A 111,553-nucleotide genomic window follows, 5' to 3' on the forward strand; every position below is an offset into this window, starting at 1 on the left:
CTGCCCGTACAGCGGCAGCAGGCGGTCGAGCAATTCCAGCTTGTCGAATGCGGCGCCTTTGGCCTTGCCCAGCCACAGATAAGTCAGCGGACCGATGATCACCGGTTTGACGTTATGGCCGAGGGCACGTGCCTCTTCGACTTCTTCGAACAACTGTTCCCAACCGAGCTGGAACTGTTGATCGGCGCTGAATTCCGGGACCAGATAGTGGTAGTTGGTGTCGAACCACTTGGTCATTTCCTGAGCGTGTGCACCGCCGCAGCAGCTGTCGCTGACACCACGGGCCATGCCGAACAGGGTCTGCAGCGTGGCTTTGCCGTCGTGCGGACGGAAACGCTCGGGGATCACCCCGAACATCAGCGAGTGAGTCAGCACCTGGTCGTACCAGGCGAAATCGCCCACCGGCAGCAGCTCGATGCCGGCGTTTTTCTGCAGGTCCCAGTGGGCCTTGCGCAGTTCACGACCCACTTCACGCAGGCCGGCCTCGTTCAGCTCTCCTTTCCAGAACGCCTCTTGCGCTTTTTTCAGTTCGCGGTCGCGACCGATGCGCGGAAATCCGAGGGAATGGGCCAGTGCCATGACAAACAACTCCAATGTCTTGTTGATGGCGGCCATTGTCGGGATCAGGCACTGGTGAGACAAACTCATTTTAATCTTGATGATCACAAGTTTCCCTCATGATCGAATGTCACCTGTATGCCCGCTGAAAACATGTTTTGCCCTGCAAGATATTCATCCGCGAATCAAGCTGGCGAGCGCGGTCACGACGCCCTTTGAATACTCAATGGCGCCTTGATGTAAACCCTCTGAAACCGCGCCGTTGCAGGCTTCGATTCTGTTCTATGGTTAGATCGAAATGGCAGTATCTGCGGCTGACTAATGGTTGCGACAGATCCTGTCTGCGCCTATGTTGCACGCGAGCTTTTCCCCGCGAATGGAACGCGATCAACACCACTACAAGAGGTGAAGAAATGTCAAAGGATTCACGCCCTGCCGTACTTGGGCTGATCGGCAACACGCCGCTGGTACAAGTTACCCGCTTCGATACCGGCCTCTGCACACTGTTTCTCAAACTGGAATCACAAAACCCCGGCGGCTCGATCAAGGACCGCATCGGTCTGGCGATGATCGACGCCGCTGAACGCGATGGGCGCCTGCAACCAGGTGGCACCATTGTCGAGGCCACCGCCGGCAATACCGGTCTGGGTCTGGCACTGGTCGGCCGGGCCAAGGGCTACCGCGTGGTGCTGGTGGTGCCGGACAAGATGTCCACCGAGAAAGTCCTGCACTTGAAAGCCATGGGCGCCGAAGTGCACATCACCCGCTCGGACGTCGGCAAGGGCCACCCCGAGTATTACCAGGACGTCGCCGCCCGCCTGGCGAAAGACATTCCCGGCGCGTTCTTCGCCGACCAGTTCAACAACCCTGCCAACCCGCTGGCACACGAGTGCAGCACCGCACCGGAGATCTGGGCGCAGACCGAACATGATCTGGACGCGATCGTGGTCGGCGTCGGTTCCGCCGGCACCCTGACCGGGCTGAGTCGCTTCTTCAAACGCGTACAGCCGGATCTGGAAATGGTCCTCGCCGATCCGGTGGGTTCGGTGATGGCGCAATACAGCCGCGACGGCACGATGCCGACGCCCGGTTCGTGGGCGGTGGAAGGCATCGGCGAAGACTTCATTCCGTCGATCACCGACCTCAGCAGCGTGCGCCACGCTTACTCGATCAGCGACGAAGAAAGCTTCGATCATGCCCGTCAGTTGCTCAAGGCCGAAGGCATTCTCGGGGGTTCGTCCACCGGCACCTTGCTGGCTGCCGCGCTGCGTTATTGCCGCGAACAGACCGAGCCCAAACGCGTGGTCAGCTTCGTCTGCGACACCGGCACGCGCTATCTGTCGAAGGTCTACAACGACCAGTGGATGACCGATCAGGGCCTGTTGCAGCGCAAACGCTATGGCGACCTGCGCGATCTGATCGCCCGACGTTTCGAAGACGGCCGCGTGATCAGCGTCGGCCCCGACGACACCCTGCTGACCGCGTTCCAGCGCATGCGTCTGGCGGATGTCTCACAACTGCCGGTGCTGGTTGAAGGCAAACAACTGGTCGGCGTGATCGACGAATCCGACATCTTGCTCGCGGTGCACGAAGACGCCGCGCGCTTCAGTCAATCGGTGTCCAGCGTGATGACCGACAAACTGCAAACCCTCGCACCTGGCGCCCATCTCACCGAGCTGGAAGCGGTGCTCAGTCGCGGCCTCGTGGCGATCATTGCCGACGCTTCGGGCTTCCACGGTCTGATTACCCGCACCGACATGCTCAACCAATTACGGAGATCCCTCGCATGAGTCAGCACGACGATAAATCCCAAGGCTTCGCGACCCGGGTGATCCACGCCGGGCAAACGCCTGACCCGACCACCGGTGCGCTGATGCCGCCGATCTACGCCAACTCGACGTACCTGCAGGACAGCCCCGGCGTGCACAAGGGCTTTGACTACGGGCGCTCGCACAACCCGACGCGTTTTGCGCTGGAACGCTGCGTGGCGGATCTGGAAGGTGGTACCCGCGCGTTCGCTTTCGCGTCCGGGCTGGCGACGATTTCCACCGTGCTTGAACTGATCGATGCCGGTTCGCACGTGATCTCCGGCAATGACCTGTACGGTGGCACATTCCGCCTGTTCGACAAGGTACGCCAGCGCAGTGCCGGACACCGTTTCAGCTACGTCGATCTGACTGACCTGGCGGCGTTCGAAGCGGCGCTGCAGGACGACACGCGCCTGGTGATTGTCGAGTCGCCGACCAACCCGCTACTGAGCCTGTCGGATCTGGCCGCGATTGCACGGATCTGCCGCGCACGCGGGATCATCAGCGTTGCCGACAACACCTTCGCCAGCCCGTATATCCAGCGCCCGCTGGAGCTGGGTTTCGACATCGTGCTGCACTCGACCACCAAGTACCTGAACGGTCACTCCGACGTGATCGGTGGTATCGCAGTAGTCGGCCAGAATGCCGAACTGGCGGACAAACTCGGCTTCCTGCAGAACGCAGTTGGCGCGATTTCCGGGCCGTTCGATGCATTCCTGACCCTGCGCGGGGTGAAAACCCTGGCGCTGCGCATGGAACGTCATTGCAGCAACGCGCTGGAACTGGCCAAGTGGCTGGAGCAGCAACCACAGGTCAAGCGTGTCTACTACCCGGGCCTGCCGTCGCACCCGCAGCATGAATTGGCCAAGCGGCAGATGCATGGTTTCGGCGGAATGATCTCGGTTGATCTGAACAGTGATCTGGAGGGCGCCCGACGCTTTCTGGAAAACGTGAAGATCTTTGCGCTGGCCGAAAGCCTGGGCGGCGTGGAAAGCCTGATCGAGCACCCGGCGATCATGACCCACGCCACCATTCCAGCTGAAACCCGCGCCAAACTGGGCATCGGCGATGGCTTGGTGCGTCTGTCGGTGGGGGTCGAAGACCTCGAAGACCTGCGCGCCGATCTGGCGTACGCGCTGACGAAAATCTGATCCTGCAACAACGACAAAGCCCGCAGTGATGCGGGCTTTGGTTATTCGAGTAGGCGGCCAGTGCTGGTCTCTGGCTTACAAGGTTTATCGGGCCTCTCACAGTACAAAAGCAACCATGGAAAAAGAACGGTGCTTTGCTGCCTCACACGGCATAAGGGCTGGATCTCAGCGCGGAGATCTTTCTAACCGTGTACCCTTCGGAACGCGCCCCACGTCCCCTTGCTATCCGCTTGCGCATCAGTCTGCGTCTTCGCCTACACCTTTGAGGCTAGCAAACGCCATCGGCTGATGGGTGAGTGTTTTTAGACTGATTTCCTTTCTGCGCCCCTTTGCAAGGAAGCGAAAAGACTATCGGCTTCACGGCTCACTAGCACATTTGTGCTAATCGACCGCCCCGCCCCCCGGCGCTATATTCCCTCGCAACCCCCGATGTTCCCCAACATTGCCACTGTGCAGTGCGCGGGATCGTTGTGCCTGGAAATCAGAACAACACCAAGGAAGAAGCACCATGAAACTGCATTCCAATCTGTGCAAAGTGGCCATTGTCGGCGCCCTGATGCTGGGCGCCAGCGGTTGCCAGACTGCCAAACCCACCGAAGCCAGCATGAAAGAACGGGCCCAGACCGTCATCGGCAAACCGGTGTCGAAAATCGACAACATCCGCAGCGACAGCACCCTCACCTACTACACCGCGTATACCTCGGCCGGCGAGTACAACTGTGAGTTGCCCAGCGGCGCGATTATCGCGGTGGCGAGCATGGGCATCATGACTCCGCCGCTGTCTTGCCTGCCCAAAGGCGCCTCACCGATCCCCGTTCAGTAATTGATTTCTCCGGTAAAGGACGACGTCCATCATGAAAACCCTGATCGCTACTCTCACCCTCACCGCCCTCGCCCTGACCGGCTGCGCCACGCCCAAACAGTGGGAAGCCACCGGCGGCAGCAAGAACGACGGCGTGGTTCAGGTCTCCTACGAACTGGGCCAGTTCGAAAGCGGCCAGACCAGCGCCGCGCAAGGTTTGACTGTGGCGATGGAGCGCTGCAAGACCTGGGGTTACAAGAACGCCGAGGTGACCGGTTCCGAGAAGAACATCTGCCGCACCATGGGCCAGTTCAACTGCCTGCAAACCACCATCACTCAGGACTACCTCTGCAAGCGTTGAGTCAAACCTGCTCGGCCGGCTCGGTTTGCCGGTCGCGCAGGCTGCGCAAGGTCGCGCGCAGCTCGGCCGGGCGTACCGGTTTGGACAGGATGGCAATTTGGCGGTCGTGCAAGGCCGCCTGTATTTTCTCGATGTCATGCCCGGTGATGATCATCGCCGGCACCGCAAAACCACGCTGGCGCCGCACCTCGTCAATGCACTCGATGCCCGTGGAATGTGGACCCAGATCGTAATCGGCGACGATGATGTCGCAATCGGTGACCAGCCCCTGCCCGCTCAATTCGCCTTGCACCACGCAGCCCCAGCGCTCGAGCAGCGCCGAGGTCGCCAGCAAGACGTTGCGATCATCCTCCACCAGACACACCTTCAGCCCGGTCAACAGGCCGGCCTGCCGCACATCGTCACGCATGACCGGCAACTGCGGCGCCACGGCCACCGGCAAGCCATACAGGGAGACCGCCGTGCCGCGCCCAAGCTGCGAGCGCAAGGCCACATCGACGCCGATCAACTGCCCCAGACGCTTGACGATCGACAGCCCGAGGCCGACGCCTTCCACGTCCTTGTCGCGCACCTGACGCACTCGATAAAACTCCTCGAAGACCTTCGGCAGATGCTCCTCGGCAATGCCGTTGCCACGGTCATAAATCACGATGGCCAGCCCGGTGCCACGCTTGCGCACGCCGATCAGTACCGGGCGTTGCGCGCCGTATTTGAAGCAATTGGAAAGCACGTTCTGCACCATGGTCGCGAGCAACGCCGGATCGCTCTGTGCCCAGTGCTGGCACGGGCGCAGGCGCAATTCCACACCGGCCCAGCGTGCCGCCTCGGCGTTCTGGCGGATCAGGTCGGCCAGCCACTCGCCCAGATTGAACACCTGCAACCTGGGCAGGACGCGCCCGTTGTCGAGGGTGTAGAGGTCAAGAATCGAACGGAACAACTGCGAGACGTTGAGCAGCGACCGGTCAATGTTGTCGACCAGTTGCCGCTCCTGCTCGCCCAGCCGCGATTCACGCAGGCACGCCGTGAACAGACCGATGGAGTGAATCGGCTGGCGCAGATCGTGGCTGGCCTGGGCGAGAAACCGCGACTTTTCCAGATTGGCTGCGACGGCTTCTTCAGAGGCCTTGCGCGTGCGCTCCAGCAGCAAGTGCGCGTAGAACGGAATCACCGTGCTGGTGAGCATCAACATCAGCACCATGTACGGTTGCGCCTGCCACACCGGCGTCAACCGATAGACTGCCAGCAGCGCAAGCAACGCCAACCCCGTGGCAATCGCCAGATAGCGCGAGCCATAGCGCATACCGTTGCCCAGGTTGACCCAGATGATCACCGCGTACAGCGGCAACGCCGCTTCACCGCCGAGCACCAGGCCGAAACAGGTGCCGGTGTAATCGTGGACCATGCCGAAAATCCGCCGCGCCGGGTAATGCCCGGGCCAGCGCGCAATGGCCTGGCGCAAGCCAATCGACGCCAGCAGAAACAGCGCGATGTAGACCACCACCGGCAGATAGGTAGCGAAGCGTTGACCCGGCAACACGCCGAGCACGCCAATGTAAACCATGGCAATGCTGGCGATGATGATGCGCAGATTGGCCTGATCCAGCTCGGTGTTTTTTTCGAACTTCATGGGCAACGTCCTTGTGCGACAGTCGTCAGAATCAGCACCGGCCAGCAGGCAATCCGCGTCTGCGGTGCTAAGGTGCATGCCGTAAACCACGCCTGATCCAGGGAGGGTCACGCCATGACCGGCCGAATCATCATAGCCGACGATCACCCGATGTTTCGCGAAGCCATGCGGCGCACCGTGCAGCGCCTGCTGCCCGAGGCGACTATCGAGGAGGCCGGCGATCTCGACGCCGTGCTGGCCTTGCTGCCCGCCGGCAACGAGCCGGACACGCTGATTCTCGACCTGCGTTTCCCCGGCCTGACCTGCATCAGCCAACTCGCCGAGCTGCGCCAAAAACTGCCACGCACCACATTGATCGTAGTGTCGATGGTCGACGACGAGACATTGATCGGTGAGGTGATGGCGGCCGGCATCGACGGCTTCATCGGCAAGAACATCGCCCCGGATGAGATCGGCCAGGCGATTCTGGCGATCCGCGAAGGCGAAGTGTTGGTCAGGTTCGCCCCTTCCGGGTTGCTGCCACTGGAGACCGGCACCGCCCTCACCCCGCGTCAACAGGATGTGTTGCGGTTGATCGCCCAAGGCAAGACCAACAAGGAAATCGCCCGGGAGCTGGATATTTCGCCATTCACCGTGCGCATCCACGTGTCGTCGTTGTTGCGCACGCTCAATGTGCCGTCGCGGGCAGCCGCTGCGGTGAAGTATTCGGGAGGCAGTGGCGCAATTTAAATGAACCCTGCGGGCTTGGGCTCACCTAACTGAAAGACCATCAGGAGGTAGCCCATGCAAATTGAACCCGTCTGGATCGTACTCGCCGTCGTTCTTGTGATCATTGAACTGTGGGCGATCAACAGGGTGCGCAAGAGCGCAGGCAAAGGCAGCAATAAAGGCGTGTGGATTATCGCCATCGTGTTCCTGCCCTTGTTTGGCCTGATTGCCTGGGCACTGGCCGGCCCGAAACACGTTACGCAGGATTGATACAACAAAAACCCCTGTAGGAGCTGCCGCAGGCTGCGATCTTTTAACTTTCAAANAAAATCAAAAGATCGCAGCCTGCGGCAGCTCCAGGGAATGCAGCGTTTACGGATCAACCTGCGCCATCAACTCCGGCACCGATTCCGGCCGTTTCGCGTAACGCTGCGCCAACACTGCACAGACCATTAATTGAATCTGATGGAACAGCATCAGCGGCAGGATCAACACGCCAATCGTGCTGCCGGCAAACAACACCTGCGCCATCGGCACGCCTGTGGCCAGACTCTTCTTCGAACCGCAGAACAGAATGGTGATACGGTCTTCCTGGCTGAAACCGAACGCCTTGCCCAGCAAGGTCGACGCCAGCAACACCAGCGCCAGCAGGATGCAGCAGACCACCACCAGCCCCAACAGATCGACCAGCGGAATCTGGTGCCAGATACCTTCGTTGACCGCCTCGCTGAACGCGCCGTACACCACCAGCAGAATCGAACCCTGATCGACAAACTTCAGCCAGTTTTTGTTGCGGCCGACCCACGCACCGATCCAGCGGCGAGCGATCTGCCCGGCAATGAACGGCAGCAGCAGTTGCACGCTGATCTTCAGAATCGCATCGACGGTCGAACCGCCGTCACCTTGCACGTTCAGCAGCAGCGTCACCAGCAACGGCGTGAGGAAGATCCCGAACAGGCTCGATGCCGCCGCACTGCAGATCGCCGCCGGAATATTGCCCCGGGCCAGCGAAGTGAAAGCAATCGCCGACTGCACGGTGGCCGGCAACGCACAAAGGTAGAGCATGCCCATGTACAGCTTGTCGCCGATCAGCGGTGACAGCAGCGGTTTCAATGCCAGACCGAGGAGCGGGAACAGCACAAAGGTCAGGCCGAACACCAACAGGTGCAGGCGCCAGTGGCCGGCACCGGCGATGATCGACTCACGCGAGAGCTTGGCGCCATGCAGGAAAAACAGCAGCGCGATGGCGATGTTGGTCAGCCAGCCGAACCCGACCGCGACCTGACCGCTGGCCGGCAGGAAACTGGCCAGCAGCACGACGCCGATCAGGGTCAGGGTGAAGTTGTCGGGCAGGAATCTTGGTCGGGTCATGGGTCTGTTCATCCGGGGGTTGCCAGTACGTGACTGCGACTCTAACGTGAGCAGAAATTACCGACTAACGCCGAAGAGCCAACAGATGCCGCCTAAAGGACACGAGAAAAGCTTCCGGCGCAGCATTCCCGGGCTGCCGAGCCTGCCGCGTGCGCTGTACGGGCGCACCGAATCGCTGCCCAATCGCGCGCTGACCCGACGTCACAGTCACCCGTGGGTGCAATTGTCGTACGCGATTCAGGGCGTGCTTGAGGTGCAGACCAGCGTCGGGCGTTTCGTCGCGCCGCCAGAGCGTGCGGTGTGGATTCCGGCGGGCGTGCCGCACCGAGTGTTCAGCTCGCCGCACACCGAAATGCGTAGCCTGTATATCGATTGCAGCGTGGCCGGCTGGGCGCTTGAGCGCTGTCATGTGCTGGGCGTCAGCGACCTGCTGCGCGAGCTGATTCGCGCCTTCAGTTTGGTCCCGGTGGAATACGACGAGAGTGGCGCGCATGGCCGGTTGGCCCAGGTGATCCTCGATCAACTGGCCGAGGCGCCGCAGATCGACCTGATGCTGCCACTGCCGCAGGACAGCCGTCTGCGGCAGATCTATCAAAGTCTGGAGCAACATCCGGAACAGCAGACCACACTGAACCATTGGAGCGAAAAATTCGGTGTCACCGAGAAAACCCTCAGCCGACTGTTTTTACGCGACACCGGCCTGACCTTCCGCGCCTGGCGTCAGCGCTTGCGTCTGTTGGGCGCGCTGACCCCGCTGGAACGCGGCGAACGGGTCACCGACGTGGCGCTGGCCTGCGGTTATGACTCGACCTCTGCGTTCATCGCAGCCTTCCGCCAACAGTTTGGCGAGACACCGGGGGAATTTTTTCGCTGAGTTTTGTCGATATTTATCGAATTAGCACATGCCATTCGGCAAAGTTCAGGGTAGAGTTTCGCCCATACGAAATTCTTCACGCATTTCGACGATAACCCTAATGACCCAACCCTTTAGCGAACCTGTCGGCGGTAACAGCATGATCGAAGTCACTGAAGTCTCCATTGCTCAATTACGCGCGGCGCTAGAAGCCGGCCAAACCACCGCGGTTGAACTGGTGCAGGCCTATCTGGCCCGGATCGACGCCTACGACGGCCCGCACACCGCCACCGCACTGAATGCCGTGGTGGTGCGCAACCCTGAAGCGCTGACCGAAGCCCAGGCATCCGATGCGCGCCGGGCCAAGGGCGAAACCCTCGGCCCGCTCGACGGCATCCCTTACACCGCCAAGGACAGCTATCTGGTCAAGGGTCTGACCGCCGCCTCCGGCAGCCCGGCCTTCGCCGATCTGGTGGCGCATCGCGACGCCTTCACCATCGAACGCCTGCGCGCCGCCGGGGCGATCTGCCTGGGCAAGACCAACATGCCGCCGATGGCCAATGGCGGCATGCAGCGTGGCGTCTATGGCCGGGCCGAGAGCCCGTACAACGCCGCCTACCTGACCGCGCCGTTTGCCTCTGGCTCGTCCAACGGCGCCGGCACCGCCACCGCCGCGAGTTTCTCGGCCTTCGGCCTGGCGGAAGAAACCTGGTCGAGCGGTCGCGGCCCGGCGTCGAACAACGGTTTGTGCGCCTACACGCCGTCGCGCGGGGTGATCTCGGTACGCGGTAACTGGCCGCTGACGCCGACCATGGACGTGGTGGTGCCGTACGCACGGACCATGGCCGATCTGCTTGAAGTGCTCGACGTGGTCGTCGCGGAAGACCCCGACACCCGTGGCGACCTGTGGCGCCTGCAGCCGTGGGTGCCGATCCCGAGCGTCGCCTCGGTGCGCCCGGCGTCCTACGCCGAACTGGCGGTGAAGTCCGATGCGCTGGCTGGCAAACGCCTCGGTGTGCCGAAGATGTACATCAATGCCGACCCTGAAGCCGGCACCAGCGAAACGCCGGGCATCGGCGGCCCGACCGGGCAACGCATCAACACCCGCCCTTCGGTGATCGACCTGTGGAAACAGGCCCGCGCGGCTCTGGAAGCGGCCGGCGCCGAAGTCATCGAAGTGGATTTCCCGTTGGTCTCCAACTGCGAAGGCGACCGTCCGGGCGCGCCGACCGTGTTCAATCGCGGCATCGTCTCAAAGGAGTTCCTGCACCACGAACTGTGGGACCTGTCGGCCTGGGCCTTCGACGATTTCCTGCGCGCCAACGGCGATCCGAAGCTCAACCGTCTGGCCGATGTCGACGGGCCGAAGATCTTCCCGCACGACCCGGGCACCCTGCCCAACCGTGAGGGCGACCTGGCCGCCGGCATGGACGAATACGTGCGCATGGCCGAGCGCGGCATCACCCCGTGGGATCAGATTCCGACTCTGCCGGACGGCCTGCGCGGCCTGGAAAAGACCCGCAAGCTCGATCTGGAAGACTGGATGGACACACTGAAACTCGACGCGGTGCTGTTCCCGACCAACGCCGACGTCGGCCCGGCAGATGCCGATATCAATCCGGAATCGGCGGACATCGCCTGGAGCAACGGCATCTGGGTCGCCAACGGCAACCTGGCGATCCGTCACCTCGGCGTGCCGACCGTCACTGTGCCAATGGGGATCATGGCCGACATCGGTATGCCGGTCGGCCTGACCTTCGCCGGTCGCGCCTACGATGACTCGAACCTGCTGCGCCTGGCCTCGGCGTTCGAGGCGACCGGCTCCAAGCGTCAGGTGCCGCCGCGCACTCCGGCGCTGACTGCCGGCAAGTAACAAGGAGGGTTGGATTGAGGCTCGAAAGGGTCTCAATCCGCTCTCGGCTGCAATGGCCTGTCGCTCATCTCTGCGTCAATACCCCTTCAACATACCCTCCCGTGCCTGACAACTGACAGTTCTGACAGTAGCGGTCGAACAGGACCGCGAGTAACGTTCTCGCTCGATGGACTTTCCATTTAGAAAATCCGCGAAATCGCTAATCACTAAAGGAACGCAGACCATGAGCAATGCCAATCTATTTAAACAACTTGGCGTCGATGAAAACTTGAAGCCATTACCTATCAAAGTAAAACAACAGCCGCTTGACAAATACTACAAGGCGACATTCACCCCTGATTTTCCGCCCATTCCGAGGTTCGAGCCGAACGTGTTTATTTATGCTTCCCTGACCGACGAATCAGTCAGTGCCATTGGGCGATATCATACACAAGACGATTTCTACCAAATAGCCATTATCTTTGGTCGCAAACTCCAAAGCGGCACATATCCGATTAAGAAAGGTGAAGGAAGCCATGTACTTGCCAGCGTCATTTCCACTGGAGGGTGGCTTCATGGTGGCAACGGCGAAATCAAACTTCTGCGAGACAACATAAAAGAATCAATATTCGCAGATTTTAATTTTGAAATAGAGTCCGGCGAAAAATCCTACAAAGTAAAGGGCACATTAGAACTACTGGCGACGGGCCCTCTTTAAAACTTTCAGCAATAGGAAAGCTGGTTGCAAACACACATCAATGCCAAACGGGTAAGTGCCTGCCCGCAGTGTTTGGCAGCTCCAACTTTTAAATTAATTCACTTGAAAATATCTCTCGCAGTCACGCATCAATGCCGCTTGCCATTGCAAAGACGCCTGCTGCAAAAAAACGCCAGACACTTCGTTTTTATCGAACTTTATCTCAGGAATATACGATTTTTCCTTGGCACTCACTCCTCGCTAGCATGTCCCGGTCTATCTCCAACGACATAAAGCCAGGGAGCCCGCCATGCCAACTGACAATATCAACATTGGCGAACCATGGATGTGGGGCGCGTTTATCGTCTTCGTTCTCGCCATGCTTGCACTGGACCTGTTCGTCTTCGGCGGACGCAAGGCGCACCGTGTTTCAGTGCGGGAAGCGTCCTGTTGGGTGATCGCCTGGTGCGCGCTGGCGATGGCTTTTGCCGGGTGGCTCTGGTGGTATCTGCACGGCGAGTTCGGCGCCGACATCGCCCAGCGCAAGACGCTGGAATTCCTCACTGGTTATCTGATCGAGCAGTCACTGTCGATCGACAACATGTTCGTCTTCGTGATGATCTTCAGCTACTTCGCGGTGCCGCCGGAATTGCAACGCCGGGTGCTGCTGTATGGCGTGCTCGGGGCGATCGTGATGCGCGCGGCGATGATCTTTGCCGGGGTGTGGCTGGTGTCGCAGTTCGAGTGGCTGCTGTATGCCTTCGGGGTGTTCCTGATCATCACCGGGATCAAGATGCTGATGTTCGCCGAGCAGCAACCGGATCTCGACAAAAACCCGCTACTGCGCTGGGTGCGCGGGCACATGCGAATCACGCAGGGCTTTCACGGCGAACGCTTTTTCGTGCTGCAGAACGGCGTACGCTGGGCAACGCCGATGTTTCTGGTACTGGTGCTGATCGAGGCCAGCGACCTGATGTTTGCGGTCGATAGCATCCCGGCGATTTTCGCAGTCACCACCGATCCGTTCATTGTGTTCACCTCGAACATCTTCGCGATCATGGGTCTGCGGGCATTGTATTTCCTGCTGGCAGACATGGCCGACCGCTTTCATCTGCTCAAGTACGGACTGGCGATCGTGCTGGTGTTCATCGGCGGCAAGATGACGCTGATGCCGTGGTTTCACATGCCGGTGGAATGGTCGCTGGCGGTGGTCGGTGGGGTGATTCTGGGATCAGTGGTGTTGAGCCTGATCGTCACCCGCAAGGAAGACCAAACTCAATCCCTGTAGGCGCTGCCGCAGGCTGCGATCTTTTGATTTTGCTTCCTGAAAAACAAGATCAAAAGATCGCAGCCTTCGGCAGCTCCTACAGGAGAGGAGGCGGTTACTTGTCGGACTTGATGCTGGTCCACACCCGGGTGCGTACGCGTTCGAGTTTTTGCGGCAGGGGCTGGACGACGTAGAGGGTTTTCAGGGCTTCAGGCGTTGGCGTCAGGTTCGGGTTGGCGGTGATGTCTTTGTTCACCAGCGGCATCGAGTCCTTGTTCACGTTCGGGTAGCCGAGGAAGTCGCTGATCGGCGCAATGACTTTTGGATCGAGCAAAGTGTTGAGGAATTCGTGGGCCTCTTCGACATTCTTCGCGCTCTTCGGAATGGCGAACGTGTCGAACCAGATCGGCGCACCCTCCTTCGGCAAACGCCAGTCAACCACCACACCGTTGCCCGCCTCTTTCGCACGGTTGCCGAACTGATAGAAGCTGCCGGAGTAACCGATGGCCACGCAGATGTCGCCGTTGGCAATGTCGGTCATGTACTTGGCCGAGTTGAAGTAGGTCACGTACGGGCGAATCTTCAGCATCAGATCCTTGGCCTTTTCATAGTCGGCCGGGTTCTGGCTGTTCGGATCGAGACCGAGGTAATGCAGGGCCAGCGGCAGAATTTCCGACGGCGAATCGAGCATCGCCACGCCGCAGGATTTGAGCTTCTCCATGTTCTCCGGTTTGAACACCAGATCCCAGCTGTCGACCGGCGCGTTGTCGCCGAGCGCGGCCTTGACCTTGGCCGGGTTGAAACCGATCAGTACCGTGCCGTACATGTAGGGCACGCCGTACTGGTTGCCAGGGTCGTTGGCATCCAGCAACTTGAGCAGCGCCGGATCCTGGTGACTCCAGTTCGGCAGTTTCGACTTGTCGAGTTTCTGGAACACCCCGGCCTTGATCTGGGTGTCGATGAACTGGTTCGACGGCACCACCAGATCGTAGCCGGAGTTGCCGGTGAGCAACTTGGCTTCCAGCGATTCATTGGTGTCGAAGGTGTCCCAGGTCACTTTGATGCCGGTCTTTGCGGCGAAATCCTTGGGCACCGACGGCAGGATGTAATCCGCCCAGTTGTAGACCCGCAGCTCGCGCTGCTCGGCGTGTACCGCGCTGGCCAGCAGCGTCAGCCCACACACGGTGGCACCCAAAATGCGTTTCATCGTGACCATGGTTGTTTCCCCGGAATGCGACGTGAGATCGATGGTTTTTATGTTCTGCACACGGCAGCGGCTGTAAAAGTAGCCAAGGGCAAGCAAAGTCCAGCGTTTTGTTGTGGCTTTGATTCTTGCCGACCGCGGGGTCGCGGCACAGTGGGTGATGGGCCAAAAGGGGATCGAAATGGCCAATTTGAATGACCACTGGAATGCGGAAGCTGGACGGGGGATCACTTGTGGTGAGGGGATTTATCCCCGATGGGACGCGAAGCGGCCCCCTTTAAATCTCAAAGGGGGCCGCACTCGCTGATTTCACGACTGCTTCGCAGCCGATCGGGGATAAATCCCCTCGCCACGTTGCTTCTGCGTCTGCCCGCGTGTGGCGAGGCAGTAATACAACGGCACCGTCACCACCAGGCCGAACAGCCACGACAGATCTGCACCGTCGACCAGATTGGCGTACGGCCCGACGTACAGCGACGTATTGGCGAACGGCAGTTGCACAATGATCCCGATGAAATAGGCAATGATCGCGTGCAGATTGAAGCGCCCGTAAATGCCGCCGTCCGCGCGGAAAATCGAGCTGATGTCATAGCTGCCGCGCTTGATCAGGTAGAAGTCGATCAGATTGATCGACGCCCACGGCACCAGCACCAGCAGCAACGCCAGAATCAGCCCGATGAACTGCGAAATGAAATTCGCCGAGGCACCCAGCGCTACCACGCAGCAAGCCGCCAGCACCATGCTCGACAACGTTACACGCACCTTGATGCTCGGCGTCCACTGGCTGGCGAAGGTCTGGATCGAGGTGATGATCGACAGCACCGCGCCGTACAGATTCAGCGCGTTGTGGCTGATGATGTTGAGCAGGAACAACACCATCAGTATCGGCCCCAGCCAACCGGTCGACTGCTTGACCGCCGCCATCGCCTCGGTGCCTTCCGGCGTCGCCAGCACCGCCACGGCGCCGAAGCTGAACGACAGAATCGTCCCCAGCGTCGCCCCCAGATAAGTGGCCCAGAACGGTTTGGCGATACCGATATCCGCCGGTAGGTAACGCGAATAGTCGGACACGTACGGCGAGAAGCTGATCTGCCAGATGATCCCCAGCGACACCGTCGCCAGCCAGCCCGACAGGTTGAAGCTGCCGCGCGTCAGGAAGTCTGCAGGCAAGTCGTGGGCGAAGATGTAGAGGAAACCGGCGAGCAGTGCGCTGCCCATCACCCAGGTGCCGATGCGGTTGAGTGTGTGAATGAAGTTGTAGCCGATCACGCCAATTGCGGTGGCCGCCAGTGCACCGATCAGAATGCTCAACGGCGCCGGTACCGACGGCGCAATGCCGACAATCGATTTACCGGCAAGCACGATGTTGGAAATGAAGAAGCCGATGTAGATCAGCGCTGCAAAAAACACGATCAACAATGCGCCGTAACGCCCGAACTGACCGCGACTCTGGACCATTTGCGGAATGCCCATGCGCGGGCCTTGCGCCGACGCCAGAGCGATCACTACCCCGCCGATCAAGTGCCCCAGCGCAATCGCCAGCAGCCCCCAGAGCAAATCGAGATGAAACACCTGAACCACCATGGCGCCGGTGACGATGGGCAGTGGCGCAATGTTGGTGCTGAACCATAAGGTGAAAAGGTCGCGGGCCTTCCCGTGGCGTTCCGCGAGTGGGACGTAGTCGACCGTGTGATTCTCGATCAACGGATCTTGCCGGGACATCTGGGACATATGCATGAACTCGAGTTTGTCTGTTCTTATCGTTGTATGAAGCCAAACCGGGGGGACTCTACGGCCGCCCCTCAGATGCAGACCATATTATGGTATTCCAAACATTTCACAAGACTGATCCGTAGTTTACGACGCTATCTGATGCGCCATCCTCATTGATCCTGCGGCCTGCAGGCCAGCCAAAAGCCCAATAAACGCTGAGTTTCCGACGAAAGCACCACGTTTATCGGTTCAGCAGAAAAGGGCTTGCAAAGCACAAATACTGGTATACCATCAGACCAACAAATACATAAAAATCGCGTCACAACACCCGAGGACCGTCCAATGATCGATGCTGCCATCTACAAACAAGTCATGGGCTCGTTTCCGTCCGGCGTCACTGTCATCACCACGCTGGACGATGACGGCCAGATCGTCGGCCTCACTGCCAGCGCCTTCAGCTCACTGTCGATGGACCCGGCCCTGGTGCTGTTCTGCCCCAACTACAGTTCCGACTCCTATCCTGTGCTGATCAAGAACAAGCGCTTCGCGATCCACGTTCTGTCAGGCGGCCAACAGAGCGAAGCCTACGCCTTCGCCCGTAAAGGCAAGGACAAAGCGCAAGGCATCGAGTGGACATTGAGCGAGTTGGGCAACCCGATCCTGGCCAACGCGACGGCTATCATCGAGTGTGAGTTGTGGCGCGAATACGAAGGCGGTGATCACGCGATCATGGTCGGCGCGGTGAAGAACCTGATCGTCCCGGAGCAGCACACCGGGCCGCTGGTGTATTGCCACGGCAAGATGGGCGCCCTGCCCGTTCTGGCCTGATCAAGATTTCAGCCCTCCCACACAGCTTTGTAGCCTCAACAATAAAAGATCCGAGGAAGCGTCATGAAATTTTCCCTGTTCATCCACATGGAACGCTGGGACGAAAGCGTCAGCCACCGCCAACTGTTCGAAGACCTGACCGAACTGACCCTGATGGCCGAGGCCGGCGGTTTCAGCACCGTGTGGATCGGCGAACACCACGCGATGGAATACACCATCTCGCCGAGCCCGATGCCGCTGCTGGCCTACCTCGCCGCCAAAACCACCACCATTCACCTCGGCGCCGGCACCATCATCGCGCCGTTCTGGCACCCGCTGCGGGTGGCCGGTGAATGCGCCCTGCTCGACGTCATCAGCAACGGGCGCATGGAAGTCGGCCTGGCGCGCGGCGCCTATCAGGTCGAATTCGATCGCATGGCGGGCGGCATGCCCGCCTCCAGCGGCGGCCAGGCCCTGCGCGAAATGGTCCCGGTGGTCCGCGCCCTGTGGCAAGGCGACTACGCCCACGACGGCGACATCTGGAAATTCCCGACCTCGACCAGCGTGCCGAAGCCGATTCAGAAGCCCAACCCACCGATGTGGATCGCCGCCCGCGACCCGGATTCGCACAACTTCGCCGTGGCCAACGGCTGCAACGTGATGGTCACGCCACTGATGAAGGGCGACGAAGAAGTCGTCGACCTGAAGAACAAGTTCAAGACCGCCCTGGACAACAACCCCGACGTCCCGCGTCCGCAACTGATGGTGCTGCGCCACACCCACGTGCACTCGGCGGACGATCCGGACGGCTGGAAAGTCGGCGCCAAAGCCATCTCACGGTTCTATCGCACCTTCGATGCGTGGTTCGGCAACAAGGAAGTACCGGTCAACGGTTTCCTCGCCCCTAGCCCGGAAGAGAAGTTTGCCGGGCGTCCAGAGTTTGAGCTGGAGAGTTTGCACAAGACAGCGATGATCGGTACGCCGGAAGAGATCATTCCGCGGATCAAGTATTACCAGGAACTGGGGGTGGATGAGTTCAGTTTCTGGTGTGACAACAGCTTGCCGCATGCGGAGAAGAAGAAGTCGTTGGCGTTGTTCATCAAGCATGTGGTGCCGGCGTTTCGCTAAGGACCCTACAGGTTGAAACCGAACAAACAAACGCTCCAACGCTGTGTCGGGGCGTTTGCATTTAAACCTTCAATCAGTGCACTACGCCAAGTTTCGTCGATACCTCGCCAGCCCCCAGCACACGGCCGTCAGCCGCCTGCAACTCCAGCTTCCTGATCGGCAGCCGCTGCTGCGCGTCAACCATCACCGAACCCGGTTCCCCCGGCGCATACAGGTGCTCGCCGCCCCACTGCGACAGCGCGACGATCACCGTCTGCAAAGCCTTGCCGCGTTCGGTCAGCACGTATTCCTTATAAGCACCGCCATCGGCGGCCGGCACGGTTTGCAGGATCCCCTGCTCCACCAGGCTCTTGAGCCGAGCGCTGAGCATGTTCTTGGCGATGTCCAGATTCTTCTGGAAATCGCTGAAGCGGCGAATGCCCTCCAGCGCATCGCGGATGATCAGCAGCGACCACCAGTCGCCGATCAAATCCAGCGAACGGGCGACCGGGCAGGCGTTGCCGTGCAGGCTTTTGCGCTTCACAGGGTGTTTCTCCATCAAAACCGGCGTGTGGTTGCATCTTACAACTGTGTTCGCGGAAAAGAACCACGCCGACAGCGCAGCACCTGCATACAAGTGGCCACGGTCGATTGCGCGGATAGTGAATCCTGCTTTTACAGCCCCTCCCCAACGCGTACTCAAGCAAGGAGTTTCCATGAGCACATTCACTACCGATGACGGCACACAGATCTATTTCAAGGACTGGGGCAGCGGCAAGCCCGTGCTGTTCAGCCATGGCTGGCCGCTGGATGCCGACATGTGGGAATACCAGATGGAATACCTGAGCAGTCGCGGCTACCGCACAATTGCCTTCGACCGCCGTGGTTTCGGCCGCTCCGATCAACCATGGACCGGCTACGACTACGACACCTTTGCCGATGACATCGCGCAACTGATCAACCACCTCGACCTGCGCGATGTCACGCTGGTCGGCTTCTCCATGGGCGGCGGTGACGTCAGCCGCTACATCGCTCGTCACGGCAGCGAGCGCGTTGCCGGGCTGGTGCTGCTCGGTGCAGTGACGCCATTGTTCGGCAAAAAAGCCGACTACCCGCAAGGTGTCGACACCTCGGTGTTCGATGGGATCAAGGCAGGTCTGCTCAAGGATCGCGCGCAATTCATCGCTGATTTCGCCGCGCCGTTCTACGGCACCAATCAGGGCCAAAAAGTCTCCGACGGCGTGCTCACGCAAACCCTGAACGTCGCCCTGCTCGCCTCGCTCAAAGGCACCGTGGATTGCGTCACCGCGTTCTCGCAAACCGACTTCCGCCCGGACATGGCGAAGATCGACGTGCCGACTCTGGTAATCCACGGTGACGGCGATCAGATCGTGCCGTTCGAAACCACCGGCAAGCAGGCCGCCGCGCAGATCAAGGGCGCCGAGCTGAAAGTCTACGCCGGCGCGCCCCATGGTTTTGCCGTGACCCACGCTCAGGCGCTGAATGAGGATCTGCTGGCCTTCCTCAACCGCTGAAAACACTGCACTGACCGGGTGCAGCCCGGTCAGCGCACGTTGCGATACAGCATCAGCCGCGCACTCTCGTGCAGGCCCCGCGTCAGCTCCACCAGGCGCTGGAATTCCTCGGGATTTTGCCCGGCGACGTTGTCTAGCGGCGTGTTCGACGCCAGGTCATGCAGAGTCGGCGAGCTGCCGTCATGCTGCATTTGCAGGAGGAAATTCTTGGTCACCCCGCCAATCACCGGAAACGTGCCCTCGCGCAGCACCAGCGGCACTACGCGCTCACCTTCCGGCGCCGGTTGCTGGACATCGCGGCCCATCGCACCATTGCTGAACGGCACGCCAGCCATCCCCGCCACCGTCGGCAGCAGATCCGTCAGCCCCACGGCTTCCTCGATGACCTTTGGCGCCAGCAGCCCCGGCGCATGAATCAGCATCGGCACATGATTGCTTTCCAGCCCCAGTTGCTCGAACGCCGGCGGCATGTGCGGGATCTGGCTGATGCGGGTGTTGTGGTCGCCGAAGAACACAAAAATCGTGTTGTCGTAATAGCCGCCGGCCTTGGCCAGCTCCATCAACTTGCCGATATTGAAATCCAGCAGGCGCACCGCGTTGTATTGCTCGACGCTACGTGACCCAGCGGCCTGCACCTGTTCCAGCGACAGGTTGCTGACCTGGAAGCCGTCGTTGTCCTTGGGAATGGTGAACGGCCGATGGTTGCCCGAGGTTTGCACGTAAGCGAAGAACGGTCGGTCCTTCGGCAAGTCGCGCAGGATGCGGTCGCTCTCCTTGAACAGATCCAGATCGGAAATGCCCCACACGTCCACCAGCGGCGAACGCCAGTCACTTTCCTGATACAGGCGCACGCCGTCGATGCTCTGTTGGATCAGCGCATTGATATTGGCCCAGCCGGCGTTACCGCCGATCATGTAGAGCTTCTGGTAATCGGTGAACGCGTTGATCAGCGTGTGCTGGCGGGTGATCAGCGGATGGCGCGTTGCGGTCTCGCGGCGAGTCACGTCGGGAACACCGGTGATGCTCGCCCACACGGTTTTCGCAGTGCCGGTGACTGGCACATAAAAGTGTTTGAAGAACCAGCTTTGGGCCGCCAATTGATCGAGGTTTGGCGTCGGGTTCAACGGATTGCCGTAGGCGCCGACAGCGCTGGTGCCCAGCGATTCGAGCATGACGAACATCACGTTTGGCGTGCCCGGCAGCCGATACGGCTGCACGGCTTGCTGCCGCTCGAAGTTGAGCGATTGCGGGTCCGGTTGATCCACGCCCAGATAGCGGGCAATCACTGGATAGTGCTCGCGCACCTGCGCCTCATCGAATTGCGCCTGCCCGGTTTTCAGCGTGTCGTAGAGGAACAGCACCGGGTTCAGACCGACCGCGGCGATCTGCGCGTTACCGGAAAAGAAGGCATCACTCCAGCGCAGCGGCACCGGGTTTTCCAGGTTGAGATTGTCGACCCGACCGAGCAGCGCCAGCAGCACCACGACCACGCTTAGCCCGGTGCCGAATGCCAGCGATGGACGCTGGATAACCTTGGGTTCGCGGGCCAGTGTCAGCCGTTCCAGCTTCAAAAGTCCATAGAAGCAGACGCCCAGCACCGCCAGCCAGCCGAGCGCGATCCACAGCACCGGATAAGTTTCCCAGACCATCTGTTGCGAGATCTGCGCGTCTTCCAGATAACGCAGCACCGTGGCGTTGATCCGCACGCCAAGATAGGCGTAATGGCCGAAATCGATGATGTACAACAGGCCGATCACGCCGAGCGCCAGCAGCCAGTAAACCCGTGCGACCCAGCGTAACCACGGCAGACGCGTGAGGTTCCAGTGCGGCACCCAGGCCAGCAGCGCCAATGGCAGGATCAGCAGCACGGCGAGGCGCAAGTCGAAACGCAAGCCGATACCGAGGGTTTCGCGCAGTGCCGGGTTATCGATGAACTCGCTGGGCGCGATCCCGGAAAACCCCAGCACAAATACCAGCCTGAGTACGGCAAACAACAAGAACGCCAAACCTGCCGCACCCACGCCGTAGCGCAGGCGTCGCGATTGCAACCAGCCCATCATTGACCTCAGTGTCGTTGGTTCAAATAGAAGATGTCGTGCTTGCCGTTGCGGCTCGCAGCAGACGCCAGACCTCGCGGATGCACAGCGCCGCAGCGGTGACCAGGCAGTAACCCAGCAGCAGCGGATCGATCAGGTAGTCCCAATAGTTTTCCGAAGCCTTGAGACGCAAGGCGAACGCCAGCGTGCCCATCGCGAGCATCGACACGGCCAGCGTGTTGCGCAGCCACAACAGCGCCAGTGCCAGCACACCGATACAGACGATCATCGGCCGTGGATTGAAGCCCCAGCGGTACGGATCGAAATACGTCAGGCCCATCGTCGCCGGGTACAACAGCGCGGCCAGCACGGTAAACAGCACCAGCACCTGCACCCGTGCCGACAATGTCTGCCGCTCGACCACACCCAGCCGAACCAGACTGGCCCAGCCGAGCAACACCAGCGTGGTAATCGCCAGATCATCGGTGACACTGCGCACGTACGCCGCTAACGGCAGATCGTTGACTGGCACAAAGCTGACCAGCGCCAGCAGTGGCAACAGCCACGGACGCCAGCGTTGCGTAAAGTGCAGCGAGCCGAGCAAGACAAAAGCGAGCAGGACGAACGTCAAATGGGCTTGCCAGAGCAACAGCATCACAGGCGCTCCTCGAGCCACGCTTCATTGAAGCTGACATGTTTGATGAAGGTGTTATTCCACGAATACACCAGGTGATAGAGCCCATCGCTGCCGCGACTGAAGTACGGATACTCGTACTCGAAATCACAGCCCTGCGGCTTGCACACCCGGTAGTCCAGATTGCTCAGAAAGCGCGCTTCCAGCGGCAGACGATGCGCCCCGCTGGAAGCACGAAAGCCTTCGCCGATGATTGCTTTGTAGGCTTCGGGGGCGAACGGCTGGCCAAGCGGATCGGGCGACTGATCGAGTTCGATCACATTGCGCCAGTTGCTCAGGTTGGCATCGGTGCCGTAGAGGCTGAGTTTGAAGCGTCCGTCCTGCAGATCATTGAGCGCCACCAGCAAACCGTTGTCGTCGGTACCCACGGCCGCCAGCGACGAATTGGGGTTGGCCGGCTCCAGCGGATACGGCTCGCTCCAGGTCTGCCCGGCGTCCTCGGTGCGGCTGGCCAGCACTCGATGATGCGTGTCGCCGGCATAACGCAGCATGGCCACAGCACGTTGTCCGTCCAGCGGCACAATGGTTGGCTGCAACGAATGCTTGCCACGGCTGATACGGAATTTGTCGATCACCGCGCCGTCTGCGCTCAGGTACAGGTACTCGGCGAATTTACCCATGAACTCGTGATATACCGGCAGGCCGATCGAACCGTCGGCATGGAATACCGGCGCAGCGCGCACCAGCGTACTGATGTTGAAGAACGGTGAAGTGATCAGCTGTCGCGGCGCCGACCAGTTGCGCCCGAAATCATCCGAGACCATCACGTTGATCGCACTGGTGGCCCAGCCGCCCACGGATACCGAGACATAAAACATCCACAACCGTTGATCCGGCGCGAGGGCGATCACCGGATTGCCCAGTTTGCGGATGTAGCGGCGGGTGCCGTCGCGGGTCGATTCGCGGGTGGCCAACACCTGCTCGGCGCCCCACTCCGCGGTGTTGGCGTCGTAACGGGCGGTACGGATCTGTACATCGGCAGCGCCCTCGCGGGAACCGGCGAACCACACCGCCATCAGGTCGCCGCCCGGCAGTGCGGTCACCGACGACGAGTGCACGAAATCATTCAATTGCGAGGAGACGAAGCGACTGCTGTACAGCGGCTCAGGTGCCTGCAGCGAGGCATCGACCGGCGGCGCCGTTACGGCAAACGGCGCCAGCACATGGGCCGGATGGCTGCGCCAGGCACCCCAGAAAATCAGGCTCACGGCCAGTCCGCCGAGGATAAGTTTCAAGCGATCGGGAAGCGCACGCATAGTGGACTCACGGCAAAAACAGGATGGAGGGCAATCGACAAAACATCCCTGTCAGCGCGGCGGATCGTCCGGCAAGCGCCGTCGGCGTCCGGTGAGCATCGACAACGGCAAGTTGTCGCGCAGCAGAAAACTTTCGAACAGCGCGGCGGCGATGTGCAGGCAGACCAGCACCAGCAAGGTGTCGGTAGCGAATTCGTGTACCTGCAACGGCCAGTCGGCACCCCACAGGGCGTCGATCTCTTCCATGGCCCAGCCGCTCACACCGGCGGTGAACATCGCCAGCAACATCGACAGCATCACCAGCGCGCCCATCGGCGAATGCCCGAGGCGATGCTCGGGACGTCCGCGAATCAGGGATCGCGCATGGGCGATCAGCCGCGTCGGCGTCGGCCAGAAATCCGCCCAGCGCGCACTGCGCGGTCCGACGAAGCCCCAAACCAGCCGCACCAGCAGCCAGCCCATGGCGTAATAGCCGAGCCAGACATGCCAGACGTCACCGGCTTCATTGAAGAAGTAGTTGGCGACGAAGACGCCCGCGATGGACAGATGAAACAGCCGCACCACGGGGTCCCACAGGCGCACGGACGCGCTCGGCATCAACCCTTGATCTCGGTTTTCACCGCTTTGCCGCTGACCGGGTCGTGGTAGATCTCGACCTTGCGCTTGTCCTTGTCGAAGCCGTAGATCTCGTAGCAGTTGCCGTCGGTAACCTTGAATTTGCTGATCTCGTAGCCCTGAGCCTTGAGCTGCTCCTGAAAGGCTTTCTGGTCTTGCCATTGCGAGCGTTCGGCGGTGGTGCATTGCGGGCCGGCGACGGCCAATGGGCTGGCAACGATGAGGGACAACAGCAGAAGTTTGCGCATGGAAACACTCTCGCTCGATGAGGAAGGCCTCACTGTGCAAAAGCAACCTTAGTCGAAGCTTAGTTGGCAACGAGTCGTTACATCTTTCCCGTCGGGTCAGCTGCCACAGCCGGCTGCACAGCGGCATGATGCCGCCGGTCAACCGCCATGTTTCCTCAAGAGAATCCGTTATGCGCCTATTGCTGGTCGAAGATGATCGCGCCCTCGGTCAAGGTATTCGCGTTGCCCTCGGCAGCGAAGGCTACACCCTCGACTGGTTGCAGGACGGGGCCAGCGCCCTGCACGCCCTGCGCAGTGAAAGCTTCGACTTGCTGCTGCTCGACCTCGGCCTGCCACGGCTCGACGGTCTGGCGCTGTTGCAACGCTTGCGTGGCGAACAACAGGACTTGCCGGTGCTGATCCTCACCGCCCGCGACGGCACCGCCGAGCGCATTGCCGGGCTGGATGCCGGCGCCGACGACTACCTGATCAAACCCTTCGACGTCGATGAATTGAAGGCGCGCATTCGCGCCCTGCTGCGCCGCAGTCAGGGCCGTGCGCAACCGGTGCTTGAGCATGCGGGCGTGTGTCTCGATCCGGTCACGCAGCAGGTCAGCTGGCGCGGCACTGACGTGGTGGTGACGCCGATGGAATATCAACTGCTGCATCAACTGATGGCTCGCCCGGGCAAGGTCGTCACCCGCGAACGCCTGTCGCGAGCGCTGTACGGCTGGCAGGACCGGGTCGAAAGCAACACCCTCGAAGTGCTGATCCACAACCTGCGCAAAAAACTCTCGAGCGAATTGATCCGCACTGTGCGCGGCGTCGGCTATGTGCTGGAGCTAAAGCCATGATTTCCATCCGTGCGCGGATTCTGGTGCCGGTACTGATTCTGGTATTGATCGGCGACCTGCTGATCAGTTGGCTGGTGCTGCGCGACAGTCACCATGAAATCGAAGAAGTCTACGATGCCCAGCTGGCACAAAGCGCGCGCCTGCTGCAAGGCGTGCTGGCCCAGCGCGCACCCGGCGACAACGACTGGAGCCGGCTCTATCAGGCCTTCGATGACGCCATGAGCCGGGTCGGCGACGGCGAGGCTGCGCACCCTTACGAAACCCGTTTGACTTTTCAGGTCTGGCGCAGCGACGGGCAATTGCTGGTGCGCTCGGCCGAAGCGCCGGAGCTTGCAGCGCCGCCCACCACCCTCGGCTCGCATGACCTGATGGAGAATGGCCGCGACTGGTGCGCGTTTCTGCTCAAGGATTCGCAGCAAGGATTGCTGATCTGGGTCGGCGAGCGCGACGACATCCGTCAGGACCTGATCGAGCGCATCGTCGGCCACACGTTATGGCCGAGCCTGATCGGCGTACCGCTGCTGGCCGCGCTGATCTGGCTGACCATCGGCTGGGGCCTGCAACCGCTGCGGGCGATGGCGCAGAGCATTCGCGGACGAGATACCGAAACCCTGAAACCGCTGCACCTCAGCCCCCTGCCGCATGATCTGGAGCCGATGCAGACCGCGCTCAATCGCCTGTTGCAGCAGATCGACAATCTGCTGGCGCGGGAGCGACGCTTCATCGCCGACGCTGCCCACGAGCTGCGCACGCCGCTGGCGATTCTGCGGATCCACGCGCAAAACGCGCAACTGGCCGCCACGCCGCAACAACGCGAAGAGGCACTGGAATATCTGGTCAGCGCAGTGGATCGGGCGACGCGCATCGCCAGTCAATTGCTGACCATGGCGCGCATCGAACCGCACCTGGCCAATCCCGACACCCGCACTGTGGAACTGACCGAACTGGTGCGCGAAGAGCTTGCCGAACTGGCACCGCTGGCCATGGAGAAGGACGTCGAACTGATCCTCGACAGCGACCACCACTGCCCGGTCGACACCGACCCGGTAGCCCTCGCCATCGCCTTGCAGAACCTGGTGACCAACGCCCTGAATTTCGCCCCGCCGGGCAGCGAGGTGCGAGTCCAGGTGCAACCGCAGGCGGGCGGCGCGGTGTACATCAGCGTCGAGGACGCCGGCCCCGGTATCAACGAGCAGGAATACGCGCGGCTGTTCGAGCGTTTCTACAGCCACGGCCACGGCAACGGCGCCGGGCTGGGGCTGGCGATCGTGCAGATGATCGTCAGCAAGATCGGCAGCACGTTGCAGCTGTACAACCGGCCGCAGGGCGGGTTGTGCGCGCAGTTGCGGATCAATGAGGAGCGCTGAGCTGACAGGTTCGAGCGTAACTCTGTGTGAAGATATCTGTGGCGAGGGAGCTTGTCGAATCGTCGCACCGTCCCGCTGGACTGCGCAGCAGGCCTTCTGCTGTTCGACAAAAGAAGGGCCGCTTCGCGACCCGGCGGGAGCAAGCTCCCTCGCCACAGAGCCTTGCGTTTATCGATCGCCTCGATGCTTTTGACAAAATTTTCATGTTTGCCCAAATAAGATCCGCAGCCTCGTTGGGGAGTAGCCTGTTTCCGAGTCCCTCGGAAGCGTTCGTATCAACATTCTCGGCAACCTGCCGTGGTACGAACACCTTTTGGTTGGTGAGACCGACGACACATCCATGCCTGAAGTCGGGCGTGTGGTTGTGTCGTTGACTCATAGCCCGACTGGAAGTGTGCCCCCGTGAATCCTGTTTCCCTCATATTCCTTGCTTTGGCCATGTCCACGGATGCGTTCGCCGCAGCCATCGGCAAAGGCTCCAGCCTGCACAAACCACGTCTGAGCGAAGCGCTGCGCACCGGCCTGATCTTCGGCGTGATCGAAGCCATCACCCCGATCATCGGCTGGCTGATCGGCCAGGCTGCCACCCGCTGGGTCGCCGAATGGGACCACTGGATCGCCTTCACCCTGCTGTTGATCCTCGGTCTGCACATGATCTATAACGGCCTGAAGCACGAAGACGAGGAACAAGAAAAACCCGGTCAGCACTCGTTCCTGATTCTGGCGGTCACCGCGTTTGCCACCAGCATTGACGCGCTCGCGGTCGGCGTCGGCCTGGCGTTTGTCGACGTGAATATCTGGGTGGCTGCAGCGGCCATCGGCGTGGCAACCATGACCATGGTGACCATTGGCGTGATGCTCGGCCGGGTGCTCGGTGCGGTCGTCGGCAAGCGTGCGGAAATGGTTGGTGGCGTGGTGCTGATGATCGTCGGCGCGACCATTCTGTATGAGCACTTGGCAGCCTGATTCAGGCCCGGCTCAGCGCCGCCAGTGTCATCGCGTTGCCCAACGCGGCGCCACTGGCGGTGTTGTCGAAGATGCACCAGACGCTGGCCCCATCAGCAGCGCAAAGCTTCATGTCCTGCGCAAGTTGCTGCAGATAAGGCATCTCATAAGCACTGTGATAAATCCGTGGCGACCCGTGCAGTCGCCAATAACGCACCCCTGTCCAGCCCTGCGCCGAACCATCGGTACTGATCCGCGACGGATCGACCATGGCCTGGGCAATCCGATACGCCTGCAGCATCGGCGCCGCCGCCACCCATGACTCATGCCGTGGCTCAAGCACCACGGCACCGGCGAAGCGTTGACGCAATGCCACGAAAAACGCCTCTGCACTTGCCGGCTCAAAGGCCAGCGACGGTGGCAGTTGCACCAGCAAACACCCCAGCCGATCGGCCAAGCCCTCGCACTGCCCGAGAAACTCGTCCAGCGCTTGATCACAGTTTTGCAGACGCAACTCATGAGTGATCTGCTTTGGCACCTTCACCGAAAAACGAAAGCCCGGCGGTACCGAATCCGCCCAGCGCGCATAGGTCTGACGCCGATGCGGCCGATAAAACGAGCTGTTGATTTCCACGCAGTCGAACAGCGCCGCATAGCGCTGCAGATGCGTGCCCTCGGCCGGAAACTGCGGCCAATACTCACGCCCCAGACTCCAGCCCGCGCAACCGATGAACATCAGAAAAGTACCTTCGCCGCTTCACGCATGAAAATCTCCACGGTCTCGTTCACAGATTTCAGGCACAACGAAATACCTGTGGGAGCTGGCTTGCCAGCGAAGGCGTCGGCACCTCCACAATCGCTGTGCCTGACACAACGCTTTCGCGGGCAAGCCCGCTCCCACAGGTTTCGGCGGTGCTCACCGACGCGGGGGGCGGGAAGCGCCTGTCGTGGTTATTTTTTTCCGGGCAGGACGCTGGCCAGCACCTGCTTGGCGGCCTGCACGATCACCCCCGCCTCGTCCGGGTCGCCCTTGAGCAAGGTCGTGGCAAATTTCTTCGCCTGTTCGAGCTTGATGTGTGGCGGCAACGGCGGCACGTTGGGGTCGGTCTTGAACTCGATCAGCACCGGCACGTCCGAGGCCAGCGCCTGCTCCCAGGCAGCGGCGACGTCCTCGTCGCGGTCGACGAAAATCCCTTTCAGGCCGATGGAAATGGCGAACAGGTGATACGGCACATCGGGAATGCTCTGCGAGGCTTCGAACTTAGGATCGCCCTCCATCACCCGCTGCTCCCAGGTGACCTGATTCAGATCCTCGTTGTTGAACACCGCGCAGATCCATTTCGGGCTGCTCCATTGGCGCCAGTATTTGGCGACGGTGATCAGCTCGGCCATGTTGTTCATCTGCATCGCACCGTCACCCACCAGCGCAATCACCGCGCGCTCGGGGTGGGCGAACTTGGCGGCGATCGCATACGGCACGGCAGCGCCCATCGAGGCCAGGCCACCGGACAGCGAACATTGCATGCCGCGGCGAATCTTCAGATCACGCGCGTACCAGTTGGCGCAGGAACCCGAGTCGCTGGTGATGATCGCCTGCTCCGGCAGGCGCGGTGACAGCTCATACACCACCCGCTGCGGATTGATCGGATCGGCTTTGGCCATCGCACGCTTTTCCAGGGTTTTCTCCCAACTGCCGCGCCAGCCCTCGATCTTTTTGCGCCACTTGTGCGAGGTCTTCTGTTCGAGCAACGGCAGCAGCGCAGCGAGGGTTTCGGCGGAGTCACCGACCAGATTGACCTCCATTGGATAACGCAGGCTGAGCATGTCTGGTTGCAAGTCAATCTGCACGCCACGCGCCTGACCTTCCTTGGGCAGAAATTCGGCATAGGGAAAACCCGAACCAATCATCAACAAGGTGTCGCACTCGCTCATCATCTTGTAGCTCGGCTCGGTGCCCAGCAGGCCGATACTGCCGGTGACCCACGGCAAATCGTCCGGCAGCGCGGCCTTGCCAAGTAACGCCTTGGCCACGCCAGCACCGAGTTTTTCCGCGATGGCGATCACTTCATCCGTCGCTTGCAACGCGCCAGCGCCGACCAGAATCGCGACTTTTTCACCGCTGTTCAAAACGTCGGCAGCGCGCTGCAGATCCGCCTCGTAGGGCAGCACTTTCGGCTTGGTGTATCCGACGCCGGAATGCGCAGTGCCGTGTGCCCGCGCCGGTGGCTCGTACGCAAGATCCTGCAAATCATTGGGCAGAATGATCGCCGTCACCCGCCGCTCGCCAACCGCCGTGCGCACGGCACGATCGAGCAGATGACGCACCTGCGACGGCGCCGACGCCTGCTGCACAAACGCCCCGGCAACATCCTTGAACATCGACACCAGGTCCAGCTCCTGCTGGTAATGACTGCCGAGCGCCGTCCGCGCCTGCTGGCCGACAATCGCCAGCACCGGTTGGTGATCCATGCGCGCGTCGTACAACCCAGTGATCAAGTGCGAAGCGCCGGGCCCCGACGTGGCGATGCACACACCCAACTCGCCCGTGAATTTGGCGTGGGCCGACGCCATGAACGCGGCCATTTCTTCGTGTCGGGCCTGAACGAATTCGATCTTGCCATTGGCTCGGGCGAGCGCGCCGAACACGCCATTGATGCCGTCTCCCGGATAACCAAAAATCCGCGTGACGCCCCATTGGCTGAGCCGCTCAACCAGAAAATCGCCCACTGTCGTCGTCATTTCGTTCCTCGCCTGTCACCGATGCATGAAGCCTGCCCGGCGAGACATCCGCCGGGCGGTACATGGGTCTGGACAGTTTGGGAGCGCGCGAAGTTTCGATTGTTTTTGCCCGACGGCATTGCCGAACCGCTCCCTGTAGGAGCTGCCGAAGGCTGCGATCTTCTGATCTGCAAAAACAACATCAAAAGATCGCAGCCTTCGGCAGCTCCTGCACGGGGATCATCAACGATGCGGATGCACCGTCATCGCCACCAGTTTGATCACGATCGGCCGCACCACGAGGATGCACAAAAACGCCACCGGCATCGCCAGCTTGTAGGCGTGCAGCGCATTACTCAGGTAGTCGTTATCAATCCCGGAGTTGGCGGCGGTGATCACCAGCGACATCAGGAACGCCATGATCGTCGCCATGTACAACGCAAACACGTAGGGCGTCGCTCGTGACGACAACTTGCGACGCGGCGAATACAGGGCATCGGTAGTGGTTCTTTGATTCATATGGCTTTTCCATCCATTGACAGGGAGCCGGTACCTTAGCAAAGCCCCCAGCCCTCAACTAGACGGCCTGCCACAGGTACTTTATAAAGCACAACTTACGAATCAAACCCACACGGCGGGACATGGATGAATCTGTTGGCGGCGATTGCCAGTTTTATCAAAGTGGTTGAGGCCGGCTCGATCGTCGGCGCCGCCAAGGCTCTGGGCGTCAGTGCGGCAGCGGTCAGCCAGACCCTCAATCGCCTGGAAACACACCTCGGCATGCGCCTGCTGCAGCGCACCACCCGCCGCATGGCCCTCACTGAAAATGGCGCGCTGTATTACGAGAAAGTCAAACGCATCGCGGCGGATCTGGAGTCGGCGCAAAGCGCGATCATCGGCGACGAAGGCGAACTGCAAGGCCGGTTGAGCATTGCCTCCACCAGCGCCTTCGGTCGCCACGTATTGGCGCCGTTACTCGCCAGTTTCGCCGCACTGCATCCGCGCCTGCTGGTCGAGCTGTCGACCAGCAACGGCAAAATCAACCACATCCAGAACGGAATCGACCTGAGCCTGCGGATCAAACCACAACTGGAAGACGGCATCGTCGCACGCCGAGTCGTTTCCCTGCCTTTCATCTTCTGCGCCGCACCCGCCTACCTTGCACGCGCCGGCGTGCCGCAATCACCGCAAGACCTGCAACACCACGCCTGCCTGGCGTTCCGTTACCCGTTAGATGGGCGTTTTCTGCGCTGGGGTTTCATCCGCGACGACCAGCACTACGACGCCCCGATCAACGCCACCGCCATCAGCGACGACATCGACGCCCTGGCGCAAATGGCAGTCAACGGCGCAGGTGTCACGCGCCTGGCCGAATTCGTCGCTGCGCCCTATCTCGAGAGCGGTCAACTGGTGCAACTGTTTGAAGATCTTCCGGGTGAAACCCACGGGTATGTCGAACCGATGGACATCTATGCGTGCGTGCAGGAACGAGCAGCGATGACGCCGAAGGTCAGAGCCTTCATGGATTATTTGACTGAGCACTTGAATAGACGCTGGGCGCTGGAAAATGCTTTTGGCCACATCGTCTCGCACACCCGCTGAAAAGGATTTGCAGTGAACACACCACGTTATGCAAAAGGCTCAGGGCAGCCACCGGTACATCTGGCGTCGATCAACTCGTCCGACTCGACTACGGGCGATCTGGTCTTCGCCGGCTCTGCTGCCGGAGAACGCACAATGCCCTTCACCTCACATGCCGAGCTGGTGCGCTTGCTCAACGAACTGATGCTTGCGCGTGTACCTTTCGCTGTCGGAGGCATGTGCCCCGGCCCCGCGGATGAGGCGGAGTTACTGATCGCCAACGCAGAGCTTGCGGGCCCGTACCTAGAGCTTTCCTGGACTGGCCCGCAGCAGTGGGTTGTACGCCAGATTTCCAACAGCTGCGACCAATGGCAGTTGGAATCTGACGCCAGCAGGATTGCCAACACATCATTCGATCCGGAGTCGCTAAAAGCCTCTTCCCGAACCTTGCGAGGCAGTTGCCTTTGCGGTGCCGTCAGATACCAGATCAACTCAAATCCAAAAGCGGTTTCTCACTGCCACTGCACGCAGTGTCGCAAAAGCCATGGAGCCGCATTTGCCAGCTATGGCAGCGTGCTGCGTAAAGACCTTGAATTGTTGGAGGGCACCGAAGACATCAAGTCTTATCCCTCCTCTGAAGCAGTGTTGCGCCAATTCTGCTCTCACTGCGGCGCTTCGTTGTTCTGGTCACGCATTCAAGGCGAGTTCTCGGAGTGGATCTCAATAGCACTGGGAACACTGGATACCGCTTTCACCCCCGGTAAACAGCAGCATGTCGAGGTGACATCCAAAGCGTCATGGTATGAAATTCAAGATCACTGGCCACATCGCGAGCGTTGAACCGTTGATCACAGGCCTACTTTTCCCAGCACTGATGGTAAACAGCGGCGACAGATTGCAGAGTTAAACAGGCTCGGAGGAGCTAACCGTAATTCCGTCTCCGAACTGCCGGCTACACGCACTCATCTGCTGGGCAATCCACTCGCGAAAAAGCATGACATTGGCGCTCTGTTCGAAGGGTCGCGGTGACAGCAGGCAATAGCTCGAACCGTCCCGCACAAAGCCGAACGGCGCGATCAACTGGCCGGACTTGAGTTCGTCCTGCACCATGAGAAACGACGTCATACCGACGCCCAGCCCGGCCAGCGCGGCCTGAATGCACAGGTAGAAATGCTCGTAATCGACCAGACTGCCCCCTGCCGCGCTGATCCGGGTCTGTCGCATCCAGTTGTCCCACGCCTGCGGGCGCGTCTTGCTGTGCAGCAGGCAGGCGCCATGCAAATGATCACCGTCAGGTCGACTGGACGGCACGCAGACCGGGCCGATCCACTCTTCACAAAGGGTCACGCCGTGCACGGTTTCGTCCCAATGGAAATCGTCACGGCGGATCGCCAGATCCACGCCTGAACGAGCGAAGTCGATCGGCCCGCCGGCCGTCAGCAATTGCACTTGCAACTGTGGATGCGCGCTGTGGAAGTCGGGCAGACGCGGGATCAGCCATTTCATGGCGATGGTCGGCTCGCAGGAAACCACCAGCACGTCATCGTGGACTTCGCGTTGCAGGCGATAAACCGTGCTCTGCAACTGTTCGAACATCGGCGCGGTGACATTGAACAGCAAACGTCCCGCGTGATTGAGAAAGATCGCGCGGTTACGCCGTTCGAACAACTCGACCCCGATCGCCTCCTCCAGCAAACGCACCTGGCGGCTGACCGCGCCGTGGGTGACGTGCAGCAGCTCGGCAGCCTTGACGAAACTCTGGGTCTGGACAGCGGTGTTGAAGAAGCGAAAGGCAGCCAGCGGAGGCAGGTTCATATAGACGATGATTTCTCACAGATTTTCGCGACTATAAATCGTTTTTTTTGCCAGTGACAATTTCTCATCATGGCGCCACTCGGAGCCTGCTGCATCCTTCCAAACTTTTGCAAGAATGACTGCGGACAGTGCATCTGTGAAATCAAGTAGCGCAAATGACGCGATGGAGCGTAGGCATGAATGAATTGTTTCTGGTAATCGCCATCACCCTTCTGGCGGTGATCAGCCCGGGCCCGGACTTTGCCATGGTCACTCGCAACAGTTATGCCTACGGGCGGCGCAGTGGTTTGCTGGCTGCGCTGGGCATCGGCTGTGGCGTGCAGGTTCACGTGTTCTACACGGTGTTCGGGGTGGCGCTGATCATCACCCAATCGCCGCTGCTGTTCTGGATGATGAAACTGCTGGGCGCCGGATACCTGGTCTATCTGGGCATCAAGTCCTTTACCAATCAATCCGTGCTGACATTTACCGATGGGAGCGCTTCGGCACCCCGTGCCTGGAAGGTGTTCTGCTCAGGTTTTCTGACCAATGCACTGAATCCGAAAACCATGTTGTTCGTTGTGGCGGCCTACAGCCAGGTGGTGGAGCCAGGCAGTTCACTGACGGTGAACTTCGCCTATGGCTTGTTCATGTCGGTCATTCATTGGCTGTGGTTCAGTCTGGTTGCGCTGTTTTTCTCCACTGAACGGTTACGCCGTCGCCTGCTGGAAAAACAGCGGCTCCTCGACAAGGTCATCGGGATTGCGCTGATGGGGCTGGCGGCGTGTTTGATCATTCCGGGGGTTGCGCAGTCTTGAGCTAGAGCGTTTATGCTGTCGTGTCTGATATCCGTCAGGTCATTCTCGGCAAGTTCACCATGAGGCCCATTTCATGAGTAAAGCGCCCTACGCTCCGCCCAAGGTCTGGAAACACGAAGCGCCGTCCGGCGGCCATTTCGCCAGCATCAATCGCCCGATTGCCGGGCCGACGCATGACAAGACATTGCCTGTCGGCAAACATCCGCTGCAGCTGTACTCCCTGGCGACCCCCAATGGCGTGAAGGTGACCATCCTTCTGGAGGAGCTGTTGGCGTTGGGGCATTCCGGGGCCGAATATGACGCCTGGCTGATCCGCATCAACGAGGGCGATCAGTTCTCCAGCGGTTTTGTCGAGATCAATCCGAACTCGAAAATTCCGGCGCTGCTCGACCGCAGCGCACAGCCGCCGATTCGGGTGTTCGAGTCCGGTTCGATCCTGCTGTATCTGGCGGAAAAGTTCGGCGCCTTCCTGCCCAAAGACCCGGCTGGCCGCACGGAAACCCTGAACTGGTTGTTCTGGCAGATGGGCTCTGCGCCTTATCTGGGCGGCGGCTTTGGGCACTTCTATGCGTACGCGCCGGAGAAGCTCGAATACCCGATCAACCGCTTCACAATGGAAGCCAAGCGTCAACTCGATGTGCTCGACCGACGCCTCAAGGAAAGCCGCTATCTGGCCGGCGACAGCTACACCATCGCCGACATCGCGGTCTGGCCGTGGTACGGCCAACTGGTGCGCAACAACGTGTATTCGGCCGCCGAATTTCTATCGGCTCAGGACTACAAACACGTGCAGCGCTGGGCCGAAGACATCGCCCAACGCCCTGCGGTGAAGCGTGGCCAGCGCGTCAATCGCACCTGGGGTGACGAGGCGAGCCAGGTTGCTGAACGGCATCAGGCCAGCGATCTGGACTGACGCCACATTCCCACAAAGATTTGTACTGGACAGGGGCATCCCGGTTCATAGCAACCTTTGTGGGAGCGAGCTTGCTCGCGAAGGCGCCAGGTCNGTCAGTCAACACTGACATAACAGACCTACCGCTTTCGCGAGCAAGCTCGCTCCCACAGAAAATTCGGGTTGGACATGAGGATTTGTGAACCTCAGCAATTACAGTGAGACCACACCACCACTGTCGTATAAGGATCTGCAATGCCTGCTGGAAAACGAGAACTGGCGCGGATCGAGCGGCGCTTGATTGCCACGCTCACCGACGCATGTGAAGCCGCAAAAGCTGAAATCCAGGGCTTCACCTGGCTGACCCACACCGCTGACCTGAACGCATTGGCGGCGACCCTGAAAGTGATCTGGGTATTCGATACTGAGGCCGACAAACATCTCGCCCTCACACAAGCCAAAGCACGGATCTTCGAACTGACGGCCACCGCGCTGAGGGAGGCCGATATCGACCTGCCCGCATCAGAGCGCAACGTGTGTTTCGACTCAGAGCAAGCGTGCATGCGTTCGCACGGTGGCAACTGGCGTGAGCGTTTGGCCCGCTATTCCTAGCCCTTGCGTTGCTGTTGATACTGCGCCACCAGCTTGTCGAGGAACTCGAACAGCTTAAGGTTCATCTGCTCATAAGCGTTGGTGCGAAGCGCCGCCGGCTGCTGAACGAAACGACAATCCAGCGCCGCCGCCAGCTCGTCAGGGGACGCGGCAATCAAACGCTCCACGACCTCCGCCGTGAACTCCATGTGGCACTGGAAGCCGTAGACCAGATCGCCGTACTCGACAATCTGGCGCGGACAGCCCTCACTGACGGCGAGGACCTTCGCCTGCGCCGTCAGCCCCGGCATATCGTTGTGCCAATGACCGACGTCGAGCGCATCGCCGAAGTGCGCCACCTTGGCGTTGTTCTTGCCCGCCTCGGTCAAGGTGATCGGAAAATTGCCGATTTCCTTTTCCGGGCTGTGACCATGCGCAGCACCCAGCGCTTCGCCGAGCAATTGCGCCCCCAGGCAAACGCCTACCACTGCCTTGTTCGCGTTGATCGCTCTAACGATCAGGTCGCACTCGGCAGCCGCATCGAAATGCGGGCATTCCTCTTTGCTCGTCGCCGGCGATTGCGGGCCGCCCAACACCACCAGCAGGTCGATGTTCTCGACGCTCGCGGGCAAGGCCTCAAACGCATGCACGCGCGAATAACTCGCTTCATGGCCACGTTCGCGCACCCAGGTTTCATAGGCGCCGGGCGATTCGAATGCTTCGTGAACCACGAAATGAACGTTCATTGAAAATCCTTGGTGGGGGCTGGGTGAGTGTTGCGCGAAAGACTATATGACACTTGGTGTCATTTGCAAATCCGTTGCTGGAGTTGAGCTGACAACTCCACCATCACTCTCTCACAATCGCGAGAGGCGTCCGGGCATTGGCCCGGACGCACTGTTTTCACGGTGCCAGCGTCGCGTTGTCGATCACGAAACGGTATTTGACGTCACCTTTGAGCATGCGCTCGTACGCCTCATTGATCTGCTCGGCACGGATCAGCTCGATGTCCGAGACGATGCCGTGTTCAGCACAGAAATCGAGCATCTCCTGAGTCTCTGGAATACCGCCGATCATCGATCCCGCCAGGGTACGACGCTTCATGATCAGGTTGAACACGTTCGGCGATGGATGCGGTGACGCCGGAGCGCCCACCAGTGTCATCGCGCCGTCACGCTTGAGCAGCACCAGCAAAGCGTCGAGGTCGTGGGGGGCGGCCACGGTGTTGATGATCAGGTCGAAGCTTTTCAGGTGCGCGGCCATTTGCTGGGCATCGCTTGAAACCACCACCTCATCGGCGCCAAGGCTTTTCGCAGCCTCGCGTTTCGATTCCGACGTGGTGAACGCCACCACATGCGCCCCCAACGCGTGCGCCAGTTTGATGCCCATGTGGCCCAGACCACCGATGCCGACCACGCCGACTTTTTTGCCCGGGCCGGCGTTCCAGTGCCGCAGCGGCGACCAGGTGGTGATGCCCGCGCACAGCAGCGGCGCCACCGCAGCCAGCTGGGCTTCGGGATGGCGAATGCGCAGGGCGTAGCGCTGGTGCACGACGATTGCTTGCGAGTAGCCGCCGAGGGTCCAGCCGGGCGCGTCCGCAGTCGGAAAGTTGTAAGTGCCGATCATGCCGTCGCAGTAGTTCTCCAGGCCTTCGGCACACTCCTCGCAATGCTTGCAGCTGTCGACAATGCAGCCGACGCCGACCAGATCACCCGGAGCGAAACCGATGACCTGTTGGCCTACGGCGGTGACCCGACCGACGATCTCGTGACCGGGCACGCAAGGATATTGTGTGCCCTCCCATTCGGCCCGCACCTGGTGCAGGTCGGAGTGGCAGATACCGCAATAGGCAATTTCGATCTGCACGTCTTCCGGGCCGGGATCGCGACGGGTGATGCGCAGAGGTTCAAGCGGTTTGTCGCCCGCATGGGCGCCATAAGCGAAGACTTGCATGGTGGCTCTCCTGTAATGGTTTGACACATTCTCCCGGTCGATTCACCTCTGCCCTAGTGCATTCCTCTTGAATGCTTGCCTGATCCTCTGAGGTTGCAGGGTGGTGTATAGGAAACGCCTGTGCAGCGGATTAGAGTTCGATCAACAGGAGTTGTCCGACATGATCCCTACCCCGCTGCGCCACGCATCACCTTTGGCGTTGAACATTGACCCGCGCGTGAGCGTGCCGGGTGACTTCGCCACGTCGATACCCGGCCTGTCGCTGTTTCGTCGCGATCAGCCGGCGCCACCGACCGTGTGCATGATCGAGCCGAGCCTGATTCTGGTGGGCCGTGGGGAAAAGCGTTTGTGGGTCGGCGGTGAGGGTTACCGCTACGACCCTTCGCGATTTCTGGTCACTTCACTGGATCTGCCCGCCAATTCCGAAGTGATGCTCGCCAGCCCCGAACAGCCCTGTGTCGGGCTGGTGCTGAGACTGGATGTCGGCATGCTCGCCGAGATCCTCAGCAAAGGTGGCTTGCCTGCGAAGCGGCAGCCGTCGATGAACGCGGGCGCTGGCATTGGCAACCTGTCGTGCGCGCTGGAAGGCGCGCTCGAACGCCTGCTGGCATTGCTCGACGAGCCTGAAGCGATCCCGGTGCTGGCGCCGCTGGTGCTGCGGGAAATTCACTATCGGTTGCTCCATACCGATCAAGGTGCGCGGCTGCGGCAGATCACGGCCGTCGATGGCCAGGGTTATCGCATTGCCAAAGCCATCGACTGGCTCAAGGTCAACTACACCGAGGCGCTGCGCATCGATGAATTGGCGGCGCGAGTGCAGATGAGCGCACCGACTTTTCACCACCACTTCCGCCAACTCACCGGCATGAGCCCGCTGCAGTACCAGAAGTGGCTGCGACTGAACGAGGCGCGCCGGCTGATGTTGATGGAGCGTCTGGACGTTTCGCGAGCGGCGTTTGCGGTCGGCTATGAAAGTCCCTCGCAATTCAGCCGCGAATACGCACGCCTGTACGGCACCGCACCCAGTCGGGACATCGCACTATTGCGTGGCGACCCCTTCGCCGCAGAAGCACTGGGCAATACGGCCAGTTGAGCAAAAGAACACGCGTTACCGGTGAGGCGCCACGCCGCGTTTCACCGCTTATAAAAATGCACGCCAACCGATGATCGAGCGGGTGAACCATGGAACTACGAATCAACCAGAAAACCTATCAGGTCGATGCCGACGCCGATACGCCCTTGCTGTGGGTGATCCGCGATGACCTGGGCATGACCGGCACCAAGTACGGCTGTGGATTGGCGCAGTGCGGCGCCTGCTCCGTGCTGGTGGACGGCAACGTGGTGCGCTCGTGCGTCACGCCGGTGGCCGGTGTGGTCGGTCGCGAGGTCACCACCATTGAGGCGATCGAGGCCGACGATGTGGGCAAACGGGTGGTCTCGACCTGGGTTGATCTGCAGGTCGCCCAGTGCGGGTACTGCCAGTCCGGGCAGGTGATGGCCGCCACGGCGTTGCTCAAGCAGAACCCCAAGCCGAGTGATGCGCAGATCGAGGCGGCGATGGTCAACCTGTGCCGCTGCGGCACGTACAACGCCATTCATGCCGCCGTGCATGAGTTGGCCGGCAAGGGAGATGCCTGATGAACGTGCGTATCGATCCGTCCCAGGAAGCATCAGCACTGACGCTGCACGAACCGATCAATGTGTCGCGCAGACGCTTTCTGGCCGGCACCGCCGTCGGCGCACTGGTGCTCGGCTTCGGCCTGCCGCTGGGCACGACGCGCGTGCAAGCGGCAGTGGCGTCGGCCACTGCCGAGCGCGGGACGCAGGTGCCGGCGTTTCTGGAAATTCGCCCGGACAACCGCGTGCGCCTGCTGTGCCCGTTCATGGAAGGCGGACAAGGTACGTTCACCGCGATGGCGCAGATCGTCGGTGAAGAACTGGATGCCGACCCGGCGACGTTCCTGGTAGAAGCCGCGCCGCCCGGCGAAGCCTATGTAGTGATGGAGAACGGCATGCGCATCACCGGCGGCAGCATGTCGGTGCGCATGAGTTACCCGGTGATGCGCCGCCTCGGCGCCCTCGCCCGCGCCATGCTGCTGCAGGCGGGCGCGCAGAAACTTGGGGTGCCGGTGAGCGAACTGACTACCGAACCCGGCAAAGTCGTGCACGCCAAGTCGGGCCGCTCGCTGGCCTACGGCGAACTGGCCGAACACGCCATGGATCTGCCGGTTCCCGATCCGGCCTCGGTGCAACTGCGTGATCCGAGCCAGTTCCGCTGGATCGGTAAACCGGTGAAGCGCGTCGATGCCTACGACAAGTCCACCGGCAAGGCGCTGTACAGCATCGACCTGAAGGTCGACGACATGCTGCATGCCGCCGTTCAGCACGCCCCGCGTTTGGGCATGACCGTGGGCAACCTGCGCAACGAAGAGCAGGTCAAAGCGATGAAAGGCGTGCATTCCGTGCATCGCCTGCCGGGGGCCGTGGCGGTGGTCGCCGAGCGCTGGTGGCACGCCAAACGTGCAGTGGAAGCGATTCAGGTCGACTGGCAGGAACCCACGGCCGACAGCAAAGTACGGCCGATGCCCGCAGATTTTTCCAGTGATGCCTGGCTCAAACGCCTGGCTGACGACAAAGGCCCGGCCAGGGATGATGAAAATGAGGGCGATGTGGCTGCAGTTCTGGCCAGCGCCAAAACGCGGATTGACGCCACTTACCACAACCAGTATCTGAACCACGGCCAGTTGGAGCCGCCGTCAGCGCTGGCCCGCTTCAATCCCGACGGATCACTGGAAGTCTGGCTGCCGAATCAGGCGCCGGACATGTTCCGTGCCGACATCGCCAAACGCACCGGACTGGACCCGTCGCGCATCACCTTGCATTCGCCATTGCTGGGCGGCTTCTTCGGTCGGCATTTCCTCTACGACGCCGCCAGTCCCTACCCTCAGGCGATTGAATTGTCCAAGGCGGTTGGCCGCCCGGTCAAACTGATCTGGAGCCGCGAGGAAGAGTTCCTGCGCGACGTGCTGCGTCCTGTAGCCGCGGTGAATTTCCGCGCCGCGCTGGACAATGAAGGCTGGCCGCTGGCAATCGAAGCGATCAGCGCCACCGAAGGACCGACCGAGGCGCTGGCCGGCAAACAGGGTGAGAAGCTCGACCCGACGGCGCTTGAAGGCTTGTCGGGCAAGTCCTATGCAATCCCCAACAAGCGCATCGCGCAGATCTACGCCAAAGGCCCGGCGATGCTCGGTTACTGGCGTTCGGTGGGCAATTCGCTCAACGATTTCTTCTATGAGTCGTTCCTTGACGAACTGGCCGACAAGGGCGGCAAGGACCCGTTCGAACTGCGCCTGCATCTGCTGCGCGACAACCCGCGACTGACCACGCTGCTGCAAGCGGTGGGCGAGCTGTCGGGTGGCTGGAAGCGTGGGCCGTTTACCGCGGCGGACGGCAGCAAACGTGCCCGAGGCGTGGCGATGGCGTCGCCGTTCGGTACCCAGACGGCGGTGATCGCCGAAGTCTCCATCGAGCACGGTCAGGTCAAGGTGCACGACATCTGGCAGGCAATCGACCCCGGCAGCATCGTCAATCCGGCGATTGTCGAAGCGCAGGTCAATGGCGCGGTGGCGCTGGGACTGTCGCAGACCCTGGTGGAGGAAGCCGTGTGGATTGATGGCAAACCGCGCGCGCGCAACTACGACTTGTATCCGATCCTGCCGCCTGCGCGGATGGCCCGGGTCCACGTGCGTGTGATCGAGAGCGGGGAAAAAATGGGCGGTATCGGCGAACCACCGCTGCCCGCCGTCGCGCCCGCCGTCGCCAATGCGGTGGCAACGCTGACCGGGCAACGGGTGCGCAGCCTGCCCATGAGCCGCCACACCTTCACTTGATCAGCGCCGGAGCGTCCATGAATAACCGCCGATTCGCAAGAACCGCAGGCTGGCTGGCAGTGCCGTGTCTGGTCGCGGCAGGCCTGCTGGCCTGGTACGTCACCCGCGAGCCTGTCTCGCGCCTTGAAAACAACCACACCGCCGTGGCTGATATCGACCCGGCGCTGGTCGCGCGTGGCGAATACGTCGCCCGACTCAGCGATTGCGTGGCCTGCCACAGCGTGCCGGGCGGTGCGCCGTTCGCTGGCGGCCTGGAAATGGCCACACCACTGGGCGCGATCCACGCGACCAACATCACCCCGGAGCCGGAAACCGGCATCGGTCGCTACAGCCTGGCGGATTTCGACCGTGCGGTGCGCCACGGCGTGGCACCCGACAGCCGTCGTCTGTACCCGGCGATGCCCTACCCGTCCTACGCCAAGCTCAGTGACGACGATGTGCGCGCGCTGTACGCGTTTTTCATGAAAGGCGTGGCACCGGTCAGGCAGGCGAATATCCCGAGTGCGATTCCTTTCCCGTTGAACCTGCGCTGGCCGATTGCGTTGTGGAACGGTGTGTTTGCCGATACCGAACCTCACGTGGCCAAACCGTCGCAGGATGCCGTGTGGAATCGCGGCGCCTATCTCGTGCAAGGCGCCGGGCACTGCGGCAGTTGCCATACGCCGCGCGGTCTGGCGTTCAACGAGAAGGCTCTGGATGAGTCCGCCACGCCGTACCTCGCCGGCGCCTTGCTCGATGGCTGGTACGCGCCGAGCCTGCGTGATGATCACAACACCGGCCTGGGTCGCTGGAGCGAACCGGAGATCGTGCAGTTCCTCAAGACCGGGCGTAACAAACATGCAGTGGTTTATGGCTCAATGACCGAGGCGTTCAACAACTCGACGCAGTTCATGAGCGATGACGATCTGACCGCGATTGCCCGTTATCTCAAGTCATTGCCCGGGGACCGTCAGCGCGACGGCCAGCCATGGCAGTACCAAGCGGTTTCGGCTACGGAACGTCTGGACGCGCCCGGTGCCCATACCTACGTCACGCGCTGTGCTTCGTGCCACGGTTTGGACGGCAAGGGCCAGTCGGAATGGATGCCGCCGCTGGCCGGCGCCACGTCGGCACTGGCCAAGGAAAGTGCTTCGGCGATCAACATCACCCTCAACGGTTCGCAACGGGTGGTGGCCGCCGGAGTACCGGACGCCTATCGCATGCCGGCCTTCCGTGAGCAGTTGTCGGATCAACAGATCGCCGAAGTGCTGACCTTCATGCGCAGCACCTGGGGCAATCAGGGCAGTGCCATTGAAGCGCAGGCCGTCAACAAGCTGCGTGAACGTACCGATCCGGCGAGCAGCAGCCCGATCATCCTGCAAATGCGTTAGAGGAACGTTTGATGGAAAGCATCGACTTGCTGGTTCTGCGCACCGCGCGGGACTGGCTCGCCGCCGGCGAGCGAGTGTTGCTCGCCACGGTCGCGCGCACATGGGGCTCTTCGCCGCGACCGACAGGGTCGATGATGGCCTTGCGTAATGACGGGCGCGTGGTCGGTAGCGTGTCCGGCGGCTGCATCGAGGACGATCTGATCCATCGTTACACCACCGCGCAGGGCGGCAGCGGCCTCAAGGACAGTGCGCCCGAGGTGCTGCGCTACGGCGTCAGCGCCGACGAGGCGCATCGTTTCGGTTTGCCCTGTGGCGGCACGCTTGAGCTGATTCTCGAGTTCAATCCGTCGTGGCAGGTGCTGGACGAACTGCTGCAGCAACTGGATGCCGGGCAACTGGTACGCCGCTGCCTGGCACTGGATAACGGTCGCGTCACACTGCAAGCCACAGCCACCCCGGAGCAATTCAGTTTCGACGGCCAACGGATGCGCAATACCCTCGGGCCGGGGTATCGGCTGCTGATGATCGGTGCCGGCGCACTGGCCGAGTATCTGGCGACCATGGCGCTGTTCAACGGCTTCAAGGTCGCGGTGTGCGACCCGCGTGCGGAATACATCGACACCTGGGCGGTGAACGGTGTGGAGCGGATCATTGGCATGCCGGATGACGTGGTACGCGACTTCGCGGTCGATCTGCGCACCTGCATCGTCGCCTTGAGCCATGATCCGCGACTCGACGATCTGGCACTGCTCGAAGCCCTGCACAGCCCGGCGTTTTACATCGGCGCCATCGGTTCGCGGCGCAATAGTCAGCTGCGTCGCGAACGGCTGATCGAGCATTTTGGTGAGACCCAGACATCACTCGAACGGCTGCACGGGCCAATCGGCATTTACATTGGCAGCAAGACACCGGCGGAGATCGCGGTCAGCGTGATGGCCGAGATCCTGGCCGCGAAGAATGGCGCCAGCCTGCCGAAGGCGTTTTCGATTGCCAGCGCCAAGGCGCAGGAAGCCTGATTGGCGGACACATTCAGCACCTGCGTGATGACGCTGAATCAACCTTCAACGTGAGGCGGCTGCACGGGTGAACTGCTGTTCCGTGACCACACTGCCCCACTGGCTGCCCTGCTCTTCCATGGTCAATTCGAACCCGGCCGCTTCGTACAGTCGGCGCGCGGCGTCGAGGCCCTTGAAGGTCCAGAGCTGAATCGCGTCAAAGCCGTGCTGATCGCAAAACTCCACCGCCGCGCTCAGCAGTTGCCGACCGACGCCACTGCCGCGGCAGCCGTCGTCGAGGATGAACCAGCGCAGATGCGCCTGATTGTTACCCAGATCCTGCCCGTCGATCGCGATGGAGCCGACGATGCGCTCATCAAGCATCGCCACCCAGATCTGATTGCTGGGCTGATCGAGACGCCCGACAAACTCCGCCGTTTCACTGGCAACACGCCGTTCGAAAATCGCGCCGAAACCGGAATGCCGCGAATAATAATCCGCATGCATTTGCGCCACGCGGCCAATCAGGCCGGGGCGATAGCCGGCGCTGATGTGCAGGTTCGGCGTGAGTGGCCGGTCAGCGCCCAGACGGATGCTTTTGAGCGCATGGGCGTAAGTTGCAAGGCCTTGCGCCACGCTCTGTTGTTGCGACGGATTGAGCGTGTTCAGTGCGTTGCTGACCTGCGCCCGGCCGTAGGCATGAATGTCGGCGACGGTCTGCCGGCCCTGCGCGGTCAGCTGCAACAGCTTGACCCGGGCGTCCTCGGCGGCGCGCTCCTCGATCTCCCCGGCCTTGATCAGTTTGCCGACCATGCGGCTGACACTGGACTTTTCCAGACCAAGGCTTTGCGCCAGTTGTGCAGCGCTGACGCCGTCCCCGGCCTCGATTTCCAGCAATGCGTGCACGCCGGAGGCTGAATAGTCGGTCGCCGCCAGGGTGGCGCGCAGGAAACCGAACTCACGCACCATTGTGCGCGACGCTGTACGGATTTCTTCGATCAAGGCTTTAGGGACACTCATGACACATCACTGCTGAAATTTAGTTGCACCATACAACCATATTCCCCCACGCCGACGCAAGCAGCCAACCACGCCGGGCAAACGCTAGCGTGCCGACATCACCAGAGCAGCAAATGTCAGGCAAAAAAAGCCCCGCTACCGAATGAGGTGCGGGGCAAAGTATTGGTTGGTTGCGGCCAACCAAAGGAGCTCGGTCAGAACGGTTTGCGCGGCCGGGTCAGATGCAATCCTGGGCAGCGCGTTCAAAACTGGAAGGCAGGAAATTGGAAGCCAGCAAGTGGCGCTCATAGATGAACACTTTGCCGCCGTTGCCGGCCTTGTAGGCTTCCAGCACGTTGTCTGCCGACACCTTGCTCGGCACCACGATCCGGTAGCTGCGCTGGGTCTGCGAGACGGTCGGGTTCAGCGCACTGCTCTGCAGCTTGGGCACCACGCAATCGGCGTATTGCGCCGGGGTTTTGCGGGTCTGCAAGGTCAGCGTCGGGTCGTTCGGTGCGGAGGCGCAACCGGCGAGCAGCAAGGAGACAACCGCCAGGGTCGGGGCAAAAAAAGTACGCATCGGTGTAATCCTGAAAATAAAAGTCCGGTTCATCCGGCAACGGTTCAGCGTCACGGCGCCGCCGCTGCCCTTTTGGTTTTGAGTGTTCAGCTGGAAGCCACCAGCGCCTTGAGCGAGGCATCGAACTGCTTCAAGGCATTGAGTTGCAGATCACGTTGTTGCTCGATCTGCGCGGCAATCTCCTGCGCCGCTTTGTCGTGTACCCAGACCGACGGAATCTGTTTCTCTACCGAGCCCTCGGCCTTGCCGATGTATTGCAGGTCGGCATCGTAGAAACGCGCGATGAAATGCGCCTCGTACAGGCTGTTTTGCTGGGTCAGCAAGCGGTTGAAGGTGTCGAGTTTCACCACAACGTCCGGGTGTGCCTGAATCAGCGCATCAAGGCTGTCGTAAACCGTCACCGACGAAAAATGACGCTGCAGCGAGCTGAGCAACCAATCGATGGCCAGTTCCGGGTCGGAGCTGCTGACAAAGGCTGCACGAATTCGCGAATCCAGCGCATCCTTGGCGCCGTGCAACGCCATGTCGTGGTAGCGCGTCAGGTATTGCAGGTTTTCCCGGGTGTTTTCGCTGTACAGCACACCCACGGTCTGTGAATGTTGCAATGTCGCGCTGCTGCCGGCGATTGGCTGAAGATGACACGCACAAGCGTCGTCTGCGTAAGACGGTGCCGTGGCTACCATGCCGCTCATCAGCAGAGCGGTCAGCGCCAGTCGGGTCAGTGTCTTCATCGCGCAATTTCCTTGAGCTGCGTTTTCAATGAGGGCAATTTTCCGCCTATTGCCAGCAAAGCTGAACTTGCGTTTCGTGATGGTCACTATTACTTCTAGCGATAGTTACTGACGATAACGTTTGATCCATGCTCATCTCTAATGACTAAAACAACAGTGAGGACGCCGATTTGAGAACCTTTGACCTGATCCGCGACGCGGTTTTGCCCGACTTTCGCGAGCGGGTGGCGGAATACCTGGTGCAGTACGAAAACGTGCTGCTGGACAAGGACATCACCGATGTCCAGCTCAAACGCGATACGGCCAATCAGTTGCGTGGCTATCTGCGCGGGCTGAACACCACGCGGGTGCTGGGCATGGCTTATTGGGAAGAACTGGATCGGCGGGTCGTCGACACCTGGCTCGCGCCACAGTCATGACGGCGAACGCCCGGCCATGACATCAGCGTGCGGAGCCTGCCAAAACGGCCCCGAACGCTTACAATCGCCGGCCCTACCGACCTTCTGACAGGCTCCCCCGGAAATGCCGCTCGACCCACTGACGATGCTGACCATTTCGATCGCTCTCGCAGCCGCCGCCGCGCTGTATCTGGCGGTCGAGTGGCGCAGCATTCGTGAGCCTTCGCTGCTGTTCTGGAGCGCCGGTTTCGCCACTATCACCATCGGTTCCACCCTGGCCCTGCTGCGCAGCAACGGTTTTCTGCTGATCGGCATCTGGTTCGCCAACGGCTTGCTGGTGACCGCGCACTTTCTGTTTCTGCTGGGGGTGGCGCGCTTCACGCAGATCCGTCTGTCCCCGGCCTGGTACCTGATTTTCGTCAGCTGGCTGGTCATGCTGTTATTGCCGGACGGGCCGCTGTGGTCGAAAGTCATGCTGGCCGCCAACTCGCTGCTGGTGGCCGCCTCGACGCTCAAGGCCAGTCTGCTGCTGCGCCCCCATGGCAGCTCGCTGAGCGTCGGCGCGGTGCAACTGCGCTACGTGTTGCTCGGTCACGGGCTGTTCTATGTGGCCAAGGCCCTGACCGTGATGATCCCGGGCACGCTGATCGATCTGGCGGCGTTCCGGGGTGAAATCATTCAGATTTCGCTGGTCGAAGGCGCAATGGCGATCATGCTGATTGCGCTGTCGATGACCGGCACCGAACGCTACCGGCGCGAGGAACAGATCGCCCGACTGGCCGCCCGTGATCCGCTGACCGCTCTCTACAACCGCCGCGCCCTCGATGTGCGCGCGCCGCGCTTGCTGCAGGACGTCTCCCCGGCGCATCCGGGTGCCCTGCTGCTGATCGACATCGACAACTTCAAATCGGTCAACGATCAGTATGGCCACAGCGCCGGCGACCGTTTGCTGGTGGCCTTGAGCGAAATGATCCGCGCCGAGACCTCCGATGAGGCGCTCGCCGCCCGTTTGGGCGGCGACGAGTTTGTGATTTTGCTGAGCAACGCGCCCAGTGATCACGTCGTCAGACTGGGCGACGCCCTGCGCGATCAGTTTCACCGCAGCGCCGCCCAGGCATTCCCGACACCAGAGCCGGTGACGTTGAGCATCGGCGCCAGCCTGTTCAACCAGCCGCCGGCCAGTCTCGCGGCATTGATCGAACAAGGCGACGCCGCGCTCTATGAATCCAAGCGCGGTGGGCGCAACCGCCTGCGCCTGACCGGAATCACCCCTTCAGGATGACCAGCCCCATGACCCGTTCCGAAACGCCCCTGCAAGACCTCGCCGCCCCCGAAGGCATCTGCTACGGCTGCGGCGGCCGCAACCCGCATGGGCTGCACGTCAAAAGCTTCTGGCACAAGGACGGCGTGCATGTGATGGCCGAACACCTGCCGGACGACAAATACTGCGGCTGGCCGGACCTGGTGTACGGCGGGTTGCTGGCGATGCTGGTCGACTGCCATTCCAACTGGACCGCGATGGCTTACCACTACCGCGCCGAACAGCGTGCCCCGGGCAGCCTGCCGCGCATCGACTGCGTCACCGGCAACCTCGGCCTCAAGTTCATCAAACCCACACCGATGGGCGTCACCCTGACCTTGCGCGCCAGGGTCGAAGGCGACGTCGGGCGCAAGACTCGGGTGATCTGCGAGGTGTACGCCGGGGAAGTGCTGACGGCGGTGGGCGATTCGGTGTTCGTGCGGGTCGATACCGGGCAACTGGCGGACGCGGCGCACGGCCGCTGACTCCACACGCTCTCCTGTAGGAGCTGTCGAGTGCAACGAGGCTGCGATCTCTTGATTCTGACCTTGATGGAGGACGCCAAAAATCAACCTCAAAAGATCGCAGCCTTCGGCAGCTCCTACAGAACCGATACTTGAGCAAACCCGGCTAGGCGCGCCTACGCCAAAATCGACGAGGCTATAGCCGACCGCACTTCCAGGAGTCTCCACCAAGTGTCCGACCTGCCGACCCACCGCGCCTATACCCGGCGCTTCCACAGCGTGCTCGCCTACATCGATGCCCATCTCGAAGGTGACCTGTCGGTGAACACGTTAAGTCAGGTAGCGAACTTTTCGGCGTTTCACTTCCATCGGCAATTCAGCGCGTTCATTGGTGTGCCGGTGTCGCGCTATGTGCAGCTGATGCGCTTGCGCCGGGCCGCCCATCGGCTGGCCGCGCAACCGCAGCACTCGATACTCGACGCCGCGTCTGACGCCGGGTTCGAGAGTCCGGAAGCGTTCAGCCGGGCGTTCCGGCGCGACTTCGGCATGACGCCCAGTGCCTTCAGGAAGCAACCGAACTGGCAGACCTGGAATGCGGTATTCGCCATCCCTCACTTTTCCAGGAGCGTCATCATGCAAACCAGAATCATCGACTTCCCGACCGTGCGGGTCGCCGCGCTTGAGCACCGCGGCGCGCCGGGCGAAGTTCAGCAAAGTGTGCAGACATTCATCGCCTGGCGCCTGCACAGCGGGCAGTCGCCCGTGGCGTCCAGTCGCACCTTCGGCATTCCCTTCAACAACCCCGACACCACGCCTGCGGAGGATTTTCGCTTCGCCATCTGTGGCGAGATTGAAGAGCCGGTAGCACCGAATACGTTCGGCGTGGAGGAACTCGTTATTCCCGGAGGTCGTTGTGTGGTGGTGCGGCACGTCGGTTCACCCGACCACATCGGTGAAACGATCTACCCGATCTATCGCGACTGGCTGCCCACCAGCGGTGAGGAATTGCGCGATCATCCGCTGTTTTTCCATTACCTGAGCGTCTATCCCGAGACGCCGCAAGAGCAGTGGCAGACGGACGTGTACGTGCCTTTGCAAGGGTAAGTGCCACTGAGCTGTTTTTCCGCTTGTGGTGCCCAAGGACAACCCTTTATAAGAGCGGCTTCTCTCTCGAAATAAAGGGTTCACCATGAGCAATGCCTGGAACGAAGGGTATTTCACCGACGAGGGCTACACCTACTCGTATAGCCGGGAAATCAATCCGGTGTTCCAGCGTTTTTGCCTGTTGTTGCGCGGCTTTGCCACGCTGGAGAGTGCTGGTGGCTACCACTGCGAACTGGGCTTCGGCCAGGGTGTGTCGATCAACATCCATGCCGCCGCCAACCCGGGAAACTACGTCGGCACCGATTTCATGCCATCCCAGGCCGCGCATGCCATTGCATTGGCGAGCGACTGGAACAGCCAGGCCCGCCTTTATGACGACAGTTTCGAGCAACTGCTGGCCCGGGATGACCTGCCGGCCTTCGACAGTATCAGCCTGCATGGCATCTGGACCTGGGTCAGCCGCGACAATCAGCAACTGATCGTCGAATTCGCCCGCCGTCACCTCAAACCCGGCGGCCTGTTGTATGTCAGCTACAATTGTTTCCCGGGCTGGTCGCCTTCGGCGCCCTTGCGCAATCTGTTCAGTCTGCACAACCGCTTTGCCAGCCACGCCTCCACCAGCCCGGCCAAACGTATCGATGCCGCGATGCAATTTTCCGAAGCACTGTTGGCGGCCAATCCGAAGTACGCCAGAACGGCGCCGGCTCTCGGTGCCCAGTTGCAGAGCATCAAGGGCCAGAATCGTCAGTACGTGGCCCATGAGTACTTCAATCGCGACTGGAACTGCATGTATTTCACTGACGTGGTCGACGCCATGGCGGCGGCCAAACTGGACTACGCCGCGACCGCCGTGCCGTTGGATACCGTTGCTGCGCTGAATCTGAGTGCAGAAGGCATGGACTTTCTGCAGGGGATCGAGCATCCGGTCATGCGCGAACAGGCGCGCGACTACTTCATCAATCAGAACTTCCGCCGGGATCTGTACATACGCGGTGCCAATCGGTTGTCTGCCGCCGAACAGCGCGATGCCCTGCTGAGAAGCCGGTTTGTCCTGTTGCAAGCCATTGAAAACATTCCCGACACGGTCACCGGTCCGGCCGGTGCGGCTTCGTTGCAAGCGGAGATTTACAGCCCGGTGCTCGCAGCGCTCGCAGCCAATGCCTATGCAGCGAAAACCCTGCAGCAGTTGTCGATGGCTGTGGGCTCCGTGTCTTACGACGACCTGGTACAGGCTGTCACCGTGCTGATCGGCATGGGCGTCGCCGCCCCGTGCCAGAGCGAAGCCGCTGAAAGACAGGTGCAGGAACGTTGCGACACCCTCAACCTGCAACTGTGCAAACGGGCGCTGTTCAACAGCGATATTCAGGTGCTGGCCAGCCCGGTCACCGGCGGTGGCGTGGCAGTCAGCCGCGTCCAGCAGTTGTTCCTGATTTCGCTCAAACAAGGCATGACTGACCCGCAAGACTGGGCGCAACTGGCGTGGGCCGTCATCGGTGAACAGGGCGAAGTGCTGCTCAGGGGTGACCAGCCGCTGCTCACCGCCGAAGAAAACCTTGCCGAGATGACTGAGCAGGCCCGGGCATTTGCCCAGACACCGCTGGACATTCTCATGGCGTTGAAGATTGCCTGATCCCTTCCCCCGAACGACTGGCCGCGATCACCAGCGGCCGGTCGTCTGCGTTTGCGGCCATGAATGCCGTCTCCGGACTTGACCTCCAGCACTTCCATCCCTGACTCCCCGGCGAAAAAGCAAAATTGCCATGTGTTTCCATCGTTCCTTCTGGCGTCGCACTGTTCATTGCCCGTCCCTGTCTGTCTGGAGTTTCTCGATGCCGTCGCCCAAATCCCTGCCCTCTGCCCTGCTGGGCCTGGCCCTCGCCTGCCCGGTCATGGCCGAGGAACCCAAAGGCATGGAGTTGGGACAGGTGCTGATTTCCGCTGACGAGCAAAGTGGCACGGATGCCTCCGTGGCGGAGGCCGAAGCGCGTCTGGCGCAAGTGCCCGGCGGCAGCAATGTGGTCGACATGCGTCAGCCGTTGCAGGGCCGGGTGGCGAGCAATCAGGACGTCCTGGCGTATCAGCCGGGGGTCTACGCGCAGTCGGCGGGCAACGAAGGGGTGAAGATTTCGATCCGGGGTTCGGGGATCAACCGCGCACCCGGCGCGCACGCTTCGGGGTTGTACACGATGCTCGACGGCCTGCCGCTGACCGGCCCCGGCGGCACGCCCTACGAATTGCTCGAACCGCTGTGGCTCGACCATGTGGAGGTGCTGCGCGGCGCCAACGGCTTTGATCGTGGTGCGCTGGCGCTGGGCGGCGCCGTCGATTACGTCAGCCACACCGGCTACGACGCGCCGAAACTGCAGGTGCGCTATGCCACCGGCAGCCATGGTTACCAGCAGCGTCAGGTGAGTTCCGGGCAGGTGCTGGGCGACTTCGATTACTACGTGTCGCTGACCGACGCGAACGCTGACGGCTATCAGGATCACACCGCCAGCGAGAGCCAGGGCGTGATCGCCAACTTTGGCTACCGCTTCAGCCCGAACCTGGAGACCCGCTTCTATTTCCGTTACCGCGAGACCGACAACGACCTCGCCGGCCGTGTGACCAAGCATTCGATCGAGCACACGCCACGGGCGGCCAACCCGGCTTACGTGGCGCGCGACGACAGCCGCAAACAACCGGGCAGCACCTTCATCGGCAACAAGACCACCTACTACATCGACGATGATTCGAGCATCCAGACCGGCCTCGTCTATCACGACTACCCGATGGACCTGCGCGAAGGCCCGAACCGTCTGAAAGTCGCCTACACCGACGTCAGCGGCACCTTCGACTACAAGCGCCGCGACACTTTTCTGGGTATGGAAAGCCATAGCACCGTGGGCCTGCGCACCACCAAACACCTGCCCAACGACGGCGCCAGTGAATTCGTGCGCATCCCGTCCGGCAACACCGCCGCGTATGCGCCGGGCACCCGCATGCGCAACTTCACCTATCAGGGTTCGGACACCGTTCTGCACGTCGGCAACGACCTGGAAATCGCCGACGACCTGTGGCTGACCACCGGCCTCGCCGCCCTCTACACCCGCCGCGAAAGCGCCGTCACCTACCCGCAAAGCGGCGGCAAGACCAGCATGAGCGACTGGGACTATGCGCCGCGTCTGGGCCTGCGCTATCAGGTCACGCCGGACCTGCAGTTGTTCGGCAACCTCAGCCGTTCGGTCGAAGCACCGCACCCGTGGTCGCTGATCTACAGCTCGAACATCCGCTTCCCGGCCGGCAACGGTGCGGCGACCGGCACCCAGAGCGATCCGATCAAACTGCAGAACCAGACCGCGACCACCCTCGAACTCGGCGGTCGCGGCGACAGCACACTCGGCCAGTGGAGCCTGGCGTGGTACTACGCGCAGGTGCGCCACGAATTGCTGTCGGTGCTGCCGGACGCCAACGCCGTCACCCCGTACGAACTCAACGCCAGCCTCACCGTGCATCAGGGTGTCGAAGCCAGCTTGCAAAGCACGCTGTGGTCAGCCGCCGACGGACGTAAATTGAGCCTGCGTCAGGCCTACACGTTCAGCGACTTCCACTACCGCGACGATCAGCGTTTTGGCGACAACCGCCTGCCGGGTTTGCCGATGCATTACTACCAGGGCGAACTGCGCCACGACTGGCCTCAGGGCTTCTTCGCGGCGGTCAACACGCAACTGGTGTCCAAGGTCGCGGTGGATTACGCCAACAGCTACTACGCCGATCCCTACGCACTGTTCGGTGCCACCGTCGGCTACAACGCGCCGAAAAACGACTGGCAAACCTGGCTCGACTTGCGCAACCTGACCAACAAGCACTACGCCGCCACCGTTACGCCGGGGTATGACGACAAAGGCCAGGATGCGGCGCGGTCTACGCCGGGTGAAGGGTTGGGGGTCTATGTCGGGGTGTCGTGGAGTTTGCTCTGACCGCAGGATCTGACCCGTAGCGGCAACAAACAGCGGGTCAAAACGGCCCCTGCGTCATCACCCGCGTCTCGATGATGTTGCGCAGCGCGTCAACCCGCTTCTGGTACAGCTCAGTCAAGCAACCGACCTTCGCGCCACAGGCCTTGCGGCTTTTCAGAAAAGCCTGCTGTTCGCCGATCAGCGCATCGCGCCCGCCCATCGGCAGCAGGCGTTTGTCGAGGCTGAACAGCTCGCCCATGGTCACGTCCAGGTCGTTCAGCGAGCGGTTGGCGCAGACTGCTTTCTCGTCTGCCGCTTTGGCCTTGGCACAGTCGAAACTGGCGGCGTGTGCTGAATTGGCAGCGATCAGCAGCGCACAGCCGAGGGCCGCGGCGGTCACCCTTGAAATTTCTAGAACTCGTGTCATGTCGTCGTATCCAACGTTGTAAGCCAATGGAGGTATGAGAAATGAAAAGCACCGACGACAGCAAGCCTGCAACCCCTCACAACGCACCACCGCTGGATGCGGCGGGCAAACCGGTGGATGTGGTTCGCCGGTATCTGCAGGACAGCGACGACGACACCAAGGCTGTGGACGAAGTGCTGACGCCGACCTCGATCCGCACCAAGGAACAGGAGGCCGAGGCACTCAAGCGCAAGACCGATGCGATCGAGCGCAAAGTCGCCGACGGCAATTAATTCGTCGAACACAGGGTAGCGTTGCGCGAATATGCGCGTTGGATGGATTGCTTATTGCCAATGATTCCATGCGTTGCGCGCGCCTCTCTTCCCTCCCGATAACTGTGTCCGTTCAAAGACTTGAAGGTCTGGAGCGGATACGTTCTGCTGACCGTCAAACTCCCGCCCACGACCGTTCGGCGCTTTCGCTGGCAGGGCCGCCAAATCGCATCTAGGGTTGCGTGGCTGGCGATGTGCCAGCGACCCGCGAGCGGCGGTCACGCGCTCGCCCGTAGTAGCACTGGAAAAGAAATCAGGGATGGTTTTTGTGCTTGCGGCTGTTCTGCGCGCCACCGGGCGCGCCACTGATCCCTGCGTTTCGTTGTGTTCTCTCAAGGATAGAAAGATGAACAACGTACCGGTCATTTCCCCTTGCCAGCCCCTGAGGCAGGCCACTTGCGAAACACCCGACGTCCCGCCTGGCGGTTTCGGCTGAGGACACGCGCGGCCTCGGCGCATGGCGCCTGCGCCGTGCACCCGGACATCACCCTTGAACAGATCCCGACGGATCAGGTTGCTCGCCTGCCGGTGCTCCACAAGGCAGAGGCTGCCTGTCTGTCAGGTAAGGCGCCCCTTCTCGTCAGGGGGCGGTTTTGCAGCACCGATGAGGAAACCCTCGCTATGTCCCGTTCAACGGCCAACATCCCGCCTTACGGCGTCGCCATTCAAAGTGCGATCAAGCAAGGCGATGTGCAGCACATGAAGACGCTGTTGCAGCAACGCGACACCAGCAAGCCTGAAGCGCAAGACCTGAAAGACGCGTACGAAAAACTGGCCAGGGAAGTTTCCAGGCACGAAAAGTCCTGAAGCCATCAATCACATTGCAATGGAGGCAATCAACATGTCCGGATCCACTGAAAATGTCGGCCTGTTCCCGGTGAGCTATCGCATCGGCACCGGCGCTCCCGGTGCGCAGTCGCTGGCGCTGCACCTGCTGGTCTCGACACCCGATACGAAAGTCAACGGCACCGCCGCGATCACCCAGGCGACCAATCCGCCGCTCGACGTGCATTCCGACGTCTGGGGCGAGTACACCTACCTCACCGTGATGTCGCCCGGCGTCAGCAAGATTCTCGTGACGGCCCAGGGCAATCACGGCGGCCCAGGCGCCAACTCCCTCGATAACTTCGAGGTGCGGCTGGTGGTGGGCACTGACTGGCGCGAAGGTGTCGCCAACTATCGCTACTTCGATGGTCAACGCTGGCATGAGGTCAACAACGCCCCGGCGCATCTGGTGGAGTCGATACCTTCACCGTTCAATCCCGGCCCGGTGATCAACCCGCACCCACCGATCCTGCCGCTGTATGCCGCGCCGATTCAGAGCGCCATTGCCAGCGGTGATCTGGCGCAGATGAAAAATCTCGCCCGACTCGCCGAACAGCAACTGGAGCAACTGCCGAAATTGCGCGACGCACTGGACACCGCGAAGAAAGAGGTCAGCCGGCTGCAGAGCCGCTGAGTCAGGCCACTTGATTCACCATTCACTTCAGGGAGTAGCACCATGTCGATTGGACTTTTTCACACTCGTCTCTACATCAGCAACTCACTGCTTGGCGCACCGGTTCTGACCCTTGATCTGCTGGTCGACACCGCGCATAAACGGGTCAGCGGGATTGCCAGCGTGTTCCAGGCCACCTGGCCGACGGTCAATTTCCGGACTCAGGTCTGGGGCAGTTTTTCCGAAACCAAACTGACTGCAAACGTCGAGAACCACATCATCCTGACCCTTGACGGCGGTCCGAGCGGCCCGCTCAGCCAGATCGCCCAGACCTTCCACCTCAGAGGCATCCTGGGCGGCGACTGGGCCAGTGGTTTTGTCGATTATCGCTATGAAGAAAAGGGCCAGTGGCACGAGGTAAAGCACGTTGCGGTGCATCCGGCACCCAGCGAGCAACCGCACCCCACGCCGCATCCGCAACCCCTGTACGCCGTGGCCGTGCAGCAGGCGCAGGCCGGCGGCGATCTGGCGCAGCTCAGATCCGTGGTGCAACAGGCCGAGCAACAAGTGGCGCATGAGGGCGCCTTGCGCAGTGCGCTTGAGCATCTGAAAGCGGAAATCACGCGTCTGGAAACACGCTAACCGACCGGCCCCGGGCGCGATTGCACAGGATCGTGCCCGGGGCTTGTTCAACGGCGGTCAATTCCTTCGTAGCGCGCACAGGATGGTGCGCAAGGATTTCCCATGTCAGACGTGCGCCCTGCCCGTTATCTCAGCGACACCGATCTCAAACGCTACGTGCCGGTGCACGTGGTCTGGGAGATCACCCTGGCCTGCGACTTGAAATGCCTGCATTGCGGCTCCCGCGCAGGGCATCGCCGGCCTGACGAACTCAACACCCGCGAATGCCTGGACGTCATCGACTCGCTGGCCGCGCTCGGCACTCGCGAAATCACCCTGATCGGCGGCGAAGCCTATCTGCGCAAGGACTGGACACAACTGATCAAGGCCATTCACGACCACGGCATGTACTGCGCAATCCAGACCGGCGGGCGCAACCTGACCCCGGCGAAGATGCAGGCGGCGGTGGATGCCGGGCTCGACGGCGTGGGCATTTCCCTCGATGGACTTGCGCCGTTGCATGACGCGGTGCGCAACGTTCCCGGCTCGTTCGACAAGGCCGTGGACACCCTGCGCCGGGCCAAAGCCGCGGGGCTGGCGGTGAGCGTCAACACCCAGATCGGCGCCGCGACCCTGCCCGACTTGCCAGCGCTGATGGACACCATCATCGAACTCGGCGCCACCCACTGGCAGATCCAGATCACCGTCGCCATGGGCAACGCGGTGGATCATCCGGAGTTGCTGCTGCAACCCTATCAATTGCTCGAAGTGATGCCGCTGCTTGCGCGGCTGTATCGCGAAGGTGTCGACCGTGGCTTGCTGATGAATGTCGGCAACAACATCGGCTATTACGGCCCGTATGAACACCTGTGGCGCGGCTTCGGCGACGAGCGCGTGCACTGGACCGGTTGCGCCGCCGGCCAGACCGTTCTGGCGCTGGAGGCCGACGGCACGGTCAAAGGCTGCCCGTCACTGGCCACCATTGGTTTCTCCGGCGGCAATGTGCGCAGCATGAGCCTGCACGACATCTGGCATTACAGCGAAGGCATGCATTTCGGGCGCTTGCGATCAGTGGATGATATGTGGGGTTACTGCCGTGGCTGTTATTACAACGACGTCTGTCGCGGCGGCTGCACCTGGACTTCGCATTCGCTGCTCGGCAAACCCGGCAACAACCCCTATTGCCATTACCGCACGCTGGAGCTGCACAAGCGTGGGTTGCGCGAGCGCATCGTCAAGGTCGAGGACGCGGCGCAGAAATCATTTGCGGTCGGCCGCTTCGACCTGATAACCGAGCGCATCGACACCGGCGAAAAAGTCAGCAGCGTCAGCGACAGCGGTCAGGTGATCAAACTGGCATGGATCAATCAGGGCCAGCAATCGCCGGAACAAGGCCGGATCGCCCCGCAACTGAGCCTGTGCCGCAGTTGCTTGCAGTACATCTATCCGCACGAGGTGATCTGTCCGCACTGCGCCGCCGATGTCGCCGCCGCCGAAGCCGAGCACCAGGCCAATCGCGCGCGGCAGCAGGCGATCATGAATACGCTGACCGGGCTGCTGGGCATTGCGCCCAGTCACCTGAGCTGATTGCATGAGGTCGGCGTCAGTCCTGAAATAGAAATTTCTCTTCCGTGTCCCGGGTTTTCCTGCCCGGGACAGCTCACCCCCTGCCCGCAAAGGCCCGTTTTAACTGGGTTAGGCCGTTCTGCTTCAGCAATTTGTATTCACATCCCAGCTTAATAATATTTTACCGATACCCCCCTCCTGCCTAGTCTGACCGCAAGCAAAACGGACAAGCCTGAAGCGATCCGAATCCACTTGCCTTGCCAGGAAGGATGTACAAATGAGCACTGAAACAATAAAAACAGACACGCTTGTCGTGGGCGCCGGACAGGCGGGGGTAGCGATGAGCGAGCACCTGAGCAAACTCGGTGTACCGCACCTGGTGCTGGAGCGCAGCCGCATTGCCGAACGCTGGCGCAGCGGGCGCTGGGACTCGTTGGTGGCCAACGGTCCGGCGTGGCACGACCGCTTTCCGGGGCTGGAATTCGATGACGTCGATCCCGATGGTTTCGCCCCCAAGGAGCGCGTCGCGGACTATTTCGAAGCCTATGCGAAGAAATTCAACGCGCCGATCCGCACCGGCGTCGAGGTCAAAAGCGTGGTGCGCAATGTCGGGCGTCCGGGCTTCACTGTCGAGACCTCCGAGGGCGTGATCGAGGCCAGCCGGGTGGTTGCGGCGACCGGTCCTTTCCAGCGTCCAGTGATCCCGCCGATTGCACCGCAAGACCCGCGTCTGTTGCAGATCCACTCCGCTGACTATCGCAACCCGCAGCAACTGCCCGACGGCGCAGTGCTGGTGGTCGGTGCCGGTTCGTCCGGCGTGCAGATCGCCGATGAACTGCAGCGTTCCGGCAAACAGGTTTACCTGTCGGTCGGCGCTCACGACCGTCCGCCGCGTGCCTATCGCAACCGCGATTTCTGTTGGTGGCTGGGGGTGCTCGGCGAGTGGGATCAGGCGGCGATGAAACCCGGCCGTGAGCACGTGACCATTGCGGTCAGCGGCGCGCATGGCGGACGCACCATCGATTTCCGGGGTCTGGCCCATCGCGGCATGACCCTGGTCGGCGTGACCGAGTCGTTCAATAACGGCGTGGTGACCTTCAAGCAGGACCTGGTCGACAACCTCAAACGTGGCGATGACAACTACCTCGCCTTGCTGGATGCCGCCGATGCCTACATCGAGCGCAACGGCCTCGACCTGCCGCAAGAACCTGAAGCGCGAGCGACCTATCCAGATCCGGAGTGCGTGAAAAATCCGCTGCTCGATCTGAATCTGGCCGAAGCCGGGATCACCTCGATCATCTGGGCCACCGGCTTCGCCGTGGATTATTCCTGGCTGCAAGTCGCGGCATTTGATGACAAGGGCAAACCGCAGCACCAGCGCGGCGTGTCCAGCGAGCCGGGGGTGTATTTCCTCGGCTTGCCATGGCAGTCGCGACGCGGTTCGTCGTTTATCTGGGGCGTCTGGCATGACGCCAAACACGTGGCCGACCACATCGCCACCCAGCGCAAATACCTTGATTACAAAGATGCCGAGCAGCGTGAAGCCGCCCTGCATTCGACCGCCAACACGAAAGCCGCCGACACCGTCGACGCTTGATTGCCTACTTTCGCGGCGGTGCTTCTGCGCCGCTGAATACCCAGTCTGGAGCTGTACATGAGCAAGCCAACTCACACCCGCATCCGTATGTTCAACACCAAGGACACTTACCCAAACCAGACCTTGGACAACGACCTGTGCCAGGCCGTGCGTGCCGGCAACACCGTGTATGTCCGGGGTCAGGTCGGCACTGATTTCGACGGCAATCTGGTGGGCCTCGGTGATCCGCGCGCGCAGGCCGAACAGGCAATGCGCAACGTCAAACAACTGCTGGAAGAAGCCGGCAGCGACATGAGCCACATCGTCAAGACCACGACTTACCTGATCGACCCGCGCTACCGCGAGCCGGTGTACCAGGAAGTCGGCAAGTGGCTCAAAGGCGTGTTCCCGATTTCCACCGGGCTGGTGGTGTCGGCACTCGGGCAGCCGCAGTGGCTGATGGAGATTGATGTGGTGGCGGTGATTCCCGAGTAATCAGACGCACCGCGTCGCGGCCATCGCTGGCAAGCCAGCTCCCACAGGTTTGAGGTGCTTACAGATTTTGTGACCAACCCAATAACTGTGGGAGCTGGCTTGCCAGCGATGAGGCCCACAAGGACAACAAATTCCTCGAAAGGAGTTAGACCATGACCTTTTCAATCGCAGCCCGTTGCCCCGAAACCGGCCAGTTCGGTGTCGCCATCAGTTCCTCCAGCATCGCCGTCGGTGCGCGTTGCCCGTGGCTGCTGCCGGGGGTTGGCGCGGTGTCGAGCCAGAACATCACCCTGCCGTCCCTTGGCCCGGAAGTCCTCGCGCTGATGGAACAAGGTCACGCGCCCGATGCGGCGCTGGACCAGGTGCTGACCCGCAACGGCTATAGCCAGTACCGGCAGATCACCGCGATCAACCACCTCGGCCAGACCGCGCATTTCAGCGGAGCGCAAACCCTCGGCGTGCACAACGCCGTGTGCGGCGAACAATGCGTGGCCGCCGGCAACATGCTCGCCGGGCGCGCGGTGATCGAAGCAATGGTCAGCGCCTTTGAAGACGGCGAAGGCCAATTGGCCGACCGTTTGCTCAAGGCCCTGCACGCCGCCCAGGCCCTCGGTGGCGAAGCCGGGCCAGTGCATTCGGCAGCGGTGGTGGTGGTCGGCGAACAGACCTGGCCGATCGTCAATCTGCGGGTCGACTGGGCCGACGAGAATCCGATCGGCGAGTTGCAAAAACTATGGGACGCCTATCAGCCGCAGCTGCAGAACTACATCGATCGCGCGCTCGACCCGGCCAAGGCACCGGGGTATGGCGTTGCCGGAGACGATCGATGAGCAGCAGCGTCGCTTTGCTCAAAACGCTGGTGGGGTTCGACACCACCAGCCGCGAATCCAACCTGCAGCTGATCGAGTTCGTGCGTGACTACCTCGCTGGCTTCGACGTGCCGTGCGAGCTGATCTACAACGCCGAGCGCAGCAAGGCCAATCTGTTCGCGACGATTGGCCCCGCCGGGCAACCGGGCATCGTGCTCTCCGGGCACACCGATGTGGTGCCGGTCGACGGCCAACCGTGGACCGTAGCGCCGTTCGAACTCAGCGAGCGTGACGGCAAGCTGTTCGGCCGTGGCACCGCAGACATGAAGGGCTACATCGCCTGCGTGCTGGCCTTGGTGCCGGCGCTGGTGCAAGCAACATTGCGCATGCCGGTGCACATTGCCCTGTCTTACGACGAAGAAGTCGGTTGCCTCGGCGTGCGCTCGTTGCTCGCCGAGCTGGAACAACGGCCAGTCAAACCTTTGCTGTGCATCATCGGTGAACCCACCGAACTGAAACCGGTGCTCGGCCATAAAGGCAAACTGGCGATGCGCTGCGACGTGCATGGTCATCCGTGCCATTCGGCCTACGCGCCGCTGGGGGTCAACGCCATCGAGTACGCCGCCGAGCTGATCGGCGAACTGGGGCGCATCGGCCAACAACTGAAGGCACCCGAGCAGCACGACAGCCGTTTCGATCCGCCCTACAGCACGGTGCAGACCGGCGTGATCAGCGGCGGCAAGGCCTTGAACATCGTCCCCGCCGATTGCCGCTTCGACTTCGAAATCCGAGCCCTGCCCTCGCAGGATCCGAGCCTGGTCGCGCAGCAGTTGCAGACCTACGCCGAGCAGCACGTGCTGCCACGCATGCGGGCGGTCAGCGAACACAGCGCGATTCGTTTCAGTGAGCTGTCGGCTTATCCCGGCCTGGCCACCGATGCGCAAAGTCAGGCGGCGGAGCTGATCGCGGCGTTCTGCGGTTCACGGGAATTCGGCACCGTGGCGTTCGGCACCGAGGGCGGGCTGTTCGATGCGGCGGGCATTCCCACCGTGGTCTGTGGTCCCGGCAGCATGGATCAGGGGCACAAACCGGACGAGTTTGTCAGTCGCGCGCAACTCGATGCCTGTGATGCGATGCTGCAACGGCTGCTGGCTTTTATCCGCGCTTGAAACACGGCTCGACGTACGTTCAGGCGTACAGTCGAGCCAATTCCTCCCGACAGTGATCGACGAACAACTGCACCGGTTTGGTCAGTTGCACCCGACGCAGCCAGGCGGCTGACAGGCCCGAACCGGTCACGGTTTCCGCCAGCGGCACGCACACCACTTTCTGTCCGTCGTAGGTGTACTCGCCGAACGGCCGGGTCACCAGAATCGAAAAGCCGAAACCGCGCCCGACCATGCCGCGCACCATCTCGATCGACGGTGAGCTGAAAACGATGTGCGGGGCCAGTCCGCGCTCTTCGAAGATGCTCACGAAATAGGTACGGCTCGGCACCACGTCGAGCAGGATCATCGGCTCAAGCACCAGATCGTGCAGCGAGACTTTCGCCTGTTGCGCAAAGCGGTGGTCGGCCGGCAGCAAGGCGTAAGGCTGCTGCGGGGGCATCAGCGAGGTGGTTTCGATGGTGCTGTCGAGGTCGTGCTCGAACAGCATCGCGACATCGATGCTGCCGGCGGTCAGTGCCTGCACCAGTTCCTGCTGTTCGCCGTCGCGAATACGGATTTCCACCCCCGGCCAACGCTGCTTGAACCCGGCGATCAGGCGCGGCAGGTACAACGGCGCGACGGTTTCGAAACAGCCGATATCGATCTGCCCGGAAACCACGTCGTTGTCCGCCAGCGCGTTCTGCTCGAACTCATGCGCCACCCGCAGCAACTCCAGCGCCTTGCGATAAAACCGCGAGCCACTGGGCGTCAGCGACACGCCTTGGGCGTGATGGCGGATGAACAGCTGCACGCCGAAGCTTTCTTCCAGATGCTTGATCGCCGTGGAGACCGACGGCTGGGCGATATAGAGCTTGCGCGAGGCTTCGGCCACGCTGCCGCAATCGGCGGTGGTGACGAAGTATTTGAGCTGGCGCAGGTTGTAGGCGGCCATGGAAAACCTCTGCAAGTAAGACGACGCTTTTGTGGTGAGGAGATTTGTCTGTGGTCAGGGCATTTGTCTGTAGTCAGGGGGTTCTGTGGTGAGGGGATTTATCCCCGATGGGGCGCGAAGCGGCCCCTGTTTCTAAAGTCAAAAGAGGGGCCGCTTCGCAGCCCATCGGGGATAAATCCCCTCACCACAAAACTGTGTAAATCCAGAAAAGAGCGAAGCCTGAACATACCGGAGCTACGCATTACACGCGGCATATATTTTTTAAGGTCTGAAGCAACAAACTTACTAATTTATCTATCCCGGGCCTTTGCACATGATCGCTTCAACAAGAAATGCGCCGTCCGTGTCGGCGCTTGCCGAAGTACGTCCACGTACTCATCCTTGCCTTGGAGTTCGTCATGTCCACCTCTGCAACAACATCCGCGCCGCTCATTGAAAAACACACGATAGGATACGTGCCCCCCGAAGATCGCCACGGAAAGGTCAGGGATCTGTTCACGCTGTGGTTCGGCGGCAACATTGCGCCGTTGCCCATCGTCACCGGCGCGCTGGGCGTGCAGTTGTTCCACTTGAATCTGGTCTGGGGCATCGTCGCGATTCTGGTCGGTCACCTGGTCGGCGGCGTGCTGATGGCACTGCACTCGGCGCAAGGCCCGCAGATGGGCATTCCGCAGATGATCCAGAGCCGCGCGCAGTTCGGCTCGCTCGGCGCGCTGCTGGTGGTGCTGATTGCCGGCGTCATGTACATCGGCTTCTTCGCCTCCAACATCGTACTGGCCGGCAAGTCGTTGCACGGCGTGGTCGACAGCGTGCCGGTGCCGGTCGGCATCGTCATCGGCGCCCTCGGTTCGGGGATCATCGGCATCATCGGCTACCGCTTCATCCACGTGCTCAACCGCATCGGCACCTGGGTGCTGGGGATCGGCATCGTCGTCGGCTTCGGCTACATCTTCACCCATATTCAAACCGATGACTTTCTCACCCGCGGCAGCTTCAACCTCTCCGGCTGGCTCGCCACCGTGTCGCTCGCCGCGCTGTGGCAGATCGCGTTTGCCCCGTACGTGTCCGACTATTCGCGTTACTTGCCGGCGGACGTGAAAGTCTCGTCGACATTCTGGACCACCTATCTGGGTTCGGCGCTCGGCTCGAGCCTGGCGTTCATCTTCGGTGCCGTTGCCGTGCTGGCAACGCCCGTGGGCATGGACACCATGGATGCGGTCAAACTTGCCACCGGCTCGATCGGGCCGCTGATGCTGGTGCTGTTCCTGCTCAGCGTGATCAGCCACAACGCCCTCAATCTGTACGGCGCGGTGCTGTCGCTGATTACCCTGGTGCAGACTTTCGCCTACCGCTGGATTCCGACCGCCAAGAGCCGTGCGGTGATCTCGATCATCGTGCTGCTGGCCTGCTGCTTCGCCGCCGTCGGCGCCTCGAAGGACTTCATCGGTCACTTCGTCGACATGGTGCTGGTGCTGCTGGTGGTCCTGGTGCCGTGGACCGCGATCAACCTGATCGACTTCTACGCCATCCACAAGGGCAAGTACGACATCCAGTCGATCTTTCAGGTCGACGGCGGCATCTACGGACGCTACAACCCGCAAGCGCTGCTGGCCTACGCAATCGGCATTGCGGTGCAGATCCCGTTCATGAACACCCCGCTGTACGTCGGCCCGGTGTCGGCGCATATCAACGGCGCCGACCTGTCATGGCTGGTGGGGCTGCTGGTGACCTCGCCGCTGTACTTCTGGCTGGCCAGTCGTGACAGCGCCTATCGGCGGCGGATGATGGGCGGCAAACTGGTGGGCAGTCTGTGACGATGTCCGCATGACAAAAGAAGGCCCGCCATGCGCGGGCCTTCTGCGTTGTGGTGTGGTATTTCCTGTGGCTGGACAGTCAGCCACAACACAGGGAATCCCATGTTGCGAATACTGGGCAAGGCCTCATCGATCAACGTGCGCAAAGTGCTGTGGACCTGCGCCGAACTGCAGATCCCGTTCGAGCGTGAGGATTGGCCTCGATCAGCAATTACAGAAGACTGGCGCCTATGTCAGTGGCGAACAGTTTTCCCTTGCCGATATCCCCATTGGGCTGTCGGTCAACCGCTGGTTCGAAACGCCGCTGGCGCATCCGGACTATGCCGCCGTCAGGGCGTATTACGAGCGTCTGAGCCAACGCGAAGGCTTTCGCCTGTATGGCAGGAACGGTACGCCGTGACGATCAAATCAGCAGATCTTCATAAAACGCGCCGAACGGGCGCTGCGGGTGGGCAATCTGGATTTCCAGAATCCACACCCCGGCATTCGGCGCCTGCTCGAAATCACCGAGATTGCCGCCTTTGTAAATCGCGTGAGGGAAGTCGCTGACGCGGTGGCCCTTGATATCGAGGTGCAGTACCCAACCCATGGTGTTGGCCTGATCGGTGGCGTAGCGGTACAACTCGACCCCGGACACGCCCTGGCGCCAGAACGCTTCGACCCGGTCAAACAACTCCTTGGCCGCCGCCGCGCAAGCCATCATTTCCGGATCGGAACCGGTGGTGAACGTCGCCCCGGCATCGCCTTCGTGCCCCTGCCAGACCACGCCCATGTCGATGAAGAAAATGTCGTTTTCACCCAGCACCGGATCGCCATCGGAGCGTTGCTTGAAAGTCTTCAGGGTGTTGGCGCCAAAGCGGATCAGCAGCGGATGCCAGATGCGGTCCATGCCCAGTCCGGCGAGGATCTGCTTGCCCTGCTCCTGGGCTTCGGATTCGCGCATGCCGGGCTTGATCACCTGGGCGATGGCATCGACGGCCTGCCAAGTCAGATTCTGCGCGTGACGCATGGTTTCCAGCACAAACCGCTCACCGACTGCTTCTTTACCGCTCAGGGCTGCACTCATTTGCTTGTTCCTCATGGCTACGCTGTATAGTTTTTTATATTGCGAAACGCCGATCAAGATACAGCCATGACACAACGTGTCAATTACTCTTCTGCACGCACCACGCCGCGCTCTTCCAGCAAACGCACGAACATACCCAAGCTGCGCGACACCGTACCCCGGCGCCACACCAGCCACGTCGTCAGATAACGGAAATCCGCCGCCAGCGGCCAGACGCTGACCGTCGCACTGCCGGGCATGCTCTGCAGCATTTTGCGCGGCATCAGCGCCAGCCCGGCCCCGGCGCTGACGCAGGCGAGCATGCCGTGATACGACTCCATCTCGAAAATCTTGCCCGGCACAGCGGCGTCGGTGCTGAACCATTTTTCGAAGTGGTGACGATAGGAACAGTTGGAGCGGAACGCGTAAATGTTTTCGCCATTCACGTCCGCCGCACGCTGCACCGGGGCGTGATTGAGCGGTGCGATGATGACCATTTCTTCTTCGAACGCCGGCACGCCTTCCAGCGCCGGGTGCAGCACCGGGCCATCGACGAACGCCGCCGCCAAGCGCCCGGCCAGCACGCCATCGATCATCGTTCCGGACGGGCCGGTGGACAGGTCCAGATCGACCTTGGGATGCAACTGGTTGTACGCCGCCAGCAGTTCGGGAATGCGTACTGCGGCGGTGCTTTCCAGCGAACCGAGGGGGAATGCACCCTGCGGCTCTTCACCGGCGACCGTGGCCCGCGCCTCCCGCACCAGATCGAGAATGCGCCGGGCGTATTCGAGGAAGCTCCAGCCAGCCGGCGACAGGCGCAGACGGCTTTTCTCGCGAATGAACAGGTCGACGCCCAGGTCCTGCTCCAGCTGTTTGATCCGCGTGGTCAGGTTCGACGGCACGCGATGTATCTGCGCCGCCGCCGCACTGATGCTGCCGTGCTCGGCAACGGCCTTGAAGATTTCCAGCTGCACCAGATCCACAGTCATTCTCCAATCGTGAAGGAATCGATCTTTATTATTCAGTTTCCAGAAAACAAACGCCACCCTACTCTAGGCCCATCCACTGAATTCGCAGGAGCCAGCCATGAGCCAGATTTCCAGCCAGACCCACGCCATCTCGATCAACCCCGCCACCGGCGAACAGATCGGTCACTACGCCTTTGAATCCGCTGAGGCCCTCGACGCTGCGCTGACCCGCGCCGCATTCGGTTTCTCGAAGTGGAAACGCAAGCCGCTGCAGGATCGTTCCCGCGCCCTGACTGCGCTGGCCGGTGCCCTGCGCGACAGCGCCGAAGCCATGGCAACCATGATCACCCAGGAAATGGGCAAGCCCATCGCCCAGGCCCGTGGCGAAATTGAAAAATGCGCCAAGCTCTGTGAGTGGTACGCCGAAAACGGTCCGGCCATGCTCAGCGCCGAACCGACTCAGGTCGAGGGTGGCAAGGCGCGCATCGAGTACCGTCCGCTGGGCCCGATCCTCGCGGTGATGCCGTGGAACTTCCCGATCTGGCAAGTGCTGCGCGGCGCGGTACCGGCGCTGATCGCCGGCAATACTTACGTGCTCAAACATGCGCCGAACGTGATGGGCAGCGCCTACCTGCTGCGCGATGCCTTCAAGAACGCCGGCTTCGCGGACGGCGTGTTTGAAGTGATCAACGTCACCCCCGAAGGCGTTTCGACCGCCATCGCCGACCCGCGCATCGCCGCCGTGACCCTGACCGGAAGCGTACGCGCCGGCATGGCCATCGGTGCTCAGGCCGGTGCCGCACTGAAAAAATGCGTGCTGGAACTGGGCGGTTCCGACCCGTTCATCGTGCTCAATGATGCTGATCTGGATGAGGCCGTGCAGGCTGCCGTCATCGGGCGCTATCAGAACTCCGGCCAGGTCTGCGCCGCCGCCAAGCGCCTGATCATCGAAGAAGGCGTGGTCGAAGAGTTCACCCGCAAATTCGTCGAGGCCACGCGTCAACTGAAGGTCGGCGATCCGCTGTCCGCTGACACCTATATCGGCCCGATGGCACGTTTCGATCTGCGTGACGAACTCGACCAGCAAGTGCGCGACACCCTCGAAGAAGGCGCGACCCTGCTGCTCGGCGGTGGCAAGGCCCAAGGCCCGGGCAACTACTACGAGCCGACCGTGCTGGCCGATGTCACCGACCGCATGACCTCGTTCAAACAAGAGCTGTTCGGCCCGGTCGCGTCGATCATCACCGCCCGCGATTGCGCCCACGCCGTGGCTCTGGCCAACGACAGCGACTTTGGCCTGACCGCCACGATCTACACCGCCAACGTACAACTGGCCCAGCAACTGACCAGCGAACTGGACACCGGCGGTGTGTTCATCAACGGCTACTCCGCCAGCGACCCGCGCGTGACCTTCGGCGGCGTGAAGAAAAGCGGTTTCGGTCGCGAGCTGTCGCACTTCGGCGTGCGTGAGTTCTGCAACGCGCAGACGGTGTGGCTGGATCGCAAATAACACCGCCCCCTGTAGGAGCTGCGGCACGCTGCGATCTCTTGATTTTGATTTTCCAGATCAAGATCAAAAGATCGCAGCCTCGTTTCACTCGACAGCTCCTACAGGGTTTTACGTCGTGCGTTGATTGCGCGAGCGCAATGACCCCAGGGCTTACAGATATTTCAGCCAGGCGATGTCGCGACGCCGCGATTTCAGCGCAGAGAACCAGCGTACCGCCGGGTACAGTGCCAGCGCCAACAGCAGTGACACGAGCCAGATTGCCGCTACTGAATCGAAGCCGAAATAGCTACCGTGGTTAAGGCCGAACAGCGCCACGGCAATCAGATACAGCACCTTCAGCACGTACAGGTGCAGCAGATAGAAGAACATCGGCGCCGAACCGAAGACCGTCAGCCAGTGAATCCAGCGGCGCGTCTGCCGCCGTTCGAACACCCGCAATAACAGCAACCCGATGCTCACCGTCAGGGTGATGAACAGCAGCGATGGCGGGTACTTGGTGATGTTGAAAAACGCCATCAGCGTTTGCACGGTCGTGTCTTCAACCGCCCAAGGCTTTTCGCCATAAGCGTTGATCAGCCGCAGCCCGACGAAGCCCAGCAGACCGGCGATACCGCCCAGCAACAGAGCCTGCTGACGGCTCCAGGCATCAGCCCCGCGGGCGAACCACGGGCCCAGTGCATAACCCAGACCGATCACGCCGATCCACGGCAACAGCGGGTACGAAGTGCGCAAGCGCAGACTGTCACCGACCTCGATCCAGCCCCGGTCATGCAGGATCGCCCATGGCACATGCAGTGCCGACTCCGGCGAAAAATGCAGCCCATCCAGCAGGTTATGCCCGGCAATGATCGCCAGACTCAGCGTCAGCAACAGCCAGCGCGGCAACCAGACCAGCAGCGACAGCGCGATCATGCTCAGGCCAATCGCCCAGATCACCTGCAGATAGATCACGCTCGGCGGCAACTGAAACGTCCACGCGAAGTTCACCCAGGTGAATTCCAGCAGCACCAGAAACAGCCCCCGCTTGAACAGGAAGGCGCTGACATCGGCCTTGCCCGCGTACTTTTCGCTGAACAACCACGCAGACAGCCCGGTCAGCAACACGAACACCGGTGCGCACAGATGCGCCAGGGTGCGACTGAAAAACAACGCCGGCTCGGTGTTGGCGATGTCCATCGGATCGGACACCTGACGGTGCAACAGGAACGTCTCACGCACGTGATCCAGCAGCATGAACAGGATCACCAGACCTCTCAAGGCATCAATGGACAGCAAACGACCGGTCGGCGGCGGATTGGAACGAGCACAGGTAATCGTCATGGACATTTCGCCATCGAGTCAATGAATCAGGGGTCGCAACGGCGAGCCTCAGCAAAAATTCGCGTTACTCTATAACATAAAAAGTCGATCCCCAAGCCAATCGACATTTGCCCAATCACGTCAGGCTTCTATAGTGATCAGGCGCCCCCCGCCCTTTGCGCCAGCTGTCGAGCGTTGCCCATGACTTCAACCGAACACCTGATCATCTGCGAGCATTGCGATTGCGTGTATGAAAAAGTCGTGCTCGGCAAACACCAGAAAACCCTCTGCGTGCGCTGTGGCGGTGTGCTGCAGCGTTATAACGGCTTGACCGTCGAACAGCGGCTGGCCTTGACGTTCACCGCCGCCATGCTGTGGCTGTTCGCCAATTTCTACCCGGTGATGAGCATCAGCATGAAAGGCCTGAAGAACAGCGCGACGCTGTGGGATTCGGTGCTGGCCTTGAGTCAGGGACCGATCACGTTCATGGCGATGGTCGCGGCGATTTCGATCATCATCGCCCCGGCCTTTCAATTGGTGCTGTTGATCTGGGTGTTGAGTTACGCACTGTCTTCTCGGCGGGCACCGGGATTCAAGCTGTGCATGCGCTGGCTGGAAACCCTGCGCCCGTGGAGCATGCTCGAAGTGTGTCTGCTGGGGGCAATGGTGGCGGTGTTCAAACTCGCCGGACTGCTGGATGTGCTGCCGGGCATCGGTCTGTTCGCCCTGGCGGTGCTGAGCCTGATGATGATCCGCATTGCCGGCCGCGACATTCGTGATCTGTGGGACATTCTATGAAGCGACCGGCGACCGCCAGCGAATTGAATCTGTGCCTGTGCCACAGCTGCGGGCTGGCCTGCGACATGACCGACGAACCGCACGAATGCCCGCGCTGCGATGCACCGCTGCATCGGCGCAAGACCAACTCCCTGGCGCGCACCTGGGCCTATCTGTTTGCCGCGCTGGCGTTCTACGTGCCGGCCAATCTGCTGCCGGTGATGAACACGGTGATGCTCGGCAACGGCGCCGACAGCACGATCATGAGCGGCGTGCTGGAGTTCTGGGAGGGCGGCGCGTGGGACATCGCACTGATCATTTTCATCGCCAGCATCGCGGTGCCGGGGATCAAATTCGTCGCCCTGTCGCTGCTGCTGATCACCGTGCAGCGGGGCAGCGACTGGGCGCGCCGTGAACGTTCGAAGCTGTACCGTTTCGTCGAGCTGATCGGCTACTGGTCGATGCTCGACGTGCTGGTGGTCGCCCTGGTCGCGGCGCTGGTGAAGTTCCAGGCGCTGGGCGATATCGAACCACGCCCGGGCATCCTGTTTTTCGGCATGGTGGTGGTGTTCACCATGCTCTCGGCGATGAGTTTCGACCCACGGCTGATCTGGGACAATGCCCCGGACGACGAACCGCTCAGCGACGCACCACCTCAAGCAGCACCTGCAACGGATGGCGCAGCGCCCGATCCGACTGGCGCTTGACCTGACTGCGGCAGGAATAACCGGTGGCCAGCGCTTCGCCCTGCTCCGCCGGCGCCTCGACCTGCCGCGCCCAGGATTGCTCGTATATCACTGCCGAGGTTTCACGGTTGCGTGCTTCATGGCCATAGGTGCCGGACATGCCGCAGCAACCGGTCGCCTGCGTCGCCAGTTTCAATCCGGCCCGTTCGAAGACCTGTTCCCACTGGCGAGTGGCGGCCGGCGCGTTGGTTTTCTCGGTGCAGTGCGCCAGCAGCCGGAATGACTGCGGCGCGTCGGCACCAGGCTGCTCCGGCATCACCTTGAGCAACCATTCCTGCACCAGTGCAACTTCCGGGCATTCCAGCATGCCGGGCACTTTCTGGTATTCCTGGCGATAGACCAGCGTCATGGCCGGATCCAGCCCCAACAACGGCACGCCGATGTCGGCCAGCTCTCGCAGTTGCCGCGCATTGCGCAGTGCCGCGCGGTTGAACGCCGACAGGAAGCCCTGCACATGCAGCGGCTTGCCATTGGCACTGAACGGCGCCAGATACACCTGATAGCCCAGTCGTGAAATCAACTCCAGCAGATCCGCCAGCAGCGGCGCCTCGAAGTAACGAGTGAAGGCATCCTGCACCAAGACCACACTGCGCTCGCGCTGGGCCGGGGTCAGCGCCGACAGTGTCGAGACCGTCGCTGGCTGCACCTTCCAGCGACGCAGCGCAGCGTGAAAATCAAAGCGGCTGAGCAACGGCACATCGACCATGCCACCAAGGCGCTCCAACTGTTGGCGCACGAACGCAGCGCCCATCAAACCGTTGTACAGCGCCGGAATCCGCGCCATGTACGGAATGCTGTACTCCAGCGAAGCAATCAGATAATCCCGCGCCGGGCGCAGATAACGGCTGTGATACAGCTCCAGAAACCGCGAACGAAACTCCGGCACATTGACCTTGACCGGGCACTGCCCCGCGCAGGATTTGCACGCCAGGCAGCCGGCCATGGCGTCATACACTTCATGGGAAAAGTCTGCACTCTGCCCACGGCTGTTGCGCCAACGGGTCCACAGGTTGCGGAAAAACGCCGGACGACGAATCGCATCGGACAGCACATCCACCCCCGCCTCGCCCTGCAAACGCAGCCATTCGCGGATCAACGATGCGCGGCCCTTGGGCGATTGCGCACGCTCGCGGGTGGCTTTCCACGATGGGCACATGGCGTCGTCGGTATCGAAGTTGTAGCAGGCGCCATTGCCGTTGCAATGCAGGGCCGCGCCGTAGCTTTGCCAGACCTTTTCGTCGATCTGCCGGTCGAGTTCGCCGCGCAGGGTCACTTCGTCGATCTTCAACAGCTGCGCGTGCGTGTTGGCCGGGGTGGCGATCTTGCCCGGGTTGAACTGGTTGAACGGGTCGAACGCGGCTTTGAGTGCCTGCAACGCCGGGTACAGCTCACCGAAAAACGCCGGCGCGTATTCCGAGCGCAGGCCTTTGCCGTGCTCACCCCACAACAGGCCGCCGTAGCGCTGAGTCAGCGCCGCGACACCGTCGGACACCGGACGCACCAACGCCGCTTGCTGTGGATCCTTCATGTCGAGAATCGGCCGCACATGCAGCACGCCGGCATCGACATGGCCAAACATGCCGTACTGCAAACCGTGGCTGTCGAGCAGTTCGCGCAGTTCAGCGATGTATTCGGCCAAGTGCTGCGGTGGCACTGCGGTGTCCTCGACAAACGGCTGCGGCCGCGCTTCGCCGGCAACGTTGCCGAGCAGGCCGACGGCGCGCTTGCGCATGCCATAGACCTTGTTCACCGCCGCTTGGCCGACCGCCAGGGTATGGCCGAGGCGTTCGACGGTGGTGTCGCTGCTCAAGTGTTCGAGGAAGGCTTCGACCCGGCGTTGCAGATCTTCAGGATCGTCGCCGCAGAACTCCACCAGGTTGATCCCCAGTGTCGGCCGCTCGGCACTTTCCGGGAAATATTCGGCGACGCCATGCCAGACGATGTCCTGCATCGCCAGCAGCAACACCTTGGAATCCACGGTTTCAATCGACAGCGGCTTGAGCGCCATCAGCGCCCGGGCATCGCGCAACGCATCCATGAAACCGGCGTAGCGAATGTTCACCAGCATCGTGTGTTTGGGGATCGGCAGAACGTTGAGCTTCGCCTCCACCACAAACCCCAGCGAGCCTTCGGCGCCGCACAGCACGCTGTTGAGGTTGAAACGATTGTCGGCCTCACGCAGGTGCGCCAAGTCGTAGCCGGTCAGGCAGCGGTTGAGATCAGGGAAGCGTTGCTTGATCAGCTCGCCCTGCTCATCAATGATCTGCCGCGCACAGCGATAGACTTCACCGACCCGGTCTTCACGGGCACACAACGCTGTCAGGTCGTCCTCCGCCAGCGCTGCACCGTGCAGGCGTTCACCGCCGCGCAGAATCATGTCGAGTTCCAGCACGTGGTCGCGGGTCTTGCCGTAGGTGCAACTGCCCTGGCCGCTGGCGTCGGTGTTGATCATGCCGCCGACGGTGGCGCGGTTGGAGGTCGACAGCTCCGGGGCGAAAAACAGCCCGGCGGATTTCAGTGCGGCGTTGAGCTGATCCTTGACCACCCCGGCCTGCACCCGTACCCAGCGCTGCTCGACGTTGATTTCCAAGATGCGGTTCATGTGCCGCGACAGGTCGACGACGATGCCATCGGTCAGCGACTGACCGTTGGTGCCCGTGCCACCGCCGCGCGGAGTGATCACCACTTGCTGATAAGCCGGTTCGGCGATCAGCCGAGCGACCCGCATCACATCCTCGCCATCCATCGGAAACACCGCCGCTTGCGGCAGGCGCTGATAGATCGAATTGTCGGTGGCGAGCACTACGCGGCTGGCGTAATCGGCACTGATCTCACCACGAAAGCCACTGGCTTTCAGGGCTTTGAGGAACTGTTGGTAATCAGTGGTCAATGCGGTGGCGGGCGACAGCTGGGCAATCATGGGTCGGGAAATCTCGGTCAATATCGGGCCGTGTGGCGGTGAACAGTTGTGCGCAATGAATGATTGCGTCACGCTCCCGCCATCTCATGGTGCTTATGTTCATTGCTTGGTGCTATCGGGACAAACGTAAAATCGCCCCGTAATCCATGACTAAAACGAATGAATCCGCGAACCCTCACCCCTTCCATGTCGTTATTGCTGGCCTTCGAGGCCGCTGCACGCCATGAAAGCTACACCCGCGCCGCCCACGAACTGTCGCTGACGCAAAGCGCGGTCAGCCGGCAGGTGCAGATTCTGGAAAAGATGCTCGGCATGCGCCTGTTCAGCCGCGAAGGCCGGCAAGTGGTTTTGACCGATGTCGGGCGCATGTATCAGCGCGAACTGGCCGAAGCCCTCGGGCAGATCCGCAGCGCGACGTTGCAGGCCATGGCGTTCGGTTCGGGCATTCACAGTTTGCGTCTGGCGACGCTGCCGACCTTCGGCTCGAAATGGCTGCTGCCACGGCTCAAGGACTTCTACACCGCGCACCCGGGCATGACCGTGCACTTGCATTCGCGCATTGAAGCAATCGACTTCGACACCAGCGAAATCGACGCCGCGATCTGTGTCGGCGGCGGTGAATGGCCCGGCCTCAGCGCCCTGCCACTGCACACTGAGGAACTGGTGGTGATCGCCAGCGCGCAGTTGTCGACGGCCGAACGCGACGACGCCGAACAGCACATCGCCGGGCAGTTGCTGCTCAATGTCAGCAGCAATGCCCAGGCGTGGGCGGAATGGTTCACCCATCATGGTTTGCCACACCGCAGCATGCGCATCGGCCCGAGCTTTGAAATGACCTCGCACCTGATTCAGGCGGTGCGGGCGAATATTGGCGTCGGGCTGGTGCCGCGGATTCTGGTGGAGGATGAATTGCTCAACGGCGAACTGCTGCAATTGGGGGAGCCGATCACCAGCCGGCGCAGCTATTACCTGGTGTATCCGCCGCGCAATGAGGCGTTACCGTCATTGAAAGCGTTCAGGGACTGGTTGGTGGATACGCTGTGAACAGCAGCAGTGCTTTTTTAAAGGTGGAGGCGCACTCGGCCCCTTCAACAGTGGACTATCCAACGGTTTTCCGTCTGGCCCAAAGAACAGGTGTTCATATTTCTTTGGCATTGGTTGTGGTGCGCGGGCGCTCATAATCAATCCTCTGATGCCGGGCTGAATTCAACCCATTTAACCTTCGCGGAATCTATCAACAAATATTCGGCGCCAAAAGGCGCCACATTGCCATCTTCATGCAGCCAACGCGGCTTATGGATCACGAACTGACCGTTGGCTGATTCCGGCGGCCACTCGGCCGGCCAACCAAGTACGCGCCTTTCGTCATGCAAATGCAGGGTAATGAGTCGATCAAGTTGGGCGAATGCGCAGAACCATTCGCTTGGGTAAGAAGATTGTTTCGTTACGTTTCTGCTACGCAACCAACCATGTAGCTTGTCATTGGTCGCCAGACAACAGGACAGCAATCCAAGTACCAGCGAACAAAAGAATGCCCAAGACGTCTGCGCCTTGCCATCCCATATTCCTACGGAAACCCCCTTCATCCCCACCCACAAAAGGATCTCGCCAATACTTGTTACCACCCCATGAATCACAAACGTAAAAATCAACGCCTGCACAATCTGCCCAAACGTATCAGGTCGCTTGAATGAAGTGAGCGTGTAGAAAATCCAGGTCGAGACAAGTCCGGGAATCAGATACTGCAACAACGGAATAACTTCTTTGACCAGATCATCCATGATCCGTGGCTCCTTTAAAGGCATGCCCCACTGGTTACCGGGCAGCACTCAAAAGCCTAGCGCACACTGGAAAACGCCTCGTGCCGATCTGTCACAACGCATTTCGCAAATTCACAAAGCAAAAAAGCAGAAACCATTGCTCCGGTTTCTGCTTTTCTGGCGGCGGGTTCTGCAGCTGAGGCTGTGCTTTACAGGCAGTCACGCACCGATTTGCGCAACGACCCGGACTTGGCCCATGGCGGTCCCTGATACAGGGAAACCCGGCTGCCGTCCTTGTACTTGATGATGTCAAGAATCTCGTCGGCGGTAACAATGCTCGGTGCCGTGATCCGGTAACCATTGGAAATCGCGGTCTGCGTGGTCTTCGGAATGTCCTGCTGCCACAACGGCAACAAGCACGCGGCATAGTCTTTAGGCGCCTTGGTGGTGGTCTTGCTGAGATTCGGCTCGCCCGGAACCAGCGATGCTGGCAATGAGCAACCCGCCAGCAATGCCAACGCCAAACTCCCGATCCATATCCGCATGGTGTTTCCCTGTTTTGAAAAAAAGCGAATGTAACGTGTAACCGGATGTACATCCAGCGCGACGCCTCGCCCACAAGGGGGATTGGACAAATATTTACATGCATCCAGCCCGATGGCAGACGAGCTGCGCATCATCGCTGAAAAATGCGGCTACTCTGTTTTACCGAGAATGTTCCGGAGGTGATCATGCGGCTCAATGAATACGAACACGAACTTCAACGCGACCTGCAAGCCGTTGCATCGGATCTGAGATGGTCGGCGGTCGACCTCAAGCGCATCGCCGAACAGCTGCGCAAGAGCGGCAATGAAGCCGATGCCCAAGCGGTTCTGAGGTCTTGTGAGGTGCTGCAAAGTGATGAAGAACGCTTGCAGTCCTATGCCAAGGAAGTGAAGACGCGCTCCATCAGCCGGATCAAGGTTCACTGATCCCCCTGCCCTCGACAAAAGCCCCGGTCATCACCGGGGCTCTTTCGTTACATCTGCTTCAATTTGCAGTGTGACTTCGCGCTCGCGCCGAGCGTTGTCTGTAACCCGGCAACGCAGCGGCGTAGGCCAGCGCTTCCTCTCTGCGACCAAACGATGCCAGCCGGTCGCCTTGGGTACAAACCCGCCAAGGGCCGTTATTCACGCTGAGTACGTCGTAGCCGTTCATGTGCATTTTGTTCAGAACAGGAATGCTCATGGGTACCTCCTTTTTGCTGACGGTGGTTTCAGCTGAGCTTTTTTACCTTACACCCTGTTGTCGCGGATGTGCCGACCGGGTGTCGCGACAGTCATGTGCCAAGGCTCTGGCACTTTCCGCCTCGCCACACGCTCAAAACCTTGACGGAACCTTTGAATCCGGGCCCGGCTCGAATATTGCAGTTTTATTTCATTTATGTGACACGCAACAAACAGGTAACAGATGAAAGTACGCGCAACCGTCATTTGCGAGCAGGATCGACACGTTCTGCTGGTCCGCAAACCCCGCTGTCGCTGGACACTGCCCGGCGGCAAGGTCGAGCCTGGGGAAACCAAAGCCGGGGCGGCGACGCGCGAGCTGCAGGAAGAAACGGCACTGAATGCCGAGCAAATGTTGTATCTGATGGAACTGCACAGCGGCAGCACCCAGCATCATGTCTACGAGGCTTCGGTGCTCGACCTTGAGCCGTTGCGCCCGCAAAACGAGATCATCGAATGCATCTGGCATCCGCTGGACGCGGTGCAGAATCTGCCCACCAGCGACGCGACCTTGCGCATCGTGCAGGCATTTCAACGACGCTTGTGAGGTTTCAACCGGCAAACGCCCGGCGCCCGGCGCTGATTTCCGTGCGCAATTCGCCGATGAAGTTGGAAAGATCGCGGATCGTCACCAGATGCTCCGGCGAAACCCCATTGAGCAACAACTCGACTCGCCCGGAGTCAGGCTCATAAACCTTGATCCGCAGCAGTCCCTGCTCCACTTGTGTGCATTCGCATTCAAGCGACGGAAAGCCGGACTCGACAATCCGGCAGATGTCGGCAATGGCTAACATGGGTACACGCCTCGCAGGCGTTGAGTCGGTCGACCCGTTGAGCATAGATGAGCCATCAGCAACCTGCCGCCCCGGCAATTGCCAACCCGCTCACATATTTGACCCCGCCTCAATGCGCGTCGTGATCCCAGATCCAGTTCCAGATGCCCGGCAACTGCACCGGCTGCGAACTCTGCTGAACGGTGCGCGCCAGCGCCGCTTTCTGCAGCGCCGCGTGATCGTCGTAGAACGCTTTGTCCGCCAGCCTCACGCCCGTGGCGGCGGCGCTGTCGAGGAGGATCTGCAGGTATTCGCGAGTATGTCGCGCGGTGTAACGGTTGAGGTCATGAAAGGTCACCACCACCGGAATGACGCCGTCCACGGTTGGTAATTCGCCGCGGGCAATGCGCTCGCGGACTTCCGATAGCTGGCGCAGCATATTCGCCCGACGTCGGGGGCTGGCGTTGAAGCCCCAGATCTTGCCGTCATTGGCGCTCAAATCGGTCAGCAACACATGCAGACCGTGTTGCTGATAGGCGGCGAACGTGCGTTTGTCGTAATTCCAGAAGGGCGGACGCAGCAGGATCGGCGCGGTTCCGGTGATCGCGGCGATATCGGCGGTGCCGTTGCTCAATGACTGCTCCAGCTCTTGCGGGTCGAGCGAGCGATGGTTGGTGTGCCAATGGGTGGCGGTGTGAAATCCGAGGATGTGCCCTTCGGCGTATTCGCGTCGCATGATGCCGCGGCCAATCTCACTGTTGCCGGCGCGGGGCGCGCGGGTCTGCACGAAGAACACCGCTTTGATGTCCGGTTGCACCGGATTGTCCTTGAGGCTGTCGAGCACTGTCGCCGACGGGTTCCACAAGCTCGAAGCGCTGGGGCCGTCATCGAACGTCAGCAGAAACCGTACCGGCGCCTGGGCCTTGAGCCGGGTTTCGGTCTGCGCGGTCATTTCGATCGGCGCGGCAATGCAGCCGGCCAGCCCGAACGCGATGGCCGCTGCACAGAGAAGATTGAACGCGTATTTCATGTTTTGCCTTGCGCCTGACCGTTGCGGTCCTGTTGTCGTCCGGCAAAACTCCCTCGCCCTGATCCATCCCTGCGCCCGGCTATTCGAGCCAGCGTTGGATAGGGTACACAGGCTTTGGTTCCGGCGCTCGCTCAGTCCGCCAATGCCTGTTGAAACGAGGTGTCGATGATCCCGGCAGTGGCCAGCGGCGCCGGCAAGGCCTTGACCTTGAACAGGAAGTCGGCGGTGCTTTGCAGGTCGGCGGCGGCCTGTCGATCCACCGGCCCAATGCTCATGTGCGCCTGGCGCAACCAGTGCCGCGACACCTGCTGATCGAGATTGGCCTTCTTCGCCCACAGATCCGCATATTCATCGGTGTGGCTGTCGACCCACGCCCGCGCCCGTTTCAAACGCTCGAGAAAATCGGCAATCGCCGCACGCTTGCTGTCGATCGACGGCGCCGACGCGGCAATCGCGCTGAGGCCCGGCATCAGGTTTTTCGCCGTGAGAATCGGCCGCGCACCGGAGAACACGATTTGCTGGGAGATGTACGGTTCCCACACCGGGAAAGCGTCGATGCTGCCCTGTGGCAATGCCGCCGCAGCGTCAATCGGCATCAGCTTGACGAAGTCGACGTAGTTTTCCGGCAGACCGCCCTGCTCCAGGGCGCGCAAGGTCAGCTGCTGGCTCCACGCGCCAGGCCAGTAGGCGACTTTTTTACCCTTCAGATCAGCAATGGTTTTCACCGGAGAATCCTTCGGCACCAGCAAGGCGATGGTGTCCGGGTTCTGCCGCGATACCCCGATCAGCTTCACCGGCGCCTGTTTGGCAGCAAGAAACAGAAAGCCCGAATCACCGAGAAAGCCCAGATCCAGCGAGCCGGTCTGCAATGCCTCGGCCAGTGGTGCAGCGGCCTGGAAATGTTTCCAGTCGACGCTGTACGGCGCGTCTTTCAACACGCCGGAGGCCTCGATCGAGGCGCGGATGTTGTAGTAGTTCTGATCACCGACGTGCAGGACCAACGGCTCGGCGGAGTAGGCAAGCGGTGAGCTGAACAGTCCAGCAGTCAGTGTGATACGCAAGAATTTGGAGAGCTTCATGTCGGGTCCTGCAATGGGATTTTGCATAGACGATAACGCTCTTGATCGGCGCTTTTTAAATTCGATTAATGCATAAGCTCAGCACACCGAATGCTCACTGTTCGCTGCGCAACAGTGCGATACCAGCGTGTTGTCCCAGCAACAGTTGAAAGCCGTCAAACCCGGCAAAAACCCCGTAAACATTGGCTGGTACGCACATGGCACAGAGCCTGCAATATTCCATTCATGCAGGAAGCAGCCATTGAAAATATATTTTTGGACATAAAAAACAGTGCCTTTGCCGGAGCGCCGCCATGACATCCTTCTCACCTTTTTTCCGCCTCAAAACGCTGCTGGTTGCCAGCGCCATGGCGCTAAGCCTGCAACCGCTGGCTCACGCCACCGAAACGGTGCCCGCCGAAGTTCATCTGGACTACGCCTACTACTCACCGGTCAGCCTGGTGCTCAAGCATTTCGGCTTCCTCGAAAAAGCCCTGCCGCAGACCAAAGTCAGTTGGGTGCTCAGCCAGGGCAGCAACCGTTCGCTGGAATATCTGAATAGCGGCGGCGTCGATTTCGCCTCCAGCGCCAGCCTTGCTGCAGTGCTGAGCCGCGCCAACGGCAGCCCGATCAAATCGGTCTACGTTTACAGCCGCGCCGAATGGACTGCGCTGGTGGTGCGCAAGGATTCGCCGTACCAGAGCGTCGCCGACCTCAAAGGCAAGAAAATCGCCGCCACCAAAGGCACCGATCCCTACCTGTTCACCCTGCGCAGCCTGCAACAGGCCGGGCTGAAGAAAGACGACGTGGAACTGGTGCACCTGCAACACCCGGACGGCCGCACCGCGCTGGAAAAAGGTGATGTGGACGCCTGGGCCGGACTCGATCCGCACATGGCCGCCAGTCAGGTGCAGGCCGGTTCGCGTCTGCTGTACCGCAACCCGGCGTTCAACAGTTACGGCGTGGTCAGCGTCACCGAGCAGTACGCCAAGGAGCATCCGCATACCATCGACACGGTGATCAAAGCCTACGAGCAGGCGCGACAATGGGCGCTGCAAAATCCCGACGAGTTCGCCGCCCTGCTCGCCAAGGAATCCGGCCTGCCGCTGGACGTGGCCAAACTGCAGTTGTCGCGCACCGACTTGAGCAGCCCGCAACTGACCGCCAACGACGTGCAGGCGTCCAAGGCGGCGGCACCGATTCTGGTGTCCGAGGAATTGGTGCGGCGTGGGGTGAATGTCGATCAAGTCATCGATCAGTTGCTCGACAGTGGTGTGCAGCAAGCCGTCGCCCGCCAATAACCGACCAGACTCACAGCCCATCCGCGTCCGCTGCGGATTCGCTGTGAGCGGAGCTCATGTATGACCACTCGCAGTAACGAACTGCCCGCCCCTCCTCGGCGCTTGTCGAGGCCGCGAGCGTCATCCCTCAACCCGACATGGCGACGGCACTTCAAAGGTCTGGCCCTGCCGCTGCTGATCGTAGTCGTCCTGGAGTTCATCGTGCGTCTCGGCTGGCTGCCGTCCTACCAAATGCCGGCCCCCAGCGAGATCGCCCTGACCCTCACCGACCTCGCCGAAGGCGCGCTGTGGAAACACATCGGCGCCAGCCTGATCCGCGTGTTGCTCGGGTTTGCAATTGGCGCCAGCCTGGCGCTGGTGTTCGCCGCCTGGGTCGGCCTCAGTCGTGAGGCCGAGGCGTATCTGGAACCGACGTTCGCCGCGCTGCGTTCGATTCCGAGTCTGGCCTGGGTGCCGCTGTTGCTGCTGTGGCTGGGCATCGATGAAACCTCGAAAATCGTGCTGATCGCCATCGGCGCGTTCTTTCCGGTGTACGTCAACGTGGTCGCGGCGATTCGCAACATCGATCGCAAACTGGTCGAGGTCGGGCGCATCTATGGCTTCAGCCGCCTGCAACTGGTACGGCGGATTCTGTTGCCGGCCGCCCTGCCCGGCCTGTTCACCGGGCTGCGCAGCGGCATGAGTCTGGCGTGGATGTTTCTAGTGGCCGCCGAGCTGATCGCCGCGACCAAAGGCCTGGGCTATCTGCTCAGCGACGGCCGCGAAACCTCGCGACCGGACATCGTGCTGGCAGCGATCATCGTGCTCGCCGTGCTCGGCAAACTCAGCGATGGCGTGCTCGCGCTGCTGGAGCGCCGCTGGCTGGTCTGGCGCGACACGTTCACCGGTCAGGCGGCACAGGACTGATTGGCCAGAGCCAACTAAGCTGAAAGCGTGCAACCGGAGATTCAGCGCATGTGCGGAAGACTCTCGCAGTACCGTGGCATTCACGACTTTGTCGCGGTGCTGAGCATTCCCGATGCGCTGATCAATCACGTCGGCGACGCCGCGCTGGAACACTACAACGCGGCGCCGACCACGTCTCTCGCCATTCTTCATCAATATGATCAACGCCTGTATGCCGACAACCTGCGCTGGGGCTGGCGTCCGCACTGGGCCAAAGACCGCGCGGCGCCGATCAACGCCCGTGTGGAAAAAGTCGCCCATGGCCCCTTCTTCCGGGCGATCTGGCGTCATCGGTTGATCGTGCCGGTCGACAATTGGTTCGAATGGGTCGACGGCCCGGATGACACCCGACAGCCGTGGCTGATCCGGCGTGCCGATCACGGGCCGGTGTTCTGTGCGGCCATCGGCCAGTTTCCGACACCCGGCAACGACGCCCGGGACGACGATGGTTTCGTGATCATCACCGCCGACAGCGTCGGCGGCCTGCTCGATATCCATGATCGCCGCCCGGTGGTGTTCCGCCCGGAGCTGGCTGCCGAGTGGCTGGACCCGGCAACACCGACCGAACGTGCCGAACAGATGTTGCTGTTCGAAGGTGAAGCCAGCGAGGCATTTGCCTGGCACAAAGTCGGCAAAGCCGTCGGCAATTCGCGCAATCAGGGCGCCGGGCTGATTGAAGAAGTGGCGTAAAGATCCGTGATCTCACGCGTTTACCCTGTAGGAGCTGCCGCAGNTTTTGATTTTTAATTTTTTAAAAGCAAGATCAAAAGATCGCAGCCTGCGGCAGCTCCTACAGGTGATTACAGGTGACACTCGATCTTTACAGCTGGTGTTTCATCGCTGAAACAGCCTCAAAAAAACAGTCGTTTGAGCGATTTAACCGCTTGTCTGACATTTCAACCGTCATACATACATTTAGATGCACTACGGATAGCATGCGCGCCGCATTTCCAATTGGCATACCAGTTGACCAAAGAGTCAACAAACCAGGAATCCCCTACAACTTTTACCAAGCCTTGCAGAGAACTAAGTTGCGCGACGATTTTGCAATCAAACAGGCCAACGGCCTGGAGTGTATTTATCTGTCCATGACAGAACGCTTTCAACTCGACTGTTTTATCGGCCACTACATCAAGACCCGAAACCTGCGTTCAGTGCCGGACATCGAACGTATTCTGCGCACCACGCTCGAAGGCTATCCCGGCCACCCACCGGTGATGGTCAATGAGCTCAATGCGTGGATCGACAAGACGCTGGGCTATCGGGCGTCACATCCGGACTTCCCGCACCTGGAAGACCTGTGAAACAACAAAAAGCCCCGCTGCTGCGGGGCTTTTTGCATGGGGCTGTCAGAATTTCACGTCGGGCCCGGTGAGTTCCTTGTCATCGTCGTGCTTCCACGTCTGTTCCTTGCGTTTCTCGCGCTCGATTTCCTCTTCGCTCGGTTCGTCCACTTCGTCGTCTACTGCCTGGTTTTCATCCGGACGCTTCTGCTCGGTCGTCATGTGAACTTTGCCTCGTCGACAATAATCATCCAATAAGCGTAGAACAGTTTTTCCCCGTCAACTTACAACCACCAGCGCAACAAAAAGAAAAACGCCATGCTTAAAAGCATGCTGAGCAACGTATTGCGGGTGTACAGCACCAAGCCGATCGCAACCAGCGAACTCAGCAAATACGGATTATCCCACTGCACATTCAATTGTTTGTCCGGCATGAACACGATTGGTCCGCAGATCGCCGTCAACATTCCCGGTACGGCAAACCCGAGAAACTGCCGCGCGTTGCTGCTCAAACGCAATGGCAGGCGCGGTTCGAGAAACACGTAGCGGTTGAGGAACACCAGAATCCCCATGCCGACAATCACTGCCCAGACCATCATGTGCGCCCCCGATACAACTTGTTGCAGACAAATCCTGCGGTCATCCCGGCCAGCCCCGACAGCACCAGTGCCGAGCCCCATTGCCAATAGCTGAACAGCACCGAACAGAACAGCGACACCGCCACGCAAACCACGGTCGGCACGTTACGCACCACCGGGGTGATCAATGCGATGAAAGTGGCGGCAATCGAGAAGTCCAGGCCCAGATGCTCAAGCTCCGGAATACTGCTGCCCAGGACGATGCCGGCCAGGGTGAACAGGTTCCATGCGATGTAGAACGTCAGACCGACGCCCAAGGCATACCAGCGATTGAACTGCTGACGGTCATGCTGGCTGGTCAGGGCAAACAGTTCATCGGTGAGCAAAAAGCCCAGACCGATGCGCCAGCGCCCGGGCAGCGGCGAGATCACCGAGCGCATGCTCATTCCGTACAACAGGTGCTGCGAGGTCAGCAGCAGCGTGGTCAACAGGATCGAGAAAATCCCGGCACCGCCCTTGAGCATGCCGATCGCCACCAGTTGCGCGGCGCCCGCGAACACAATGCTCGACAGGCCCTGCCCCTGCAGCGGTGTGAGATTGGCTTCGATCGCCATGGAGCCGGCGAGCAGCCCCCACGGCGCCGTCGCCAACGATAACGGCATGATCGCCGCAGCGCCGCGAAGAAACGCACGGCGCGGCATAAGTGAGTCAGACATAACGCTCTTCAACCGAGGAAACGGTCGCAGACTCTGCCAGCAAATGCCCCTTCGTGGCTTGAACAATCTTGCGCACTTGCGCTGAATCACCGCGCCCGGGCGCCGCTGTCGGCGTACCATGGAGGCCTTCACAACCGTGTCAGGGAGAAGACATGCTGTACCGAATCGCAGCCGACGGGCTGGTGCTGTTCCATCTGTCATTCATACTGTTCGTGCTGTTCGGCGGGCTGCTGGTGCTCAAATGGCCACGCCTGATGTGGCTGCATCTGCCGGCGGCGGCGTGGGGCGTGGCAGTCGAGGTGTTGCACCTGACTTGTCCGCTGACCTACTGGGAAAACCTGATGCGCCACGCCGCCGGGCAGACCGAATACGCCGGCGGCTTCATCGAGCACTACATCTGGCCGATCATCTACCCCGCAGGTCTGACGCCACAGATCCAGTTGGCACTGGGCAGCGTGGTGCTGGTGGTCAATTTGCTGGTCTACGGGCGTCTGGCCCGTGCGTGGAAACTGCGCCGCGCCAGCCGTATTCCGTTTTAACGAGCGGCGGGTTTCAAGGCTTGCAGCCAGGCCGGATCCAGGCGCTTCTGGTCGATCTCCAGACCCAGCGCCTGCATCCGCTCCTGGTGCGCTGCGACCTCCCGCTGCAACTGCGCGTGATCGCTGGAGTTACCGTCCAGTTCGTGCATCTGGGTCAACCCCAGATGATAGAAACGCAGCACCTTCATCGCCGTCGGATCGTTTTGTTCAACGGCCGCTGTCACCTGATGCATCACGTTGGTCACACTCATCAGGCTGCGCTTGAGCCGCCAGCTATAGACCGCCGGGGCCATCCACGGCTGCTGCCAGAACTGCCCGCGCATCAGCGCCGCCGTCAACAGAAACGCGACGAACACTCCGCCGACATTGAAACGCAGATTATCGCCGCCGGGTTCACCGAACAGCGCCACCGCCGCCGTCGAAAGCGCCATCGCCAACACCAGGAACAGCACGGCAATGATCAGTGTGCTGCGACGGGTCTGCTGGCGAAACGTTGCTGGGTCCATCGGCTGGATCTCGAACATCAGGCATGACTTCCTTGAACGATAAAAAGGGCAACGGAAAAAACTCGTTGCGCATTATCGCCTCTGTGCACGATTTAGCTATGCTGGGGGCCCTTTTCATCTTTTCAGCGTCCAACGGGGACATGGCGGTACAGCGCAGATCGTGCCATCTTCATTCATGGATACACACTATTCGGATGCCATTTGCCTGCCATTGGAATGACATCGTTTTAAGGATCATTGCATGACCCAACGACACGTAATCAACGCCTCGGTCAGCCCGAAAGGCAGCCTGGAAACCCTTTCTCAACGTGAAGTGCAGCAACTGAGCGAAGCCGGATCCGGCAGCACCTACACCCTCTTCCGCCAGTGCGCCCTGGCCATCCTCAACACCGGCGCGCATGTTGACAACGCCAAGACCATCCTCGAAGCCTACAAGGACTTCGAAATCCGCATTCACCAGCAGGATCGCGGTGTGCGCCTCGAACTGCTGAACGCCCCGGCCGACGCGTTCGTCGACGGCGAAATGATCGCCAGCACCCGCGAGATGCTGTTCAGCGCCCTGCGTGACATCGTCTACACCGAAAACGAACTCGACAGCCAACGCATCGACCTCAGCACCTCACAAGGCATCAGCGACTACGTGTTCCATCTGCTGCGCAACGCGCGCACCTTGCGCCCGGGTGTCGAGCCGAAAATCGTCGTGTGCTGGGGCGGTCACTCGATCAACACCGAAGAATACAAATACACCAAGAAAGTCGGCCACGAACTGGGCCTGCGCAGCCTCGACATCTGCACCGGTTGCGGCCCCGGCGTGATGAAAGGCCCGATGAAGGGCGCGACCATCGCCCATGCCAAGCAGCGTATCCACGGTGGGCGCTACCTCGGCCTGACCGAACCGGGGATCATCGCCGCTGAAGCGCCGAACCCGATCGTCAATGAGCTGGTGATCCTGCCGGACATCGAAAAACGTCTGGAAGCGTTCGTGCGTGTCGGCCACGGCATCATCATCTTCCCGGGCGGCGCCGGCACCGCCGAAGAGTTCCTGTACCTGCTGGGTATCCTGATGCATCCGGACAATCAGGGCCTGCCGTTCCCGGTGATTCTGACCGGGCCGAAACATGCCGCGCCGTACCTGGAGCAACTTGATGCTTTCGTCACCGCCACCCTGGGCGATGCGGCCAAACAGCACTATGAGATCATCATCGACGACCCGGCCGAAGTCGCCCGGCAGATGACGGCTGGCCTCAAAGCGGTGAAGCAGTTCCGCCGCGAGCGCAACGACGCGTTCCACTTCAACTGGCTGCTGAAGATCGACGAAAGCTTCCAGCGTCCGTTCGATCCGACCCACGAGAACATGGCCAACCTCAAGCTGCACCGCGACCAGCCGCCCCACGAACTGGCCGCCAACCTGCGTCGCGCGTTCTCCGGGATCGTCGCCGGCAACGTCAAGGACAAGGGCATCCGCTTGATCGAGGAACACGGGCCGTACCAGATCCGTGGTGACGCAGCGATCATGCAACCGCTCGATGCGCTGCTCAAAGCCTTCGTCGCCCAGCACCGGATGAAACTGCCGGGCGGCGCGGCGTATGTGCCGTGCTATCGCGTGGTGGCGTAACTCTTCCGGCCACCGCATCCCCCTGTGCCAGCCACCCATGCAAGCACAACAAAACCAAAGTGGGAGCGAGCCTGCTCGCGAATAGGCCAGANCCACTTCAGATGTTGACTGATCCACCGTTTTCGCGAGCAGGCTCGCTCCCACAGGTTGTGCGCCAGCCAGAAATACCAGGCACCCCACAATGTTTCTGCGTGCGCCGATGCTGCCAATCAGCCTTTATTTCTGACGCAAAAGCCCCGTACATTCCGCACGAAAGCCACCCCCGGCCCGTACTAGCTTCGCGCTCAATTTTTCAGGGACGATTCATGAAACGGATTGCCGCGTGTCTGCTGTCACTCCTGGCCCCTGGCAGCCGATGCAGCAGATCTGCAACTGCTCACCGACAACCATCGCCCCCTGCACTTTCAGCAAGGCGATCACCTAGAGGGTTACGGAGTCGACGTGGTGCGCGCGCTGGCAGAGCAAACCGGTGACCGGATCGACCTGCAACAAGTCCCCTTGCTGCGAGCCTTGCGCACGGCCAGCGAAACAGCCAACACTGGCGTATTCACCGTCCTGCGTACTGATGAGCGCGATGACCGCTATCAATGGGTCGGGCCGCTGATCGAAGTCGAAACCGCGCTCTACGCCCATGCCAACAACCAGCCGCCGGTAAAAACCCTGCAGCAGGCGGATCAGGCCGGGCGCATCAGCGTGCCGCGCAAATGGCTGATCTACAGCTACCTTCAGCAGCAAAATCTGAAGAACCTCGACGGTGTCGAAACCCCGGAACAGATGATGCGTCTGTTCAGCTTGGGCCGGACCGATTTCGTGGTCTCCGACACCCTGTCCACCGCCGCGCTGGCCCGCACCCAGGGCATGGAGCCGGGACGCTTGCGGTATCAGATGTCGCTGATGAAACAGGACACCTACATCGCCTTTTCGCTGCAGACCGATCCGGGTCAGGTCAAACGCTGGCAACAGGCGCTGGAAACCTTGCGCGCCGACGGGCGCCTGGAGCAGATTCGTCAGCGCTGGCTGATGAATGCACTGCCGAGATAATCATTGGCTGAACTGGCCCCATCGCTGGCAAGCCAGCTCCCACAGTGGTTTGTGTTGTTCACAGACTTTGTGATCCATGCAAAACCCTATTGGGGCTGGCTTGCCAGCTACCCCAGTATTCTGTGTTGTTCACAGATTTTGTGATCCATGCAAAACCCTGTGGGAGCTGGCTTGCCAGCTACCCCAGTTTTCTGTGTTGCTCACAGATTTGTGATCCATGCAAAACCCTGTGGGAGCTGGCTTGCCAGCGATGGGGCCAGCAAGAACAACATCAATCCACCAGCCGCACCGCCAATGCCTTGGCCTGCAACGCCACATCCGTCACTGCCGTACTCTCCCACCACATCCCGCGCAATGGTGGGCCCATGGCAAATATTCGGCTGCCGGCCTGCCCTTCAGCGTCCAGCACCGCACCGTCCACCGCCGCTGCAATCCCCAACGCCAACGGCCCCGGACGCACAAGCCCACGCGCCAGCAACTGCTGCGGCAACGGTCGCGCCACGCGCCGCCAGTCATACTCGATGCCACTGGAATTGATCAGCGCTGCGCCGTGTACCACGCGAGTCTCAGACTCACCGCGTGGCCGAATGCGAATGCTGACACCATTCTGCGTACTCGGCTCAAGCCCCTTGAACGACGCTGCCTGAATCCGCAACCGTCCCTCGTTGTGCAAGCGCACAACCAACGCCGCACTCAACGGTGGCGAACGGTGATGATGACTCTCCCACCATGGCCGCACATGGCGTACGAATTGTCTTCGCTGCACGTCAGTCGCCTGACTCCACAGCCGGCCGATATTAGCTCGCACGGTGTCCAGCGGCGCCTGCCAGTCGATGCCTTGGGCAATGGCGTCACGGCAATGCCTGCGCAGTTCGTGCAGCAACTGTCGCGGCGTGCGAATGCCCGGATCTTGCGCAAGGAAATCCACCCACGCCGGCGGTTGTCGACGTACATGGGGCAACAGTCCATGGCGGGAAAACACGTCGATCGGCCCGCGATGCCCGGCCTGCTCCAGCGAAACCACGGCATCGACCATGGTCAGCCCGGAGCCGATGATCAGCACGGTTGACTGCGGATCGAGCTGGCGCATGGCCGCGACGTCCCACGGATCAAGCGCAGCGGCATTCAGGCCGCTGGAATCCTTCTGTGGCGTGCGCGCGGCGGGGAACATGCCCGTGGCGAGCACGGCACAGGCGCCGTTCAGGTGCTGCCCATCGTTCAAGGTCAGTTGCACCGAATCAGCATCGGTTTGCAGATCGACGACTTCGGCGCGAACGTGCTCGACGGTCGAACCCTGCCGCGCACCAACGACTCGCGCCTCGGCCAGGCGCTGCTGCACATACACGCCAAACAGCCCGCGCGGCGGGAACAGTTCACTGACCGGCACGTTCTGCTCGGCGGACTCCGGCCAGCCGCCGGCGGCAATGTGCGCAGTCAGCCATTGGGTCAAGTCATCAGGGTTGTCCGGGTCGACACTCATGCGCGCCGCATTGCCGTTGAGCGTGTGGCCCAGTTCGACGGCGCTGTAGGCTTCGCCACGGCCGAGTTCGGCGCGCGGTTCGATGATCAGGATCCGCCGCTGGCCGGGCAGTCGCAACAATTGCACGGCCAGCATCGTGCCGCTGAGGCCACCGCCGATGATCAGGATGTCTGCGCTCCGGGCCATTCAAATCACCACATTGCGCACAAAGCGCACCGCGACGGATCCGTCGTTGCGATAGCCGTGCGGCTGGTTGCTGGCGAACATGAAAAACTCGCCAGTCGCAATGGTATTGGTCACTTCACCCACCGTTAACGTCAGGCAACCTTCGAACACATAGATCTGTTCACTCCAGCCATCGGCGTCGGGTTGCGACGGGTAGACCTCGCCCGGTTGCAGGCACCATTCCCACTGTTCGACTTCACGGGTGGCGGTGGCCTTGGACAGCAGCACCGCTTTGCTCCCGGGAATCACCCCGGCCCACGCCACTTCGTTGATGCGACTGGTATCGCGCGCGTCGGGGGCCTGGATCAGGTCGCTGAAGGCCACATCGAGCGCTTCAGCGACGCGGTCGAGGGTGGTCAGGCTGACATTCTTTTCCCCGGCCTCGATCGCCACCAGCATGCGCCGACTGACGCCGGACTTTTCGGCCAGCGCGGTCTGGCTCATGTCAGCGGCGTGGCGCAGGCGCCGAACGTTGTGGCTGACGTGTTGCAGGACGGACGCCCGTTGGCTGGAATCTTTGTGCACTATATTGCTCACTCGGTGGGGTTGGGCAGTATACTGCGCAACGTTGGGCGCATTGTGCGTCCTGCCTTTTATAGTGCGCAAGGTCATGACGTCAGTGAACAGCTCCCCCACACCTCTTCGCTTCTCCCGCTTCAGCAAGGCCGAGTGCGTGCTGGTGCTGATCACCATGGTCTGGGGCGGTACGTTCCTGCTGGTGCAACACGCCATGACCGTCAGTGGCCCGATGTTCTTCGTCGGCCTGCGCTTTGCCGCTGCGGCCGCCATTGTCGCGCTGTTTTCCTGGCGCCACTTGCGCAACCTGACCCTGTTCGAACTCAAAGCCGGCACCTTCATCGGCGTGGCTATCATGCTCGGTTACGGCCTGCAAACCGTTGGCCTGCAAACGATCCCGAGCAGCCAGTCGGCATTCATCACCGCGTTGTACGTGCCCTTCGTGCCGTTGCTGCAATGGCTGGTGCTGGGCCGTCGGCCGGGGCTGATGCCGAGCATTGGCATCATGCTGGCGTTTACCGGGTTGATGCTGCTGTCCGGGCCGTCCGGGGCTGCGCTGAATTTCAGCCCCGGCGAAATCGCCACGCTGATCAGCGCCATTGCCATTGCCGCCGAGATCATTCTGATCAGCACCTATGCCGGCCAGGTCGATGTACGCCGGGTGACCGTGGTGCAACTGGCAGCGACCTCGGTGCTGTCATTCCTGCTGGTGGTGCCGACCGGTGAGGCACTTCCGGATTTTTCCTGGACGCTGCTGGTGACCGCACTGGGACTCGGCGCGGCGAGTGCGGCGATTCAGGTGGCGATGAACTGGGCGCAGAAAAGCGTTTCGCCGACCCGGGCGACGTTGATCTATGCCGGTGAGCCAGTGTGGGCCGGGATCGTCGGGCGGATCGCCGGGGAGCGCTTGCCGGCGATTGCCTTGGTGGGTGCAGGGTTGATTGTCGCGGCGGTGATTGTCAGTGAGTTGAAGACCAAGGGTAAGGTTGACGAAGCAGTTGAAGGTGCCTTGGAGAACGACAGCGGTAATTGAAAGCGAAGATCAAAAGATCGCAGCCTGCGGCAGCTCCTACACGGAATGCATATCCCTGTAGGAGCTGCCGCAGGCTGCGATCTTTTTCCCCTTGAAACAAAGCCAAACCAATTTTTTCAGACTACTTTGTAGGATTCTGAGACATCCTGGCGTTTGGTAATCAGGGAGCTGGCACGTATGATGCTTCACAAACTTCCGCAGATTAGAAGCCTATGTCCCTGATAGTTCTACTGCTTCTGCCATTCATTGGCAGCTGTCTGGCAGCGGTGCTGCCACACAATGCGCGTAATACCGAATCCCTGTTGGCAGGTCTGGTCGCTCTGATCGGCACCGTGCAGGTCGCGCTGTTGTACCCGCAAATCGCCCACGGCGGCGTGATCCGTGAAGAATTCATGTGGCTGCCCAGCCTCGGTTTGAACTTCGTCCTGCGTATGGACGGTTTCGCCTGGCTGTTCTCGCTGCTGGTGCTGGGCATCGGCGCTCTGGTCTCTTTATATGCGCGTTATTACATGTCGCCGGACGACCCGGTGCCACGTTTCTTCGCCTTCTTCCTGGCGTTCATGGGCGCCATGCTCGGCCTGGTGATTTCCGGCAACCTGATCCAGATCGTGTTCTTCTGGGAGCTGACCAGCCTCTTCTCGTTCCTGCTGATCGGCTACTGGCATCACCGCTCCGATGCCCGGCGTGGCGCCTATATGGCGCTGATGGTCACCGGCGCCGGGGGACTATGCCTGCTGGCGGGAGTCATGATCCTCGGCCATGTCGTCGGCAGCTATGACCTGGACAAGGTCCTGGCCGCCGGCGATCAGATTCGCGCACATGCCCTCTACCCCATCCTGCTTCCCCTCATCCTCATCGGCGCCCTCAGCAAAAGCGCTCAGTTCCCTTTCCACTTCTGGCTGCCGCACGCCATGGCGGCGCCCACCCCGGTTTCGGCTTATCTGCACTCGGCGACCATGGTCAAGGCCGGGGTGTTCCTGCTCGCACGCCTGTGGCCGTCGCTGTCCGGCAGTGAAGAATGGTTCTACATCGTCAGCGGCGCCGGTGCGTGTACGCTGTTGCTCGGCGCGTATTGCGCGATGTTCCAGAACGACCTCAAGGGTCTGCTGGCCTATTCGACCATCAGCCATCTGGGCCTGATCACCTTGCTGCTGGGCCTGAACAGCCCGCTGGCGGCAGTCGCGGCGGTGTTCCACATTCTCAACCACGCGACCTTCAAGGCCTCGCTGTTCATGGCCGCCGGGATCATCGACCACGAGAGCGGCACCCGAGACATCCGCAAGCTCAGCGGCCTGATCAAACTGATTCCGTTCACCGCGACCCTGGCGATGGTTGCCAGCGCGTCGATGGCCGGCGTACCGCTGCTCAACGGCTTCCTGTCGAAAGAAATGTTCTTCGCCGAAACCGTGTTCATCAATGCCACCGCGTGGGTCGAAGCGGCGCTGCCGATTGTCGCAACCATCGCCGGCACCTTCAGCGTCGCCTACTCGCTGCGCTTTACCGTCGACGTATTCTTCGGCCCGACCGCCACCGACCTGCCGCACACCCCGCACGAACCGCCGCGCTGGATGCGTGCGCCGGTCGAGCTGCTGGTGTTCACCTGCCTGATCGTCGGGATTTTCCCGGCGCAAGTGGTCGGTCCGCTGCTCGCGGCCGCCGCACTGCCGGTAGTGGGTGGGACGCTGCCCGAGTACAGCCTGGCCATCTGGCACGGTCTGAATGCGCCGATGATCATGAGCCTGATCGCCATGTCCGGCGGCATCGTGGTTTATCTGTTGCTGCGCAATCAGCTCAAGCGTGGCCGCTTCAAATACCCGCCGCTGGTAGGTCGCTTCAACGGCAAGCGGCTGTTCGAGCGCAGTCTGGTGCTGATGATGCGCATGGCCCGCCGGGTAGAACGTCGACTCGGCACCCGCCGCCTGCAGATGCAACTATTCCTGATGGTATTGGCGGCAGTGCTCGCCGGCCTGATCCCGATGCTGCACAGCCAGCTGAGCTGGGGCGACCGGCCGAAGATTCCGGGCTCCATCGTGTTCGTCACCCTGTGGCTGCTGGCAATCGCCTGCGCCCTCGGCGCCGCATGGCAAGCCAAGTATCACCGTCTCGCCGCCCTGACCATGGTCAGCGTCTGCGGGCTGATGACCTGCGTGACCTTCGTCTGGTTCTCGGCGCCGGATCTGGCCCTGACACAACTGGCGGTGGAAGTGGTGACCACGGTGCTGATCCTGCTCGGCCTGCGCTGGTTGCCGCGACGCATCGAAGAAGTCTCGCCACTGCCGTCGAGCCTGCGCAAGGCCCGGGTGCGGCGCCTGCGCGACTTGCTGTTGTCGATTGCGGTCGGCGCCGGCATGGCGCTGCTGTCCTACGCGATGCTGACGCGGCAGACCCCCAACGACATTTCCTCGTTCTACCTCAGCCGGGCCATGCCCGAAGGCGGTGGCAGCAACGTGGTCAACGTGATGCTGGTGGACTTCCGTGGCTTCGATACCCTGGGTGAAATCACCGTGCTGGTGGCCGTGGCGCTGACCGTGTTCGCCCTGCTCCGGCGTTTCCGCCCGCCGAAAGAGAGCCTGCAACTGCCGGCCCAGCAACGCCTGCTCGCGCCGGACGTGGTCACCGATCTGGTCAACCCGCGCAGCGCCAGCGATACCGCGCTCGGCTTCATGATGGTGCCGGCGGTGCTGGTGCGCCTGTTGCTGCCGATTGCGCTGGTGGTGTCGTGCTATCTGTTCATGCGCGGCCACAATCAACCGGGCGGCGGTTTCGTTGCCGGGCTGGTGATGTCGGTGGCGTTCATCCTGCAATACATGGTCGCCGGGACGCAGTGGGTCGAGGCGCAAATGAGCCTGCGACCATTGCGCTGGATGGGCACCGGCCTGCTGTTCGCCACCGCTACCGGTCTCGGGGCGATGGCGGTCGGTTACCCGTTCCTGACCACCCATACCTGGCATTTCGCCTTGCCGCTGCTGGGCGACATCCATATCGCCAGCGCGCTGTTCTTTGACATCGGCGTGTACGCCGTGGTCGTGGGCTCGACGCTGCTGATCCTCACCGCTCTCGCCCACCAATCGGTGCGTGGTCACAAAACCGCGTCGCTGCCCAAGTCCGTCGCCAGCAAAGGAGCCGTCTGATGGAAGAAGTCATCGCAATCGCCATCGGCGTCCTCGCCGCGTCCGGCGTGTGGCTGGTGCTACGGCCACGGACGTTCCAGGTGGTCATGGGCCTGTGCCTGTTGTCCTACGCGGTCAACCTGTTCATCTTCAGCATGGGCAGCCTGTTCATCGGTAAAGAGCCGGTGATCAAGGACGGCGTGACCCAGGACCTGCTGCACTACACCGATCCGCTACCGCAGGCACTGGTGCTGACTGCAATCGTCATCAGCTTTGCCATGACCGCCCTGTTCCTGGTGGTGTTGCTGGCATCGCGGGGCCTGACCGGCACCGACCACGTCGATGGCCGGGAGCCCAAGGAATGATGGCGATGACTCACCTGATCGCGGCACCGATCCTGCTGCCGCTGCTGACCGCCGCCGTGATGCTGATGCTGGGCGAAAAACACCGGCCGCTGAAGGCGAAAATCAACCTGTTCTCCAGCCTCGTCGGCCTGTTCATTTCGGTGATGCTGCTGCAATGGACGCAAACCACCGGCGTGCCCGGCTCCATCGGCGTGTACCTGCCGGGCAACTGGCAGGCGCCGTTCGGCATCGTGCTGGTGGTCGATCGCCTGTCGGCATTGATGCTGGTACTGACCGGGATCATCGGCGTCAGCGCCCTGCTGTTCGCCATGGCGCGCTGGGATGGCGCGGGCTCGAGCTTCCACGCGTTGTTCCAGATTCAGCTGATGGGCCTGTACGGCGCGTTCCTCACCGCCGACCTGTTCAACCTGTTCGTGTTCTTCGAAGTGCTGCTCGCGGCCTCTTATGGCCTGTTGCTGCACGGCTCGGGCCGGGCGCGGGTATCGTCGGGCCTGCATTACATCTCGATCAACCTCCTGGCCTCGTCGCTGTTTCTGATCGGCGCGGCGCTGATCTACGGCGTCACCGGCACCCTGAACATGGCCGATCTGGCGCTGAAGATCCCGCTGGTGCCGGAAGCCGACCGTGGCTTGCTGCATGCTGGCGCGGGGATTCTTGCGGTGGCGTTTCTGGCCAAGGCCGGCATGTGGCCGCTGAACTTCTGGCTGGTGCCGGCCTACTCCTCGGCCAGCGCACCGGTCGCGGCGATGTTCGCGATCATGACCAAGGTCGGCGTCTACACCCTGCTGCGCCTGTGGACGCTGCTGTTCTCCGGCCAGGCCGGGGCATCGGCGTTCTTCGGTGGTGACTGGCTGATCTACGGCGGCATGGCGACCATCGCCTGCGCCGCGCTGGCGATTCTGGCTGCGCAACGCCTGGAGCGCATGGCCAGCCTGAGCATTCTGGTGTCGGCGGGGATTCTGCTGTCGGCGGTGGGTTTCGCCCAGCCGAACCTGATCGGCGCGGCGCTGTTCTATCTGGTCAGCTCGACGCTGGCCCTGAGTGCGCTGTTCCTGCTGGCGGAGTTGATCGAGCGGTCGCGTTCGGCCAACGAAATCCCGCTGGAGGATGAAAGCGAACTGCTGCCGCGTCCGCAGGAATCCCTGCAACCGCCCAAGGGCATCAACCTCGATGACGAGCAGAAAGCCGTGGTCGGCCAGGTCATTCCGTGGACCATGGCGTTTCTCGGCCTGAGCTTCATTGCCTGCGCACTACTGATCATCGGCATGCCGCCGCTGTCCGGGTTCATCGGCAAACTCAGTCTGATGGGTGCGCTGCTCAATCCGCTGGGGCTGGGCGATGAAGCGCCGATTTCCAACGCGTCCTGGGCGTTGCTGGCGCTGCTGATCCTCTCCGGGCTGGCCTCTCTGATGGCGTTCGCGCGCATGGGCGTCCAGCGTTTCTGGACGCCGGAAGAGCGCCCTTCACCGCTGCTGCGCAAACTCGAATGTGCGCCGGTTTTCCTGTTGCTGGGGCTGAGCATCGCTCTGACCTTCAAGGCCGAACCGCTGCTGCGCTATACCCAGGCCACCGCCGACGCGCTGAACAACCCGCAGCAATACGTGATGGCCGTGCTCGGCACCCGCGCCGTGCCAAGCCCTGAAGCCAAAGCCGCGATGCTGGAGGTGCAGCCATGAAGCGCGTGTTCCCGGCTCCGCTGCTGTCACTGGCATTATGGGTTTTGTGGCTGACACTCAACCTCTCCGTCAGCCCGGGCAACCTGCTGCTCGGCGCGATACTCGGGTTCGCCGCACCGTTGATGATGCGCAAGCTGCGCCCGAAACAGGTGCGCATTCGCCGCCCGCTGACAATTTTGCGCCTGTTCGTGATGGTCGGTCGTGACGTGATCCTCTCCAACCTGATCGTCGCCTGGGGCGTGCTCAACGCGGGTCGCCGACCGCCACGCTCGCGCTTCGTCAAAGTGCCGCTGGACCTGCGTGACGCCAACGGTCTGGCCGCGCTGGCAATGATCTGCACCGTGGTGCCCGGCACCGTGTGGTCGGAGCTGGCGCTGGATCGCAGCATTCTGCTGCTACACGTCTGGGATCTGGATGACGAGGCGCACTTCATCCACCACTTCAAGACTGCCTACGAGCAGCCGTTGATGGAGATTTTCGAATGAGCCCGTTGCTGTCGAACGCGATTCTGCTGACGCTGTTCCTGTTCTCGCTGGCGATGGTCCTGACCCTGATCCGCCTGTTCAAGGGGCCGTCGGCGCAGGATCGAGTCCTGGCACTGGATTATCTGTACATCGTCGCCATGCTGATGATGCTGACGCTGGGCATTCGTTATTCCAGTGACACTTACTTCGAGGCAGCGCTGCTGATCGCGCTGTTCGGCTTCGTCGGTTCGTTTGCCCTGGCGAAATTCCTGCTGCGTGGCGAGGTGATCGAATGACTGCGCAATTGTCGTTGTGGGTCGAGATTCCGGTGGCGATTCTACTGGTGCTTAGCGGGGTATTTGCGCTGCTTGGCGCGGCCGGCTTGCTGCGCATGAAGGATTACTTCCAGCGCATGCATCCACCGGCGCTGGCCTCTACGCTGGGCGCATGGTGCGTGGCGCTGGCGTCGATCATCTGCTTTTCGGCATTGAAATCAGGGCCGGTGATGCATGCCTGGCTGATTCCGATCCTGCTGGCGATTACCGTGCCGGTGACCACGTTGCTGCTGGCGCGGGCAGCGTTGTTCCGCAAGCGCATGGCCGGGGATGATGTGCCGGCTGAGGTCAGCAGCCGCAGGACCGAGAGTGGTAGCTAACCCTTAAAAGATCGCAGCCTTCGGCAGCTCCTACATTGGCATGCAATCCCCTGTAGGAGCTGCCGAAGGCTGCGATCTTTCTAGACCCAAGCCACCGCCAGCAACCCCGCCCCCAACAACAGGCACAGCGGTGAATACACCCAGGTATCCAGCCGCGCAAATCGCGACCCCTTCACTTCCTTGAAAAACCCCACCAGATTCGAATCGCCGATCGCCCGGGCAAACATCAGTAACGCAATCGCACTGATCACCCACTGCAGCGCCTTGTGATGCACCGGCGGCATGCCCCAGCCGACCCGCATGCACACCAGCGCGGCGATCACCAATAACGCTGCCGCCACCAACAGCGTGATCCAGCCAGACGGTTTGAAGGCCGGTCGCACCGTCGCCACCAGCCCTCGCACCGGCACTTGCGGTACCGCCGCCACCGCCGCCCACTGCCCACCCAGCGCCCAGTACACGTGTACCAGGGCGATTGCCGCAAATATCGTCACCAGCCATTGAGCCAACACAAAGGTCATGGTCGAGAATCCTTTCTGGGGATTTGAACAAAACATCCTAGTCGGCATTTTTTGAAGTGCACGACCGATCGGCGGTACGGTAAAGTGCCGCCCCATGAAATTCACCCGTTCCGATCGCTCACTGCTGGCCTGGATGCTCTATTGCTGCGTCCTGTTCAACGTGTTCGCCTGCAGCATCGGTCACGGGCAAATGGTCGGGATGCAGCTCAACGGCATCGGCGGCCAGTTCTGTACGGTCGACCCGGCCACTCAAGCGCCGCTGAGCAGCAATCCCAGCGAAGAACCATTGCCGACCCTGTCCAAGGCGTTCGGCTGCCCGCTGTGCTCGGTCGGTGGCGGCATGGGCCCGGCGTTCAACTCCAGCCTGACCCTCGCGGTGCTGCCCGAGCACCACAGCCCGCCGCTGGCGCCCATCGTCAGCGCCGACCTCCCTGCCCGCTTCACCTGGCCCTCGGCCAACCCTCGCGCCCCGCCGCTCGCCTGAGTGTCTTTGCCTTTTTGATTGTTCAGCCCACTGCGCCAACGCGCGGCGTTCGCCTGTGCGCTGACTCCTAGACAAGCATTCAGGATTCAACGATGAAACATATTCCTCTGCTGGCCAGCCTGTGCGGCTGCCTGTCCCTTAACGCCTGGGCGCAATCCACCGTGGATCTGGCGCCGATCACCATCGACGGCGAATCCACCAGCGAACCAGGCCTCAGCCTCGACCAATCCAGCGGTATGGCTTCGCGCCTCGGCCTCAGCGTGCGCGACACACCTGCGTCAGTGGCCGTCGCCAACCGCAACGACATCGAGCGCCACGGCGCACAGAACTTCCAGGACGCCGCCAACACCCTGCCCGGGGTCAATGCCAGTGCGCCGCCTGGCTTTGGCGGATTCGTCTCCTACCGTGGTTTCACCAGCAGCCAGATCACCCAGATGTTCAATGGCATCAACGTCTCCGGCGGCCTCGCCCGACCGGTGGATGCGTGGATCTATGACCGAGTCGAACTGGTGGGCGGTCCTTCATCGCTGATCAACGGTGCAGGCTCGGTCGGCGGTTCGCTGAACTACGTCACCAAACTGGCAACCCGCGAAGAACAAGCGGTCGAAGGCCGCGTCAGCTACGGCAGCTACGACACCACCGAAACCGCGTTCGGCCTCAACCATGCGCTGACCGAACCGAACGCCGACGTGCAGCACTACGCGCGCCTCGATGTCAGCCACAACACCAGCAACGGCTACATCGACCGCCAGGAACGCGATGCCTGGAGCGTGGCGTTTTCGTTGCTCAGCGACCTTACGCCGGATCTGTCGCACACGCTGGCCCTGGAATATCAAGACGAACACGAAGACAGCCCGTACTGGGGCACGCCGGTGCTCAACCCCAAGGCTGGCGAGTTGAAGATCGACAAACACAACCGCTTCAACAACTACAACGTCGAGGACGGACGCTACGAACAGCGCACGATCTGGGTGCGCTCGATCATCGATTACCGGATCAACGACAGCACCACCCTGCGCAACACGCTGTATCACCTCGACAGCCAGCGCGACTACCGCAACCTCGAGACCTATCAGTACAACGCCGACAACAGCGCGGTAAACCGCTCCACCGCGTATCAAGTGCGGCATCAGGGTGAGCAGAACGGCAACCAGTTCGAACTGCGCCACGACAACAGGTTTTTCGGTCTCGACACGACGTGGTCCGGTGGTTTCGAGTACAAGGTCAACCAGACCACCAACTCGCCGCTGAACATCAAAGGCGCGAGCACGGTCGATCCGAACAACTTCCGTCCGGGACATTTCTACGATATTCCCGGCACCAACCCGGCGCTGATCAGCGACAAGACCAACGAAGTCACGACCAAAGCGCTATTCGCGGAAAACCGTCTGGCCCTGACCGACAAACTGGCGCTGCTCACCGGCCTGCGCTACGACGACATCGACCTCGACGTGACCAACCATCGCACGGTGACGGCCGCCAATCCCAAGCACCTCAAACGCAGCTGGGAGCCGGTCACCGGGCGCGTCGGCCTGACCTACCAGTTCATCCCGTCGGCCAACGTCTACGTGCAATACAGCACCGCCGCCGAACAACCGAACGGCACGCAGGACTTCGATGTTTCAACCGGTAAACAGTGGGAAATCGGCAGCAAGTTCGACTACCTGAATGGCCGTGGCGCGGCGACGGTTGCCGCGTACACCATCGAGCGCAAGGACTTCGCCGTGACTGACCCGCTGGACCCGACCAGCAGCATCCCGGTCGGTCAGCAAACCTCCAAAGGCATAGAAATCGCCAGTTCCCTGCGGATCACCGACAAGCTGTTGGCCGAAGGCAACTTCGCCTGGGTCGATGCGCAGTACGACGACTTCACTGAAAAGAATGCCGCCGGCGTGGTGGTTTCACGCAAGGGCAACACGCCAACCAACGTCCCGGACCGGGTCGGCAATCTGTGGCTGACTTATGATTTTTCGCCGCAATGGCAAGGTGGGGTCGATGCGCGGTATGTGGCGTCGGTGTATGCGGACACGGCGAACACCATGACCGTGCCGTCGTACACGCTGTTCGGCAGCTTCCTCAGCTACAAGGTCGACTCGCACACCACCGTTACCGGTCGGGTGCGCAACCTGACCAACGAGGTGTACGCCGAGTTTGCGCATGTATCACCGGCTTACTATCTGGGTACGCCGCGCACCTTTGAATTGGCGGTGCAAACCAGGTTCTGAACTTAACCCGATGCCTTGTAGGAGCTGCCGCAGGCTCGGGCCGCGATCGGACGATCTTTTGACTTTGATTTTAAGATCAAGATCAAAAGATCGCAGCCTGCGGCAGCTCCTACAGAGAGCGATTACAAACTGGCGGAGACCTTCTCCGCCACATCCTTCGGCACCCACGCCTGCCACACCTCTGGATGCGCCTTCATGAATGCCTTTGCGGCCTCCCGTGGCGCAGTGTGTTTCTCGCTCATCTCGGCCAACGCCTTGTTCAGCGGCGCAATCGGGAAATCCACTTTGCTGAAGAACTCGGTAATCTGCGGATACTGCTTCTGGAACGGCGTAGACACCCCGATCGACAGTTTCGAGGCCAGGGAACGGGTCGGTTTCGGATTGGGGTTATCGGCATCGGTCAGGGTCTTCCACGCTTCGGCATCAAACGGTGGCTCTTCCAGTTGCACCAGTTTGAATTTGCCCAGCAACGGTGTCGGCGACCAGTAATAGAACAGCACCGGTTTGCCCCGGCGGATCGAAGAACTGATCTCGGCATCCAGCGCCGCACCCGACCCGCTGCGGAAGTTGGTGTAGTCATCCTGCAGGCCATAAGCGGTCAGCTTCTGCTTGTTCACCACTTCCGAGGTCCAGCCAATCGGGCTGTTGAGAAAACGGCCCTTGCTCGGGTTTTCCGGATCCTTGAACACGTCCTTGTATTGCTTCAGGTCACTGACGCTGCGCAGATTTGGCGCCAGCGGCTTGATACCCTTGGCCGGGTCACCCTTGATCACGTACTCCGGGACCCACCAGCCTTCCGTAGCGCCCTTGACCGTATCACCGAGACTGGCGACCTTGCCCTCCGCCTCGGCCTTGACCCACACCGGACTGCGTCCGGCCCACTCCTCGCCAATGACCTGAATGTCATTGTTGGCCAGCGCCGTTTCCAGGGTGATGGTGGTGCCCGGCAGCGTATCCGTCGGCAAGCCGTAACCTTTCTCGACGATGATCCGCAGGACATCGGTGATCAGGCTGCCGCTTTCCCAGTTCAGGTCGGCAAAATGGATGGGCGTTTGCGCCGCCGTCACCGGTTGTGCCGATGTCAGTACACCAAACGTGACCATGCTGGCGGCCAGTAGCCGTCGAAATCCTTTCATGCTTTTGCACCTCGTGCTGTTCACAGCAATAGCAGGATGGCCTGGCAGAAGACCGCAAGCCTCTGAATACTCAGTCAACTGACTGTAGCCGAGGTTCCTGCTTTTTCCGGGACCCTATCCCGACGAGGTTACGTTTCAGACTTTTCCTGCAAGCTTTGCAGCTCGCGTCTGACCATGCTGGCGTATTCCGCAGGCCGCAAGGTGTAGATCTGCGCAGCCACCCAGTTCAGCCACGCGCCTTGCATTCCGGCTTTGGCGTTGAACAGCCGCAAAGCCTCTTCACGTGCTCGGTCGAGGTGCCGGGAATGGAAGTCAGCGCGATTCAAATCGCCAGTCACTCGCTGGCCTTGAACGTGACCAGCTCGCCCTTGCGCCACTTCGCGGCTTTGCCGGTGACCGCTTTCAGGGTTTTGGTCAGGCCTTCCTGCAATTGCTGATGCGCGGCAAACACCGTCACCACGCTGTGGCCTTCCTTGAACAGGATCGCGTGACCCTCCGCTGTATCGACAAAGGCATAATCGCCCAGGCCGTACACCGTCAGTTTGATTTCGCGAAAGCGGATGTCCATCTTGCCGCCTTCACGGCTGGGCAGCACCGCCGCGCTGAAATGATCGCCGACCTTGAGCTTGAGCCCCGGTTTGTCATCGACCACCAATGCACTTTCGGTGTCGATCTCGGCCACGTAAATACCTTCGGCGTTCTGTTCGGTGATGTAAACAAAACGCGATTGAAACAGCTTGACCAGCTTTGCACGCAAATCACCCAACACGAACAAAGCATGCATATCGAGATTACTGACTGCCAAAGAAACATCCCCACATCTGAAAAGTACCCTGCGCCAAAACGCGCACGGCAAAAAAACGGCCAGGCCGATGCTATTACCGATTGACTTCAGTACACCTGAAACAAGCGGAGCGCCCATACATCACAAGTTCGCAAGACTACTGGAAAGTCAGGCGAGAAACTTGCCTCGACGTTCGCCAGGCTTTGAAGGAAAAATCTTCATTGAAGCGCAACGAAGACGGACTACAAACTTTAGGGAAAAAGCTGACGAAAAAAAGCCCTTTTCCGACATATCGCCGGTAAAAAATTGCTTTAGATAGGCACCTGTCGCCAACAGACACTGGCGATTCTAGAGCAGCAATGCTCCTTCCGACTACCCGAACCGACCTGTAACCGTCGGCTATCTCATGAAAAGGACTTCATATGTGCACTCTGACTCACTTTGCCCAGCCTTCCAACCTTGGCATTGACTCGCCATTCGTACTGCAAGGCACCGATTTGGCTGAACTGGCGGAGCACGGACCAGGCAATCACAGACCTCGATTTCAGGTAGTTCCGGCGGGCAATGCGTTCTTTCATATCAAAGAATCATCCACCGGTCGTGTAAGAGGTTTCCGCGAAGATCATAACGAAGCATGCGCCCTTGCCCGCTCGCTTGAATCACGAATCGAACTCTTGTCCAACGGCCGCCTCAGATAAAGAGCGAGCGAGAGCGCCATTCCGGCCAACGCAAAAGGAGTAAACGATGGAACTGCCAGCCTATGATCTGAAAACCCTGTTCGACCAACTGGGCCTGCCTTCGGAAAACGAGGCAATCGACGATTTCATCGAAGCGCATCCGCTGGACGCCAACACCAAGTTGATTGATGCCGAGTTCTGGACGCCGCAACAGGCGCAACTTCTGAAAGAGTGGTTGCGCGCCGACGGCGAAGAAGCGGTGATGGTCGATGAGTTGAACGTACGCCTGCACGACGGACGTTAATAAATGTCAGTGCAGGCTGTCGCCAGGCTCGGCCATCAATTGCGCGAGCCAGGCAGCCTTGCACTCCTCCGCCTCGTCGCGACTGGCGAACGCAGTGCCGCGCCGCTCACCGTTGAGCAGCACCACCCAGCAGACACTCTGGCCCATCGCGCGCAATCCGGCGGGCACGCCACTGCCAATCATCACCGCGACATCGACTCTGCACATATTGACCTCTCGACTTCATTAGCTACCTAACTAATAGCCATGTTAATGACTTCGTCGCAGAGGAAACAGCAATGCCCGTGCACAGATTCATTGCGCGAGCGGTAACAATCGATCAGCGCGGACTCTCCGGTTTATAACCCAGGCGCAGACCGCCCCAATGCCGGCCCTTGACCATGATCGGCACCGACAGGTCATGCATCAGCTCGCCGGTATCGCGGGTGTACGTCTGCAGTAGCACCGCTTGCTGATGACTGCCGCAGCGAATCCCGGTGCGGTCAGCGAACTTGCGCTTGGTGCGGTTGCCCACCGCGTCGACCTGCGCGTCACCGGTCAACGGCTGACTGAATGCCAGGTTGTGCGTCGGCACATAACCCTGCTGCGTGCAGGCGATGGCGAACACCAACCCCTCATGACGCGGCAGCAACGGCTCCTGAATCGCCGGCAATACCTGATCGGTGTAGCGGTCGAAACGGGTCTGAAACTTCGGCGGTTGCGTTCCGGGAATCGGTTGATATTGACGGTCGAACAAATCCTCAAGGCTGATCCGCCCCTGCTCGACATCCGCCTCGAACCGCGCCGCAATCTGACTCGCGCCCTCACGCGCCAAGTCATAGACGCGCTGGTGATAGTCATCCAGACCGACTTCGGCCAGGCGCTCGCTGATGGTTTCCGCCTGGCCTTCCATCTGCACTGCGGCCTCGGCCAGGCGCCGGGTCTGCTGATCGCTGATCGCCAGATCGCTGCGCATCTGTTCGATGGCCTTGAACAGGCTGTCGAGCTGCTCGCGATTGGTTTCCGCACCCCGGGCGATTTCGCCGACCTGACCTTCCACCCCGGCGGCCAACCGGGCGATGTTTTCCAGATGCTGACCGGTGTTCTCGACCTGCTCGACGCCGGTCTGCAGATCACTGGACAGCTCGCGGATCTGCTCCACCACTTGCGCCGTGCGCTGCTGAATATCGGCGACCATCTCGCCGACTTCGCCCGTCGCCGACGCCGTGCGCGCCGCCAGACCGCGCACCTCATCCGCCACCACCGCAAAACCCCGGCCATGCTCGCCGGCCCGTGCCGCTTCAATCGCCGCGTTCAAGGCCAGCAGATTGGTCTGGCTGGCGATGGACTGAATCACCAGCGTCACCCGTTGAATGTCGTCGCTGCGCAGGCTCAGGGCTTCGATCAACTCACGGCTGGCGTTGGCGCGTTGACTGAGTTGATGCATGCGCGCAATCGAATCCACCAGTTCGGTGCGCCCCGCCGCGCTGCTGTGATGCGCTTCGCTGGCGGCGTCCAGCGCTTCACGGCTGAGCTGCGAAGTGGCGTGTTCGGTGGCGATCATCACTTCGGCGTTGCTGACAATCTGCGCCGCCGCGTCGAGTTGCGATTCCAGTTTGCTCGCCAGTTGCTTGACGGAAAACGCCACACCGGCGGCTGACAGCGCGTTATGACTGGTGGTGTAGGAAAGGTCGCGAGTGAGTTCGGAAATCGCGCTGCCGGCATCGACAGGGGCAAGATCGGGGATGGCACGCGAGCGCAGGCGCGGCAGCCAGACAATCAGCACCGCCAGCGGCAGGCCGATGTACAGCGACCATTCACCCAGCGTCATGCCGGCGAGCAACAGCATCAGGGCGATGCTTTGCAGGGTCGGAGCGATCCAGCGGTTTTTCGGCAACAGCACTGGTGCGGGCAAAGCCCCAACCAGAGATCCATCTCTCGTCATTTCAACACCCCACGCGTGTTCTCATTGTTGTGACTGCATTAAACGCCACTAGAACGCCATTATCCATGGTCCGTTAGTCGTGGGGTCTGCAGCAGGTCAATGGAACGGTGCGCAAGATATCGCGGACGAGCAAAAGCAAAGATCGCAGCCCCGTCAGCTCGTCTAGGAGCTGCCGAAGGCTGCGATCTTTTGCAGGCGCCCCCCATTCAGGGGGCAGCCATGGAATCAGGCCTGACGCTGGTGCTTGTCGATCTGCTCGTGACGCTCTTGAGCTTCGATGCAGTACTTGGTGGTCGGGCTGATCAGCAGGCGTTTCAGGCCGATGGCCTCGCCGCTGTCGTCGCACCAGCCAAAACTGTCTTCCTTGATGCGCTCAAGGGCTTGTTCCAGTTGCGGCAGCATGCGCTGGTCGCGATCGATCGCGTTCACCAGCCAGGTGCGCTCTTCTTCAACCGAAGCCGCGTCCGCCGGGTCGGCCGGAGTGTCCAGGCTTTCGATGGCGATACGGTTTTGCTCAATGCGCTCATGGGTTTCGACTTTCATGTTCTGCAACAGCTCAGTGAAGAAAGCGTGTTGCTCGGCATTCATGTAGTCATCTGCCGGCATGGCCAGCAACTTGTCCTTTGTCATTGATATCTCTATAAAAAAACGTGCATTAAGGCGAAATAGGGAGCGTTCCGGCGAACCGTGTCCGGTCGACGAAAAGGCATCGTTTATTGCAAACGCCACCCGGCACTCAATTTACGAAGGGGCGGCAGTCTAAGGCCCGTTTGAGGCCTCAGCAACTGTAAATACCGGGAATTTGTCCGACAAGCCCAGTAAACAGCTCTGACACAGGCGTCATGGCGGTCATCGGAGTGCGTTTATAGCAAGAAATTCAGTCCAACGGCTGTATATAGAAGACAAACGGCTAACCACTGGCGCCTCATCGCCAATTTTTCTTCTCCCGGTGCATCGTTTCAGCCAAGCAGAACCCCAAAAGCCCTCCTACCATCAGCCACAAAGTGATTTGATCAGCCTGAAGGAAGACTTATGCCCCGCCCCGATCTGCCGGCCAACGACGAGCCTGCCCTCGCCTGCCCCCCGATCAATGCCGAGCGTCTGCTGCAACTGATCACCGACGAATACGACACCCTGCCGCGCCAACTCAAACGCATCGCCAGCTACATGAGCCAGCAAAGCGAGCGGATCATGGTCGATCGCATCAGCGACATCGCCCGCGAATGCGAGGTGCATCCCTCCGCCATCGTGCGCTTCTCGCAGCGCTTCGGCTTCAGCGGCTTCAGCGAAATGCAGGCGCTGTTCCGTGCCGCCTATACCCACAAAGCCTCGCCGGTGCACAACTACCAGCAACGCATCCGCAGCATGATCGCCAACCAGTCGCAGCAGGCCAGCGACGGCGACCTCGCCCGCGAATGCATCGACGCCACCCGCTCCGGCATCGAACGCCTGGGCCGCGAACTCGACGACGTCGCGTTCGAAAAAGCCGTCGACCTGATCGTCAACGCCGACAACATCTACGTCGTCGGCGTACGTCGCTCCTTCGCCGTCGCCGACTACCTCGTTTACAACTTGCAACACACTCACAAGCGCATTCACCTGGTTTCCGGGCTGGGCGGCAGTTATCGCGAGCAGATGCGCAGCGTGCGTAGCGGTGATTTGGTGATCGCCATCAGCTTCACCCCCTACGCCAAGGAAACCCAACACTGCCTGCGCTACGCCCGCCAGCAACAGGCCAACACCCTGATCCTCACCGACAGCCACCTCTCGCCGTTGGCCAAAAACGCCAACAGCCTGCTGCTGGTGAATGAAGGCAGCGCATTGGCCTTTCGTTCGTTGAGTGCGACGTTGTGTTTGTGTCAGGCGTTATTTGTGGCGGTGGCGTATCGGCTGGAATTGAATGTGGATGAGATTCACGAGCAGGCTGGTTTTGACGACTGACATTTGCCTCAGGCTCGGCTAGGTTATGCCTTCCCACCGGTTCGACTTGAAGGAACGCGTCATGAAACTGATCGGCATGCTGGACTCCCCTTACGTGCGCCGCGTGGCGATCTCGGCCAAACGCCTAGGGATCGACCTCGAACATGAATCGGTCTCGGTGTTCCGCCACTTCGAGCAATTCCAGCAGATCAACCCGGTGGTCAAGGCGCCCACACTGATCCTCGATGATGGCGTGGTCCTGATGGACTCCACCCTCATCCTCGACTACCTCGAAGCCGCCAGCGGCAAAAGCCTGTTGCCGAGCGACCTCAAACAACGCGCCCACGCCCTGCGCCTGATCGGCCTCAGCCTCGCCGCCTGCGAAAAAGCCGTGCAGCTCTACTACGAACGCAACCTGCGCCCGGCGGACATTCAATACCAGCCGTGGGTCGAGCGCGTCGAAGGCCAACTCGCCGCCGCCTTCACCGCCCTCGAACAGGAACTGGAAAAAACCGGCCTGCCCACCGACGGCACCCTGACCCAGGCCGGCATCAGCCTCGCCGTCGCCTGGAGCTTCACCGACCTCGTCGTTCCCGACCAGATCGACACCCGCCGCTACCCGCACATCGCCCAGTACACCGCGTACGCCGAAACCCTCGAAGCGTTCGTCAGCACCCCGATGACCTGACCATGAGCGCCACCGACACCGCCGCCCCGGCGTTAAAGGAAATCTTCAACGCCGAACGCCTGCAACACATCGCCAGCGAAATGAGCGCCGTGTACCCGGCGTTCAAGGCCAAGGCGTTTCTCAAGCACGCCAACCAAGGGTTGGCGGAATTGTCGGTGATGCAACGCATGGCCCGCGTCAGCGAAAGCCTGCACGCCGTGCTGCCGCTGGACTACGAAGATTCCCTCGAAGTCCTGCGCCAACTCGCCCCCCGCCTCAACAGCGGATTCGTCAGCATGTGCCTGCCGCACTACGTCGCCAGCTACGGCGGCCACGCCTTCGATACCTCGATGCAAGCGCTGAAATACTTCACCACCTTCGGCTCCTCCGAATTCGCCATCCGCCACTTCCTGCGTAGCGACCTCGAACGCTCGCTGGAACTCATGCACGACTGGACCCAAGACCAAAACCACCACGTCCGCCGCCTCGCCAGCGAAGGCACCCGCCCTCGCCTGCCCTGGTCATTCCGCCTGGAAGCCGTGCAAGCCAACCCGCAACTGACCGCCGGCATCCTCGATCGATTGAAGGCCGACGAGAGTCTGTACGTGCGCAAGTCCGTGGCGAACCATCTGAATGACGTAACCAAGGAACAGCCGGAATGGGTGCTGGACACGATTGAAGGCTGGCCACTGGAGAACAAACACACGGCGTGGATTGCCAAGCAGGCGCTGCGCAGCTTGATCAAACAGGGAGATTTGCGCGCGCTGACGGTGATTGGTGCGGGGGCCAAGGCAGAGGTTGAGTTGCTGGATGTGCGGGTTGAGCCGGCGGTGGTGAGGTTGGGTGAGGCGATTACGTTGTCGTTTACGGTGAAGTCGACGGTGGCGCGTGAGCAGCGGTTGGTGATTGATTATGCGATTGACTATGTGAAGGCGAATGGCGGGGTTTCGGGGAAGGTATTCAAGTTGAAGACGGTGGAGTTGGCGGGGTTTGGGGAGGTGGTTGTGGGGAGGCGGCAGGTGATTCGGGATTTTACGACGCGGAGGCATTTTGTGGGGCGGCATGGGGTTAGGGTTTTGGTGAATGGGGAGGTTTTGGGGAGTGGTGCGTTTGAGATTGTTGCTGATTGATACTGCTAAGAGATTCCGTTGATATGGCGGGACTCGGGCTGATAGGGAATTACGGAAGTTGGCTGCTTTCGGCCATAAGCGGACGTTCATGAACGACAGCTTCCGGCCATTAGCTCCCGCTCATGCCTCAATAAATAGGGAGTAAAGTTCACCAACAGAGATGAGCCAAGATTCGTTATGACTACCGCTGTGCATGATTGAGGAAAGAAATCGCTAGCGGAGACTGGTTGTTCGCCGGTGGGAGAAGCGATAGCGAGCACTGTACAGGTGAAAGGGTTATGGCAATATGACTTCATACGTCGTTGAGAATGCCTCATGCTGGCGTACACATAGGACGTGCAATGACATCGCTGGCAGCCCACCTCACTTGGCTTGAGCACAATGAAACCTATACCTCGGCGTGTGGGCGCTCAATCAAAGTTTATCGATTCAATCATAACGCAATGGATAGTTCCATAATGTCCGATTGGGCGAGACATTTTAGAAATCACTATTGCAACGACCAAGAACTACGTTACTTAAAAAATCCCACAAAGACCAAGTCTGAATATTTAATAACCGAAAAATTTCCCGGTGAATCGATTGCTCCAGGCCCTAGCATTCGAGCCGGGGATTTTGCAGAAATTCTAATAGCCGATTATCTTCAATACATTAGAAATTACGCAGTCCCTCGAACGCGCTATGATCGTAAGATCATTGCAAATGAATCTATCAAGGGGTCAGACGTAATCGCGTTTAAAAAAACGCCGAACGTAATCAGTGAAAACGATGAGTTATTGATATTTGAAGTCAAGGCAAAAGTAACTGAAAAGACAAAAGTCAACGTACTTCAAAATGCAATTGATGACTCCGTTAAAGACGAAGTCCGTATCGCAGAGTCTTTAAATGCCATGCGTCAGAGGTTGTTTGATCGACGAGATTATGATGGGGTCGATTTGATAGAGCGCTTCCAGCGCGAGCCTGATTTCCCTTGCAAGCGTAAGTATGGCGCTGCTGCAGTTTACACCTCGTCATCGCTACACGAGAGCGTCGTAAGTGCCTCACATGCTGGCAATCATCCTAGCGCCGATAGCTTGGAGCTACTCATAGTGAGTGGGGCTGAGCTGATGTCACTGATTCACGAGCTGTATCGGAGAGCGGCAGATGAAGCTTGAAAATAAGGGACGTGAAATCCTTGATATCACACGTGCTAAAGCAAAACAGTATGAGTTTGGGATTGAAGAGGAATATCACGTTGACCTTCCTCAGGATCCTAAGCGATTGCTAGTATTCACAATTGGAGTGCTCGGGGAGTTGGCTGCACTTGAATCCCGCCCTTCAGATGAACGCGAAGGACATAAACAAGAACTGAAGCAACAATTAGTACTTGCTGGACAGTTTTTTGAATCCTTAAGTCTGTCTCGGCTGACAACTGAAATAGATGAATATTTAAAGATTTTGAGCTCCGCTTCCTATTATCTTGCCGATATGCCTGGTAGTTCATTGGTTTTAGCCAGGGCAGTTGCAACAAATCCCCCAGAGCTGACAAGCAGCAGACTGGAATGCTTATTAGTGTGGTTGCTAAAATCCGAACTGAACCAAAACTTCGCTCTTGCTTCATTGGGGAGCTATAACGACCAGATTCGCAGATTAGCAATGGCTTACCGCGCATTTATAAATATGGAGGCAGATCTATCAGATGTAGAAGACGAGCTGAATGAATTTCGAAGTACTGTCTATGCGAGCGGCTCAGATCGTGAGGTGTTGCTGGTCGACACTATCAATGCTCTAATCAAAAGAAAAATCAATAATTCGTCATTGATTTGCTTACCTAAGTATACCGGATTGGAGCAGAATCGATGGCATCAAACGCTCGCAAACGAAAAGTTTATGAAGGAGTTCTGGCCTGCACAGC

At 60.7% G+C, this 111,553-nt stretch carries 115 protein-coding genes, 2 pseudogenes and 1 riboswitch (2 of these 118 only partly in view); of the genes and pseudogenes, 72 read left to right on the top strand and 45 right to left on the bottom strand.

The window, feature by feature from the left end; all coding sequences use genetic code 11:
* Positions 1–579 carry the beginning of a 5-methyltetrahydropteroyltriglutamate--homocysteine S-methyltransferase gene (metE, locus tag ACTJKS_RS12620; RefSeq protein WP_262949582.1) on the bottom strand. It extends 1,710 nt beyond the left edge of the window, so only the first 579 of its 2,289 coding nucleotides appear in the window; it begins with the start codon at positions 577–579; its stop codon lies beyond the left edge, outside the window.
* Between the two features lie 392 nt (positions 580–971).
* Here metE and ACTJKS_RS12625 point away from each other — a divergent pair, with 392 nt between their 5' ends.
* From ACTJKS_RS12625 to yecR, 4 genes are all read left to right on the top strand, one after another.
* Positions 972–2,348 carry a pyridoxal-phosphate dependent enzyme gene (locus ACTJKS_RS12625; RefSeq protein ID WP_108182454.1) on the top strand — a complete coding sequence of 459 codons (1,377 nt, stop codon included), beginning with the start codon at positions 972–974 and terminating at the stop codon, positions 2,346–2,348.
* Positions 2,345–3,517, top strand: a complete 1,173-nt coding sequence (locus ACTJKS_RS12630; RefSeq protein WP_041062583.1) for a cystathionine gamma-synthase — start codon at positions 2,345–2,347, stop codon at positions 3,515–3,517. The genes ACTJKS_RS12625 and ACTJKS_RS12630 overlap by 4 nt, the downstream gene beginning before the upstream one ends.
* Positions 3,518–4,025: 508 nt before the next feature.
* Positions 4,026–4,340, top strand: a complete 315-nt coding sequence (locus ACTJKS_RS12635) for a hypothetical protein (protein ID WP_041062586.1) — start codon at positions 4,026–4,028, stop codon at positions 4,338–4,340.
* A 31-nt stretch (positions 4,341–4,371) separates the two neighbouring features.
* Positions 4,372–4,680 (top strand): YecR family lipoprotein, encoded by a 309-nt coding sequence (gene yecR, locus ACTJKS_RS12640; RefSeq protein ID WP_145596960.1) that lies wholly within the window; start codon positions 4,372–4,374, stop codon positions 4,678–4,680.
* A 1-nt stretch (position 4,681) separates the two neighbouring features.
* Here the strand turns inward: yecR and ACTJKS_RS12645 are convergent, their stop codons facing one another.
* Complete coding sequence (locus ACTJKS_RS12645) at positions 4,682–6,307, bottom strand: ATP-binding response regulator (protein WP_108182453.1); 1,626 nt, start codon at positions 6,305–6,307, stop codon at positions 4,682–4,684.
* A gap of 114 nt (positions 6,308–6,421) precedes the next feature.
* On the opposite strand from ACTJKS_RS12645, the gene ACTJKS_RS12650 reads away from it, so the two are divergent.
* Entirely contained in the window at positions 6,422–7,036 is a 615-nt protein-coding gene (locus ACTJKS_RS12650; RefSeq protein WP_198760170.1) for a LuxR C-terminal-related transcriptional regulator, read from the top strand.
* A gap of 54 nt (positions 7,037–7,090) precedes the next feature.
* Positions 7,091–7,285, top strand: a complete 195-nt coding sequence (locus tag ACTJKS_RS12655; RefSeq protein ID WP_041062599.1) for a PLDc N-terminal domain-containing protein — start codon at positions 7,091–7,093, stop codon at positions 7,283–7,285.
* 102 nt (positions 7,286–7,387) lie between these two features.
* Here ACTJKS_RS12655 and ACTJKS_RS12660 read toward each other — a convergent pair whose 3' ends face one another.
* A complete protein-coding gene (locus ACTJKS_RS12660) occupies positions 7,388–8,386 on the bottom strand; it encodes a bile acid:sodium symporter family protein (protein WP_108182451.1) in 999 nt (332 codons plus the stop codon).
* An 85-nt stretch (positions 8,387–8,471) separates the two neighbouring features.
* Between ACTJKS_RS12660 and ACTJKS_RS12665 the strand changes: the two genes are divergently transcribed.
* From ACTJKS_RS12665 to ACTJKS_RS12680, 4 genes are all read left to right on the top strand, one after another.
* Positions 8,472–9,260 (top strand): AraC family transcriptional regulator, encoded by a 789-nt coding sequence (locus ACTJKS_RS12665; RefSeq protein ID WP_108182450.1) that lies wholly within the window; start codon positions 8,472–8,474, stop codon positions 9,258–9,260.
* A gap of 139 nt (positions 9,261–9,399) precedes the next feature.
* Positions 9,400–11,112 (top strand): amidase, encoded by a 1,713-nt coding sequence (locus ACTJKS_RS12670; RefSeq protein ID WP_262948847.1) that lies wholly within the window; start codon positions 9,400–9,402, stop codon positions 11,110–11,112.
* A gap of 223 nt (positions 11,113–11,335) precedes the next feature.
* Entirely contained in the window at positions 11,336–11,809 is a 474-nt protein-coding gene (locus tag ACTJKS_RS12675) for a hypothetical protein (RefSeq protein WP_108182449.1), read from the top strand.
* Between the two features lie 289 nt (positions 11,810–12,098).
* On the top strand, positions 12,099–13,076 hold the full coding sequence (locus tag ACTJKS_RS12680; RefSeq protein ID WP_262948840.1) for a TerC family protein: 978 nt from the start codon (positions 12,099–12,101) through the stop codon (positions 13,074–13,076).
* Positions 13,077–13,170: 94 nt separating this feature from the next.
* On the opposite strand, the gene ACTJKS_RS12685 is transcribed toward ACTJKS_RS12680, so the two are convergent.
* Together ACTJKS_RS12685 and ACTJKS_RS12690 are read right to left on the bottom strand one after the other, a co-directional pair.
* Complete coding sequence (locus tag ACTJKS_RS12685; protein WP_007960451.1) at positions 13,171–14,271, bottom strand: polyamine ABC transporter substrate-binding protein; 1,101 nt, start codon at positions 14,269–14,271, stop codon at positions 13,171–13,173.
* 297 nt (positions 14,272–14,568) lie between these two features.
* Entirely contained in the window at positions 14,569–15,990 is a 1,422-nt protein-coding gene (locus ACTJKS_RS12690) for a purine-cytosine permease family protein (RefSeq protein WP_262948838.1), read from the bottom strand.
* Positions 15,991–16,314: 324 nt separating this feature from the next.
* On the opposite strand from ACTJKS_RS12690, the gene ACTJKS_RS12695 reads away from it, so the two are divergent.
* Both ACTJKS_RS12695 and ACTJKS_RS12700 read left to right on the top strand, forming a co-directional pair.
* The gene (locus ACTJKS_RS12695) at positions 16,315–16,800 is read left to right on the top strand and encodes a flavin reductase family protein (RefSeq protein ID WP_003225754.1); all 486 of its coding nucleotides are present in this window, start codon (positions 16,315–16,317) and stop codon (positions 16,798–16,800) included.
* A 63-nt stretch (positions 16,801–16,863) separates the two neighbouring features.
* The gene (locus ACTJKS_RS12700) at positions 16,864–17,907 is read left to right on the top strand and encodes an LLM class flavin-dependent oxidoreductase (protein WP_262948836.1); all 1,044 of its coding nucleotides are present in this window, start codon (positions 16,864–16,866) and stop codon (positions 17,905–17,907) included.
* 73 nt (positions 17,908–17,980) lie between these two features.
* On the opposite strand, the gene ACTJKS_RS12705 is transcribed toward ACTJKS_RS12700, so the two are convergent.
* Positions 17,981–18,430 (bottom strand): winged helix-turn-helix transcriptional regulator, encoded by a 450-nt coding sequence (locus tag ACTJKS_RS12705; protein ID WP_198760063.1) that lies wholly within the window; start codon positions 18,428–18,430, stop codon positions 17,981–17,983.
* Positions 18,431–18,602: 172 nt separating this feature from the next.
* On the opposite strand from ACTJKS_RS12705, the gene ACTJKS_RS12710 reads away from it, so the two are divergent.
* The gene (locus ACTJKS_RS12710) at positions 18,603–19,421 is read left to right on the top strand and encodes an alpha/beta fold hydrolase (RefSeq protein WP_108182444.1); all 819 of its coding nucleotides are present in this window, start codon (positions 18,603–18,605) and stop codon (positions 19,419–19,421) included.
* 29 nt (positions 19,422–19,450) lie between these two features.
* Here ACTJKS_RS12710 and ACTJKS_RS12715 read toward each other — a convergent pair whose 3' ends face one another.
* Genes ACTJKS_RS12715 through ACTJKS_RS12735 form a run of 5 tightly spaced genes read right to left on the bottom strand, consistent with a single transcriptional unit; the run spans position 19,451 to position 24,270 of the window.
* A complete protein-coding gene (locus ACTJKS_RS12715) occupies positions 19,451–21,478 on the bottom strand; it encodes an LTA synthase family protein (RefSeq protein WP_262948835.1) in 2,028 nt (675 codons plus the stop codon).
* Between the two features lie 22 nt (positions 21,479–21,500).
* The gene (locus ACTJKS_RS12720) at positions 21,501–22,112 is read right to left on the bottom strand and encodes a hypothetical protein (protein ID WP_262948833.1); all 612 of its coding nucleotides are present in this window, start codon (positions 22,110–22,112) and stop codon (positions 21,501–21,503) included.
* Positions 22,112–23,407 (bottom strand): sialidase family protein, encoded by a 1,296-nt coding sequence (locus ACTJKS_RS12725; protein ID WP_262948832.1) that lies wholly within the window; start codon positions 23,405–23,407, stop codon positions 22,112–22,114. The genes ACTJKS_RS12720 and ACTJKS_RS12725 overlap by 1 nt, the downstream gene beginning before the upstream one ends.
* Before the next feature lie 51 nt (positions 23,408–23,458).
* A complete protein-coding gene (locus ACTJKS_RS12730) occupies positions 23,459–24,004 on the bottom strand; it encodes a cytochrome b/b6 domain-containing protein (RefSeq protein WP_262948830.1) in 546 nt (181 codons plus the stop codon).
* Positions 24,004–24,270: a PepSY domain-containing protein gene (locus ACTJKS_RS12735; RefSeq protein ID WP_007960465.1), complete on the bottom strand. Its 267-nt coding sequence runs from the start codon at positions 24,268–24,270 to the stop codon at positions 24,004–24,006. Before ACTJKS_RS12735 ends, ACTJKS_RS12730 begins: the two co-directional genes overlap by 1 nt.
* A gap of 170 nt (positions 24,271–24,440) precedes the next feature.
* Between ACTJKS_RS12735 and ACTJKS_RS12740 the strand changes: the two genes are divergently transcribed.
* From ACTJKS_RS12740 to mntP, 3 genes are all read left to right on the top strand, one after another.
* Positions 24,441–25,103 (top strand): response regulator, encoded by a 663-nt coding sequence (locus tag ACTJKS_RS12740; protein ID WP_108182439.1) that lies wholly within the window; start codon positions 24,441–24,443, stop codon positions 25,101–25,103.
* On the top strand, positions 25,100–26,470 hold the full coding sequence (locus ACTJKS_RS12745; protein WP_262948827.1) for an ATP-binding protein: 1,371 nt from the start codon (positions 25,100–25,102) through the stop codon (positions 26,468–26,470). The genes ACTJKS_RS12740 and ACTJKS_RS12745 overlap by 4 nt, the downstream gene beginning before the upstream one ends.
* 222 nt (positions 26,471–26,692) lie before the next feature.
* A riboswitch (yybP-ykoY riboswitch) is annotated at positions 26,693–26,864 on the top strand.
* Positions 26,865–26,872: 8 nt separating this feature from the next.
* Positions 26,873–27,436 (top strand): manganese efflux pump MntP, encoded by a 564-nt coding sequence (gene mntP, locus ACTJKS_RS12750; RefSeq protein WP_108182437.1) that lies wholly within the window; start codon positions 26,873–26,875, stop codon positions 27,434–27,436.
* A gap of 1 nt (position 27,437) precedes the next feature.
* Here mntP and ACTJKS_RS12755 read toward each other — a convergent pair whose 3' ends face one another.
* The 3 genes from ACTJKS_RS12755 to ACTJKS_RS12765 form a co-directional block, all read right to left on the bottom strand.
* Entirely contained in the window at positions 27,438–28,151 is a 714-nt protein-coding gene (locus tag ACTJKS_RS12755; RefSeq protein WP_262948825.1) for a DUF72 domain-containing protein, read from the bottom strand.
* Between the two features lie 215 nt (positions 28,152–28,366).
* A complete protein-coding gene (locus tag ACTJKS_RS12760; RefSeq protein WP_262948823.1) occupies positions 28,367–30,154 on the bottom strand; it encodes a thiamine pyrophosphate-requiring protein in 1,788 nt (595 codons plus the stop codon).
* A 222-nt stretch (positions 30,155–30,376) separates the two neighbouring features.
* Entirely contained in the window at positions 30,377–30,652 is a 276-nt protein-coding gene (locus ACTJKS_RS12765; RefSeq protein ID WP_108182434.1) for a DUF2798 domain-containing protein, read from the bottom strand.
* A gap of 126 nt (positions 30,653–30,778) precedes the next feature.
* Between ACTJKS_RS12765 and ACTJKS_RS12770 the strand changes: the two genes are divergently transcribed.
* Together ACTJKS_RS12770 and ACTJKS_RS12775 are read left to right on the top strand one after the other, a co-directional pair.
* Positions 30,779–31,735, top strand: coding sequence for a LysR family transcriptional regulator (locus ACTJKS_RS12770; protein WP_262948822.1), 957 nt, complete (start codon positions 30,779–30,781; stop codon positions 31,733–31,735).
* A gap of 375 nt (positions 31,736–32,110) precedes the next feature.
* Positions 32,111–32,554 carry a GFA family protein gene (locus tag ACTJKS_RS12775; RefSeq protein ID WP_411157865.1) on the top strand — a complete coding sequence of 148 codons (444 nt, stop codon included), beginning with the start codon at positions 32,111–32,113 and terminating at the stop codon, positions 32,552–32,554.
* A gap of 63 nt (positions 32,555–32,617) precedes the next feature.
* On the opposite strand, the gene ACTJKS_RS12780 is transcribed toward ACTJKS_RS12775, so the two are convergent.
* Entirely contained in the window at positions 32,618–33,529 is a 912-nt protein-coding gene (locus ACTJKS_RS12780) for a LysR substrate-binding domain-containing protein (RefSeq protein WP_262948820.1), read from the bottom strand.
* A gap of 176 nt (positions 33,530–33,705) precedes the next feature.
* Between ACTJKS_RS12780 and ACTJKS_RS12785 the strand changes: the two genes are divergently transcribed.
* From ACTJKS_RS12785 to ACTJKS_RS12795, 3 genes are all read left to right on the top strand, one after another.
* Entirely contained in the window at positions 33,706–34,326 is a 621-nt protein-coding gene (locus ACTJKS_RS12785) for a LysE family translocator (protein ID WP_262948818.1), read from the top strand.
* Positions 34,327–34,399: 73 nt separating this feature from the next.
* A complete protein-coding gene (gene yghU / locus ACTJKS_RS12790) occupies positions 34,400–35,239 on the top strand; it encodes a glutathione-dependent disulfide-bond oxidoreductase (protein WP_108182430.1) in 840 nt (279 codons plus the stop codon).
* Between the two features lie 234 nt (positions 35,240–35,473).
* A complete protein-coding gene (locus tag ACTJKS_RS12795) occupies positions 35,474–35,830 on the top strand; it encodes a hypothetical protein (protein ID WP_108182429.1) in 357 nt (118 codons plus the stop codon).
* On the opposite strand, the gene ACTJKS_RS12800 is transcribed toward ACTJKS_RS12795, so the two are convergent.
* Positions 35,827–36,555: a type 1 glutamine amidotransferase gene (locus tag ACTJKS_RS12800; protein ID WP_198759315.1), complete on the bottom strand. Its 729-nt coding sequence runs from the start codon at positions 36,553–36,555 to the stop codon at positions 35,827–35,829. The genes ACTJKS_RS12795 and ACTJKS_RS12800 overlap by 4 nt on opposite strands.
* A 157-nt stretch (positions 36,556–36,712) precedes the next feature.
* Positions 36,713–37,762 carry an NAD(P)-dependent alcohol dehydrogenase gene (locus ACTJKS_RS12805; RefSeq protein ID WP_198759316.1) on the bottom strand — a complete coding sequence of 350 codons (1,050 nt, stop codon included), beginning with the start codon at positions 37,760–37,762 and terminating at the stop codon, positions 36,713–36,715.
* 160 nt (positions 37,763–37,922) lie between these two features.
* Between ACTJKS_RS12805 and ACTJKS_RS12810 the strand changes: the two genes are divergently transcribed.
* The 5 genes from ACTJKS_RS12810 to ACTJKS_RS12830 all read left to right on the top strand — a co-directional run bounded on the left by ACTJKS_RS12810 (position 37,923) and on the right by ACTJKS_RS12830 (position 44,038).
* Positions 37,923–38,855, top strand: a complete 933-nt coding sequence (locus ACTJKS_RS12810) for an AraC family transcriptional regulator (protein ID WP_262948814.1) — start codon at positions 37,923–37,925, stop codon at positions 38,853–38,855.
* An 89-nt stretch (positions 38,856–38,944) separates the two neighbouring features.
* Positions 38,945–39,400 (top strand): (2Fe-2S)-binding protein, encoded by a 456-nt coding sequence (locus ACTJKS_RS12815; protein WP_027613020.1) that lies wholly within the window; start codon positions 38,945–38,947, stop codon positions 39,398–39,400.
* Positions 39,400–41,652 (top strand): xanthine dehydrogenase family protein molybdopterin-binding subunit, encoded by a 2,253-nt coding sequence (locus ACTJKS_RS12820; protein ID WP_262948812.1) that lies wholly within the window; start codon positions 39,400–39,402, stop codon positions 41,650–41,652. Before ACTJKS_RS12815 ends, ACTJKS_RS12820 begins: the two co-directional genes overlap by 1 nt.
* A 17-nt stretch (positions 41,653–41,669) precedes the next feature.
* Positions 41,670–43,022, top strand: coding sequence for a c-type cytochrome (locus tag ACTJKS_RS12825; protein ID WP_262948810.1), 1,353 nt, complete (start codon positions 41,670–41,672; stop codon positions 43,020–43,022).
* Positions 43,023–43,033: 11 nt separating this feature from the next.
* Positions 43,034–44,038, top strand: coding sequence for an XdhC family protein (locus ACTJKS_RS12830; protein ID WP_262948808.1), 1,005 nt, complete (start codon positions 43,034–43,036; stop codon positions 44,036–44,038).
* A 45-nt stretch (positions 44,039–44,083) separates the two neighbouring features.
* Here ACTJKS_RS12830 and ACTJKS_RS12835 read toward each other — a convergent pair whose 3' ends face one another.
* From ACTJKS_RS12835 to ACTJKS_RS12845, 3 genes are all read right to left on the bottom strand, one after another.
* Positions 44,084–45,037, bottom strand: a complete 954-nt coding sequence (locus ACTJKS_RS12835) for a bifunctional helix-turn-helix transcriptional regulator/GNAT family N-acetyltransferase (RefSeq protein ID WP_108182423.1) — start codon at positions 45,035–45,037, stop codon at positions 44,084–44,086.
* A 217-nt stretch (positions 45,038–45,254) separates the two neighbouring features.
* Positions 45,255–45,596: a hypothetical protein gene (locus ACTJKS_RS12840; protein WP_108182422.1), complete on the bottom strand. Its 342-nt coding sequence runs from the start codon at positions 45,594–45,596 to the stop codon at positions 45,255–45,257.
* A gap of 86 nt (positions 45,597–45,682) precedes the next feature.
* A complete protein-coding gene (locus ACTJKS_RS12845) occupies positions 45,683–46,327 on the bottom strand; it encodes an ATPase (protein ID WP_108182421.1) in 645 nt (214 codons plus the stop codon).
* 170 nt (positions 46,328–46,497) lie between these two features.
* Here ACTJKS_RS12845 and ACTJKS_RS12850 point away from each other — a divergent pair, with 170 nt between their 5' ends.
* The 6 genes from ACTJKS_RS12850 to ACTJKS_RS12875 all read left to right on the top strand — a co-directional run bounded on the left by ACTJKS_RS12850 (position 46,498) and on the right by ACTJKS_RS12875 (position 53,552).
* Positions 46,498–46,746, top strand: a complete 249-nt coding sequence (locus tag ACTJKS_RS12850; RefSeq protein ID WP_047294879.1) for a hypothetical protein — start codon at positions 46,498–46,500, stop codon at positions 46,744–46,746.
* 103 nt (positions 46,747–46,849) lie between these two features.
* The gene (locus tag ACTJKS_RS12855) at positions 46,850–48,007 is read left to right on the top strand and encodes a GGDEF domain-containing protein (protein ID WP_108182420.1); all 1,158 of its coding nucleotides are present in this window, start codon (positions 46,850–46,852) and stop codon (positions 48,005–48,007) included.
* 8 nt (positions 48,008–48,015) lie between these two features.
* Entirely contained in the window at positions 48,016–48,510 is a 495-nt protein-coding gene (locus ACTJKS_RS12860; protein WP_108182419.1) for a PaaI family thioesterase, read from the top strand.
* 210 nt (positions 48,511–48,720) lie between these two features.
* Positions 48,721–49,593, top strand: a complete 873-nt coding sequence (locus tag ACTJKS_RS12865; protein ID WP_108182418.1) for an AraC family transcriptional regulator — start codon at positions 48,721–48,723, stop codon at positions 49,591–49,593.
* A gap of 85 nt (positions 49,594–49,678) precedes the next feature.
* Positions 49,679–51,223 (top strand): class I SAM-dependent methyltransferase, encoded by a 1,545-nt coding sequence (locus ACTJKS_RS12870; protein ID WP_108182417.1) that lies wholly within the window; start codon positions 49,679–49,681, stop codon positions 51,221–51,223.
* Positions 51,224–51,422: 199 nt separating this feature from the next.
* The gene (locus ACTJKS_RS12875) at positions 51,423–53,552 is read left to right on the top strand and encodes a TonB-dependent receptor family protein (protein ID WP_142579882.1); all 2,130 of its coding nucleotides are present in this window, start codon (positions 51,423–51,425) and stop codon (positions 53,550–53,552) included.
* A 37-nt stretch (positions 53,553–53,589) separates the two neighbouring features.
* Here ACTJKS_RS12875 and ACTJKS_RS12880 read toward each other — a convergent pair whose 3' ends face one another.
* Positions 53,590–53,958 carry a lysozyme inhibitor LprI family protein gene (locus tag ACTJKS_RS12880; protein WP_108182415.1) on the bottom strand — a complete coding sequence of 123 codons (369 nt, stop codon included), beginning with the start codon at positions 53,956–53,958 and terminating at the stop codon, positions 53,590–53,592.
* Positions 53,959–53,999: 41 nt separating this feature from the next.
* Between ACTJKS_RS12880 and ACTJKS_RS12885 the strand changes: the two genes are divergently transcribed.
* The 9 genes from ACTJKS_RS12885 to argE all read left to right on the top strand — a co-directional run bounded on the left by ACTJKS_RS12885 (position 54,000) and on the right by argE (position 61,943).
* Positions 54,000–54,230, top strand: a complete 231-nt coding sequence (locus ACTJKS_RS12885) for a hypothetical protein (protein WP_108182414.1) — start codon at positions 54,000–54,002, stop codon at positions 54,228–54,230.
* Positions 54,231–54,890: 660 nt separating this feature from the next.
* Positions 54,891–55,076, top strand: coding sequence for a DUF1843 domain-containing protein (locus ACTJKS_RS12890; protein WP_041062751.1), 186 nt, complete (start codon positions 54,891–54,893; stop codon positions 55,074–55,076).
* A 34-nt stretch (positions 55,077–55,110) separates the two neighbouring features.
* Positions 55,111–55,728: a DUF1842 domain-containing protein gene (locus ACTJKS_RS12895; protein WP_108182413.1), complete on the top strand. Its 618-nt coding sequence runs from the start codon at positions 55,111–55,113 to the stop codon at positions 55,726–55,728.
* Between the two features lie 42 nt (positions 55,729–55,770).
* The gene (locus ACTJKS_RS12900; RefSeq protein WP_108182412.1) at positions 55,771–56,349 is read left to right on the top strand and encodes a DUF1842 domain-containing protein; all 579 of its coding nucleotides are present in this window, start codon (positions 55,771–55,773) and stop codon (positions 56,347–56,349) included.
* A 102-nt stretch (positions 56,350–56,451) separates the two neighbouring features.
* Positions 56,452–57,915 (top strand): GDL motif peptide-associated radical SAM/SPASM maturase, encoded by a 1,464-nt coding sequence (locus ACTJKS_RS12905; protein ID WP_262948803.1) that lies wholly within the window; start codon positions 56,452–56,454, stop codon positions 57,913–57,915.
* A gap of 256 nt (positions 57,916–58,171) precedes the next feature.
* Positions 58,172–59,491: a flavin-containing monooxygenase gene (locus tag ACTJKS_RS12910; RefSeq protein ID WP_262948801.1), complete on the top strand. Its 1,320-nt coding sequence runs from the start codon at positions 58,172–58,174 to the stop codon at positions 59,489–59,491.
* A 57-nt stretch (positions 59,492–59,548) separates the two neighbouring features.
* Complete coding sequence (locus tag ACTJKS_RS12915; protein WP_003225869.1) at positions 59,549–59,965, top strand: RidA family protein; 417 nt, start codon at positions 59,549–59,551, stop codon at positions 59,963–59,965.
* Between the two features lie 152 nt (positions 59,966–60,117).
* On the top strand, positions 60,118–60,795 hold the full coding sequence (locus ACTJKS_RS12920; protein WP_262948799.1) for a DUF1028 domain-containing protein: 678 nt from the start codon (positions 60,118–60,120) through the stop codon (positions 60,793–60,795).
* Positions 60,792–61,943, top strand: a complete 1,152-nt coding sequence (gene argE / locus ACTJKS_RS12925) for an acetylornithine deacetylase (RefSeq protein ID WP_108182408.1) — start codon at positions 60,792–60,794, stop codon at positions 61,941–61,943. Before ACTJKS_RS12920 ends, argE begins: the two co-directional genes overlap by 4 nt.
* 19 nt (positions 61,944–61,962) lie before the next feature.
* On the opposite strand, the gene ACTJKS_RS12930 is transcribed toward argE, so the two are convergent.
* A complete protein-coding gene (locus tag ACTJKS_RS12930; RefSeq protein ID WP_108182407.1) occupies positions 61,963–62,874 on the bottom strand; it encodes a LysR family transcriptional regulator in 912 nt (303 codons plus the stop codon).
* Between the two features lie 398 nt (positions 62,875–63,272).
* Between ACTJKS_RS12930 and ACTJKS_RS12935 the strand changes: the two genes are divergently transcribed.
* Entirely contained in the window at positions 63,273–64,688 is a 1,416-nt protein-coding gene (locus ACTJKS_RS12935; protein WP_064587942.1) for a purine-cytosine permease family protein, read from the top strand.
* Positions 64,689–64,790: 102 nt separating this feature from the next.
* Positions 64,791–65,088 (top strand): annotated as a pseudogene (locus tag ACTJKS_RS12940) (hypothetical protein).
* 3 nt (positions 65,089–65,091) lie between these two features.
* Here ACTJKS_RS12940 and ACTJKS_RS12945 read toward each other — a convergent pair.
* Together ACTJKS_RS12945 and ptrR are read right to left on the bottom strand one after the other, a co-directional pair.
* Positions 65,092–65,754, bottom strand: a complete 663-nt coding sequence (locus ACTJKS_RS12945; RefSeq protein ID WP_198759336.1) for a M24 family metallopeptidase — start codon at positions 65,752–65,754, stop codon at positions 65,092–65,094.
* An 83-nt stretch (positions 65,755–65,837) separates the two neighbouring features.
* Positions 65,838–66,716 carry a putrescine utilization regulator PtrR gene (ptrR, locus tag ACTJKS_RS12950; RefSeq protein WP_108184380.1) on the bottom strand — a complete coding sequence of 293 codons (879 nt, stop codon included), beginning with the start codon at positions 66,714–66,716 and terminating at the stop codon, positions 65,838–65,840.
* 103 nt (positions 66,717–66,819) lie between these two features.
* On the opposite strand from ptrR, the gene ACTJKS_RS12955 reads away from it, so the two are divergent.
* Entirely contained in the window at positions 66,820–68,211 is a 1,392-nt protein-coding gene (locus ACTJKS_RS12955; protein ID WP_108182405.1) for an aldehyde dehydrogenase family protein, read from the top strand.
* Between the two features lie 150 nt (positions 68,212–68,361).
* Here the strand turns inward: ACTJKS_RS12955 and ACTJKS_RS12960 are convergent, their stop codons facing one another.
* Positions 68,362–69,531 (bottom strand): DUF1624 domain-containing protein, encoded by a 1,170-nt coding sequence (locus ACTJKS_RS12960; RefSeq protein WP_108182404.1) that lies wholly within the window; start codon positions 69,529–69,531, stop codon positions 68,362–68,364.
* Positions 69,532–69,711: 180 nt separating this feature from the next.
* On the opposite strand from ACTJKS_RS12960, the gene ACTJKS_RS12965 reads away from it, so the two are divergent.
* Positions 69,712–70,308: a paraquat-inducible protein A gene (locus ACTJKS_RS12965; RefSeq protein WP_041062800.1), complete on the top strand. Its 597-nt coding sequence runs from the start codon at positions 69,712–69,714 to the stop codon at positions 70,306–70,308.
* Positions 70,305–70,994: a paraquat-inducible protein A gene (locus ACTJKS_RS12970; RefSeq protein ID WP_108182403.1), complete on the top strand. Its 690-nt coding sequence runs from the start codon at positions 70,305–70,307 to the stop codon at positions 70,992–70,994. The genes ACTJKS_RS12965 and ACTJKS_RS12970 overlap by 4 nt, the downstream gene beginning before the upstream one ends.
* On the opposite strand, the gene ydiJ is transcribed toward ACTJKS_RS12970, so the two are convergent.
* Positions 70,927–73,953: a D-2-hydroxyglutarate dehydrogenase YdiJ gene (gene ydiJ / locus ACTJKS_RS12975; RefSeq protein ID WP_108182402.1), complete on the bottom strand. Its 3,027-nt coding sequence runs from the start codon at positions 73,951–73,953 to the stop codon at positions 70,927–70,929. The genes ACTJKS_RS12970 and ydiJ overlap by 68 nt on opposite strands.
* A gap of 159 nt (positions 73,954–74,112) precedes the next feature.
* Between ydiJ and ACTJKS_RS12980 the strand changes: the two genes are divergently transcribed.
* Positions 74,113–74,997, top strand: a complete 885-nt coding sequence (locus tag ACTJKS_RS12980) for a LysR substrate-binding domain-containing protein (RefSeq protein WP_041062806.1) — start codon at positions 74,113–74,115, stop codon at positions 74,995–74,997.
* A gap of 137 nt (positions 74,998–75,134) precedes the next feature.
* On the opposite strand, the gene ACTJKS_RS12985 is transcribed toward ACTJKS_RS12980, so the two are convergent.
* Positions 75,135–75,734: a DUF6338 family protein gene (locus tag ACTJKS_RS12985; RefSeq protein WP_108182401.1), complete on the bottom strand. Its 600-nt coding sequence runs from the start codon at positions 75,732–75,734 to the stop codon at positions 75,135–75,137.
* A gap of 188 nt (positions 75,735–75,922) precedes the next feature.
* Positions 75,923–76,258 carry a hypothetical protein gene (locus ACTJKS_RS12990; protein WP_041062809.1) on the bottom strand — a complete coding sequence of 112 codons (336 nt, stop codon included), beginning with the start codon at positions 76,256–76,258 and terminating at the stop codon, positions 75,923–75,925.
* Positions 76,259–76,444: 186 nt separating this feature from the next.
* On the opposite strand from ACTJKS_RS12990, the gene ACTJKS_RS12995 reads away from it, so the two are divergent.
* The gene (locus ACTJKS_RS12995; RefSeq protein WP_041062819.1) at positions 76,445–76,684 is read left to right on the top strand and encodes a hypothetical protein; all 240 of its coding nucleotides are present in this window, start codon (positions 76,445–76,447) and stop codon (positions 76,682–76,684) included.
* Between the two features lie 58 nt (positions 76,685–76,742).
* Here ACTJKS_RS12995 and ACTJKS_RS13000 read toward each other — a convergent pair whose 3' ends face one another.
* Positions 76,743–76,940, bottom strand: coding sequence for a DUF2188 domain-containing protein (locus ACTJKS_RS13000; protein ID WP_108182400.1), 198 nt, complete (start codon positions 76,938–76,940; stop codon positions 76,743–76,745).
* A 222-nt stretch (positions 76,941–77,162) separates the two neighbouring features.
* Here ACTJKS_RS13000 and ACTJKS_RS13005 point away from each other — a divergent pair, with 222 nt between their 5' ends.
* Positions 77,163–77,525 (top strand): NUDIX hydrolase, encoded by a 363-nt coding sequence (locus tag ACTJKS_RS13005; RefSeq protein ID WP_108182399.1) that lies wholly within the window; start codon positions 77,163–77,165, stop codon positions 77,523–77,525.
* Positions 77,526–77,529: 4 nt separating this feature from the next.
* Here the strand turns inward: ACTJKS_RS13005 and ACTJKS_RS13010 are convergent, their stop codons facing one another.
* The 3 genes from ACTJKS_RS13010 to ACTJKS_RS13020 form a co-directional block, all read right to left on the bottom strand.
* A complete protein-coding gene (locus tag ACTJKS_RS13010) occupies positions 77,530–77,772 on the bottom strand; it encodes a DUF1652 domain-containing protein (RefSeq protein ID WP_041062828.1) in 243 nt (80 codons plus the stop codon).
* 109 nt (positions 77,773–77,881) lie between these two features.
* The gene (locus ACTJKS_RS13015; RefSeq protein ID WP_108182398.1) at positions 77,882–78,781 is read right to left on the bottom strand and encodes a polysaccharide deacetylase family protein; all 900 of its coding nucleotides are present in this window, start codon (positions 78,779–78,781) and stop codon (positions 77,882–77,884) included.
* A gap of 131 nt (positions 78,782–78,912) precedes the next feature.
* On the bottom strand, positions 78,913–79,860 hold the full coding sequence (locus ACTJKS_RS13020; protein WP_108182397.1) for an ABC transporter substrate-binding protein: 948 nt from the start codon (positions 79,858–79,860) through the stop codon (positions 78,913–78,915).
* A 293-nt stretch (positions 79,861–80,153) separates the two neighbouring features.
* On the opposite strand from ACTJKS_RS13020, the gene ACTJKS_RS13025 reads away from it, so the two are divergent.
* The 4 genes from ACTJKS_RS13025 to ACTJKS_RS13040 all read left to right on the top strand — a co-directional run bounded on the left by ACTJKS_RS13025 (position 80,154) and on the right by ACTJKS_RS13040 (position 83,389).
* Positions 80,154–81,140: an aliphatic sulfonate ABC transporter substrate-binding protein gene (locus ACTJKS_RS13025; RefSeq protein ID WP_108182396.1), complete on the top strand. Its 987-nt coding sequence runs from the start codon at positions 80,154–80,156 to the stop codon at positions 81,138–81,140.
* 60 nt (positions 81,141–81,200) lie between these two features.
* Complete coding sequence (locus tag ACTJKS_RS13030) at positions 81,201–82,046, top strand: ABC transporter permease (protein WP_108182395.1); 846 nt, start codon at positions 81,201–81,203, stop codon at positions 82,044–82,046.
* Between the two features lie 48 nt (positions 82,047–82,094).
* Entirely contained in the window at positions 82,095–82,775 is a 681-nt protein-coding gene (locus tag ACTJKS_RS13035) for an SOS response-associated peptidase (RefSeq protein ID WP_262948792.1), read from the top strand.
* 341 nt (positions 82,776–83,116) lie between these two features.
* Entirely contained in the window at positions 83,117–83,389 is a 273-nt protein-coding gene (locus ACTJKS_RS13040) for a hypothetical protein (protein WP_047294946.1), read from the top strand.
* 45 nt (positions 83,390–83,434) lie between these two features.
* On the opposite strand, the gene ACTJKS_RS13045 is transcribed toward ACTJKS_RS13040, so the two are convergent.
* The 3 genes from ACTJKS_RS13045 to ACTJKS_RS13055 all read right to left on the bottom strand — a co-directional run bounded on the left by ACTJKS_RS13045 (position 83,435) and on the right by ACTJKS_RS13055 (position 84,662).
* Positions 83,435–83,590 carry a hypothetical protein gene (locus tag ACTJKS_RS13045; protein WP_174376867.1) on the bottom strand — a complete coding sequence of 52 codons (156 nt, stop codon included), beginning with the start codon at positions 83,588–83,590 and terminating at the stop codon, positions 83,435–83,437.
* Positions 83,591–83,652: 62 nt separating this feature from the next.
* On the bottom strand, positions 83,653–83,964 hold the full coding sequence (locus ACTJKS_RS13050; protein WP_177327894.1) for an AzlD domain-containing protein: 312 nt from the start codon (positions 83,962–83,964) through the stop codon (positions 83,653–83,655).
* Complete coding sequence (locus tag ACTJKS_RS13055) at positions 83,964–84,662, bottom strand: AzlC family ABC transporter permease (protein WP_262948790.1); 699 nt, start codon at positions 84,660–84,662, stop codon at positions 83,964–83,966. The genes ACTJKS_RS13050 and ACTJKS_RS13055 overlap by 1 nt, the downstream gene beginning before the upstream one ends.
* Before the next feature lie 152 nt (positions 84,663–84,814).
* On the opposite strand from ACTJKS_RS13055, the gene ACTJKS_RS13060 reads away from it, so the two are divergent.
* Positions 84,815–85,201 (top strand): DUF2784 domain-containing protein, encoded by a 387-nt coding sequence (locus ACTJKS_RS13060; RefSeq protein WP_086790879.1) that lies wholly within the window; start codon positions 84,815–84,817, stop codon positions 85,199–85,201.
* Here the strand turns inward: ACTJKS_RS13060 and ACTJKS_RS13065 are convergent.
* Entirely contained in the window at positions 85,198–85,725 is a 528-nt protein-coding gene (locus ACTJKS_RS13065) for a DUF3087 domain-containing protein (protein ID WP_086790878.1), read from the bottom strand. The genes ACTJKS_RS13060 and ACTJKS_RS13065 overlap by 4 nt on opposite strands.
* 223 nt (positions 85,726–85,948) lie before the next feature.
* On the opposite strand from ACTJKS_RS13065, the gene ppnN reads away from it, so the two are divergent.
* Together ppnN and ACTJKS_RS13075 are read left to right on the top strand one after the other, a co-directional pair.
* Entirely contained in the window at positions 85,949–87,322 is a 1,374-nt protein-coding gene (ppnN, locus tag ACTJKS_RS13070) for a nucleotide 5'-monophosphate nucleosidase PpnN (protein ID WP_041062856.1), read from the top strand.
* A 305-nt stretch (positions 87,323–87,627) separates the two neighbouring features.
* Positions 87,628–88,363: pseudogene (locus tag ACTJKS_RS13075) on the top strand (substrate-binding periplasmic protein).
* Between the two features lie 271 nt (positions 88,364–88,634).
* Here ACTJKS_RS13075 and ACTJKS_RS13080 read toward each other — a convergent pair.
* A complete protein-coding gene (locus ACTJKS_RS13080; protein WP_262948789.1) occupies positions 88,635–90,029 on the bottom strand; it encodes an FAD/NAD(P)-binding protein in 1,395 nt (464 codons plus the stop codon).
* Positions 90,030–90,593: a helix-turn-helix domain-containing protein gene (locus ACTJKS_RS13085; protein WP_041062862.1), complete on the bottom strand. Its 564-nt coding sequence runs from the start codon at positions 90,591–90,593 to the stop codon at positions 90,030–90,032.
* 85 nt (positions 90,594–90,678) lie between these two features.
* Here ACTJKS_RS13085 and ACTJKS_RS13090 point away from each other — a divergent pair, with 85 nt between their 5' ends.
* From ACTJKS_RS13090 to ACTJKS_RS13120, 7 genes are all read left to right on the top strand, one after another.
* Positions 90,679–91,617: a DMT family transporter gene (locus ACTJKS_RS13090; protein ID WP_086790876.1), complete on the top strand. Its 939-nt coding sequence runs from the start codon at positions 90,679–90,681 to the stop codon at positions 91,615–91,617.
* A gap of 212 nt (positions 91,618–91,829) precedes the next feature.
* Entirely contained in the window at positions 91,830–94,748 is a 2,919-nt protein-coding gene (locus ACTJKS_RS13095) for a monovalent cation/H+ antiporter subunit A (RefSeq protein WP_047294961.1), read from the top strand.
* Positions 94,748–95,092 (top strand): Na+/H+ antiporter subunit C, encoded by a 345-nt coding sequence (locus ACTJKS_RS13100; protein WP_003225953.1) that lies wholly within the window; start codon positions 94,748–94,750, stop codon positions 95,090–95,092. The genes ACTJKS_RS13095 and ACTJKS_RS13100 overlap by 1 nt, the downstream gene beginning before the upstream one ends.
* Complete coding sequence (locus tag ACTJKS_RS13105) at positions 95,089–96,768, top strand: monovalent cation/H+ antiporter subunit D (RefSeq protein WP_262948786.1); 1,680 nt, start codon at positions 95,089–95,091, stop codon at positions 96,766–96,768. The genes ACTJKS_RS13100 and ACTJKS_RS13105 overlap by 4 nt, the downstream gene beginning before the upstream one ends.
* Complete coding sequence (locus ACTJKS_RS13110) at positions 96,765–97,253, top strand: Na+/H+ antiporter subunit E (protein WP_047294965.1); 489 nt, start codon at positions 96,765–96,767, stop codon at positions 97,251–97,253. The genes ACTJKS_RS13105 and ACTJKS_RS13110 overlap by 4 nt, the downstream gene beginning before the upstream one ends.
* Entirely contained in the window at positions 97,250–97,528 is a 279-nt protein-coding gene (locus ACTJKS_RS13115; protein WP_003225959.1) for a K+/H+ antiporter subunit F, read from the top strand. The genes ACTJKS_RS13110 and ACTJKS_RS13115 overlap by 4 nt, the downstream gene beginning before the upstream one ends.
* Positions 97,525–97,887, top strand: coding sequence for a Na+/H+ antiporter subunit G (locus ACTJKS_RS13120; protein WP_047294967.1), 363 nt, complete (start codon positions 97,525–97,527; stop codon positions 97,885–97,887). Before ACTJKS_RS13115 ends, ACTJKS_RS13120 begins: the two co-directional genes overlap by 4 nt.
* 80 nt (positions 97,888–97,967) lie before the next feature.
* On the opposite strand, the gene ACTJKS_RS13125 is transcribed toward ACTJKS_RS13120, so the two are convergent.
* Positions 97,968–98,408 carry a DUF3995 domain-containing protein gene (locus ACTJKS_RS13125; RefSeq protein ID WP_041062882.1) on the bottom strand — a complete coding sequence of 147 codons (441 nt, stop codon included), beginning with the start codon at positions 98,406–98,408 and terminating at the stop codon, positions 97,968–97,970.
* A 94-nt stretch (positions 98,409–98,502) separates the two neighbouring features.
* Here ACTJKS_RS13125 and ACTJKS_RS13130 point away from each other — a divergent pair, with 94 nt between their 5' ends.
* Entirely contained in the window at positions 98,503–98,892 is a 390-nt protein-coding gene (locus tag ACTJKS_RS13130) for a DUF2946 domain-containing protein (protein WP_095666875.1), read from the top strand.
* Between the two features lie 92 nt (positions 98,893–98,984).
* Positions 98,985–101,117, top strand: coding sequence for a TonB-dependent receptor (locus tag ACTJKS_RS13135; RefSeq protein ID WP_262948783.1), 2,133 nt, complete (start codon positions 98,985–98,987; stop codon positions 101,115–101,117).
* Between the two features lie 122 nt (positions 101,118–101,239).
* Here ACTJKS_RS13135 and ACTJKS_RS13140 read toward each other — a convergent pair whose 3' ends face one another.
* The 3 genes from ACTJKS_RS13140 to ACTJKS_RS13150 all read right to left on the bottom strand — a co-directional run bounded on the left by ACTJKS_RS13140 (position 101,240) and on the right by ACTJKS_RS13150 (position 103,058).
* Entirely contained in the window at positions 101,240–102,253 is a 1,014-nt protein-coding gene (locus ACTJKS_RS13140) for an ABC transporter substrate-binding protein (protein WP_262948782.1), read from the bottom strand.
* 128 nt (positions 102,254–102,381) lie between these two features.
* Positions 102,382–102,579 carry a hypothetical protein gene (locus tag ACTJKS_RS13145; protein WP_108184379.1) on the bottom strand — a complete coding sequence of 66 codons (198 nt, stop codon included), beginning with the start codon at positions 102,577–102,579 and terminating at the stop codon, positions 102,382–102,384.
* An 8-nt stretch (positions 102,580–102,587) separates the two neighbouring features.
* The gene (locus tag ACTJKS_RS13150; RefSeq protein WP_047294976.1) at positions 102,588–103,058 is read right to left on the bottom strand and encodes a hypothetical protein; all 471 of its coding nucleotides are present in this window, start codon (positions 103,056–103,058) and stop codon (positions 102,588–102,590) included.
* A gap of 401 nt (positions 103,059–103,459) precedes the next feature.
* On the opposite strand from ACTJKS_RS13150, the gene ACTJKS_RS13155 reads away from it, so the two are divergent.
* Positions 103,460–103,735, top strand: coding sequence for a hypothetical protein (locus ACTJKS_RS13155; protein ID WP_084234098.1), 276 nt, complete (start codon positions 103,460–103,462; stop codon positions 103,733–103,735).
* 46 nt (positions 103,736–103,781) lie between these two features.
* Entirely contained in the window at positions 103,782–104,018 is a 237-nt protein-coding gene (locus tag ACTJKS_RS13160) for a DUF2789 family protein (protein ID WP_041062897.1), read from the top strand.
* Between the two features lie 6 nt (positions 104,019–104,024).
* Here ACTJKS_RS13160 and ACTJKS_RS13165 read toward each other — a convergent pair whose 3' ends face one another.
* The 3 genes from ACTJKS_RS13165 to ACTJKS_RS13175 form a co-directional block, all read right to left on the bottom strand.
* Positions 104,025–104,225 (bottom strand): hypothetical protein, encoded by a 201-nt coding sequence (locus ACTJKS_RS13165; protein WP_007966907.1) that lies wholly within the window; start codon positions 104,223–104,225, stop codon positions 104,025–104,027.
* A gap of 112 nt (positions 104,226–104,337) precedes the next feature.
* Complete coding sequence (locus tag ACTJKS_RS13170; protein ID WP_262948779.1) at positions 104,338–105,942, bottom strand: methyl-accepting chemotaxis protein; 1,605 nt, start codon at positions 105,940–105,942, stop codon at positions 104,338–104,340.
* A gap of 225 nt (positions 105,943–106,167) precedes the next feature.
* The gene (locus ACTJKS_RS13175; protein ID WP_003225981.1) at positions 106,168–106,572 is read right to left on the bottom strand and encodes a TraR/DksA family transcriptional regulator; all 405 of its coding nucleotides are present in this window, start codon (positions 106,570–106,572) and stop codon (positions 106,168–106,170) included.
* 402 nt (positions 106,573–106,974) lie between these two features.
* On the opposite strand from ACTJKS_RS13175, the gene ACTJKS_RS13180 reads away from it, so the two are divergent.
* From ACTJKS_RS13180 to ACTJKS_RS13200, 5 genes are all read left to right on the top strand, one after another.
* On the top strand, positions 106,975–107,883 hold the full coding sequence (locus tag ACTJKS_RS13180; RefSeq protein WP_262948778.1) for a MurR/RpiR family transcriptional regulator: 909 nt from the start codon (positions 106,975–106,977) through the stop codon (positions 107,881–107,883).
* A 61-nt stretch (positions 107,884–107,944) separates the two neighbouring features.
* A complete protein-coding gene (locus ACTJKS_RS13185; protein WP_115989508.1) occupies positions 107,945–108,550 on the top strand; it encodes a glutathione S-transferase in 606 nt (201 codons plus the stop codon).
* 2 nt (positions 108,551–108,552) lie between these two features.
* Complete coding sequence (locus ACTJKS_RS13190) at positions 108,553–109,659, top strand: DNA alkylation repair protein (protein WP_262948776.1); 1,107 nt, start codon at positions 108,553–108,555, stop codon at positions 109,657–109,659.
* Positions 109,660–110,000: 341 nt separating this feature from the next.
* Positions 110,001–110,813 (top strand): Hachiman antiphage defense system protein HamA, encoded by an 813-nt coding sequence (locus tag ACTJKS_RS13195; RefSeq protein ID WP_440828835.1) that lies wholly within the window; start codon positions 110,001–110,003, stop codon positions 110,811–110,813.
* A protein-coding gene (locus ACTJKS_RS13200) for a DEAD/DEAH box helicase (protein WP_440828836.1) crosses the window boundary here: on the top strand, positions 110,803–111,553 show its 5' portion. Its footprint extends 2,372 nt past the window's final position; 751 of the gene's 3,123 nt are visible here — the first part of the coding sequence; its start codon is at positions 110,803–110,805; its stop codon lies off the right edge, out of view. The genes ACTJKS_RS13195 and ACTJKS_RS13200 overlap by 11 nt, the downstream gene beginning before the upstream one ends.

It is taken from the genome of Pseudomonas sp. 22189 (genome assembly GCF_052045635.1).
Lineage (GTDB): Bacteria > Pseudomonadota > Gammaproteobacteria > Pseudomonadales > Pseudomonadaceae > Aquipseudomonas > Aquipseudomonas parakoreensis.

Bases quoted from the DNA above. Each gene is read 5' to 3' on its own strand.
- ACTJKS_RS12965 (WP_041062800.1), top strand. From the start codon at position 69,712: ATGACTTCAACCGAACACCTGATCATCTGCGAGCATTGCGATTGCGTG.
- ACTJKS_RS12695 (WP_003225754.1), top strand. From the start codon at position 16,315: ATGATCGATGCTGCCATCTACAAACAAGTCATGGGCTCGTTTCCGTCC.
- ACTJKS_RS12670 (WP_262948847.1), top strand. From the start codon at position 9,400: ATGATCGAAGTCACTGAAGTCTCCATTGCTCAATTACGCGCGGCGCTA.
- ACTJKS_RS13115 (WP_003225959.1), top strand. From the start codon at position 97,250: ATGAGCCCGTTGCTGTCGAACGCGATTCTGCTGACGCTGTTCCTGTTC.
- ACTJKS_RS12805 (WP_198759316.1), bottom strand. From the start codon at position 37,762: ATGCAAGTCTTCGCTTATGGCGCCCATGCGGGCGACAAACCGCTTGAA.
- ACTJKS_RS12780 (WP_262948820.1), bottom strand. From the start codon at position 33,529: ATGAACCTGCCTCCGCTGGCTGCCTTTCGCTTCTTCAACACCGCTGTC.
- ACTJKS_RS12795 (WP_108182429.1), top strand. From the start codon at position 35,474: ATGCCTGCTGGAAAACGAGAACTGGCGCGGATCGAGCGGCGCTTGATT.
- ACTJKS_RS12835 (WP_108182423.1), bottom strand. From the start codon at position 45,037: ATGAGTGTCCCTAAAGCCTTGATCGAAGAAATCCGTACAGCGTCGCGC.
- ACTJKS_RS12915 (WP_003225869.1), top strand. From the start codon at position 59,549: ATGAGCAAGCCAACTCACACCCGCATCCGTATGTTCAACACCAAGGAC.
- ACTJKS_RS13140 (WP_262948782.1), bottom strand. From the start codon at position 102,253: ATGAAAGGATTTCGACGGCTACTGGCCGCCAGCATGGTCACGTTTGGT.
- ACTJKS_RS13165 (WP_007966907.1), bottom strand. From the start codon at position 104,225: ATGTGCAGAGTCGATGTCGCGGTGATGATTGGCAGTGGCGTGCCCGCC.
- ACTJKS_RS12970 (WP_108182403.1), top strand. From the start codon at position 70,305: ATGAAGCGACCGGCGACCGCCAGCGAATTGAATCTGTGCCTGTGCCAC.
- ACTJKS_RS12650 (WP_198760170.1), top strand. From the start codon at position 6,422: ATGACCGGCCGAATCATCATAGCCGACGATCACCCGATGTTTCGCGAA.
- ACTJKS_RS12730 (WP_262948830.1), bottom strand. From the start codon at position 24,004: ATGCCGAGCGCGTCCGTGCGCCTGTGGGACCCCGTGGTGCGGCTGTTT.
- ACTJKS_RS13095 (WP_047294961.1), top strand. From the start codon at position 91,830: ATGTCCCTGATAGTTCTACTGCTTCTGCCATTCATTGGCAGCTGTCTG.
- ACTJKS_RS13000 (WP_108182400.1), bottom strand. From the start codon at position 76,940: ATGAGCATTCCTGTTCTGAACAAAATGCACATGAACGGCTACGACGTA.
- ACTJKS_RS13105 (WP_262948786.1), top strand. From the start codon at position 95,089: ATGATGGCGATGACTCACCTGATCGCGGCACCGATCCTGCTGCCGCTG.
- ACTJKS_RS12910 (WP_262948801.1), top strand. From the start codon at position 58,172: ATGAGCACTGAAACAATAAAAACAGACACGCTTGTCGTGGGCGCCGGA.
- ACTJKS_RS12725 (WP_262948832.1), bottom strand. From the start codon at position 23,407: ATGCGTGCGCTTCCCGATCGCTTGAAACTTATCCTCGGCGGACTGGCC.
- ACTJKS_RS13015 (WP_108182398.1), bottom strand. From the start codon at position 78,781: ATGAAATACGCGTTCAATCTTCTCTGTGCAGCGGCCATCGCGTTCGGG.
- ACTJKS_RS13060 (WP_086790879.1), top strand. From the start codon at position 84,815: ATGCTGTACCGAATCGCAGCCGACGGGCTGGTGCTGTTCCATCTGTCA.
- ACTJKS_RS13055 (WP_262948790.1), bottom strand. From the start codon at position 84,662: ATGTCTGACTCACTTATGCCGCGCCGTGCGTTTCTTCGCGGCGCTGCG.
- ACTJKS_RS13180 (WP_262948778.1), top strand. From the start codon at position 106,975: ATGCCCCGCCCCGATCTGCCGGCCAACGACGAGCCTGCCCTCGCCTGC.
- ACTJKS_RS12785 (WP_262948818.1), top strand. From the start codon at position 33,706: ATGAATGAATTGTTTCTGGTAATCGCCATCACCCTTCTGGCGGTGATC.
- ACTJKS_RS13170 (WP_262948779.1), bottom strand. From the start codon at position 105,942: ATGACGAGAGATGGATCTCTGGTTGGGGCTTTGCCCGCACCAGTGCTG.
- ACTJKS_RS12990 (WP_041062809.1), bottom strand. From the start codon at position 76,258: ATGCGGATATGGATCGGGAGTTTGGCGTTGGCATTGCTGGCGGGTTGC.
- ACTJKS_RS13025 (WP_108182396.1), top strand. From the start codon at position 80,154: ATGACATCCTTCTCACCTTTTTTCCGCCTCAAAACGCTGCTGGTTGCC.
- ACTJKS_RS13005 (WP_108182399.1), top strand. From the start codon at position 77,163: ATGAAAGTACGCGCAACCGTCATTTGCGAGCAGGATCGACACGTTCTG.
- ACTJKS_RS12645 (WP_108182453.1), bottom strand. From the start codon at position 6,307: ATGAAGTTCGAAAAAAACACCGAGCTGGATCAGGCCAATCTGCGCATC.
- ACTJKS_RS12700 (WP_262948836.1), top strand. From the start codon at position 16,864: ATGAAATTTTCCCTGTTCATCCACATGGAACGCTGGGACGAAAGCGTC.
- ACTJKS_RS12680 (WP_262948840.1), top strand. From the start codon at position 12,099: ATGCCAACTGACAATATCAACATTGGCGAACCATGGATGTGGGGCGCG.
- ACTJKS_RS13135 (WP_262948783.1), top strand. From the start codon at position 98,985: ATGAAACATATTCCTCTGCTGGCCAGCCTGTGCGGCTGCCTGTCCCTT.
- ACTJKS_RS12955 (WP_108182405.1), top strand. From the start codon at position 66,820: ATGAGCCAGATTTCCAGCCAGACCCACGCCATCTCGATCAACCCCGCC.
- ACTJKS_RS12635 (WP_041062586.1), top strand. From the start codon at position 4,026: ATGAAACTGCATTCCAATCTGTGCAAAGTGGCCATTGTCGGCGCCCTG.
- ACTJKS_RS12875 (WP_142579882.1), top strand. From the start codon at position 51,423: ATGCCGTCGCCCAAATCCCTGCCCTCTGCCCTGCTGGGCCTGGCCCTC.
- ACTJKS_RS13100 (WP_003225953.1), top strand. From the start codon at position 94,748: ATGGAAGAAGTCATCGCAATCGCCATCGGCGTCCTCGCCGCGTCCGGC.
- ACTJKS_RS12665 (WP_108182450.1), top strand. From the start codon at position 8,472: ATGCCGCCTAAAGGACACGAGAAAAGCTTCCGGCGCAGCATTCCCGGG.
- ACTJKS_RS12900 (WP_108182412.1), top strand. From the start codon at position 55,771: ATGTCGATTGGACTTTTTCACACTCGTCTCTACATCAGCAACTCACTG.
- ACTJKS_RS13160 (WP_041062897.1), top strand. From the start codon at position 103,782: ATGGAACTGCCAGCCTATGATCTGAAAACCCTGTTCGACCAACTGGGC.
- ACTJKS_RS12895 (WP_108182413.1), top strand. From the start codon at position 55,111: ATGTCCGGATCCACTGAAAATGTCGGCCTGTTCCCGGTGAGCTATCGC.
- yghU (WP_108182430.1), top strand. From the start codon at position 34,400: ATGAGTAAAGCGCCCTACGCTCCGCCCAAGGTCTGGAAACACGAAGCG.
- ACTJKS_RS13030 (WP_108182395.1), top strand. From the start codon at position 81,201: ATGACCACTCGCAGTAACGAACTGCCCGCCCCTCCTCGGCGCTTGTCG.
- ACTJKS_RS12710 (WP_108182444.1), top strand. From the start codon at position 18,603: ATGAGCACATTCACTACCGATGACGGCACACAGATCTATTTCAAGGAC.
- ACTJKS_RS13185 (WP_115989508.1), top strand. From the start codon at position 107,945: ATGAAACTGATCGGCATGCTGGACTCCCCTTACGTGCGCCGCGTGGCG.
- ACTJKS_RS13110 (WP_047294965.1), top strand. From the start codon at position 96,765: ATGAAGCGCGTGTTCCCGGCTCCGCTGCTGTCACTGGCATTATGGGTT.
- ACTJKS_RS12715 (WP_262948835.1), bottom strand. From the start codon at position 21,478: ATGGGCTGGTTGCAATCGCGACGCCTGCGCTACGGCGTGGGTGCGGCA.
- ACTJKS_RS13190 (WP_262948776.1), top strand. From the start codon at position 108,553: ATGAGCGCCACCGACACCGCCGCCCCGGCGTTAAAGGAAATCTTCAAC.
- yecR (WP_145596960.1), top strand. From the start codon at position 4,372: ATGAAAACCCTGATCGCTACTCTCACCCTCACCGCCCTCGCCCTGACC.
- ACTJKS_RS12945 (WP_198759336.1), bottom strand. From the start codon at position 65,754: ATGAGTGCAGCCCTGAGCGGTAAAGAAGCAGTCGGTGAGCGGTTTGTG.
- ACTJKS_RS12985 (WP_108182401.1), bottom strand. From the start codon at position 75,734: ATGGATGATCTGGTCAAAGAAGTTATTCCGTTGTTGCAGTATCTGATT.
- ACTJKS_RS12845 (WP_108182421.1), bottom strand. From the start codon at position 46,327: ATGAAGACACTGACCCGACTGGCGCTGACCGCTCTGCTGATGAGCGGC.
- ACTJKS_RS13175 (WP_003225981.1), bottom strand. From the start codon at position 106,572: ATGACAAAGGACAAGTTGCTGGCCATGCCGGCAGATGACTACATGAAT.
- ACTJKS_RS12830 (WP_262948808.1), top strand. From the start codon at position 43,034: ATGGAAAGCATCGACTTGCTGGTTCTGCGCACCGCGCGGGACTGGCTC.
- ACTJKS_RS12660 (WP_108182451.1), bottom strand. From the start codon at position 8,386: ATGACCCGACCAAGATTCCTGCCCGACAACTTCACCCTGACCCTGATC.
- ACTJKS_RS12625 (WP_108182454.1), top strand. From the start codon at position 972: ATGTCAAAGGATTCACGCCCTGCCGTACTTGGGCTGATCGGCAACACG.
- ACTJKS_RS12905 (WP_262948803.1), top strand. From the start codon at position 56,452: ATGTCAGACGTGCGCCCTGCCCGTTATCTCAGCGACACCGATCTCAAA.
- ACTJKS_RS12655 (WP_041062599.1), top strand. From the start codon at position 7,091: ATGCAAATTGAACCCGTCTGGATCGTACTCGCCGTCGTTCTTGTGATC.
- ACTJKS_RS12675 (WP_108182449.1), top strand. From the start codon at position 11,336: ATGAGCAATGCCAATCTATTTAAACAACTTGGCGTCGATGAAAACTTG.
- ACTJKS_RS13090 (WP_086790876.1), top strand. From the start codon at position 90,679: ATGACGTCAGTGAACAGCTCCCCCACACCTCTTCGCTTCTCCCGCTTC.
- ACTJKS_RS13010 (WP_041062828.1), bottom strand. From the start codon at position 77,772: ATGTTAGCCATTGCCGACATCTGCCGGATTGTCGAGTCCGGCTTTCCG.
- ACTJKS_RS12745 (WP_262948827.1), top strand. From the start codon at position 25,100: ATGATTTCCATCCGTGCGCGGATTCTGGTGCCGGTACTGATTCTGGTA.
- ACTJKS_RS12720 (WP_262948833.1), bottom strand. From the start codon at position 22,112: ATGCTGTTGCTCTGGCAAGCCCATTTGACGTTCGTCCTGCTCGCTTTT.
- ACTJKS_RS12685 (WP_007960451.1), bottom strand. From the start codon at position 14,271: ATGGTCACGATGAAACGCATTTTGGGTGCCACCGTGTGTGGGCTGACG.
- ACTJKS_RS12855 (WP_108182420.1), top strand. From the start codon at position 46,850: ATGCCGCTCGACCCACTGACGATGCTGACCATTTCGATCGCTCTCGCA.
- ACTJKS_RS13155 (WP_084234098.1), top strand. From the start codon at position 103,460: ATGTGCACTCTGACTCACTTTGCCCAGCCTTCCAACCTTGGCATTGAC.
- ACTJKS_RS12935 (WP_064587942.1), top strand. From the start codon at position 63,273: ATGTCCACCTCTGCAACAACATCCGCGCCGCTCATTGAAAAACACACG.
- ACTJKS_RS12690 (WP_262948838.1), bottom strand. From the start codon at position 15,990: ATGTCCCAGATGTCCCGGCAAGATCCGTTGATCGAGAATCACACGGTC.
- ACTJKS_RS13080 (WP_262948789.1), bottom strand. From the start codon at position 90,029: ATGGCCCGGAGCGCAGACATCCTGATCATCGGCGGTGGCCTCAGCGGC.
- ACTJKS_RS12920 (WP_262948799.1), top strand. From the start codon at position 60,118: ATGACCTTTTCAATCGCAGCCCGTTGCCCCGAAACCGGCCAGTTCGGT.
- ACTJKS_RS13065 (WP_086790878.1), bottom strand. From the start codon at position 85,725: ATGTTCGAGATCCAGCCGATGGACCCAGCAACGTTTCGCCAGCAGACC.
- ACTJKS_RS12960 (WP_108182404.1), bottom strand. From the start codon at position 69,531: ATGACGATTACCTGTGCTCGTTCCAATCCGCCGCCGACCGGTCGTTTG.
- ydiJ (WP_108182402.1), bottom strand. From the start codon at position 73,953: ATGATTGCCCAGCTGTCGCCCGCCACCGCATTGACCACTGATTACCAA.
- ppnN (WP_041062856.1), top strand. From the start codon at position 85,949: ATGACCCAACGACACGTAATCAACGCCTCGGTCAGCCCGAAAGGCAGC.
- ACTJKS_RS13050 (WP_177327894.1), bottom strand. From the start codon at position 83,964: ATGGTCTGGGCAGTGATTGTCGGCATGGGGATTCTGGTGTTCCTCAAC.
- argE (WP_108182408.1), top strand. From the start codon at position 60,792: ATGAGCAGCAGCGTCGCTTTGCTCAAAACGCTGGTGGGGTTCGACACC.
- ACTJKS_RS12770 (WP_262948822.1), top strand. From the start codon at position 30,779: ATGAATCTGTTGGCGGCGATTGCCAGTTTTATCAAAGTGGTTGAGGCC.
- ACTJKS_RS12980 (WP_041062806.1), top strand. From the start codon at position 74,113: ATGAATCCGCGAACCCTCACCCCTTCCATGTCGTTATTGCTGGCCTTC.
- ACTJKS_RS12860 (WP_108182419.1), top strand. From the start codon at position 48,016: ATGACCCGTTCCGAAACGCCCCTGCAAGACCTCGCCGCCCCCGAAGGC.
- ACTJKS_RS12870 (WP_108182417.1), top strand. From the start codon at position 49,679: ATGAGCAATGCCTGGAACGAAGGGTATTTCACCGACGAGGGCTACACC.
- ACTJKS_RS12815 (WP_027613020.1), top strand. From the start codon at position 38,945: ATGGAACTACGAATCAACCAGAAAACCTATCAGGTCGATGCCGACGCC.
- ACTJKS_RS12630 (WP_041062583.1), top strand. From the start codon at position 2,345: ATGAGTCAGCACGACGATAAATCCCAAGGCTTCGCGACCCGGGTGATC.
- ACTJKS_RS12765 (WP_108182434.1), bottom strand. From the start codon at position 30,652: ATGAATCAAAGAACCACTACCGATGCCCTGTATTCGCCGCGTCGCAAG.
- ACTJKS_RS13120 (WP_047294967.1), top strand. From the start codon at position 97,525: ATGACTGCGCAATTGTCGTTGTGGGTCGAGATTCCGGTGGCGATTCTA.
- ACTJKS_RS12840 (WP_108182422.1), bottom strand. From the start codon at position 45,596: ATGCGTACTTTTTTTGCCCCGACCCTGGCGGTTGTCTCCTTGCTGCTC.
- ACTJKS_RS12820 (WP_262948812.1), top strand. From the start codon at position 39,400: ATGAACGTGCGTATCGATCCGTCCCAGGAAGCATCAGCACTGACGCTG.
- ACTJKS_RS12735 (WP_007960465.1), bottom strand. From the start codon at position 24,270: ATGCGCAAACTTCTGCTGTTGTCCCTCATCGTTGCCAGCCCATTGGCC.
- ACTJKS_RS12890 (WP_041062751.1), top strand. From the start codon at position 54,891: ATGTCCCGTTCAACGGCCAACATCCCGCCTTACGGCGTCGCCATTCAA.
- ACTJKS_RS13045 (WP_174376867.1), bottom strand. From the start codon at position 83,590: ATGACGACCGAGCAGAAGCGTCCGGATGAAAACCAGGCAGTAGACGAC.
- ACTJKS_RS12800 (WP_198759315.1), bottom strand. From the start codon at position 36,555: ATGAACGTTCATTTCGTGGTTCACGAAGCATTCGAATCGCCCGGCGCC.
- ACTJKS_RS12760 (WP_262948823.1), bottom strand. From the start codon at position 30,154: ATGACGACGACAGTGGGCGATTTTCTGGTTGAGCGGCTCAGCCAATGG.
- ACTJKS_RS12810 (WP_262948814.1), top strand. From the start codon at position 37,923: ATGATCCCTACCCCGCTGCGCCACGCATCACCTTTGGCGTTGAACATT.
- ACTJKS_RS13020 (WP_108182397.1), bottom strand. From the start codon at position 79,860: ATGAAGCTCTCCAAATTCTTGCGTATCACACTGACTGCTGGACTGTTC.
- ACTJKS_RS13035 (WP_262948792.1), top strand. From the start codon at position 82,095: ATGTGCGGAAGACTCTCGCAGTACCGTGGCATTCACGACTTTGTCGCG.
- ACTJKS_RS13130 (WP_095666875.1), top strand. From the start codon at position 98,503: ATGAAATTCACCCGTTCCGATCGCTCACTGCTGGCCTGGATGCTCTAT.
- ACTJKS_RS12825 (WP_262948810.1), top strand. From the start codon at position 41,670: ATGAATAACCGCCGATTCGCAAGAACCGCAGGCTGGCTGGCAGTGCCG.
- ACTJKS_RS12930 (WP_108182407.1), bottom strand. From the start codon at position 62,874: ATGGCCGCCTACAACCTGCGCCAGCTCAAATACTTCGTCACCACCGCC.
- ACTJKS_RS12885 (WP_108182414.1), top strand. From the start codon at position 54,000: ATGAAAAGCACCGACGACAGCAAGCCTGCAACCCCTCACAACGCACCA.
- ACTJKS_RS12995 (WP_041062819.1), top strand. From the start codon at position 76,445: ATGCGGCTCAATGAATACGAACACGAACTTCAACGCGACCTGCAAGCC.
- ACTJKS_RS13125 (WP_041062882.1), bottom strand. From the start codon at position 98,408: ATGACCTTTGTGTTGGCTCAATGGCTGGTGACGATATTTGCGGCAATC.
- ACTJKS_RS13195 (WP_440828835.1), top strand. From the start codon at position 110,001: ATGACATCGCTGGCAGCCCACCTCACTTGGCTTGAGCACAATGAAACC.
- ACTJKS_RS12755 (WP_262948825.1), bottom strand. From the start codon at position 28,151: ATGTTCATCGGTTGCGCGGGCTGGAGTCTGGGGCGTGAGTATTGGCCG.
- ACTJKS_RS12740 (WP_108182439.1), top strand. From the start codon at position 24,441: ATGCGCCTATTGCTGGTCGAAGATGATCGCGCCCTCGGTCAAGGTATT.
- ACTJKS_RS12880 (WP_108182415.1), bottom strand. From the start codon at position 53,958: ATGACACGAGTTCTAGAAATTTCAAGGGTGACCGCCGCGGCCCTCGGC.